General features: G+C 66.1%; 109 protein-coding genes and 2 tRNA genes (2 of these 111 only partly in view). 48 read left to right on the forward strand and 63 right to left on the reverse strand.

Going from position 1 to position 111308, the window contains the following annotated elements:
- Positions 1–489 carry the end of a DNA mismatch repair endonuclease MutL gene (gene mutL / locus J2X50_RS07190; RefSeq protein ID WP_429093361.1) on the forward strand. 1356 nt of this gene lie to the left of the window's left edge, so the window shows 489 of its 1845 coding nt (coding positions 1357–1845); its start codon lies beyond the left edge, outside the window; it ends in the stop codon at positions 487–489.
- A gap of 59 nt (positions 490–548) precedes the next feature.
- On the forward strand, positions 549–782 hold the full coding sequence (locus J2X50_RS07195; RefSeq protein ID WP_340035840.1) for a DUF2093 domain-containing protein: 234 nt from the start codon (positions 549–551) through the stop codon (positions 780–782).
- A 66-nt stretch (positions 783–848) separates the two neighbouring features.
- On the opposite strand, the gene lpxK is transcribed toward J2X50_RS07195, so the two are convergent.
- The 6 genes from lpxK to J2X50_RS07225 form a co-directional block, all read right to left on the reverse strand.
- A complete protein-coding gene (gene lpxK, locus J2X50_RS07200) occupies positions 849–1874 on the reverse strand; it encodes a tetraacyldisaccharide 4'-kinase (protein WP_429093753.1) in 1026 nt (341 codons plus the stop codon).
- A gap of 2 nt (positions 1875–1876) precedes the next feature.
- Entirely contained in the window at positions 1877–3193 is a 1317-nt protein-coding gene (waaA, locus tag J2X50_RS07205) for a lipid IV(A) 3-deoxy-D-manno-octulosonic acid transferase (RefSeq protein ID WP_429093364.1), read from the reverse strand.
- Positions 3190–3981, reverse strand: a complete 792-nt coding sequence (locus J2X50_RS07210; protein ID WP_429093367.1) for a lysophospholipid acyltransferase family protein — start codon at positions 3979–3981, stop codon at positions 3190–3192. The genes waaA and J2X50_RS07210 overlap by 4 nt, the downstream gene beginning before the upstream one ends.
- Positions 3981–4232, reverse strand: a complete 252-nt coding sequence (locus J2X50_RS07215; RefSeq protein WP_429093370.1) for a DUF4170 domain-containing protein — start codon at positions 4230–4232, stop codon at positions 3981–3983. The genes J2X50_RS07210 and J2X50_RS07215 overlap by 1 nt, the downstream gene beginning before the upstream one ends.
- Before the next feature lie 76 nt (positions 4233–4308).
- The gene (locus J2X50_RS07220) at positions 4309–5118 is read right to left on the reverse strand and encodes a 3'(2'),5'-bisphosphate nucleotidase CysQ (protein ID WP_429093372.1); all 810 of its coding nucleotides are present in this window, start codon (positions 5116–5118) and stop codon (positions 4309–4311) included.
- Positions 5105–6448 carry a TldD/PmbA family protein gene (locus tag J2X50_RS07225; RefSeq protein WP_429093375.1) on the reverse strand — a complete coding sequence of 448 codons (1344 nt, stop codon included), beginning with the start codon at positions 6446–6448 and terminating at the stop codon, positions 5105–5107. Before J2X50_RS07225 ends, J2X50_RS07220 begins: the two co-directional genes overlap by 14 nt.
- Positions 6449–6648: 200 nt before the next feature.
- Here J2X50_RS07225 and J2X50_RS07230 point away from each other — a divergent pair, with 200 nt between their 5' ends.
- Positions 6649–8055: an MATE family efflux transporter gene (locus J2X50_RS07230; RefSeq protein WP_429093378.1), complete on the forward strand. Its 1407-nt coding sequence runs from the start codon at positions 6649–6651 to the stop codon at positions 8053–8055.
- A gap of 17 nt (positions 8056–8072) precedes the next feature.
- On the opposite strand, the gene J2X50_RS07235 is transcribed toward J2X50_RS07230, so the two are convergent.
- The 5 genes from J2X50_RS07235 to J2X50_RS07255 all read right to left on the reverse strand — a co-directional run bounded on the left by J2X50_RS07235 (position 8073) and on the right by J2X50_RS07255 (position 14228).
- Positions 8073–8894, reverse strand: a complete 822-nt coding sequence (locus J2X50_RS07235) for a patatin-like phospholipase family protein (protein ID WP_429093381.1) — start codon at positions 8892–8894, stop codon at positions 8073–8075.
- The gene (locus tag J2X50_RS07240; RefSeq protein WP_429093384.1) at positions 8891–10246 is read right to left on the reverse strand and encodes a M16 family metallopeptidase; all 1356 of its coding nucleotides are present in this window, start codon (positions 10244–10246) and stop codon (positions 8891–8893) included. Before J2X50_RS07240 ends, J2X50_RS07235 begins: the two co-directional genes overlap by 4 nt.
- Before the next feature lie 4 nt (positions 10247–10250).
- Positions 10251–11624 carry a M16 family metallopeptidase gene (locus J2X50_RS07245; RefSeq protein ID WP_429093387.1) on the reverse strand — a complete coding sequence of 458 codons (1374 nt, stop codon included), beginning with the start codon at positions 11622–11624 and terminating at the stop codon, positions 10251–10253.
- 106 nt (positions 11625–11730) lie between these two features.
- Positions 11731–12285, reverse strand: a complete 555-nt coding sequence (gene rsmD / locus J2X50_RS07250) for a 16S rRNA (guanine(966)-N(2))-methyltransferase RsmD (protein WP_347968295.1) — start codon at positions 12283–12285, stop codon at positions 11731–11733.
- Entirely contained in the window at positions 12285–14228 is a 1944-nt protein-coding gene (locus tag J2X50_RS07255) for a pseudouridine synthase (RefSeq protein ID WP_429093390.1), read from the reverse strand. The genes rsmD and J2X50_RS07255 overlap by 1 nt, the downstream gene beginning before the upstream one ends.
- 95 nt (positions 14229–14323) lie before the next feature.
- On the opposite strand from J2X50_RS07255, the gene J2X50_RS07260 reads away from it, so the two are divergent.
- Complete coding sequence (locus J2X50_RS07260) at positions 14324–14758, forward strand: nucleoside deaminase (RefSeq protein ID WP_429093393.1); 435 nt, start codon at positions 14324–14326, stop codon at positions 14756–14758.
- Between the two features lie 110 nt (positions 14759–14868).
- Here the strand turns inward: J2X50_RS07260 and J2X50_RS07265 are convergent, their stop codons facing one another.
- The 3 genes from J2X50_RS07265 to J2X50_RS07275 all read right to left on the reverse strand — a co-directional run bounded on the left by J2X50_RS07265 (position 14869) and on the right by J2X50_RS07275 (position 19707).
- A complete protein-coding gene (locus tag J2X50_RS07265; RefSeq protein ID WP_429093396.1) occupies positions 14869–15486 on the reverse strand; it encodes a hypothetical protein in 618 nt (205 codons plus the stop codon).
- 257 nt (positions 15487–15743) lie between these two features.
- Positions 15744–18665, reverse strand: a complete 2922-nt coding sequence (gene ileS, locus J2X50_RS07270) for an isoleucine--tRNA ligase (RefSeq protein WP_429093399.1) — start codon at positions 18663–18665, stop codon at positions 15744–15746.
- Between the two features lie 232 nt (positions 18666–18897).
- Complete coding sequence (locus tag J2X50_RS07275) at positions 18898–19707, reverse strand: MipA/OmpV family protein (protein ID WP_429093402.1); 810 nt, start codon at positions 19705–19707, stop codon at positions 18898–18900.
- Between the two features lie 215 nt (positions 19708–19922).
- On the opposite strand from J2X50_RS07275, the gene J2X50_RS07280 reads away from it, so the two are divergent.
- On the forward strand, positions 19923–20480 hold the full coding sequence (locus J2X50_RS07280) for an HdeD family acid-resistance protein (protein WP_429093404.1): 558 nt from the start codon (positions 19923–19925) through the stop codon (positions 20478–20480).
- Here J2X50_RS07280 and J2X50_RS07285 read toward each other — a convergent pair.
- Positions 20477–21460: a bifunctional riboflavin kinase/FAD synthetase gene (locus J2X50_RS07285; protein WP_429093407.1), complete on the reverse strand. Its 984-nt coding sequence runs from the start codon at positions 21458–21460 to the stop codon at positions 20477–20479. The genes J2X50_RS07280 and J2X50_RS07285 overlap by 4 nt on opposite strands.
- A 9-nt stretch (positions 21461–21469) precedes the next feature.
- Positions 21470–22330, reverse strand: coding sequence for a TIGR01459 family HAD-type hydrolase (locus tag J2X50_RS07290; RefSeq protein WP_429093410.1), 861 nt, complete (start codon positions 22328–22330; stop codon positions 21470–21472).
- Positions 22331–22599: 269 nt separating this feature from the next.
- Between J2X50_RS07290 and J2X50_RS07295 the strand changes: the two genes are divergently transcribed.
- On the forward strand, positions 22600–24462 hold the full coding sequence (locus J2X50_RS07295) for a pilus assembly protein TadG-related protein (protein WP_429093413.1): 1863 nt from the start codon (positions 22600–22602) through the stop codon (positions 24460–24462).
- A 76-nt stretch (positions 24463–24538) separates the two neighbouring features.
- On the opposite strand, the gene J2X50_RS07300 is transcribed toward J2X50_RS07295, so the two are convergent.
- The 3 genes from J2X50_RS07300 to J2X50_RS07310 all read right to left on the reverse strand — a co-directional run bounded on the left by J2X50_RS07300 (position 24539) and on the right by J2X50_RS07310 (position 27798).
- On the reverse strand, positions 24539–26077 hold the full coding sequence (locus J2X50_RS07300) for a DHA2 family efflux MFS transporter permease subunit (protein WP_429093416.1): 1539 nt from the start codon (positions 26075–26077) through the stop codon (positions 24539–24541).
- A gap of 114 nt (positions 26078–26191) precedes the next feature.
- Complete coding sequence (locus J2X50_RS07305) at positions 26192–27331, reverse strand: HlyD family secretion protein (RefSeq protein WP_429093419.1); 1140 nt, start codon at positions 27329–27331, stop codon at positions 26192–26194.
- Positions 27328–27798: a MarR family winged helix-turn-helix transcriptional regulator gene (locus tag J2X50_RS07310; RefSeq protein ID WP_429093755.1), complete on the reverse strand. Its 471-nt coding sequence runs from the start codon at positions 27796–27798 to the stop codon at positions 27328–27330. Before J2X50_RS07310 ends, J2X50_RS07305 begins: the two co-directional genes overlap by 4 nt.
- A gap of 166 nt (positions 27799–27964) precedes the next feature.
- On the opposite strand from J2X50_RS07310, the gene J2X50_RS07315 reads away from it, so the two are divergent.
- The 3 genes from J2X50_RS07315 to groL all read left to right on the forward strand — a co-directional run bounded on the left by J2X50_RS07315 (position 27965) and on the right by groL (position 30765).
- A complete protein-coding gene (locus J2X50_RS07315) occupies positions 27965–28591 on the forward strand; it encodes a DsbA family protein (RefSeq protein ID WP_429093421.1) in 627 nt (208 codons plus the stop codon).
- A 162-nt stretch (positions 28592–28753) separates the two neighbouring features.
- Positions 28754–29050 carry a co-chaperone GroES gene (groES, locus tag J2X50_RS07320; RefSeq protein WP_347968022.1) on the forward strand — a complete coding sequence of 99 codons (297 nt, stop codon included), beginning with the start codon at positions 28754–28756 and terminating at the stop codon, positions 29048–29050.
- Positions 29051–29121: 71 nt separating this feature from the next.
- Positions 29122–30765 carry a chaperonin GroEL gene (gene groL, locus J2X50_RS07325; protein ID WP_429093424.1) on the forward strand — a complete coding sequence of 548 codons (1644 nt, stop codon included), beginning with the start codon at positions 29122–29124 and terminating at the stop codon, positions 30763–30765.
- Positions 30766–31019: 254 nt separating this feature from the next.
- Here groL and J2X50_RS07330 read toward each other — a convergent pair whose 3' ends face one another.
- Positions 31020–31778, reverse strand: a complete 759-nt coding sequence (locus J2X50_RS07330) for a DeoR/GlpR family DNA-binding transcription regulator (RefSeq protein ID WP_429093426.1) — start codon at positions 31776–31778, stop codon at positions 31020–31022.
- 123 nt (positions 31779–31901) lie between these two features.
- Between J2X50_RS07330 and J2X50_RS07335 the strand changes: the two genes are divergently transcribed.
- The 4 genes from J2X50_RS07335 to J2X50_RS07350 all read left to right on the forward strand — a co-directional run bounded on the left by J2X50_RS07335 (position 31902) and on the right by J2X50_RS07350 (position 35115).
- Complete coding sequence (locus tag J2X50_RS07335) at positions 31902–32258, forward strand: DUF4406 domain-containing protein (RefSeq protein WP_429093757.1); 357 nt, start codon at positions 31902–31904, stop codon at positions 32256–32258.
- Positions 32259–32570: 312 nt separating this feature from the next.
- Positions 32571–33968: a class II fumarate hydratase gene (gene fumC / locus J2X50_RS07340; RefSeq protein WP_429093427.1), complete on the forward strand. Its 1398-nt coding sequence runs from the start codon at positions 32571–32573 to the stop codon at positions 33966–33968.
- 192 nt (positions 33969–34160) lie between these two features.
- Positions 34161–34586: a DoxX family protein gene (locus tag J2X50_RS07345; RefSeq protein WP_429093430.1), complete on the forward strand. Its 426-nt coding sequence runs from the start codon at positions 34161–34163 to the stop codon at positions 34584–34586.
- Between the two features lie 133 nt (positions 34587–34719).
- Positions 34720–35115 carry a DoxX family protein gene (locus tag J2X50_RS07350; protein ID WP_429093432.1) on the forward strand — a complete coding sequence of 132 codons (396 nt, stop codon included), beginning with the start codon at positions 34720–34722 and terminating at the stop codon, positions 35113–35115.
- 5 nt (positions 35116–35120) lie between these two features.
- Here the strand turns inward: J2X50_RS07350 and ppx are convergent, their stop codons facing one another.
- Together ppx and J2X50_RS07360 are read right to left on the reverse strand one after the other, a co-directional pair.
- Complete coding sequence (gene ppx, locus J2X50_RS07355) at positions 35121–36656, reverse strand: exopolyphosphatase (RefSeq protein WP_429093435.1); 1536 nt, start codon at positions 36654–36656, stop codon at positions 35121–35123.
- The gene (locus tag J2X50_RS07360) at positions 36656–38863 is read right to left on the reverse strand and encodes an RNA degradosome polyphosphate kinase (RefSeq protein WP_429093438.1); all 2208 of its coding nucleotides are present in this window, start codon (positions 38861–38863) and stop codon (positions 36656–36658) included. Before J2X50_RS07360 ends, ppx begins: the two co-directional genes overlap by 1 nt.
- 150 nt (positions 38864–39013) lie before the next feature.
- Here J2X50_RS07360 and J2X50_RS07365 point away from each other — a divergent pair, with 150 nt between their 5' ends.
- Together J2X50_RS07365 and J2X50_RS07370 are read left to right on the forward strand one after the other, a co-directional pair.
- A complete protein-coding gene (locus tag J2X50_RS07365; RefSeq protein WP_340035928.1) occupies positions 39014–39262 on the forward strand; it encodes a zinc-finger domain-containing protein in 249 nt (82 codons plus the stop codon).
- 10 nt (positions 39263–39272) lie between these two features.
- Positions 39273–40493, forward strand: a complete 1221-nt coding sequence (locus J2X50_RS07370) for an FAD-dependent monooxygenase (RefSeq protein ID WP_429093440.1) — start codon at positions 39273–39275, stop codon at positions 40491–40493.
- On the opposite strand, the gene J2X50_RS07375 is transcribed toward J2X50_RS07370, so the two are convergent.
- The 6 genes from J2X50_RS07375 to J2X50_RS07400 form a co-directional block, all read right to left on the reverse strand.
- Complete coding sequence (locus tag J2X50_RS07375; protein ID WP_429093443.1) at positions 40451–41161, reverse strand: TIGR02117 family protein; 711 nt, start codon at positions 41159–41161, stop codon at positions 40451–40453. The genes J2X50_RS07370 and J2X50_RS07375 overlap by 43 nt on opposite strands.
- 88 nt (positions 41162–41249) lie before the next feature.
- Positions 41250–42053 carry an amino acid ABC transporter ATP-binding protein gene (locus J2X50_RS07380; RefSeq protein WP_429093445.1) on the reverse strand — a complete coding sequence of 268 codons (804 nt, stop codon included), beginning with the start codon at positions 42051–42053 and terminating at the stop codon, positions 41250–41252.
- A gap of 23 nt (positions 42054–42076) precedes the next feature.
- Positions 42077–43234, reverse strand: a complete 1158-nt coding sequence (locus tag J2X50_RS07385; RefSeq protein WP_429093448.1) for an amino acid ABC transporter permease — start codon at positions 43232–43234, stop codon at positions 42077–42079.
- Positions 43235–43243: 9 nt separating this feature from the next.
- A complete protein-coding gene (locus J2X50_RS07390) occupies positions 43244–44434 on the reverse strand; it encodes an amino acid ABC transporter permease (protein ID WP_429093450.1) in 1191 nt (396 codons plus the stop codon).
- 62 nt (positions 44435–44496) lie between these two features.
- Positions 44497–45525: an amino acid ABC transporter substrate-binding protein gene (locus J2X50_RS07395; RefSeq protein ID WP_340035801.1), complete on the reverse strand. Its 1029-nt coding sequence runs from the start codon at positions 45523–45525 to the stop codon at positions 44497–44499.
- 252 nt (positions 45526–45777) lie between these two features.
- The gene (locus tag J2X50_RS07400; RefSeq protein ID WP_429093453.1) at positions 45778–46494 is read right to left on the reverse strand and encodes a phosphatase PAP2 family protein; all 717 of its coding nucleotides are present in this window, start codon (positions 46492–46494) and stop codon (positions 45778–45780) included.
- 163 nt (positions 46495–46657) lie between these two features.
- On the opposite strand from J2X50_RS07400, the gene J2X50_RS07405 reads away from it, so the two are divergent.
- Together J2X50_RS07405 and J2X50_RS07410 are read left to right on the forward strand one after the other, a co-directional pair.
- Positions 46658–47833 (forward strand): cystathionine beta-lyase, encoded by a 1176-nt coding sequence (locus J2X50_RS07405; protein ID WP_429093456.1) that lies wholly within the window; start codon positions 46658–46660, stop codon positions 47831–47833.
- Between the two features lie 260 nt (positions 47834–48093).
- Positions 48094–48729, forward strand: a complete 636-nt coding sequence (locus J2X50_RS07410) for a sulfotransferase family 2 domain-containing protein (protein ID WP_429093458.1) — start codon at positions 48094–48096, stop codon at positions 48727–48729.
- Positions 48730–48861: 132 nt separating this feature from the next.
- On the opposite strand, the gene J2X50_RS07415 is transcribed toward J2X50_RS07410, so the two are convergent.
- Positions 48862–48938, reverse strand: a tRNA-Arg gene (locus tag J2X50_RS07415).
- Between the two features lie 41 nt (positions 48939–48979).
- Positions 48980–49285 carry an ETC complex I subunit gene (locus J2X50_RS07420; RefSeq protein WP_429093461.1) on the reverse strand — a complete coding sequence of 102 codons (306 nt, stop codon included), beginning with the start codon at positions 49283–49285 and terminating at the stop codon, positions 48980–48982.
- 156 nt (positions 49286–49441) lie between these two features.
- Between J2X50_RS07420 and J2X50_RS07425 the strand changes: the two genes are divergently transcribed.
- The 3 genes from J2X50_RS07425 to J2X50_RS07435 all read left to right on the forward strand — a co-directional run bounded on the left by J2X50_RS07425 (position 49442) and on the right by J2X50_RS07435 (position 51215).
- Positions 49442–49518, forward strand: a tRNA-Pro gene (locus J2X50_RS07425).
- A gap of 239 nt (positions 49519–49757) precedes the next feature.
- On the forward strand, positions 49758–50867 hold the full coding sequence (locus tag J2X50_RS07430; protein WP_429093463.1) for a helix-turn-helix transcriptional regulator: 1110 nt from the start codon (positions 49758–49760) through the stop codon (positions 50865–50867).
- Positions 50868–50936: 69 nt separating this feature from the next.
- Positions 50937–51215 (forward strand): hypothetical protein, encoded by a 279-nt coding sequence (locus tag J2X50_RS07435; protein WP_429093465.1) that lies wholly within the window; start codon positions 50937–50939, stop codon positions 51213–51215.
- An 11-nt stretch (positions 51216–51226) separates the two neighbouring features.
- On the opposite strand, the gene hdaA is transcribed toward J2X50_RS07435, so the two are convergent.
- From hdaA to J2X50_RS07450, 3 genes are read right to left on the reverse strand one after another with little or no spacing between them, the layout of a single operon-like run.
- Complete coding sequence (hdaA, locus tag J2X50_RS07440) at positions 51227–51934, reverse strand: DnaA regulatory inactivator HdaA (protein ID WP_429093467.1); 708 nt, start codon at positions 51932–51934, stop codon at positions 51227–51229.
- Entirely contained in the window at positions 51931–53091 is a 1161-nt protein-coding gene (locus J2X50_RS07445; protein ID WP_429093469.1) for an AI-2E family transporter, read from the reverse strand. Before J2X50_RS07445 ends, hdaA begins: the two co-directional genes overlap by 4 nt.
- Positions 53063–53620 carry a CDP-alcohol phosphatidyltransferase family protein gene (locus J2X50_RS07450; protein WP_429093472.1) on the reverse strand — a complete coding sequence of 186 codons (558 nt, stop codon included), beginning with the start codon at positions 53618–53620 and terminating at the stop codon, positions 53063–53065. Before J2X50_RS07450 ends, J2X50_RS07445 begins: the two co-directional genes overlap by 29 nt.
- A gap of 190 nt (positions 53621–53810) precedes the next feature.
- Between J2X50_RS07450 and purM the strand changes: the two genes are divergently transcribed.
- From purM to J2X50_RS07465, 3 genes are read left to right on the forward strand one after another with little or no spacing between them, the layout of a single operon-like run.
- Positions 53811–54875, forward strand: a complete 1065-nt coding sequence (gene purM / locus J2X50_RS07455; RefSeq protein WP_429093475.1) for a phosphoribosylformylglycinamidine cyclo-ligase — start codon at positions 53811–53813, stop codon at positions 54873–54875.
- Entirely contained in the window at positions 54872–55579 is a 708-nt protein-coding gene (gene purN, locus J2X50_RS07460; RefSeq protein WP_429093477.1) for a phosphoribosylglycinamide formyltransferase, read from the forward strand. Before purM ends, purN begins: the two co-directional genes overlap by 4 nt.
- Before the next feature lie 11 nt (positions 55580–55590).
- Complete coding sequence (locus J2X50_RS07465) at positions 55591–56118, forward strand: SixA phosphatase family protein (RefSeq protein WP_429093480.1); 528 nt, start codon at positions 55591–55593, stop codon at positions 56116–56118.
- Here J2X50_RS07465 and J2X50_RS07470 read toward each other — a convergent pair.
- From J2X50_RS07470 to J2X50_RS07490, 5 genes are all read right to left on the reverse strand, one after another.
- A complete protein-coding gene (locus J2X50_RS07470; RefSeq protein WP_429093483.1) occupies positions 56115–56708 on the reverse strand; it encodes a hypothetical protein in 594 nt (197 codons plus the stop codon). The two genes, J2X50_RS07465 and J2X50_RS07470, sit on opposite strands and share 4 nt — an antisense overlap.
- A 122-nt stretch (positions 56709–56830) precedes the next feature.
- Positions 56831–57724 carry a cation diffusion facilitator family transporter gene (locus tag J2X50_RS07475; protein ID WP_429093485.1) on the reverse strand — a complete coding sequence of 298 codons (894 nt, stop codon included), beginning with the start codon at positions 57722–57724 and terminating at the stop codon, positions 56831–56833.
- Positions 57725–57749: 25 nt separating this feature from the next.
- Positions 57750–59858: a molybdopterin-containing oxidoreductase family protein gene (locus J2X50_RS07480; protein ID WP_429093488.1), complete on the reverse strand. Its 2109-nt coding sequence runs from the start codon at positions 59856–59858 to the stop codon at positions 57750–57752.
- 204 nt (positions 59859–60062) lie between these two features.
- Positions 60063–61940 (reverse strand): ABC-F family ATP-binding cassette domain-containing protein, encoded by a 1878-nt coding sequence (locus tag J2X50_RS07485; RefSeq protein ID WP_429093491.1) that lies wholly within the window; start codon positions 61938–61940, stop codon positions 60063–60065.
- Positions 61941–62038: 98 nt separating this feature from the next.
- Positions 62039–63307 carry an MFS transporter gene (locus tag J2X50_RS07490; protein ID WP_429093494.1) on the reverse strand — a complete coding sequence of 423 codons (1269 nt, stop codon included), beginning with the start codon at positions 63305–63307 and terminating at the stop codon, positions 62039–62041.
- Positions 63308–63620: 313 nt separating this feature from the next.
- On the opposite strand from J2X50_RS07490, the gene J2X50_RS07495 reads away from it, so the two are divergent.
- On the forward strand, positions 63621–64052 hold the full coding sequence (locus tag J2X50_RS07495) for a universal stress protein (protein WP_429093497.1): 432 nt from the start codon (positions 63621–63623) through the stop codon (positions 64050–64052).
- 92 nt (positions 64053–64144) lie between these two features.
- Here the strand turns inward: J2X50_RS07495 and J2X50_RS07500 are convergent, their stop codons facing one another.
- Together J2X50_RS07500 and J2X50_RS07505 are read right to left on the reverse strand one after the other, a co-directional pair.
- Positions 64145–64780 (reverse strand): hypothetical protein, encoded by a 636-nt coding sequence (locus J2X50_RS07500; RefSeq protein WP_429093500.1) that lies wholly within the window; start codon positions 64778–64780, stop codon positions 64145–64147.
- A 209-nt stretch (positions 64781–64989) separates the two neighbouring features.
- Positions 64990–65502 (reverse strand): DinB family protein, encoded by a 513-nt coding sequence (locus tag J2X50_RS07505; protein ID WP_429093503.1) that lies wholly within the window; start codon positions 65500–65502, stop codon positions 64990–64992.
- A gap of 63 nt (positions 65503–65565) precedes the next feature.
- Here J2X50_RS07505 and J2X50_RS07510 point away from each other — a divergent pair, with 63 nt between their 5' ends.
- A complete protein-coding gene (locus tag J2X50_RS07510; protein WP_429093506.1) occupies positions 65566–66258 on the forward strand; it encodes a glutathione S-transferase family protein in 693 nt (230 codons plus the stop codon).
- 74 nt (positions 66259–66332) lie between these two features.
- Positions 66333–66755 (forward strand): nucleoside-diphosphate kinase, encoded by a 423-nt coding sequence (ndk, locus tag J2X50_RS07515; RefSeq protein ID WP_429093508.1) that lies wholly within the window; start codon positions 66333–66335, stop codon positions 66753–66755.
- A 175-nt stretch (positions 66756–66930) separates the two neighbouring features.
- On the opposite strand, the gene J2X50_RS07520 is transcribed toward ndk, so the two are convergent.
- The 6 genes from J2X50_RS07520 to J2X50_RS07545 form a co-directional block, all read right to left on the reverse strand.
- Complete coding sequence (locus J2X50_RS07520; protein WP_429093511.1) at positions 66931–67698, reverse strand: YbaY family lipoprotein; 768 nt, start codon at positions 67696–67698, stop codon at positions 66931–66933.
- Between the two features lie 111 nt (positions 67699–67809).
- Positions 67810–68283 (reverse strand): molybdenum cofactor biosynthesis protein MoaE, encoded by a 474-nt coding sequence (locus J2X50_RS07525; protein WP_429093512.1) that lies wholly within the window; start codon positions 68281–68283, stop codon positions 67810–67812.
- 4 nt (positions 68284–68287) lie between these two features.
- Complete coding sequence (moaD, locus tag J2X50_RS07530) at positions 68288–68542, reverse strand: molybdopterin converting factor subunit 1 (protein ID WP_347967986.1); 255 nt, start codon at positions 68540–68542, stop codon at positions 68288–68290.
- Positions 68543–68546: 4 nt separating this feature from the next.
- The gene (gene pgsA, locus J2X50_RS07535) at positions 68547–69143 is read right to left on the reverse strand and encodes a CDP-diacylglycerol--glycerol-3-phosphate 3-phosphatidyltransferase (RefSeq protein ID WP_429093515.1); all 597 of its coding nucleotides are present in this window, start codon (positions 69141–69143) and stop codon (positions 68547–68549) included.
- 104 nt (positions 69144–69247) lie between these two features.
- Positions 69248–71245 (reverse strand): excinuclease ABC subunit UvrC, encoded by a 1998-nt coding sequence (gene uvrC, locus J2X50_RS07540; protein WP_429093758.1) that lies wholly within the window; start codon positions 71243–71245, stop codon positions 69248–69250.
- A gap of 59 nt (positions 71246–71304) precedes the next feature.
- A complete protein-coding gene (locus tag J2X50_RS07545; protein ID WP_429093518.1) occupies positions 71305–72069 on the reverse strand; it encodes an SDR family oxidoreductase in 765 nt (254 codons plus the stop codon).
- A gap of 413 nt (positions 72070–72482) precedes the next feature.
- Here J2X50_RS07545 and J2X50_RS07550 point away from each other — a divergent pair, with 413 nt between their 5' ends.
- Positions 72483–73142, forward strand: a complete 660-nt coding sequence (locus J2X50_RS07550) for an outer membrane protein (protein ID WP_429093520.1) — start codon at positions 72483–72485, stop codon at positions 73140–73142.
- Positions 73143–73231: 89 nt separating this feature from the next.
- On the opposite strand, the gene J2X50_RS07555 is transcribed toward J2X50_RS07550, so the two are convergent.
- The 6 genes from J2X50_RS07555 to J2X50_RS07580 form a co-directional block, all read right to left on the reverse strand.
- The gene (locus J2X50_RS07555) at positions 73232–73831 is read right to left on the reverse strand and encodes a glutathione S-transferase family protein (protein WP_429093523.1); all 600 of its coding nucleotides are present in this window, start codon (positions 73829–73831) and stop codon (positions 73232–73234) included.
- A 71-nt stretch (positions 73832–73902) separates the two neighbouring features.
- A complete protein-coding gene (locus tag J2X50_RS07560; protein ID WP_429093524.1) occupies positions 73903–74619 on the reverse strand; it encodes a ribonuclease T2 family protein in 717 nt (238 codons plus the stop codon).
- A 15-nt stretch (positions 74620–74634) separates the two neighbouring features.
- On the reverse strand, positions 74635–75078 hold the full coding sequence (locus J2X50_RS07565; RefSeq protein WP_429093526.1) for a hypothetical protein: 444 nt from the start codon (positions 75076–75078) through the stop codon (positions 74635–74637).
- Between the two features lie 54 nt (positions 75079–75132).
- Complete coding sequence (locus J2X50_RS07570; protein ID WP_429093528.1) at positions 75133–75993, reverse strand: 23S rRNA (adenine(2030)-N(6))-methyltransferase RlmJ; 861 nt, start codon at positions 75991–75993, stop codon at positions 75133–75135.
- Entirely contained in the window at positions 75990–76607 is a 618-nt protein-coding gene (locus J2X50_RS07575) for a hypothetical protein (RefSeq protein ID WP_429093531.1), read from the reverse strand. The genes J2X50_RS07570 and J2X50_RS07575 overlap by 4 nt, the downstream gene beginning before the upstream one ends.
- A 98-nt stretch (positions 76608–76705) precedes the next feature.
- A complete protein-coding gene (locus tag J2X50_RS07580; protein WP_429093534.1) occupies positions 76706–77359 on the reverse strand; it encodes a TetR/AcrR family transcriptional regulator in 654 nt (217 codons plus the stop codon).
- 130 nt (positions 77360–77489) lie between these two features.
- Between J2X50_RS07580 and J2X50_RS07585 the strand changes: the two genes are divergently transcribed.
- The gene (locus J2X50_RS07585) at positions 77490–77936 is read left to right on the forward strand and encodes a carboxymuconolactone decarboxylase family protein (protein WP_429093760.1); all 447 of its coding nucleotides are present in this window, start codon (positions 77490–77492) and stop codon (positions 77934–77936) included.
- Positions 77937–77979: 43 nt separating this feature from the next.
- Here the strand turns inward: J2X50_RS07585 and J2X50_RS07590 are convergent, their stop codons facing one another.
- Positions 77980–78429, reverse strand: a complete 450-nt coding sequence (locus J2X50_RS07590; protein WP_429093536.1) for a DNA polymerase III subunit chi — start codon at positions 78427–78429, stop codon at positions 77980–77982.
- A gap of 86 nt (positions 78430–78515) precedes the next feature.
- Complete coding sequence (locus J2X50_RS07595) at positions 78516–80012, reverse strand: leucyl aminopeptidase (protein WP_429093539.1); 1497 nt, start codon at positions 80010–80012, stop codon at positions 78516–78518.
- 318 nt (positions 80013–80330) lie between these two features.
- Here J2X50_RS07595 and lptF point away from each other — a divergent pair, with 318 nt between their 5' ends.
- The 6 genes from lptF (at position 80331) to rsmA (ending at position 87903) form a co-directional block, all read left to right on the forward strand.
- Positions 80331–81521, forward strand: a complete 1191-nt coding sequence (gene lptF, locus J2X50_RS07600; protein ID WP_429093541.1) for an LPS export ABC transporter permease LptF — start codon at positions 80331–80333, stop codon at positions 81519–81521.
- Positions 81518–82606 (forward strand): LPS export ABC transporter permease LptG, encoded by a 1089-nt coding sequence (lptG, locus tag J2X50_RS07605; RefSeq protein WP_429093544.1) that lies wholly within the window; start codon positions 81518–81520, stop codon positions 82604–82606. Before lptF ends, lptG begins: the two co-directional genes overlap by 4 nt.
- A complete protein-coding gene (locus J2X50_RS07610; protein ID WP_347967970.1) occupies positions 82607–84988 on the forward strand; it encodes an LPS-assembly protein LptD in 2382 nt (793 codons plus the stop codon).
- Between the two features lie 120 nt (positions 84989–85108).
- Positions 85109–86038, forward strand: a complete 930-nt coding sequence (locus tag J2X50_RS07615) for a peptidylprolyl isomerase (protein WP_429093547.1) — start codon at positions 85109–85111, stop codon at positions 86036–86038.
- Positions 86039–86041: 3 nt separating this feature from the next.
- Positions 86042–87064, forward strand: coding sequence for a 4-hydroxythreonine-4-phosphate dehydrogenase PdxA (gene pdxA, locus J2X50_RS07620; protein WP_429093549.1), 1023 nt, complete (start codon positions 86042–86044; stop codon positions 87062–87064).
- The gene (gene rsmA / locus J2X50_RS07625; RefSeq protein ID WP_429093550.1) at positions 87061–87903 is read left to right on the forward strand and encodes a 16S rRNA (adenine(1518)-N(6)/adenine(1519)-N(6))-dimethyltransferase RsmA; all 843 of its coding nucleotides are present in this window, start codon (positions 87061–87063) and stop codon (positions 87901–87903) included. Before pdxA ends, rsmA begins: the two co-directional genes overlap by 4 nt.
- Positions 87904–88029: 126 nt before the next feature.
- Here the strand turns inward: rsmA and gmk are convergent, their stop codons facing one another.
- From gmk to fabD, 7 genes are all read right to left on the reverse strand, one after another.
- On the reverse strand, positions 88030–88683 hold the full coding sequence (gmk, locus tag J2X50_RS07630; protein ID WP_340035756.1) for a guanylate kinase: 654 nt from the start codon (positions 88681–88683) through the stop codon (positions 88030–88032).
- Positions 88684–88688: 5 nt separating this feature from the next.
- A complete protein-coding gene (locus J2X50_RS07635; RefSeq protein WP_429093553.1) occupies positions 88689–89579 on the reverse strand; it encodes a YicC/YloC family endoribonuclease in 891 nt (296 codons plus the stop codon).
- Positions 89580–89600: 21 nt separating this feature from the next.
- Entirely contained in the window at positions 89601–90797 is a 1197-nt protein-coding gene (gene mltG, locus J2X50_RS07640; RefSeq protein ID WP_429093556.1) for an endolytic transglycosylase MltG, read from the reverse strand.
- Between the two features lie 101 nt (positions 90798–90898).
- Complete coding sequence (gene fabF, locus J2X50_RS07645) at positions 90899–92161, reverse strand: beta-ketoacyl-ACP synthase II (protein ID WP_429093559.1); 1263 nt, start codon at positions 92159–92161, stop codon at positions 90899–90901.
- Positions 92162–92191: 30 nt separating this feature from the next.
- Positions 92192–92428, reverse strand: a complete 237-nt coding sequence (locus J2X50_RS07650) for an acyl carrier protein (RefSeq protein ID WP_018427111.1) — start codon at positions 92426–92428, stop codon at positions 92192–92194.
- 247 nt (positions 92429–92675) lie between these two features.
- Complete coding sequence (gene fabG / locus J2X50_RS07655) at positions 92676–93413, reverse strand: 3-oxoacyl-[acyl-carrier-protein] reductase (RefSeq protein WP_429093562.1); 738 nt, start codon at positions 93411–93413, stop codon at positions 92676–92678.
- Between the two features lie 51 nt (positions 93414–93464).
- On the reverse strand, positions 93465–94406 hold the full coding sequence (gene fabD / locus J2X50_RS07660) for an ACP S-malonyltransferase (RefSeq protein WP_429093565.1): 942 nt from the start codon (positions 94404–94406) through the stop codon (positions 93465–93467).
- 290 nt (positions 94407–94696) lie between these two features.
- Between fabD and J2X50_RS07665 the strand changes: the two genes are divergently transcribed.
- The 10 genes from J2X50_RS07665 (at position 94697) to purF (ending at position 105843) form a co-directional block, all read left to right on the forward strand.
- Positions 94697–96670, forward strand: coding sequence for an LTA synthase family protein (locus J2X50_RS07665; RefSeq protein ID WP_429093762.1), 1974 nt, complete (start codon positions 94697–94699; stop codon positions 96668–96670).
- A 305-nt stretch (positions 96671–96975) separates the two neighbouring features.
- A complete protein-coding gene (gene rpsF, locus J2X50_RS07670) occupies positions 96976–97461 on the forward strand; it encodes a 30S ribosomal protein S6 (protein ID WP_347967960.1) in 486 nt (161 codons plus the stop codon).
- Complete coding sequence (rpsR, locus tag J2X50_RS07675) at positions 97461–97709, forward strand: 30S ribosomal protein S18 (RefSeq protein ID WP_018427106.1); 249 nt, start codon at positions 97461–97463, stop codon at positions 97707–97709. Before rpsF ends, rpsR begins: the two co-directional genes overlap by 1 nt.
- 215 nt (positions 97710–97924) lie before the next feature.
- The gene (gene rplI, locus J2X50_RS07680; RefSeq protein ID WP_429093568.1) at positions 97925–98500 is read left to right on the forward strand and encodes a 50S ribosomal protein L9; all 576 of its coding nucleotides are present in this window, start codon (positions 97925–97927) and stop codon (positions 98498–98500) included.
- Between the two features lie 136 nt (positions 98501–98636).
- Positions 98637–99926 (forward strand): class I SAM-dependent methyltransferase, encoded by a 1290-nt coding sequence (locus J2X50_RS07685; RefSeq protein WP_429093571.1) that lies wholly within the window; start codon positions 98637–98639, stop codon positions 99924–99926.
- 63 nt (positions 99927–99989) lie between these two features.
- Positions 99990–100313, forward strand: coding sequence for a YnfA family protein (locus J2X50_RS07690; protein ID WP_429093573.1), 324 nt, complete (start codon positions 99990–99992; stop codon positions 100311–100313).
- 194 nt (positions 100314–100507) lie between these two features.
- The gene (locus J2X50_RS07695) at positions 100508–102004 is read left to right on the forward strand and encodes a replicative DNA helicase (protein ID WP_429093764.1); all 1497 of its coding nucleotides are present in this window, start codon (positions 100508–100510) and stop codon (positions 102002–102004) included.
- A gap of 223 nt (positions 102005–102227) precedes the next feature.
- Positions 102228–103631: a DNA repair protein RadA gene (gene radA, locus J2X50_RS07700; protein ID WP_347967954.1), complete on the forward strand. Its 1404-nt coding sequence runs from the start codon at positions 102228–102230 to the stop codon at positions 103629–103631.
- 27 nt (positions 103632–103658) lie between these two features.
- The gene (locus J2X50_RS07705; RefSeq protein WP_429093576.1) at positions 103659–104288 is read left to right on the forward strand and encodes a CvpA family protein; all 630 of its coding nucleotides are present in this window, start codon (positions 103659–103661) and stop codon (positions 104286–104288) included.
- Between the two features lie 85 nt (positions 104289–104373).
- Entirely contained in the window at positions 104374–105843 is a 1470-nt protein-coding gene (gene purF, locus J2X50_RS07710) for an amidophosphoribosyltransferase (protein ID WP_429093579.1), read from the forward strand.
- A 28-nt stretch (positions 105844–105871) separates the two neighbouring features.
- Here the strand turns inward: purF and J2X50_RS07715 are convergent, their stop codons facing one another.
- Complete coding sequence (locus J2X50_RS07715; protein ID WP_429093581.1) at positions 105872–106294, reverse strand: DoxX family protein; 423 nt, start codon at positions 106292–106294, stop codon at positions 105872–105874.
- A gap of 185 nt (positions 106295–106479) precedes the next feature.
- On the opposite strand from J2X50_RS07715, the gene J2X50_RS07720 reads away from it, so the two are divergent.
- The 3 genes from J2X50_RS07720 to J2X50_RS07730 all read left to right on the forward strand — a co-directional run bounded on the left by J2X50_RS07720 (position 106480) and on the right by J2X50_RS07730 (position 109848).
- Positions 106480–107226, forward strand: a complete 747-nt coding sequence (locus tag J2X50_RS07720) for an SDR family NAD(P)-dependent oxidoreductase (RefSeq protein ID WP_429093584.1) — start codon at positions 106480–106482, stop codon at positions 107224–107226.
- A gap of 115 nt (positions 107227–107341) precedes the next feature.
- Positions 107342–109108 carry an SLC13 family permease gene (locus J2X50_RS07725; protein ID WP_429093586.1) on the forward strand — a complete coding sequence of 589 codons (1767 nt, stop codon included), beginning with the start codon at positions 107342–107344 and terminating at the stop codon, positions 109106–109108.
- Positions 109109–109224: 116 nt separating this feature from the next.
- Positions 109225–109848, forward strand: a complete 624-nt coding sequence (locus tag J2X50_RS07730; protein ID WP_429093589.1) for a hypothetical protein — start codon at positions 109225–109227, stop codon at positions 109846–109848.
- A gap of 24 nt (positions 109849–109872) precedes the next feature.
- On the opposite strand, the gene J2X50_RS07735 is transcribed toward J2X50_RS07730, so the two are convergent.
- Positions 109873–110379 (reverse strand): OsmC family protein, encoded by a 507-nt coding sequence (locus J2X50_RS07735; RefSeq protein WP_429093592.1) that lies wholly within the window; start codon positions 110377–110379, stop codon positions 109873–109875.
- Between the two features lie 109 nt (positions 110380–110488).
- Between J2X50_RS07735 and J2X50_RS07740 the strand changes: the two genes are divergently transcribed.
- Positions 110489–111308, forward strand: the 5' portion of a protein-coding gene (locus J2X50_RS07740) for a DMT family transporter (RefSeq protein WP_429093594.1). Its footprint extends 86 nt past the window's final position; only the first 820 of its 906 coding nucleotides appear in the window; it begins with the start codon at positions 110489–110491; its stop codon lies beyond the right edge, outside the window.

The following is a 111308-nucleotide window of genomic DNA, read 5'->3' on the forward strand; positions in this document are numbered from 1 at the left end:
GCGCATGAACGACTGGTCTACGAGGCCTTGAAGACCGCGCTGCATGCGCGCCCGGTGGCGGCGCAGATGCTTTTGATGCCCGAGATCGTCGACCTGCCCGAGGAAGATGCCGAAAGGCTCGCCGTGCACTCGGAAACGCTGGCCCGCTTCGGCCTCGGCATCGAGCGCTTCGGTCCAGGCGCGGTCGCCGTGCGCGAGACGCCCGCCATGCTCGGCGAGACCGACGTCGCCCAGCTGGTGCGCGACCTCGCCGACGAGATCGCCGATAGCGACACGGCCGACACGCTGAAAGAACGGCTGCATGCGATTGCCGCCACCATGGCCTGCCACGGCTCGGTTCGGTCGGGCCGCCGGCTGCGGCCGGAGGAGATGAACGCGCTGCTGCGCCAGATGGAGGCGACACCGGGATCGGGCACCTGTAACCACGGGCGGCCGACCTATATCGAACTCAAGCTGGCCGACATCGAGAAGCTGTTCGGCCGCAGGTAGTTGACCTGACCGGGGTTTTGTGGGCGTAACAGCCCGACAAGGAAGACGAGCACAAGCCCATGATGAACCGTTTCGAAGGCCCCGGCGCGCGCGAAGCCCGCATCCGCTATCTCGACGGCGATTTCCAGGTGACCAGCCCCGGCTCCTTCGTGCGCTGCGCGGTGACGGCCGAGTCCATTCCGCTCGACGAGCTCAAGTACTGGAGCGTCGCCCGCCAGGAGCCCTATCGCGACGCCTCGGTCTCACTCGGGCGAGAGATCGACATGAACCCGGACCTGCGCAAGCGCCGCTAGCGCATCGGCCCAAATATCTGAGCGATTCTCGGGAAGCAGGCCGCACGGCTTCGGCCAGGCGGAGCGTCAGCCCGCTATCTTTCGCCGCCGCCAGGCGTCCAGCGTCTCGTCGACGATGCGCTCGGCGGTGTGCTCGATCTCGAACACGGCATCGATTTCAAGCACGTTGAGCCGTGCGAGGAATTCGGCCGCTGCAGCGCCGTGGCGCAGGCGCGCCGCGTCCTTGGAGGTGGTGACCAGCTCCAGCTCGCCGGCCTGGGCGGCCTTGGCCAAATCCTCCAGCTCGTCCGGAAGGTAGAAATGGTGATCGGGGAAGGCATGGGCGAGGACCACCGTCCCGCCAGCCTTTGTCACCGTGTCGAAGAACTTCTCCGGATGGCCGATACCGGCGAAAGCGAGGAAGCGCCTGCCCTGGAACATCTTCTTGCCGCGCGGCCGCGCCGTCGCGGCGAAGACCGGCTTGCCCGCGCGCGCCGCCTGGCGCACGACCGCGTTGGCCATGTCGCCCTCGCCCATGCGGATCACCGCGTCGGTAAATCTCAGCTGGTCGACCAGGCGCGCGCGCATCGGCCCCGCCGGGATGACGTGGCCATTGCCCAGGCCGAAACGCGCGTCGACCACCACCAGCGCAAAGTCGATATGGATGCGCGCGCTCTGGAAACCGTCGTCCATGATGAGGAAATTGCAGCCGCGCTCGATGAGCAGCTTTGCGCCCGCAGCGCGGTTCGGGGTGACGGCGACGGGGGCATGCTCGGCCAGCAGCAGAGGCTCGTCGCCGACATGCTTGGCGCTGTCGTGCTGCCGGTCGACCACGTGCGGCTCGGCGAAGCTGCCGCCATGGCCGCGCGACAGGAAGCCAGGCACGAGTTGCATGCGCTTGGCCTGCCTGGCGAGCGCGATCGCGATCGGGGTCTTGCCGGTGCCACCGACGGTGAAGTTGCCGACGCACAGCACCGGCGCATCGATCTTCTCGCGCCGCGCCGCCTTCATGCGCCGCCCGGCCACGAATGCATACAGCGACGACACCGGGTACAGCGCGTAGGCACGCCAGTCCGGCTTTTCCCACCAGAAAGGAGGCGCTTCGCTGGCCAGCGCTACCTCCCGCCAGCGCCCTTGAGGCGCGCTTTCACGATGAGGGGATGGATGAAGGGTTCGAGCGCCTTCAGCGTGCGCGCCAGCGCCCCGCGCATCTCCTCGACCGTCGAGGCGCCGGCCGCCATCATGTCGTGGCGGGCGATCTCGTTGCCGAGGAGGAAGTTGACGGCCCCCGCCAGCATGTCGCGGTCGCGCACGATCTTGGCGCCGCCCTTGTCGATCAGCCGCTGGTAGGTGTCGCGGAAGTTCTGCACGTTGCGGCCCGACAGGACGGCGGTGTCCAGCATTGCCGGCTCGAGCGGATTCTGCCCGCCCTCCGACGTCATCGAGCGGCCGACGAAGGCTATCTCGGTGAGGCGCAGGTAAAGCCCCATCTCGCCGATGGTGTCGCCGAGCAGGATATCGGTGTCGGGCATAATGCGGTCGCCGGTGCTGCGACGGGCGACCTTCAGCCCCAGGCTGACAATCTGCGCCGCCACGGCAGCGGCGCGCTCGGGATGGCGCGGCACGATGATCGTCAGCAGCCCGCGATGGCGGTTGCGCAGCATCGCGTGCACCTCGGCCGCCACGAGCTCCTCGCCGTCATGGGTCGAAACGGCCGCCCAGGTCGAGCGGCGCCCGATCTGGCGCTGGAGCATGTGCAGGGCGCGTTCATCGACCGGCGGCGGAGCAGTATCGACCTTGAGGTTGCCGGAGACAGTCACCGGCCGCGCACCGAGCGCGCGGAAACGTTCGCCATCGACGTCGGACTGCGCCACGACATGCGCCATGTTCTCGAACAGCGCCTCGGCGATGTAGGCCCGCTTCTTCCACGACTTGAACGAACGGTCGGAGAGGCGGCCGTTGACGAGGATCTGCGGCACGTTGCGCGCGCCCAGTTCGAGGATGGTCATGGGCCATATCTCCGACTCGGCGATGATCGCCAGGTCCGGAAGCCAATGGTCGAGAAATCGGCTCACCGCCGGCTTGAGGTCGAGCGGCACATATTGATGGATGATGCGGGAACCCAGGCGTTCTTCGGCGACCTGGGCGGAGGTGACCGTGCCCGTGGTCAGAACGACGTTAATGCCGTAATCCAGAATGCTCTCGATCAACGGAACGACCGCGATCGTCTCACCGACGCTCGCCGCATGGAACCAGATCAGCGGGCCGTCGGGCCGTTCGCGACTGGCGAAGCCGTAGCGCTCGCGACGACGGTTCTTGTCTTCCTTGCCCTTGGAGGTCCGCCAGGCGACATAGCCCCCGACCATCGGATAGGCAGCGGCACCCGCGTAGCGATACGCCTTGAGGAAAGCCCTGGCCCAGCGTTCGCTCATCTTGCGCCGTCCACCATGCGATAGGCCTGTTCGGTTGCAATGTTGATGGCTGCCGTGAGTTCGAGGCGCTTGCGCTCCATCTCGGCATCGTCCGCTTCGGCGGCCACTTCGATCAGCGGGCCAACGGCAACCGCACAACGGCCGAAGGGCAGGTTGACGGTCGTCTTGTCCCAGCTCTTCTCGATCACCGTGCGGCGGCTCGTGGCGATCGCCGCCGGGGCGATGGGCCTGCCGGAAAGGCGGGCCAGAAGGACGATGCCCATGCCGGCGTCGCGGGGCGTACCATGCGGGATGTCTGCGATCATGCAGACGTTCTTGCCGGCATCGAGCGCCTTTTTCAGGGCAATGAGGGCGGTCGCGCCACCCTTTTCCCGCTTGCTCTTTCTTTGACGGCCGCCGGAGCCGCGCACCGCCTCGATGCCAAACTTGTTGATGACCAGTGCGTTCAGTTCCGCATCGGCGCTGCGCGAGACCATGGCGACCAGGCCGCGGCCGCTGGGATAGAGCGCCGGCGCCAGAAGATGCTGTCCGTGCCAGAGGCCGATGATCAGCGGCTCGCTGTCGGCATAGCCGCCGCCAGCCAGTTGGAACGAGCCTTCCGCGTAGGGATTGGTCAGCTTGATGAAGCGCAACGCTCCGGCAAACAGGCTGGCGACCGCGCCTTTTGCAAAGCGCGACTTGGCCAGTGGTTCGCGTATGCGCCGCCACAAACCCTTCGGCGCCGGCTTTGCACGCTTCTTGTTCGCCGCGGGCCTCACGGCCGGCGACGCCATGCGGGATCCCTCCATCAGCTCTGACCGGGCGCCTTCACTTCCGGCTCGAGCAGGCGATGCAGGTGGACGACGAAATAGCGCATATGCGCGTTGTCGACGCTGGCCTGCGCCTTCGCCTTCCAGGCCAGCTCGGCCGACTTGTAGTCCGGGTAGATGCCCACGATGTCGAGCGCCTCGAGATCGCGGAATTCCGTGCCGCCGAGCGTCTTCAGCTCGCCGCCGAACACCAGGTGCAAAAGCTGCTTCTTACCGTCTTCCTCGGCCATCTCAGTCCTTGATTCATCTTATGCTGGGTCCGCCTGATCTAGACCAAAGCGAACCGTTTTGGAACAGCTTCCAGTTCTACCGGCCGTCCGGGCCGGCAATGACGCCTGCCATGGCCGCGAGCAACTCGCCGCTTCCGGCCATAAGCTCGCCATGGACGATCCGCTCGCCAGCAAAGGCAGGCAAGCCGCCCTCACTGTCAAGCAGCCGGCCGCCGGCTTCGTGCAATATGAGCTCGGCCGCGGCAATGTCCCAGTCATGCGCGTTCGGCTTGACGAAGGTCGCATCCAGCGCGCCGCTGGCGATCATCGCCAGGCGATAGGCCAGCGATGGAATATAGGCCACCCGGTCTAGCCTCGCCTGCCATTCCGGCGGGAGGCGGTCGATCATCGGCTTCGGCCCCGCGATGCTGAGCCGCTCGCCCCCGGGCCGCACGCCGATCCGGTCACCGTTGAGATAGGCGCCGCCGCCGGCCATCGCCCAATAGGTCTCGCCGCGTGCCGGGCATTCGAGCACGCCCGCGAGCGAGCGGCCGTTCTCCACGACCGCCGCGCTCACGCACCATTCGGCCCTGCCCTCCACGAAGCCGCGCGTCCCGTCGATCGGATCGACGACGAAGGTCCGGCGGGCGCCAAGGCGATCGGGATTGTCGGCGGTCTCCTCCGACAACCAGCCATAGTCAGGCCTCGCGGCCATCAGCGTCTCGCGAAGGTAGCGATCGGCGGCGTAGTCGGCCTCGCTCACCGGCGAGTTGCCGCCTTTGAGCCAGACCTCCGGGTTGCGGCGGAAATAGCCCATGGCGATCTTTCCGGCCTCGGCCGCCGCCATGCGCAGCAACTCGAGATCGGCCAGCATGCCGGCTTGTGCTGCGACGTCAGTTTCCGGCAAGGGTCATGCCTTCGATCAGCAGGGTCGGCGCGGCCGTGCCGTAGTTGCGGTCGAGGTCGCTCGCCGGCACCATGCGCAGGAACATGTCCTTGAGGTTCGACGCGATCGTCACTTCCGACACCGGCCAGGCGATCTCGCCGTTCTCGATCCAGAAACCAGACGCGCCGCGGCTGTATTCGCCGGTAATCATGTCGACGCCCTGGCCGAAGACCTCGGTGACGTAGAAACCGCTCTTGAGGGACCGGATCAGGTCCTCCGGCGACTTGTCGCCCGGCTCGATCGAGAAGTTCGTCGACGACGGCGACACCGACGAGCCGCCGCGCACGCCACGGCCGTTGGTCGCAAGGCCCAGTTCCCGCGCGGCCGAGGTCGACAGGAACCAGTGGTTGAGCACGCCGTTCTCGACCATCTTCAGCGTGGCGCCCTCGATCCCCTCGCCGTCGAACGGCCGCGAAGCCTGGCCGCGGCGCTTGAGCGGTTCGTCGATGGCCGTGATCGCGGCCGCAGCCACCTGCCTGCCCATCATGTCGCGCAGGAAACTCGTCTTGCGGGCAACCGAGGCGCCGTTGATCGCCCCGGCAAGATGGCCGGCGATGCCACGCGCCACGCGCGGGTCGAAGACGACGTCGACGGGGCCGGTCTGCGCCTTGCGGGCGTTCAGCCGCTTGACCACGCGCTCGCCGGCCTTGCGGCCGATCTCGTCGGCCGGGTCGAGGTCGGCGAAGTGCAGGCGCGAGGAATATTCATAGTCGCGTTCCATCGCCGTGCCCTCGCCGGCGATGACGCTGGCCGAGCGGGAGAAACGCGATCCGACATAATGTCCGAGGAAACCGTGCGACGTCGCAAGCACGAGACCGCCGAGACCGGCGCTGGCACCGGCGCCCGACGAGTTGGTCACGCCCTTGACGGCAAGTGCAGCGCTTTCCGCCGCAAGCGCGTCTTCCTTGAGCCGCTCGGCCGAAACGACGGTTTCGTCGAAGAGGTCCAGGTCGCGTGGGGTCGCCGAGAGCAGCGAAGCGTCGGCCAGCCCCTGGAAGGGATCCTCGGGCGAAACCCTGGCCATCGCCACGGCGCGCTCGGCCAGGGCCTTCGCGTCGGAGGCGGCGGTCGCCGAAACGCTGGCCACGCGACGCCCGACAAAGACGCGGAGCGAAACGTCCTCGCTCTCCGAAGCCTCGGTCGCCTCGACCTTGCCCAGGCGCACCGAAACGCCGGTCGAACGCCCCCGCACGGCCACTGCATCGGCGGCATCCGCGCCGGCCTTCCTGGCGGCCTCGACCAGGCTGGCGACCCGGTCAGCCAGTTTCGCGGCGTCGTTGGTATCGTTCATTGGCGTGTTCCGATTGCTTGCGGCCGGTCGCGGCCCTTTCCTCCATCTATTGTCCCCTACCGGCTTGTGCAATGGGTGGGTACATGGTCAAACCGAGTCCACCCTACTCAATGGCCTCGACCAGAATCGGAGCGGATGCCCCAGGCCGTCCGTCGCCAAAGCCTCCCCGGGTCCACATGTCCAGTCCAAGCCAGGCGGCGATGCCCGCGAAATTCACAACCGGCTCGACCATGCGTCACGTCATCGTGATGACTGCCACCGGCTCGGTCGGCCTCGTCGCCATCTTCATCGTCGACGCCCTCAACCTGTTCTACATATCGCTTCTCGGCGTGGAAGAGCTGGCTGCCGCGATCGGTTTTGCCTCGACGCTGCTGTTCTTCACCGTGTCCATTTCGATCGGCTTCACCATCGCCTGCGGGGCCCTGGTCGCCCGCTGTCTCGGTCGCGGCGCACGCGAGGAGGCTGCGCGCATGGGCGGGGCCTCGATGGTGTTCATGGGGCTCGTAACACTGCTCGTCACCGTCGCGACGCTGCCCTTCCTGCGGCCGCTGCTGGTCCTGCTCGGTGCAACCGGCCAGACGCTCGAGCTGTCGGCCCGTTTCATGCAGATCGTGCTGCCCTCCTTCCCGATCCTGGCGCTGGGCATGTGCACGACCGGCATTCTGCGCGGGGTGGGTGACGCCCGGCGAGCCATGTATGTGACGCTCGGCAGCGGCATTGCCGCCGCCATCTTCGACCCGCTGTTCATCTTCGGTTTCGGGCTCGGACTCGACGGCGCGGCAATCGCCACCGTCCTGTCACGCTGCGTCATGCTCGCGATCGGCATCCACGGCGCCCATGTCGTGCACCGGCTCGTGAGGATTCCCGACCTGAGGGAACTGCGCGAGGCGGTGGCACCGTTTTTCGCCATCGGCGTCCCGGCGATGCTCACCCAGATCGCCACGCCGGTGGGCAATGCCTATGTCACCGTCGAGATCGCCGCCTTCGGCGATCAGGCCGTGGCCGGCTGGGCGATCATCGGCCGCCTGGTGCCCGTCGCCTTCGGCGTCATCTTCGCGCTGTCGGGCGCGGTTGGCCCGATCCTCGGGCAGAACTACGGCGCCCGCAAGTTCGACCGCCTGACATCGACCATGCGCGACAGCCTGCTGTTCACCATCGTCTACGTGCTGGCGGTATGGGCGCTGCTCGCGATTTTCGCCAACCCCATCGCCGGCATCTTCGGCGCCGACGGCATTGCCCGCGACCTCATCGTCTTCTTCTGCCTCTATGCGGCCGGCAGCTTCCTGTTCAACGGTGCGATCTTCGTTTCCAGCGCCGCCTTCAACAATCTCGGCTACCCGGCCTATTCGACCGTCTTCAACTGGGGCCGTTCGACGCTCGGCGTCATCCCCTTCGTCTGGGCCGGCGCTCACTACTGGGGCGCGACCGGTGTCATCGCCGGCTGGGGCCTGGGCGCCGTGGTGTTCGGCGTCGTGTCGATGCTGGTATGCTTCCGCGTGGTCAAGGCGATCGCCGGCGAACCCCTGCACCAGGAGGAGACCCCGCCTGCCCCGCCGCCGGCGGCGCAGTCGCCCTTCTCCACCGGCAAGGCGTCGACCCTGCAGTAATTCGGCAGTTTTCCCCGCTACTGGAGGATTTCGTCGATCGCCTGCTTCAGTTCTTCCTTCAGTGCGGCCGTTTCCGCCAGCACCTGGTCGATCTTGAGGAAATCGAGCGCGCGGAAGCGCGACACCGGCGGCCTTAGGAAGATGTCGGGCTGGCTCTGGCCGAGCTTGCCGGCGGTGATCGACTGCATCATCAGCTGGGTCGCGCCGAACATCAGGTCGATGGAGTTCGGCCGCCTGCCGTCGTTCTCCACGGGTGCCCCGACGACGTCGATGGCGATCGTGAAGTCCGCGAGGCCGTCGAGAAGGTCGAAGGGCACGGGATTGTAGATGCCGCCGTCGATGTAGAGCGTGTTGCCGCGGGTCACAGGCCTGAACACCGCCGGGATCGCCGCGGACGCGGCCAGCGCCGTCAACAGGTCACCCTCCTCGAAGACCGACTGGCAATGGCCGTAGTAGTCGGTGGCGGTCACCTTGAGCGGCACCTTGAGCTCCTCGAAGGTGGCGGGCACCGCCTCGGGCAGGAATACCTTGAGGATACGCTCGATGTTGAACTGGCTGACCCTGATGCCGGTCTCGACCATCTCGGACAGGGTGCCGGGCCGCGCCTTCCACATGCGGCTCGCCACTTCGCCCGGCCGTCCGAGCACCGAGCGCGAATATTCGCGGATCTCGCTGCCGCTCAGGCCGGCGGCCATGCCGGCCCCCATGATGGCGCCGATCGAGGAGCCGGCAATGGCGACCGGCTTGATGCCCAGTTCGTCCAGCGCCTCGATGACGTGGATGTGGGCGAGCCCCCGCGCGCCGCCGCCGCCGAGTGCGAGTGCGAAGCTCGTGCTCATCCCTTGCCTCCGTCCGACTTCGGACCGAGGATCATCACCGCCGGCTCAACCGACAGCAGCTTGCGCGCCACGGCCTTCACCTCGTTCAACGTCACTGCGCCGATGAGATCCACCCGCCGCTGGATGTAGTCGATGCCCAGATCGTCGGTCTGGATGTTGACCAGCGTGCTCGCGATCGCCCCCGACGAATCGAGGTTGTTGATGGCGTAGGCGCCCAGCATGTACTTCTTGGCCGCGTCCAGCTCCGCCGCGGTCGGCCCCTCCTCGGCCATCCTGCGCACCACGTCACGGATCACCGCGAGGGTTTCGGCCGCACGGTCCGAACGCGTCGCCGTGCTGATGACCAGCGACGACGAATGCTCCTGGTTGATCAGCATGGACGTCACGCTGTAGGCCAGGCCCCGCTTCTCGCGCACCTCGTCAAAGAGCCGCGACGAGAAGCTGCCTCCTCCGAGGATCTGCTCCATCAGCGCGGCGGCCAGGAAGTCCGGCGCATCGCGCCGCACGCCGGGATAGACGAGCTGCAGCGAGGTCTGGGGCAGCGGATATTCGACCTGCAGGGTCTGTCCAAGCTTGGGTTCGACGGGGTCGACCTTGCGGATCTGCGCCTTCTCGGGGAGGTTGCCGAAGACCTGGTCCAGCCTCTTCTTCAGGCTTTCGGCGTCGATCGCACCGACGACTGCGATCTTCAGCTTGTCGCGCGCGAAGACTGCCTTGTGGAAGGCGCGCAGGTCGTCGGCGGTGATCGCCGCGAGCGACTTTTCCGTGCCCTGGTCGGGCCGGGCATAGGGATGGGCGCCATAGATCGCCTCGGCCCATTTGCGCGACGCTTCGGTTTCGGGATCGCGCGCATTGGCGACGATGCCGGCGACGATCTGCGAGCGGATGCGGTCGATCGGCGCCTGGTCGAAGCGGGGGCTCTCGACGGCAAGCCTCAGCAATTCGAAGGCCTCGTCCTGCTGGTCGGAGAGCATGCGCATCGAGCCGCCGAGGTCGTCGTTGCTCTCGCTGAATCCCATTTCGGCGCCGGCATCGTCCAGCCGGCTCTGGAACGCCTCGCTGTCGAGGTCGCCTGCCCCCTCGTCGAAGAGCCCGGTCATCAGGTTGGCGAGCCCCTCCTTGCCGTCGGGATCCTGCGAACTTCCGCCCTCGAAGGCAAACCGGACGGCGATGATCGGCACCGAATAGTCCTCGACGAGCCAGGCGGAGACACCCTTCTCCGACCTGACCTCCTGGATCTTCACCTCGGCGCGGGCCGCGACCACGGCCGGCAACACCAGGAACACCAGTGCGAGCAGCAGCGTGGTCAGGGAAGTGCCCAAGCTCAAGCGCATTGTCTTCGAACCGTTCATCGCATCATTTCCCGTCAGAATTGGTCGGGAGCAGATAGCCGGCAACCGAGCGGTCGGGATTGAGGTACTTGGCCGCCACCGCCTTGATCTCGTCGGCGGTCACGGCCCGGATCTTGTCCGGCCATTGCTCGACATCCGCCACCGCGCCGCCGGTCGCCAGCGTGCTGCCATAGATGTTTGCCATGCTTGCCTGGTTGTCGCGTGCGAAGATCATGCTGCGGACGAAGCGGTTCTTGGCTTTTTCCAGCTCGTCGGGCGTGACCCCGTCCTTGATGATGCGGCGGATTTCGACGTCGACGGCATCCTCCACCTGCTGCAGGCCGGCCTCGCCGCGCGGCGCGCCGTAGACAGCGAAGCTGGTGTCGTCGACCATCGTGCCTTCGAAATAGGCGCCGGCCGACGATGCGATCCCCTGCTTGACCACCAGCTGCTGGTAGAGCCGGCTGCGGCTGCCGCCGCCGAGGATTTCCGAAAGCAGGTCTAGGGCTTCGGCCTCGCCGGGCTTGGCGGTCTGGTAGGACGGCACCACCCATGCCTTGGAGAAGCTCGGGACGCTGACGCGCGCATCCGTCATCTCGACCGTGCGCTTGGTGTTCTGCTCGGGCTCCTCGGGGCGCGCGCGTGGTGGCAGGTCGGGGCCGCGCGCGACCTTGCCGTAGGTCTTCTCCGCCAGTTCGCGGACCCTGTCGGGTTCGACGTCGCCGGCCACCACGAGGATGGCGTTGTTCGGCGCGTAGTAGCGGTCGTAGAAGGCGGTGGCGTCGACCCGGTTGAGCTTTTCGATCTCGTGCATCCAGCCGATCACCGGGATGCGGTAGGGTTCGTTCTGGAACAGCGTGGCGTCGACCTCCTCGTTGAGGAGCGCGCCCGGATTGTTCTCGATGCGCGAGCGCCGCTCCTCGAGGATGACGTCGCGTTCGGGTCCGATCACCGCATCGGTCAGCACCAGGTTGCGCATCCGGTCGGCTTCGAAGCCCATCATCGTCTCGAGCGCGCCGGGCGCCACCGTCTGGTGATAGGCGGTGTAGTCGTAGGTGGTGAAGGCGTTCTCGCTGCCGCCGATCTCCGCCACCTTCTGGCTGAACTCGCCTGCCTTGTGCTCGGCCGTGCCCTTGAACATCAGGTGTTCGAAGAAATGGGCGATGCCCGACTTCCCAGGCGGCTCGTCGGCGCTGCCCACCTTGTACCAGACCATGTGGGTGACGATGGGCGCGCGGTGGTCGGGGATCACCACCACCTGCATGCCGTTTTCGAGATTGAAGCTCGACACGGTGCCGTCGCTCGGCGACGCCTGGAGCGCGCCGGCGCCGATCAAGCCGAATGCCAGGGCGAGCAATGCCTGCGGCAAGCCTTTCGCCCGAATTAGTTCCAAGCTCATCGACAGCCTCTGAAAGTGGACGCGCCTGCGTTATATGCGGCGGCGCAAAGCGGCGGGAAGTGAATTGTTGGTAATCTTTGCGACCGAAAACGGCTGAAGTCGGGCGCTACTCGGCCGCAATGAAGCGGATCACCGTCTCGCCATAGGAACGCTCGTCCAGGACCGAGAAGCCCGGACCGGGGTCGAACGGGGCGGCCGCGCTTTCCTCGACCACGCAAAGCGTGCCCGCCGCGAGCCAGCCGCCGGCACGGGCCGAGCGCAGGGCGCGTTCGCCGAGACCCTTGCCGTAGGGCGGGTCGGCGAAGACGAGGCCGAACGGCCCCATGGTGCCGGCCTCGCCGAGGCCGGTCGCGTCACGGCGGAAGATCTTGGTGCGGCCGGTCAGGCCGAAGGTCTCGACATTGGTGCGGATCAGGCCGCGGCCCTCGGCCGATTCCTCGATGAAGACGCAGTAGGACGCCCCGCGCGACAGCGCCTCGATGCCGAGCGCACCGGTACCGGCAAAGAGGTCGAGCACGCGGGCGCCCTCGAGCCGATCGCCGAAGCGGTGGGCAAGCACGTTGAAGACGGCCTCGCGCGTGCGGTCGGTCGTCGGACGGATGGCGTGATCGCGCGGCGTGGCCAGCGCCCGGCCGCGCAATTCGCCGCCGACGACCCGCATCAGCCGCGGCCCTTGCGCGGACCGCCAGGCTTGCCGCCGCGCGGAGCACCGCCCGTCGGCCTGTCGCCACGCGGCTTGTCGAAGCCGGGCTTGCCACCCTTGTTTGCCGCGCCCTGTGGGCGAGCGCCCGGCGCCATCCAGACATTGGACTTGCGGCTGCCCGGCGTCTCGAACGGCTTCTTCTCGCGCTCGTCACCCTTCTTGCCGCCGAACTTCGGACGATCACCGAAACCGGGTTTATCACCGAACTTCGGCTTGTCGCCGAACCGCGGCTTTTCACCGAACTTGGGCTTGTCGCCGAAGCGGGGGCGCTCGGTCGACAGGCGTCCCAGCACGTCCTCGCGGTGACGCTCGCGGTCGCGCTTGCGATTCTTGATCAGGCCGCCCTCGCCGATGTCGAGGCGCGCGGGCCGCGGGGCACGCGGCGCGTCGTCGTCGCGCCGCTCCTCGCGGCGTGCCGTCGGTTTGTTGGAGAAGGGCTTGACGATGTCGGCGTCGAAGTTGGCGCCGGATTCCTCGACCAGCCGCTCGCCCAGCTGGTCGCGCAGCATCTTGCCCTTGATCTCCTGGACGTGGCCTTCCGGCAGTTCGCCGAGCTGGAACGGGCCATAGGAGATGCGGATCAGGCGGTTCACCTCGAGGCCGAGCGCGCCGAGGATGTTCTTGACCTCGCGGTTCTTGCCCTCGCGCAGGCCGATGGTGATCCAGGCGTTGGTACCCTGCTCGCGATCGAGCGTCGCCTCGACCGAGCCGTAGAACACGCCGTCGACGGCAATGCCGTCCTTGAGGTCGTCGAGCTGCTTCTGCTCGACCTTGCCGTGGACGCGCACGCGATAGCGGCGCAGCCAGCCGGTGGCCGGCAGTTCGAGCACGCGCGCTAGGCCACCGTCATTGGTGAGCAGCAGCAGCCCTTCGGTATTGATGTCGAGGCGGCCGATGGTCATCAGCCGCGGCAGTTCGGCCGGCAGCACGTCGAAGACGGTCTTGCGGCCCTCCGGGTCGCGGTTGGTGGTCACGACCCCGGCCGGCTTGTGGAACAGGAACAGCCGGGTGCGCTCGATCGGCGGTATTTCGGTGCCGTCGAGGTGGATGACGTCATCGGGCATGACGTTGAAGGCGGGCGAGGACAGCACCTGTCCGTTCACCCTGATGCGGCCCGCGGCGATCAGTTCCTCGGCGTCGCGGCGCGAGGCGATGCCGGCGCGCGCCAGGCGCTTTGCGATACGCTCGCCCGGCTCCGAGGCCTCCTCGGTGCTGCGCGGACGCGGCTTGAAACCATCCGGCTTGGGGCGGCGGTCGCCATCCGGCCTCGGACGGAACGCCCGCGCCTCGCCGTCGCGCTTTTCGTAAGGCTTGCCCTCGGGGCGCGGCCCCTTGCGGAACGGGCGCTCGCCGTCTGCACTTGGCTCGCCGTCGCGTGGACGGAATTCGCGGTGCGGGCGCTCGCCGCCTTCGGCGGGACGCGAGCGATAGGGCTTGTCGCCGCCAAAGGAGCGGCCGCCCTCGCGCTTCTCATAGGGCTTGCCCTCCGGGCGCGGTCCCTTGCGGAACGGGCGTTCGCCGCCATCCTGCGGGCGGTCGCCACGGAATTCGCGATGCGGGCGCTCGCCGCCTTCGGCGGGACGCGGACGATAAGGCTTGTCGCCGCCAAAGGAGCGGCCGCCTTCGCGCTTCTCATAGGGCTTGCCCTCGGGGCGCGGGCCCTTGCGGAACGGTGCCGAAGAGCGCTCCGGGCGCGCCTCGCCGTCGCGCGGACGGAAATCGCGCTTGGGGCGTTCGCCGCCCGCGGCACCTTCGTCACGCTTCGCAAACGGCTTCTTGGCGAAGGGTTTGCTGCCACCCTCGCCGCGCGGCTTGCCGAATTTCCTGGGTCCAGCGTCGCGATTGCCTGCGCCACCTGGTTTGCCGCCCTTGCGCGGGAATTTTTTTCGATCGTCGTCCATGTGGCCTTTGCCCTTTTCGGCGGCTAGATAACAGGAAGATTTGGGGTTAGCGAGGGGAATATCCTGATGGTGGCGGCGTGAAGCGGCCGGATTTCATGGCACTGGCCTTCGAGGAGGCGGAAGCTGCGGCCGCGCGCGGCGAGGTACCGATCGGCGCCGTCGTCGTCCATGGCGGCAAGGTCGTCGCCCGCGCCGGCAACCGCACCCGCGAATTCAACGATGCCACGGCCCATGCCGAAATCCTGGCGATCCGCGAGGCCTCCGGCAAGCTCGGCTCTGAGCGACTCACCGGGCATGACCTCTACGTCACGCTGGAACCCTGCACCATGTGCGCGGCCGCCATCTCGTTTGCCCGCCTGCGCCGGCTCTATTTCGGAGCGGCGGACGACAAGGGCGGCGCGGTGGTCAGCGGCGTTCGCTTCTATGCCTCGCCTACCTGCCATCACGCGCCCGAGGTCTATGCCGGCATTGGCGAAACGCGCGCCGCAGAAATTCTCAAAGGCTTCTTCAAGGATCGCCGCGACCTCTAGAGCGCCTGCCTGCCCTGAAAACGAAAACGCCCTGAACCAGTCAGGGCGTCCGGTCAGTCAGGGCGTCCGGTCAGTCAGGGCGTCCGGTCAGTCATGCCATCTGGCTTGGATCAGAACGGCCACCAGCTGCTGCCCTTCTGGGCGAGCTTCTTCTTGCGGCGCTCCTTCTTGATCTCGTCCTCGCCGAGCTCGTCCTGCGCGGCAGTCGTCGCAGCCTGGCGATAGGCCAGCGGCGGCTCGCTCAGATACTTGCGCGTGGTGGCGCTGCCCTGCTTGTTCTCACGCAGGCGGCGCTCGATCTCGGCCTTGCGCTGCGCCGGCGTCAGCTTGCTCAGGTCGGGGCCCGACAGCGACGCCATGTCGTTGACGACTTCCGGCTCGAAATTGGGGTTGTCGCGGTTCTTGGTCGCGTTGTCGCGGATGCGCGCCCGGCGCGCTTCCGGCGACTCGGGCCAGTCGGCACTCGCGGTCGTGACGATGTTGTCCTGCGGCGCGGGCAAGGCACCAGCCTGGCCGGCCTTCGGCTTCACCAGTTCGGGCCGCGGCTTGTAGTCGATGCTGTTGGTTTTCGGCTTGAGCGACATGATGTTGGTCAGGTCGGTGGCAAGCTGCTCGGTCGACGACTTGTCGGTGCCATAGGTCGGCGCGCTCATGCAGCCCGACAACGCGACGGCGGAAACCGCAAGCGTAGCAAACGTCGTTGCGCGCACGCTGATGCGGTCCGTCATGCCAAAGATCTTCACTCGAACGCCTCTCGCTAGATGCCGGTAAAACCGGGCCCCCATCCGTCTGCGACGGAAATCCGGCGACAATTTGTCTGCCGAAGCCGCGCTTTTACCTTAACGGGTCGTCCAGGGCAACGACCGGAAGACTGCCACCCGCCGGGCGTTGCATTTCGGTCACCTGCCACAGCGCCGCACGTCCTTCCGGACCATCTGCACGCCCCTTGGCGAGGATCATTTCCGATCGGAGGCGAGGCACTGTCCTAGAGGCGGCCGAGCTTCTGCAGCTCGTGCAGGGCAGCGGCATCGCGTGCCGAGACATCGGCGAACGCCGTGTCCGAGCCGACATCGGCTGTGTAGCGCCAGGAACGCGCGCATTTGACCAGGCCGTGGTCCTCTGCCTTGTCGACTACGACGGCCACGCCCGGAACCTCGCGCAGGGCGAAGGCAGCGGCCGGGGCCGACGCATGCGAGACGACGAGATCACTGGTGATGCTGATCTCGGCCAGGTCGATGCCCGCGAGCGCCTCTTCGAGCACTGCGTCGGCCATGTAGACGACCGGCACCGCCTCCAGCGACGAGCCGATGGTCTTCTTGGCGCGCTCCAGTTCCAGCGCACCGGTCACGACGCTGCGCACCTGGCGGATCTTGCGCCACTTCTCGGCCAGCGTCTCATCGCGCCAGGCTGCCGGCACGTCGGGGAACTGCTCGAGATGGACCGAGACGGCCTGCGGGTTGCGCTCCAGCCATGCCTCTTCGGTGGTGAAGGGCAGCATCGGCGCCAGCCACTTGACCAGGCAGTTAAACAGCTCACGCACGACATGGACGGCGGCCTTGCGGCGGACGCTCGACGGCGCGTCGCAGTAGAGTACGTCCTTGCGGATGTCGAAATAGAAGGCCGACAGCTCGACGACCATGAAGTCGATGAGCGCACGGGTGATGCGCTTGAACTCGAAGTCGTCATAGCCCTTGCGAACCAAGGCATCGAGTTCGGCAAGCCGGTGCAGCATCAACCGCTCCAGCTCAGGCATCTCGGCCAGCGCCACCTGCTCGCCCTCGTCATGGGCCAGCGTGCCGAGCATCCAGCGGATCGTGTTCCTGAGCTTGCGGTAGGCGTCGATGTTGGTCTGCAGCACGTTCTTGCCGAGGCGCTGGTCTTCCCAATAGTCGGTGGTCATGACCCAGAGGCGCAGGATGTCGGCGCCCGACTGCTTCATGACGTCCTGCGGCACGACCGTGTTGCCGAGCGACTTCGACATCTTGCGGCCCTCCTCATCCATGGTGAAGCCATGGGTGACGACGGTATCGTAGGGCGCGCGGCCGCGCGTGCCGCAGCTTTCCAGCAGCGACGAATGGAACCAGCCGCGATGCTGGTCCGAGCCTTCGAGATAGACGTCGGCCGGCCATTTCAGGTCGGGACGATCCTCGAGCGTGAATGCATGCGTCGAGCCCGAATCGAACCAGACGTCGAGGATGTCCATCACCTGCGTCCAGGGCTCGTTCGCGCGCGTGCCGAGGAAGCGCTCGCGGGCGCCCGCGGCGAACCAGGCGTCGGCGCCCTCCTTCTCGAAGGCCTCGACTATGCGGGCGTTGACCGCCTCGTCCTTCAGCACGTCGCCGTCGGCGCCGGCGAAGATGGCGATCGGCACGCCCCAGGCGCGCTGGCGCGACAGCACCCAGTCCGGGCGCTCCTCGATCATCGAGCGCAGGCGGGTCTGGCCGGCGGCCGGCACGAAGCGGGTGTCGTCGATGGCCTTGAGCGCGCGGCTGCGCAGCGTCGTGCCGTCGCCGAGCTGCCTGTCCATGTAGACGAACCACTGCGGCGTGTTGCGGAAGATGACCGGCTTCTTCGAGCGCCAGCTGTGCGGATAGCTGTGCTTCAGCCGGCCGCGGGCGAACAGCATGCCGTGCTTGATCAGTTCCTCGATGACGGCCTTGTTGGCGTCGCCCTTCTTGCCGTGGTCGTCGATGACGCGCGCAGCACCACCCTCGCGATCCGGGCCGAAACCCGGCGCGTCCTTGGTGAAGAAGCCGGCGTCGTCGACGGTGAACGGCAGGCGCGTTTCGATGCCGCGCTTCTCGAGCTCGGCGGCGGCGTCCATCCAGGCGTCGAAGTCCTCGCGGCCGTGGCTGGGCGCGGTGTGGACGAAGCCAGTGCCGGCGTCGTCGGTGACGTGGTCGCCTGCCAGCATCGGCACGGGAAACTCGTAGCCGCCGCCGAGACCTTCGAGCGGATGCGAAAGCACAAGCTTTCCAAGCTCTTCGGCTGCGATGCTGCGGATCCGATTCAAGCTGACCTTGGCCTTGGTCGCAGCCTCCTCGGAGAGCGCGTCGGCGAAGATCAGCTTTTCGCCGGGCTGAGGACCGAAGTCGTTCTCTGCCGCCGTCACCTCATAGAGGCCATAGGAGACGCGAGTCGAATAGGCCACCGCGCGGTTGCCGGGAATGGTCCAGGGCGTAGTCGTCCAGATGACGACATGGGCGCCGGCAAGCGCGTCCGAACCGGCTTCGACCGGGAATTTCACCCAGATCGTGTCGCTCTCGTAGTCCTGGTATTCGACTTCGGCCTCGGCGAGCGCGGTGCGCTCGACCACCGACCACATGACCGGCTTCGAGCCGCGGTAGAGCTGGCCCGACATGGCGAACTTCAGCAGTTCGCCGGCGATACGGGCCTCGGCGCGGAAATTCATCGTCGTGTAGGGATTGTCGAAGTCGCCGACGACGCCGAGACGCCGGAATTCCTCGGCCTGGATCTTGATCCAGCCGGCAGCGAACTCACGGCATTCCTTGCGGAACTCGTTGATCTCGACCTCGTCCTTGTTCTTGCCGGCGGCGCGATACTTCTCCTCGATCTTCCATTCGATCGGCAGGCCGTGACAGTCCCAGCCGGGCACGTAGTTGGAGTCGTAGCCGCGCATCTGGAACGAGCGGGTGATGACGTCCTTGAGGATCTTGTTCAGCGCATGGCCGATGTGGATGTTGCCGTTGGCGTAGGGCGGGCCGTCGTGCAGGACGTATTTCTCGCGGCCGGCGGCACTTTCGCGCAGGCGCTTGTAGAGGTCCATCTTCTGCCAGCGCGCAACCGTCAGCGGCTCCTTCTCGGGCAGGCCGGCTCGCATCGGAAACTCCGTCTGCGGCAGGTAGAGGGTCTTAGAATAGTCGATCTTCTCGGACGTGTCGGTCATCTGTCTTGCCATCGCCTAGCCCGGCAAATCTGCCACGGGCTCAAACTGTCATGATCTGAAAAAGCGCCACGCGGCGCACAGGCAAAAAGTCCCGGACTTTCGGACAGCCTCAGACCGCCCGGAAGGCCGGGCCCGTAATTCGTATGGCAATAGCCAGGACGGGCGCGAAAACTCTCATGGCCGCGCTTTTAGCGGAGGCCGAGCCCGGAATAAAGCGCCTAATTCGCCGAAATCAAAGGTTGAAGTCGAACCGGTAGCTGGTCGACACGCCGATCGTCAGCTGGTCGCGCGAGCCGCGCTCCTTGACGATCGAGGAATCGGCTGCAGGTCCCATCAGCCGCGAATACTCGCCGAACAGGCTGGCGGTGATGTTGTCGGTTGCCTTCCAGGTGACGGCGCCGCCGACGCCGGCCGACTTGAATCCGCCGCCAGGATTGTAGGCGTTCAGGCCCGAATCGATGGCTTCCTGTGCGTTCACGCCGTAGTAGGTGTCGAAATAGTCTTCGGTCGCGAACGAAACGCGCGGTCCGCCGGAAATTCGGACTTCGGGCGTGACGTCGTAGAAGGCGTCGACGGCAACATCGCCGACCACGCCGCCATGGGCGCGGATTCCCTGCCGCACCTCGACACGGGCGCGCATCCAGTCGGTCGGATAGAACTCGAAGAAGGCGCCCAGCTCGCCGCCCCAGCGGACGTCGTGCAGCCCCTCGAGCTCGTCCTCGGCATCGCGGCCGAACAGGATCTTGCCGGCGACACCGGCGCGCACCTCGCCGTCGTCGATGAGCGCCAGCGAGATGTTGTCGTTGCGCGAGGAGAAGCGGGTGTCGTTGCCGGCCTTGCCGAGCGAGATGATCGGCACCGCGCTCAGCATGTACTTCTTCGACCCCTCGAAGCTGGGGGCGATCATGCCGGTGGCGCCGAGGGTGAGATACCAGTCGCCGGAGAGCCAGCCGAAGGCGCCTTCGCCGGCCCGCGCCGGCCCGGAAGCTGCAACCGCGGCAAGGGTCAGGGCCACTCCAGAAAACCGGCCGAAAGATGCCATTACAACCTCGCGTACACCAACAACCTAATCGCTAGGGCAGGATCGGTGTGAAGCCAACTGCGTAAAATTTGAATTAAATTTTCCAGCCGTCACAAAGGTTTATTTCGCGGCTCGCACTATCGGAGGCTGGACCGATTCGGGCGTCCGGGCATAACTTCGGACGGTCGGCGGCGGTGACGTCACTGTACAGGATCGAACCTTAGGGAGACTGGATCATGGCTCTTTCGGACCAACCGGCGGACGTCAGCGAATTTCGCTCCAAGTGGGGGTGGTTCGTCGCCCTCGGCGTCGCCTTGCTCGTGCTGGGCGTCGTCGCCGCGGCAAACCTGCTCGTCGCCACCGTGGCTTCGGTGTACTTCGTGGGCACGCTGATGATCGTGGCCGGCGTTGTCGAGATCGTCCACGCCTTCGGCGTCAAGGGCTGGGGCAGCTTCTTCCTCTGGCTGCTCGGCGGCGCGCTCTACATCGTGGCCGGCTATCTCGCCTTCATCAATCCGCTGCTCGCCTCGGCCATCCTGACCCTGTTCCTGGCGGCAAGCCTGGTCGCTTCGGGTGTCATGCGCATCTGGATGGGCATCAAGGGACGCTCGGTGCTGAACAGCTGGGGCTGGATCGTCGCGGCCGGCGTCGTCACCGTGCTCGCGGGCCTGATCATCGCCGCCGGCTGGCCGGTCAGCAGCCTGGTGGTGCTCGGCACGTTCCTGGCGATCGACCTGATCTTCCAGGGCGCCACCTACATCGCCTTCGGCCTCGGCCTGAGGCGGGCCAGCTAGAAAGCGATCGCCCGGTCGAGTTCGGAATGAGGGCGCACCCCCGAGAGCAGCGCCCTCGCCTCCATCTCGTCGCGCTTCATCTGGGCGACCAGGGCCTCGAGCCCTTCGAACTTGAACTCCCCGCGCAGGTAGCCGAAGAACGACACCGAAGCGACCTCGCCATAGAGATCGCCGGAAAAGTCGAACACGAACGTCTCGAGCAGCGGCGCGCCGTCGTCGTCCACGGTCGGACGCCGGCCGAAGCTGGCGACACCGTCGTGGAGCGTTCCGTCGCCACGGCGGAAGCGCACGGCATAGATGCCTTCCTTCAAGGCGAAGTCGGGCGAAAGGCGCATGTTCGCGGTGGGAAAGCCCAGCGTCCGCCCCAGCCGGGCGCCGCCGACCACCTCGGCTTCGACGGTGAAGCGATAGCCGAGCAGGCCCGCGGCCTCGGCGGCATCGCCCTCCGACAAGAGTTCGCGGATGCGGCTCGACGAGATGATCTCGGCGCCCTCGTCGCGAAACGGATCGACCAGGGTCACGCCGAAGCCGTGGCGCTCGCCCGATGCCATCAGGAATGCCGGGCCGCCCTGCCGGTTCTTGCCGAAATGGAAGTCGAAACCGGTCACGGCGTCGCTGATGCCGAGCTGGTCCTGGAGGATTGCGGTGACGAACTCCTCTGCCGACAGGCCCGAGAACTCGCGCGTGAACGGCCGCTCGATCACCGCATCGAAGCCGAGTGCCTCGATCAGCCTGGCCTTCACGTGCGGCGGCGTCAGCACGAAGAGCGGAACGTCGGGCCGGAACACCTTGCGCGGATGCGGCTCGAAGGTCAGCACCAGGGCCGGCACGTTGCGGCGCCGCGCTTCCTCCAGCGCCCGTTCGAGCACCGCCTGGTGGCCGCGATGGATGCCGTCGAAATTGCCGATGGCGACGACCCCGCCGCGCAGCCGCGCCGGAACTGCCTCCTCCCCGCAAATGCGGACAAAGCCGTGGTCCATCTCTTTGCCCTACCGAAGCCTCGGAATGGTAGCGACCGGCGCGTAGCCGTGTTTGTCGAGGAAAGCCGCCAGGCGCGCCGGATCGGGATCGTGCGGCTCGCCATAGTCGCGCGCATGGATCCCGCCCGAGACGTAGAGCACGTCGATGCCGTTGTCGGCGGCGCCCTTGACGTCGGTCAGCATGCCGTCGCCGATCGCCAGTGCCTCTGACCTGGCGATCTCACGGCCGAGAACCTCGCCGGCGGCCTGCAACGCCGCCTCGTAGATCGGCCGGTGCGGCTTGCCGGAAACCAGGGTACGGCCGCCGAGCTGGCCGTAGTCGCGGGCGAGCGCGCCGGCGCACCAGATCAGCTGGTGGCCGCGCTCGACCACGACATCGGGATTGGCGCAGATGAACGGAAGGTCGCGCGCCCGCAGGCGCCGCAGCATCTCGGAATAGTCGTCGGGCGTCTCGATCTCGTCGTCGAACAGCCCGGTGCAGACCACGGACGAAGCCTCGAACTCCTCGACCAGATCGATGTCGAGGCCGTCATAGATCGAATAGTCGCGCTCCGGACCGATGTGGAAGACACGGCGGGGACCCGTGCGGATCAGCTCGCGCGTCACGTCGCCGGAGGTGACGACGCGGTCCCAGGTCGTATCCGGAACGCCGAGGCTGGCGAGTTGGGCGATGACGCCGTCGCGCGGACGCGGAGCGTTGGTGATGAGCACGACCGCCACGCCCTTCTCCCGGGCCGCGCGCAGCGCCGCTACGGCTGCGGGAAAGGCGCTGACGCCGTTGTGGATGACGCCCCAGACGTCACAGAGCAAGGCCGAGTAGCGGTCCGTGAGCGCTTCCAGCGACGCGATTGATTGCGGCAAACCCGCCATGGCAAGTCCTTCGATCGATCCCGCAGGGAGAGTCTGGCCGGCTGGCCAAGCTGCCCGGAATTATCCGAACCGGCCCTGCCTGTCATCAGCTTTCGCCAAAAAGCGGCGGCGGCCGGCCCTGGACCTGTTGCGCCCCACCCCAACGCTCGCGCTTCAGCGCGCCCGATTAACGGGACGTCAAGCATGTTCAGATTTCTTCCAAGGCCTGCAAACCGCAATTTTAAGGTTTTCCTGAAATCATCCCTGGGTTGAATTCAGGGACACCGGTGATGATCCGCAGATTCTGGAAGGACAGAAGCGGCAGCTATGCCATCCTCACGGTTGCCGCGATGGTGCCGATCATGGGCGCGCTGGCTCTGGCGATCGACTATGCGGAGATGTCGCGGCAACGCGAGGCCACCCGCAACGCGCTGGACGCCGCAGGCATCGCAACAGCGCGGCGCCTCGCCGAGGGCGCCACCGACGATCAGCTCAGGACCTATGCGCTCGACTTCTTCCGGGCCAATCTTCGACAGGTCGATCCGGCCAAGGCGACGCTGATCGTGACCTTGCCGAGCAGCACCACCGGCGGCGGGACGCTGAAGCTCGAGGCCAAGCTCAAATACGATCCCTATTTCCTGCCGGCCGCGGCGGCCCTGCTCGGCAAGACCAGCAGCTCCTACCGGCTCGACTTCGACGCCATGTCCGAGATACGCCTCAAGAACACGCTGGAAGTCGCACTCGTGCTCGATAACTCGGGGTCGATGGACTATACCGGCACCGGCACCGGCCAAAAGCGCATGGCGCTGCTCAAGCAGGCGGCAACGCAACTCGTGGACAACATGTCCAAGCAGGCCGGGCAGATGAAGCAGATCGAGCGCCCGGTTCAGTTCGCCGTCGTACCTTTTGCCGCGTCGGTCAACATCGGTTCCAGCAATGCCAATGAACCTTGGATGGATCTTGGCGGGCTATCCCCAGTCCACTATGAGAACTTCGATCTGCCCATCACCATCGGCGCCAACAAGGAAATCAAGAGCTCCGGCGGCGCCATCAAGAAGATCGGCAAAGGTTGGGGGAGCCAGGAAAACGAGACCTTCACCCGCTTCTCCCTCTACCGGGACATGCTGGTCTACGCCAATAACAGCAGGACGCAAACCAAGGCCTATACAAGCTGGCGCGGCTGCGTCGAGGCCCGGCCGGCTCCCTATAACGAACTCGACACTGCACCAATTTCGTCCAAGCCCGAGACATATTTCGTGCCGATGTTCGCTCCCGACGAGTGGGACAAGACCAGGAGCAACGGCTCGGACTATACGGCGCTCAACAACTGGCTGAGCGACAGCAGTTCCTTCAGTTCGCTCACCACGGCGAACGCATCGGCACGGCTCCGCGACATCAGGAAGTACTACACGAACATTCAGCCATACGGCGCGACCGCCCCCGCCGACACCGGCCCTCACTACAGCTGCAGCACGCAGCCGATCACGCCGCTGACAGACGTATCCAAGGACACAGGCCTTGCTGCGGTAAAATCCTCCATCACCGCCATGGTCGCCGACGGCGGGACGAATGTGCCGGAGGGCCTCGCATGGGGATGGCGCGTGCTGTCCAGCACTCCACCATTCACCGTCGGAAGGCCCGACACCGAAAAGGGCAACGACAAGATCGTCATCATCCTGACCGATGGCGCCAACACCTACTATCCCCAGAGCTATTTCGGGGTCACGGACTGGGCGAACGTGAAGTCGAGCTACTCGGCCTATGGTTATACCGGCCACAAGCCTACGGGCGCGAGCGATACTCGCCTGTTCATGGGCCAGCCCTCCGGCTTCAACAAGACCTCGCACACCACCGACAACTACACGCTTGCCATGAACAACCACATGGCGACGACCTGCACCAACGCCAAGGACAGCGGCATTCTGGTCATGACGGTTGCCCTCGATCTCGATGCGACGGTCGGAACCGCGGCCGAGAAGAAGGCGACGCAATCGCAGATAGACGGTCTCACGGCCTGCGCCTCGGATTCGCGCACACGGCGCGATGCAGCAGGAAAGCCGGTCAAGCTCTTCTTCAACACCACTTCGGGCGATTTGGTCGACACCTTCAAGAAGATCGCCGACGAGCTGTCCAACCTGCGCATCGTCAGCTGATCGCGGTTCCCGAAACGACGAAGGCGCCCGTCATCGGCGGGCGCCTTCGCTGTTTTCAGGACCTAATCTGCAGACGTCAATCCATATGCGCGGCCGGAGCGCCGCCTGTCGCCTGCACCTTCGGCTTGCGCAGCAAAAGGGCCAGCGGCATGGCGCACAGGGTGACGATCATCATCAGCTTGAAGTCGTCGACATAGGAAATCATCAGCGCCTGGATGTTGACCAGCCCGTCGATCTGCGACAGCGCCTGGGCATTGCCGCCGGCGGCGGCAGGCGACAGCGCGGCCAGGTTGGGATTGAATGGCGTGATGTTCGCGGCCAGCTCCGAGTGGTTGATCTGGACGTTGCGCGACAAGAGCACCGAGACGATCGAGATGCCGATCGACGAGCCGATGTTGCGCACCAGGCTGAACAGGCTCGCCGCATCCGTTCGGTATTGCGGGGCGAGCGTGGCGAACGCGACCGTCGACAGCGGCACGAAAACGAGGCCGAGGCCGAGCCCCTGCAGGATGCCGGTCGAGACGATCAGGAAGCTGTCCATCTGTGGCGTGAAACCGGTCATGTAGTAGAGCGAGGCCGCCGTGAAGACGAGCCCCGTCACCACCAGGATGCGGGCGTCGACGGCCCGGATCAGGCGGCCGACCAAAAGCATCGAGATCATCGTGCCGACGCCGCGCGGCGCCATCACGATGCCCGTGGTGATGGTCGGATAGCCGTAGATGCGCGACAGCATCGGCGGCAGCAGGGCGAGGCTCGCCAGCAGGATCACGCCGATCACGAAGATGAAGACCAGGCCGGTCACGAAATTGCGGTCGGTGAAGATTTTCGGCTCGATGAAGGTCCTGTCCGACGTCATCATGTGGACGGCGAAGATCCAGAACCCGGTGATCGACAGGCCGAGTTCGATCCAGATCTCGGCAGCGGAGAACCAGTCGACCTCGCCGCCGCGGTCAAGCATCAGCTGCAATGCGCCAACGCCGAGCGACAGCATCGCGAAGCCGAAGAAGTCGAAGCCGCGCAGGCGCCTGGCCACGGCCGGCAGGTATGCTGCCAGGCCAAGAAATGCTGCGATGCCGACCGGCAGGTTGATGAAGAACACCCAGCGCCAGTTGAAGCTCTCGGTCAGCCAGCCGCCCAGCGTCGGGCCGATGATCGGACCGACCATGATGCCCGCGCCCCACATCGCCATGGCCTGGCCATGGCGTTCCCTGGGGTTGATGTTGAGCAGGAAGGTCTGGCTGAGCGGCACGATGGCCGCGCCGAACACGCCCTGCAGCACGCGGAACAGCACCATCGACTCCAGATTCCAGGCAACGCCGCAGAGCATGGACGTGATGGTGAAGCCGACCACCGAGCCAAGGAAGAGCTGCTTGGCGCCGAACCTGTCGGCCAGCCAGCCGGTCAGCGGGGTTATGATGGCCGCGGCCACGATATAGGAGGTCAGCACCCAGTTGATGGTGTCCTGGGAGGCGCCGAGATCGCCGACCATCGAGGGCAAGGCGACGTTGGCGATGGTGGTGTCAAGCACCTGCATCACGGTCGCCAGCATGATGGCGATCGTGATCAGGCCGCGATGCGGCACCTCTGTGAAGGACTTTTCGGCTGTCTGGCTCATGCAAGCGGCCCTGGGCGGCAAGACTGCGGGTCGCAATCCGGCGACCTCACCTCATTTTCTTCCCGCCCGGCCGCTCGACGCGGCAGGCGGGTTCGTTCGTTCCGGCGTTCAGCGCTATTCGGCAGCGACGGCGTGGCCGAAGATCGAGCCGAAGCCGCGCGCAACCCCCGTGTCGATCGACACCGTCGCGCTCATGCCCGTGCGCAGCGCCGGCCTTGAGGCGTCGTCGTCGAGCTTGATGCGGACGGGAATGCGCTGCGTGACCTTGACCCAGTTGCCGGTGGCGTTCTGCGCCGGCAGCAGCGAGAACTCCGCACCGGTGCCGGCGCCGATCGCCGCGACCGTGCCGCGGAAGGTCCGGTCGGGATAGGTATCGAGCACGATCTCGGCCTCCTGGCCGGGCTTCATGTTGGTGAGCTGCGTTTCCTTGAAGTTCGCTTCCACCCAGGTGTCGCCGGTCTCGACCAGGCTGAACACCGGCGTGCCCGTGCCGACGAACTGGCCGATCTTGAAGGAGGCTGCCTGGGAGACCGTGCCGTCTGCGGGCGCGCGCACCGTGGTCTGCGCCAGGCTGAACGCGGCCTTGTCGCGCGCCGCCTGCGCCGACAGCACCGTCGGGTGCTGTTCGGTCGGAATATCCGGGTTGCCGCCCAGCGCTGCCTTGGCGCTGACGATGCCCTGGAGCGCTGCGCTATGCTGTTCCTTGGCCTTGTCGAGGTCCATGCGCGCCTCGTCCAGCGCCGACGGGGCATTGACCCCCTTGCGGACGAGATCGTTGCTGCGGTCGAACTGCGACTGGGCATAGTCGAGCGCGCTCGCGGCGACGCGTTCCTGCGCGGTGGCCTGGCTGTAGGCGGCCCGCAGCTGCTCGACGTTGAGCCGTGCCGCGGCAAGGGTCGCATCGGCCTGGGCGAGCGCGATCCGGTATGGTTCCGGATCGACCTCGAAGAGAATGTCGCCGGCCTTGACCGAAGCGTTGTCCGCCACGCCGACCTTGACGATGCGACCGGCGGCTTCCGAGGCGATGCTCACCTTGGCCTGGCGCAGGTTGGCATTCTCGGTCTCCTGGTAGCGCCCGCCAGTCACCCAGTAGTACCCGCCGGCAGCGACGAGCGCCAAGGGCAGCGCCGCCATGACCAGGAAGCGGCCGCGGTTGCGGCGCGCAGGTGCCGCCGCCGCAGGCTGCGGCTGGCTCGCCGGGCTTTCGAGTTCCATCTTCTGGCTGTTCTCGTTCACTTTTGCCACCGCGTTCATTTCTTCGTCTCTCTCGTGCAATTCGCTTCGCCGGCCTCGTGTGCGGCCAGGTTGCCGATGATCGTGCGCAGGCCGTGGACCATCGCCAGTCGCTCTTCCTGGGAAAGCCCCGCCAGCGCGAGCTCGTACACCTCACCGGCAACCGCCTTCACCTTGGCAAAGGCATCGCGCGCCTTGTCGGTCGGGAAGATCATGCGCACCCGCCTATCGGCAGTTGCCTGGCGGCGCTCGATCCAGCCGCCCTCCTCCATCCGGTCCAGCAGGCGCGACACGCTGATCGGCTCGATCTCGAGGAGTTCGGCGAGGCGCGCCTGCGCCACCCCCTCCTCCTTGACCAGCCTGACAAGCAGCCGCCACTGCGCCGCCGACAGACCGTATTCGCTGCCGCGCTGCTCGAAGCAGCGCCGCATCAGGCGTGCCGCGTCGTGAATGAGGAAACCCAGCCTTTCGATACCGTCCGTTTTCATGAGCGTCATATATTATAAGCATGCTTATCTTTCAAGCGCCGATTAAGCCCCGGCACACCAATTTGTGAACCTTGTGCGACAGGTTGCCCCCTGTGGACGCGATTAAGATGCCGTTAATCGTCCTCCACGATCCTTTTCGAAGACGGGCTAGCCCCAGGAGCCAGGCATGCAGGCGCCACTCATCAACAGACGGGTAATACTCGGTGGCATGGCGGCGATTAGCCTGGCGCTGCCCACGCGCCTGATGGCCGGGCAGTTGCCGTCCGTGCAAGAGGTCGCCTTCGATCCCGAAATTCCCGCCCTCGGCAATCCCGAGGGCGACGTCACGATCGTCGAGTATACCGACTATCAGTGCCCGTACTGCAAGCTCAGCTACATCGAGATGATGAAGGTGATGGCCGAAGACCCGGGCATCCGCGTCGTCATGCGCGACTGGCCGATCTTCGGACAGGTGTCGCGCAACGCGGCCCTTCTCACGCTCGCCGCAAACAGCCAGGGCCGCTACGCCGAAGCCTTCGACATCCTGATGACCAACCGCGAGCGCCTTTCGTTCAAGCGCACGGCACAGTTGCTGCAGGAGGTCGGGGTCGACATGGAACTGGCCCGGCGGGAAATCGCGACCCGGGGAGACAGCTTCGTCGGCATCCTGTCGCGCACCGAAGCCCAGGCCAAGGCCTTTGAGTTGCCGGGAACGCCGGGCTTCCTCATCGGCACCGCCCTCTACAAACGCGGCATGACGGCCGACGACTTCCGCAAGGCGGTCGCCGCCGCAAGGGCCGCCGCCAGGGCGTAGATACCCAAAGAATCATCTCGCCGCGCGATTGCCGTTCCCTTGACTCGCAAATGGCGAAAGACTATCTCAGCGCCACGCTAGCACTCACCGATGACGAGTGCTAACGAGGTCCGGTTGCGCCGGACGGAGGCATTCTTTCACCTTTTCACCGAGGAAGTTCAAATGGCAAAGTCGAAGTTCCGCCCGCTTCATGACCGCGTGGTCGTTCGCAGGGTCGAATCCGAAGAGAAGACCAAGGGTGGCATCATCATCCCCGACACCGCCAAGGAAAAGCCGCAGGAAGGCGAAGTGATCGCCGTGGGCTCGGGCGCTCGCGACGAGAACGGCAAGCTGGTCCCGCTGGACGTCAAGGCAGGCGACCGCGTCCTGTTCGGCAAGTGGTCCGGCACCGAAGTGAAGCTCAATGGCGAAGACCTTCTGATCATGAAGGAATCCGACATCATGGGCATCATCGGCTGATCCAGCCGAACCGCATCCATCCAATTTGAAATTCGGGCCCTTGCCAAAGGGAACCCAACCAGGAGCTAAACATGGCTGCCAAGGAAGTAAAATTCTCCCGCGACGCCCGTGAGCGCATGCTCGCCGGCGTCAACATCCTCGCCGACGCGGTGAAGGTGACCCTCGGCCCGAAGGGCCGCAACGTCGTGATCGACAAGTCGTTCGGCGCTCCGCGCATCACCAAGGACGGCGTCACCGTCGCCAAGGAAATCGAACTGGCCGACAAGTTCGAGAACATGGGCGCCCAGATGGTCCGCGAAGTCGCTTCGAAGACCAACGACATCGCCGGTGACGGCACCACCACCGCCACGGTTCTCGCCCAGGCCATCGTCCAGGAAGGCGCCAAGGCCGTTGCCGCCGGCATGAACCCGATGGACCTGAAGCGCGGCATCGACCTGGCCGTCGCCGAAGTCGTCACCGACCTCGTCAAGAAGGCCAAGAAGATCAAGACCTCGGAAGAAGTCGCCCAGGTCGGCACCATCTCGGCCAACGGCGAGAAGGCGATCGGCGAGATGATCGCCGAGGCCATGCAGAAGGTCGGCAACGAAGGCGTCATCACCGTCGAGGAAGCCAAGACCGCCGAGACCGAACTCGAAGTCGTCGAAGGCATGCAGTTCGACCGCGGCTACCTGTCGCCCTACTTCGTCACCAACCCCGACAAGATGGTTGCTGACCTCGAGGACGCCTACATCCTGCTCCACGAGAAGAAGCTGTCGAACCTCCAGGCCATGCTGCCGGTCCTCGAGGCCGTCGTGCAGACCTCGAAGCCGCTGCTCATCATCTCGGAAGACGTCGAAGGCGAGGCTCTGGCCACGCTCGTCGTCAACAAGCTGCGTGGCGGCCTGAAGATCGCTGCCGTCAAGGCTCCGGGCTTCGGCGATCGCCGCAAGGCCATGCTGGAAGACATCGCCATCCTGACCGGCGGCCAGGTCATCTCCGAAGACCTCGGCATCAAGCTCGAGAACGTCGGCCTCAACATGCTCGGCCGCGCCAAGAAGGTGTCGATCTCCAAGGAGAACACCACCATCGTCGACGGCGCCGGCAAGAAGGCCGAGATCCAGGGCCGCGTCGCCCAGATCAAGCAGCAGATCGAAGAGACCACTTCGGACTACGACCGTGAGAAGCTCCAGGAGCGTCTCGCCAAGCTGGCTGGCGGCGTTGCCGTCATCCGCGTCGGCGGCGCGACCGAGATCGAGGTCAAGGAAAAGAAGGACCGCGTCGACGACGCCCTGAACGCAACCCGCGCTGCCGTCGAAGAAGGTATCGTCCCGGGTGGCGGCACGGCTCTGCTGCGCTCGTCTTCGGTCATCAAGGCCAAGGGCGAGAACCCCGACCAGGAAGCCGGCATCAACATCGTTCGCCGCGCTCTCCAGGCTCCGGTCCGTCAGATCGCTTCGAACGCCGGTGCTGAGGCTTCGATCGTCGCCGGCAAGATCCTCGAGAACAAGAGCGTCACCTTCGGCTACAACGCCCAGACCGGCGAGTTCGGCGACATGATCGCCATGGGCATCGTCGATCCGGTCAAGGTCGTCCGTACGGCCCTGCAGGACGCCGCTTCGGTCGCCGGCCTGCTGGTCACCACCGAGGCCATGATCGCCGAGGCTCCGAAGAAGGACTCCCCGATGCCGGCTATGCCCGGCGGCGGCATGGGCGGCATGGGCGGCATGGACTTCTAAGAAGTCCATAAAGCACGCCCATGAACTGGAAATACCCAAGCCCGCGAGCGGGCTTGGGTGGCGGCATGGACTTCTAAGTCCAGCTTCCAGAAGCTTACGGAAAGGGCGCCCTCGGGCGCCCTTTTCTGTTTGGAGCCAAAGCAATTCCAGGAAAAAGTGCGAGGCGGTTTTCCGTCCGGAATTGCGTAAAAACAAAGAGATAGAGCGTTTTCGCGGTTCGAAGAAAGGCGGAGGTGCTCCAGCGTGTCCGAGCCCTACGCGGCGCGCAGGACCGAAACGCCGGCGTCAACGAAGGCCGCAATGCGCTCGTCGACAACGTTTCCTTCGACGATCAGCGTCGTCAGGTCGCCGAGCACGCCGATCTGGAATGGCGACACGGCGCCCAGCTTGTCGCTTGTCGCAAGCACCGCCGTTTCGGCAGAGCATGATATCAGCTGCCGCTTGATCGCTGCCTCCTCCATGTCCCCCGTGGTCAGCCCCTGGGTCGCATGCACGCCCGTGACCCCAAGGAAAAACAGATCGGCGCGGATCCGCGAGATCGCTTCGGCCGCCAGCGCCCCGATTGCCACCATCGAGTGACGGAAGAGTTTTCCGCCGATGATGACGACGTCGACATGCGGCCTGTCCTCCAGCGCGACGGCGATGGTCGGGCTGTGGGTGATAGCCGTGAAGCGCGCCTCAACCGGCAGATGCCGGATGATCTCCAAGTTCGACGTGCCGCCGTCGAACACCACCGTCATGCCGTCCCCGATCATCGCAGCGCCAGCCTTGCCGAGGGCCGGCTTGGCTTGCATCGCCATGGTCCGGCGCTCTGCGATCGGGACCGCCGTTGGCGACACCGGCATCGCGCCGCCATGCACGCGCAACAGCAATCCTTCCGCCGCAAGTTCCCTGAGGTCGCGCCTGATGGTGTCTTCCGACAGCTGCAGTTCATGGCTGAGACGCTTGGCTATGACCTGCCCGTCTCTGTCCAGGAGGTCGAGGATCAAACGCTTGCGTTGGCTGGTGAGCACTTTCGAGAAATCCGTCAGTTCGGCGATATCACACGATATTGCATGAAATCGCACGACGATATATCAATTTTCGTGCAGATTCGTGCAAAACCAGGAGATATCATGAACGCCGTTTCCAAACCGATGCTCATCTTGATCGCCGGCCCCTATCGCTCCGGCACGGGCGACGACCCGATCAAGATGGCGGAAAATCTGAGCCGTCTCGAAAGCGTCGCCGTTCCGCTCTTTCGGGCCGGCCACATCCCGATGATCGGCGAATGGGTGGCGCTTCCGCTCGGGCGCCAGGCCGGTTCGAAGGGTGCCGGCGATCCGCTCTACGACGAATTCGCCTACCCGGTTGCCGACCGGCTGTTGCGCCACTGCGATGCCGTCCTGCGCTTGCCCGGGGCGTCGAAGGGCGCCGACGAGGATGTGCGCCTGGCCGTGGAGCGCGGCCTCAAGGTCTATTACGACCTTTCCGAAGTGCCGGGAGCGGCGTGAGGCCCCAGCCCCTTTTTCGGTCCGCCAAATTTCCCGAAAATATTTGCAACGAGGCGGAACCTTTTCCGCTCATGGACGTTTCCGTCCTGTTCGAGGTACGTCCGGATGGAGAAATCCTGAAGGAAAACCGAAGGACACATAGGACGCCTCCAGCACTCTCCAAAGGTGCGGGAGGCGTTCTATTTTGGGGGCCTCGTCATCGCTGCAGCGCCTGAACCGATTAGGTTTCGTGGCCGGCCCAATCTCCGCTTGATGCCCAGTGTGCAACGCGATAGGCCGTTGCCCGCAACGTCATTTTCCCGGAGACCGACCGTGACAGCCCAGAAGACCAGAACCGAGACCGACACCTTCGGACCGATCGAAGTGGCGGCGGACCGCTACTGGGGTGCGCAGGCGCAGCGTTCGCTGGGCAATTTCAAGATCGGCTGGGAGAAGCAGCCGCTGTCGGTCGTCCGGGCGCTCGGCATCGTCAAGCGCGCCGCCTCCGAAGCCAACATGGCGCTCGGCCGTCTCGACCCGAAGGTGGGCAACACCATCGTCGCCGCAGCCCAGGAAGTCATCGACGGCAAGCTCAACGACCATTTCCCGCTGGTCGTGTGGCAGACCGGCTCGGGCACGCAGTCCAACATGAACGCCAACGAGGTGATCTCGAACCGCGCCATCGAGATGCTGGGCGGCGAGATGGGCTCGAAGAAGCCGGTCCACCCCAACGACCACGTCAACATGAGCCAGTCGTCGAACGACACCTATCCGACGGCCATGCACATCGCCTGCGCCGAGCGCATCGTCCACGACCTCCTGCCGGCGCTGAAGCACCTGCATGCAGCGCTCGACAAGAAGGCCAGGGAATTCGACCACATCATCAAGATCGGCCGCACCCACACCCAGGATGCGACGCCGTTGACGCTGGGCCAGGAATTCGGCGGCTACGCTGCCCAGGTCGCCTCGTCGATCAAGCGCATCGAGCTGACCCTGCCGGGCCTGCAGGAACTGGCCCAGGGCGGCACCGCCGTCGGCACCGGCCTCAACGCGCCGGTTGGCTTCGCCGAGAAGGTGGCCGAGCAGATCGCCGCCATCACCGGCCTGCCCTTCGTCACTGCACCGAACAAGTTCGAGGCGCTCGCCGCGCACGACTCGATGGTGTTCAGCCACGGCGCGATCAACGCGGCTGCCGCCGCCCTGTTCAAGATCGCCAACGACATCCGCTTCCTCGGCTCGGGCCCGCGCTCGGGCCTTGGCGAGCTGTCCCTGCCGGAAAACGAGCCGGGCTCGTCGATCATGCCGGGCAAGGTCAACCCGACACAGTGCGAGGCGCTGACCCAGGTCTGCGTGCAGGTGTTCGGCAACAACGCAGCACTCACCTTCGCCGGCAGCCAGGGCCACTTCGAGCTCAATGTCTACAATCCGGTCATGGCCTACAACTTCCTGCAGTCGGTGCAGCTGATGGCCGATGCGGCGATCTCCTTCACCGACAATTGCGTCGTCGGCATCGAGGCGCGCGAGGACAACATCAAGGCGGCCCTCGACCGTTCGCTGATGCTGGTCACCGCCCTTGCGCCGACCATCGGCTACGACAACGCCGCCAAGATCGCCAAGACCGCGCACAAGAACGGCACCACGCTGCGTGAAGAAGCGCTCGCGACGGGGCTCGTCAGCGCCGAAGACTACGATCGCATCGTCCGCCCAGAGGAAATGACCCGTCCGGGCTGAACATCACCGGCGCAGCGGCCAGCCCGCTGCGCCACCCTCTCCGCGCTATGCGCTCGAGACAGTTCGCCGGAGCCGCCTGGCGGAGAAAAATCACTCCATCTGTGAACGATCTGTCGACGAATTCGGACCTTTAGTGAACAGTTCGATTTCGCTACATGTGGGCCATCGAATTTTCCACGGAGCCCTCCCCCCATGTCGAACGTTTCCATCGCTTCTGAAAAGTCCGGCCTCGTCGCCAACTCGTCGGCGGTCATCCTTGCCGGCCGCGTGCTGCTGTCGATCATCTTCATCCTCGCCGGTTATGCCAAGCTCACCGCGATCGCCGGCACGGCCGGCTGGTTCGGCAGCCTCGGCCTTCCCCTCCCGACCGTGACCACGGTGGTCGTCGGCGTGGTCGAGGTGGTGGCCGGTCTTGCGATCCTGGTCGGCTACCAGACGCGCATCGCCGCGATCGTGCTCGCCCTCTTCACCCTCGCCGCCTCCGCCGTCGCCCACACCGATCTCGCCGACCAGGTCCAGATGATGTTCCTGCAGAAGAACCTGGCAATTGCCGGTGGCCTCTTCGTTCTCGCCGCCGCCGGTGCCGGCGCCCTCGCGGTCGATGCCCGCCGCAGCTGAAGTTTCCCAATATACTCCCAAGGAATAGCCCGGGCTCGTCCCGGGCTTTTTTCTTGCCAAAGAAAGCAGGCGCAGCACAGGTGACTTTGCCGGCCGGCAGGCGCATCCTTCCGGCAGAATGGGAACTGCGCAGATGTACAAGAACCTGCTGCTGCTCGCCGCGCGTGCCTTGATCGCCGCGATGTTCGTCCCGGCGGGCATCTCCACCCTTTCCAACATCGCCGGTTCCTCAGGCTACTTCGCCGGTCTCGGCTTCCCGCTGCCGACGCTCGTCGCCTGGGGTGTCGGCCTGCTCGAACTGGCAGGCGGCGGGCTCGTGCTCGTCGGTTGCCAGACGCGCGCCGCAGCCCTCTTGCTGGCTGCGTTCGCCCTCGCCGCGGGCTTCATCGGCCATTATGGCCAGGGCGGCGACGACCCGGTGCTCGCCTTCATGCACTCGCAGGCGTTGATGAAGGACATCGCCACCGCCGGCGGCCTGCTGGCGCTGTCGGTGGCCGGGTCAGGGGCGTTTTCCCTCGACCGCGGCTGAGCGGGCTATTTCACCGCGATGCTCGGGCCGTCCTCGACGGCCAGCACCAGCTTGCGCCCGGTCACCTTGGCCAGTTGCGCCAGGCGTCCGGCAGGCCGCTCGCCATAGAGCTGGCCGAAGGCCGCGGGGATGATCAGCGCCAGCACGCCGTTGCCCCTGTCCTCCCAGCGCAGCTTGGGCATGACGCCGGGCATGGAGGCGGTAAGCAGGTAGACCACGCGCATCATCGCACCGAGGACGCGGGCCCGCTCCAGATAGCGCGGCGTTGCCAGTTCCTTGAGCTCCGGAGCGAAGCTCTCGTTGAAGACGCCATCGTGGCGGAACAGATTGGCGAGGGCGAGGAAGGCACGTCCCGGGTGGTCGACCCCGATGAACGACGCATGGGCGATGATGTTGAGCGATTGTCGCCCGCGGTATTCCGGGTGCGCCCGCCAGCCGATGTCGGCGAGCAGGCAGGCGGCATGACGGTATCGCGCCTCCTCGTCGGTCTCTTCCAGGCCGAAGGCGACGAAGGACTTGCGCGTCCACTCGGTCAGCTCGTGCGCGTGACGCACCGAGCGTGCGCGCAGCAGCGCCAGTTCCTCGGCGGCGGAGATCAGCGGGTCGGAGCGCCGCTCCTCGTCGTCCAGCAGCGAATAGAGGAAGCCCTCGCGCACGCCGAGCGCCGAAACCACCACATTGGCCGGCTCCATGGCGGAAACGATCTCGTTGAGCACGGCCGCGCCGTAGGGCAGGAGCGCGCGACGGTTCTTCGACACGCCCTCGATGCCCTTGATCTTTTCGACGTCGCCGCGCGCCACCTGGCGCAGGAACGGCACCAGGCTCGCCGGGTCCATCCGGTAGTGGTGCATCACCTCCAACGGATAGCCGGTGGTGTTCATGTGCAGGCGGGCGAGGTTTCGCCACGTGCCGCCGACGGCATAGAAGGTCCTGCCGCGGCCACCGTTGAGCAGCTTCGCACGCGCAAGCTCGGTGCGGGCGATCCTGGCGGCCTGCGCCAGCGATCCCTTCGACATGTCCTGCAGCCTGAGGCCGCCCAGCGGCAGGGTGATGCCATCGCCGATGGCCTCGGCCCTGACGTCGACCAGTTCGAGACTGCCGCCGCCCAGGTCCCCGGCGACGCCGTCGGCCGGGTGGAAGCCGGAGATCACGCCCAGCGCCGAGAAATAGGCCTCCTCGCGACCGGTCAGCACCCGGATCTCGGTCCCCAGCACTTCCTCGGCGCGGTGGATGAAGTCGGGCCCGTTCACCGCCTCGCGGGCGGCGGCGGTCGCCAGCACATAGATCTTCTCGGCGCCTGCCTGTTCCGACAGCGCGCGGAAGCGCCGGAACTCCTCCATCGAGCGCGTCACGCCCTCGGGGTCGAGCTTGCCGGTCGAGACGATGCCGCGGCCGAGGCCGGCCAGCATTTTTTCATTGAACAGCAGGGTCGGCGAGCGCGCCAACCCTTCATAGACCACGAGACGAATGGAGTTCGAGCCGATATCGATGATCGACAGCGGTCGGCGATCCTTGAGCCGGCCCTGCGAGAGTTCCGCCATCAGCCGGCCGCCGCCTCCGCCTTCTTGCGGCGCTTGAACTGCGCGATGCGCTTGGGCGCATGAGACTTCAGCGCGTCACCCCGTCCGGAAAGGCTCGGATTGGTCATGAAATATTCCTGCGCATTGAACGGCTCTTCGCCCTCGTCCAGCGTCACCCGGCGAGAGGTACCATCCGCCAATACTTCGAAACTTTGCTGGTTGTCCATGATGTTTCCCAGCATGACCTGGCCGAGCACCTGTTCATGCACCGTCGAGTGCATGGCAATCGGCACCATGCATTCGACCCGTCGGTCGAGGTTGCGCGGCATCAGATCCGCCGAACTGATGTAGACGATCGCCTCGTCCGACGGCAGGCCGTGGCCGTTGCCGAAGCAATAGATGCGGCTGTGCTCGAGGAAGCGGCCGACGATCGACTTGACGCGGATATTCTCCGACAGGCCCGGAACCTGCGGCCTGAGGCAGCAGATGCCGCGCACCACCAGGTCGATCTCGACGCCGGCTCGGCTCGCCTCATAGAGCGCATCGATGATGATCGGGTCGACGAGCGCATTCATCTTCATCCAGATCTGCGCCGGCTTGCCGGCCCGGGCATGCTCGACCTCGTCGGTGATGTGCTTGAGAATGCGGCTCCTCAGCGTATAGGGCGACAGCGCGATGCACATTTCGTCGGCCGGCTCGGCATAGCCGGTGATGAAGTTGAAGATCTGGGCCACGTCCCGGGCAATCGCCGAGTCGGTGGTGAAGAAGGACAGGTCGGTGTAGATGCGGGCGGTGATCGGGTGGTAGTTGCCGGTGCCGAGATGCACGTAGTTGCGCAGGCGACCGTCCTCGCGGCGCACCACCAGCGACATCTTGGCGTGCGTCTTGAGCTCCAGGAAGCCGAACACCACCTGCACGCCGGCGCGCTCGAGGTCGCGCGCCCAGCGGATGTTGGCCTCTTCGTCGAAGCGCGCCTTGAGCTCCACCAGGGCCGTCACCGACTTGCCGGCCTCGGCCGCGTCGATCAGCGCACGCACGATCGGGCTGTCGTTCGAGGTGCGGTAGAGCGTCTGCTTGATCGCCACCACCTCGGGATCCATCGCCGCCTGGCGCAGGAACTGCACCACCACGTCGAAGGATTCGTAAGGATGGTGGACGACGAAGTCCTTCTCGCGGATCGCGGCGAAGCAGTCGCCGCGGTGGTCGCGGATGCGCTCGGGAAAGCGCGGATTGAAGGGCGGGAACTTCAGGTCGTCGCGGGCGACCGCCACGATCTCGGATATCTGGTTGATGGCCAGCGGCCCGCTCAGCACGCTGACCCGGCTCGCCGAGACCCCAAGTTCGCCGGCGACGAACTCACGCAGTTCGGCCGGCATCTGGCTGTCGAACTCGATGCGGATGACCGAGCCGCGGCGCCGGCGCTTCAACGCGGTCTCGAACAGCCGCACGAGGTCCTCCGATTCCTCCTCGACCTCGATATCGCTATCTCGGATGATCTGGAACGTGCCGGAACCCTTGACCTCGTAGCCCGGGAACAGCTTGCCGATGAACAGGTTGACCGTCTCCTCGATCGGGATGAAGCGCACCGCGCGCTTGCGGTCGGGCAGGCGGATATAGCGCTTGAGCGCCACCGGCAGGCGCAGCAGGGCGGTCATCTCCTCGCCGTTCTTGCGGTGGCGGAGCTGCAGCGCGATCGAGAAGCCGAGATTGGGGATGAAGGGGAACGGGTGCGCCGGGTCGATCGACAGCGGCGTCAGCACCGGAAAGATCTGCTCCATGAAGTGCTCTTCGAGCCACTTCTTCTCGTCCTTGGCGAGGGCCGCCGCCGATATGCTCTCGATGCCCTCGAACTTGAGCAGCTCCATCAGGCTCGACAGGCTCTTCTGCTGGTCCTCCTGCAGCCGTTCGACCTCGTGCAGCAACTGGTCCAGCTGCTGCTGCGGGGTGCGGCCGTCGGGGCTGCGGATCGCGATGCCCTCGCGAACCTGGCCCGCGAGACCCGCGACGCGCACCATGAAGAACTCGTCGAGATTGCCGGCCGAGATCGACAGGAAGCGGACGCGTTCGAGCAGCGGATGGTTCGGGTTCTGCGACTGCTCAAGCACGCGCCGGTTGAACTGCAGCCAGGAGAATTCGCGATTGACGAAGCGGTCAGGGTTGCCGTCGACCGGCCCGGTCGGCGACTTGTCGTTCACGAAATCGGTATGCACCGGCCTCAATTGATTCATGGACAACCCTTCCCCACTGCCGCGCTCGCCGCTTATCCGGCTCAGATTATCCTCTGACAGGCAATTGCGACAGTTTCATTTCAGCATCTTGCAAACCCGTCCCTAATGATACAAACGCTCTCGGAGAAGGTTTCTCAGACGGAGAAAATGATGGCCGGCGGCTCCATTCCCCACTTCCAGAACGACGCTGGACATGCCGTGATCGAGATCGGCGTGAAGGAGTTCATGTGCGTGGGCGCCAACCCGCCCTTCGACCATCCGCATGTCTACCTCGACATGGGCGCGGATTCCGAAAAGGTCTGCCCCTACTGCTCGACGCTCTATCGCTACTCGGCGAAGCTGAAGGCCACCGAAACCCTGCCCGCCGGCTGCCTCTACGTGGCCGACCGCGCCGCCTGACCCGATCGCCATGAGATCGCGGCAGGTCGTCATCGCCGGCGCGGGCGTCGCCGGCCTCACCGCCGCGCTCGCTTTCGCCAGGAAAGGCCTTGGCGTCCGCGTCCTCGAACGCGCAGCGGCGCTCGAGGAAGTCGGCGCCGGCCTGCAACTGTCCCCCAACGCAACCCGCATCCTCGGCCGCCTCGGCGTGCTCGACCTCGTGCGGCCGTCGACCGTGCGGCCGGAGGCGATCGTCCTTCGCGATGCCGCGTCACTCAAGGAGCTTGCCCGGGTCCCGCTCGGCGCGTCCGCCGAACTGAGGTGGAGCTCGCCCTATCTCGTCGCCCACCGCGCCGACCTGCAGCATGCCCTGCTCTCGGCCGCCCGGCAAAATCCCCTGATCGAGATCAGCACCGGCGCAACGGTGACGGGAGCCACTCTTGATGTACGGGCCGTAGAGGTCGGCGTCGAGCACGACGGCAATGCAATGTCGCTTGAGGCCGAGATGCTCGTGGCGGCTGACGGGGTCTGGTCGCACAGCCGCCGCCTTGTCGGCCCGAACGACAGGAGCCGCTTCGCCGGCGAGCTGGCATGGCGCACGACCATCGCCGCCGACAGCGAGACCGGCCGCAGCTTCGCGTCCCTCGGTTCGATGCAGGCGGTGACGACCTTTCTCCATCGCGGCTTTCACATGGTCGCCTATCCGATCCGCGCCGGAACCGCGATCAACATCGTCGCCTTCACGCCCGGCGCGGCGATCGCCGAACAATGGTCGGGCGAGACGGACGCCGACGCGCTGAAGCGCGCCTCGCAGGGCAGCGCGCCTGCGCTCACCGCGCTGCTCGACCACGCCGGGCCCTGGACGGTGTGGCCGCTGCACACGGTCGACAGCGCCAGGCCATGGACCGCCTCCGACCGCATCGTGCTGATCGGCGACGCGGCGCACGCCATGACGCCCTTCGCCGCCCAGGGCGCCGCCATGGCGATCGAGGATGCCTACACGCTGGCCGAAGTCGTAGCCTCGGCACGATACCCACACGGGCTGTCGCAGTGGGAGGCGGCGCGCAAGGCCCGCATCGCCAGGGTGGCGCGGCGCGGCCGGCTGAATCACATGGCCTGGCATGCCTCGGGTCCCGTCGCCCTGGCGCGTAATCTCTTCCTCGGCATCATCAAGTCCGCCGACAGCCTCGCCGCCGACATGGACTGGCTCTACGGCTGGACGCCGCCCGGCTGGTCCGAAGGGGAGTTGTAGAGGCCGAGCGACCAGCCGAGCGTGACCGGCAGCGGGTTCCACCAGCCCGTCGTCAGGCCTGCCTTCCGCAGGGCAGCCGCTGCCCAGGTGTTGCAGCCGGCAAGGGCCGTGAAGTAGCCGTTCGCCTCGAAGAATGCGTCGGTGTCGCCATATCCCGCACCCGCGATCCGCTGGACGCCGCCATCGTCACGCCGGAAGCTGGCGGCAATGAAATCGAGCATAGCATCGAATTCGGTCGCACCGACCTCGAAGCGCGAGACCGCCGGGTGCGACATGCCGATCTCGCCCATCACGTCGACATGCAAGGCCGAGCGATCGAGGGTGAGCGCCTTGAGCAGCGGGCCAGGCTTGAGCTCCGCCCAAGTCGGGGTTTCGAGGTAGAACGCCCGGCTGCCCCAGCCGAACACCAGATAGCGAGCGCCGGAAGCGTCCGCCGGCATGCCTTCATCGACCAGAAAGCCGAATTTTTCCAGCACCGCCTCGTCGATGGGCACGGCAATGTCGGTGTGGATCGGATTGGTCAGCACCAAAAGGTGCCTTTCCCCGGCCGCCGCCGGAGCGCCGCCGATCAGCGGCCGCGGCACCAGCGTGCCGAGCGCAAGCGCCAGGACCACCGTCAGCACCGCCCAGCCGAGAAGCCGAACGCCCCTTCCCGCCCTCATGCCCATCGCGCCCTCCCGCAGGTCGCTGCAACCACAACAAAAGAGCCCGGCCGAATTACGGCCGGGCTCTCGTGTACCTGCGGTGCCGGTTTTCCTAATGCAGGATCTGGCTGAGGAACAGCTTGGTGCGTTCGTGGCGGGGATGGTCGAAGAACTCGGCCGGGGTGTTCTCCTCGACGATCTGGCCCTGGTCCATGAAGATCACCCGGTTGGCGACCTTGCGTGCAAAGCCCATCTCATGGGTCACGCACAGCATCGTCATGCCCTCTTCGGCGAGGCCGACCATGGTCTCCAGCACCTCCTTGATCATCTCCGGATCGAGCGCCGAGGTCGGCTCGTCGAACAGCATGATGCGCGGGTTCATGCACAGCGAGCGCGCGATCGCCACGCGCTGCTGCTGGCCACCCGACAGCTGGCCCGGATATTTGTTGGCCTGCTCGGGGATCTTGACCCGGCGCAGGAAGTGCATCGCCTGCTCTTCCGCCTGCTTCTTCGGCGTCTTGCGCACCCAAATCGGCGCCAGCGTGCAGTTCTCCAGGATCGTCAGGTGCGGGAACAGGTTGAAGTGCTGGAACACCATGCCGACCTCGCGGCGCACCTCGTCGATCTTCTTGAGATCGTTGGTCAGCTCCTTGCCGTCGACGATGATCTTGCCCTTCTGGTGCTCCTCCAGCCGGTTGATGCAGCGGATCATCGTCGACTTGCCCGAGCCGGACGGGCCGCAGACGACGATGCGCTCGCCGCGCATCACCTTCAGGTTGATGTCCTTGAGCACGTTGAACTCGCCGTACCATTTGTGCATGCCGACGATGTCGATCGCCACGTCGGTGTCCGACACGTGCATCTTCTTGACGTCGACCTTCAGCTCCTCGGCGCTGACTGCGTTTTCAGTGGCCATAGGCCGGTACCCCTTTCATTGCCTTAACGCTTGTGACCGGTGTCGAGCCGGTGCTCCATGTAGATAGAATAGCGCGACATGCCGAAGCAGAAAATCCAGAACACGAGCGCGGCGAAGACCAGGCCCGAAGCCGGCGTCTGCGGCGATGCCCATGCCGCGTCCGAGAAGTTCTGGCGCACGACGCCGAGCAGGTCGAACATCGAGATGATGTAGACGAGGCTGGTGTCCTTGAACATGCCGATGAAGGTGTTGACGATGCCGGGGATGACCAGCTTCAACGCCTGCGGCAGCACGATCAGCCCCATCTTCTGCCAATAGCTGAGGCCGAGCGAGTCGGCGCCCTCGTACTGGCCCTTGGGGATCGCCTGCAGGCCGCCGCGCACCACCTCCGCCATGTAGGCCGAGGCGAACAGCGACACGCCGATCAGCGCGCGCAGGAACTTGTCGAAGGTCACGCCCGCCGGCAGGAACAGCGGCAGCATCACGCTCGCCATGAACAGCACCGTGATCAGCGGCACGCCACGCACCGTCTCGATGAAGATCACGCACAGCATCTTCACCACCGGCATCTTCGAGCGCCTGCCGAGCGCCAGCAAGATGCCGAGCGGCAGCGACACGACGATGCCGACGAAGGACAGGCTGAGCGTCACCAGCAAGCCGCCCCACAGCGGCGTCTCGACATGCGGCAGGCCGAACACGCCGCCCACCAGCAGGAAGAACGCAACCACCGGAAAGACGAGGAACAGCAGGATCGCGTTCAGCCCCTTGCGCGGCACCCGCGGAATCAGCAGCGGCACGAGCAGGCCCACGAACATGATCGCCACGAGGATGACGCGCCAGCGTTCGTCGAACGGGTAGCGGCCGAACATGAACTGCCCGAACTTGGCCGTCACGAAGGCCCAGCAGGCGCCGGACCACCCATCGGGGTGGATGCCGCCCTGCGCCACCGTCGCGCAGAAGGTGCGATCGGTGCCGGTCCACTGCGCCTGGATCAGCGCCCAGTCGACCAGCGGCGGCACGATGGCCACCACCAGCAGCAGGCCGAGGATCGTCAGGACCGAATCGAATGGATTGGCGAAGAGGTTCCTGCGCATCCAGGCGACCGGCCCGCGCTCCCCCGGAGGTGCGGGCTGCGGCAGCGCCATTTCGCTGCGGACATAGCTCAGGTCGGTTTGCGACATGTCCGCCTCCTACCTTTCCACCAGCGCCATCTTGGCGTTGAACCAGTTCATGAAAGCGGAGGTGATCAGGCTGAGCCCGAGATAGACGACCATCCAGATCACCACGATCTCGATCGCCTGGCCGGTCTGGTTGAGCACCGTTCCCCCCACCGCGACCAGGTCCGGATAGCCGATGGCGATCGCCAGCGACGAGTTCTTGGTCAGGTTCAGATACTGGCTGGTGAGCGGCGGGATGATGATGCGCAGGGCCTGCGGCACCACGACCAGCCTGAGTGCCTGCCCCGACCTCAGGCCCAGCGCGGCCGACGCCTCGCTCTGGCCCTTGCTCACGCCCCTGATGCCTGCCCGCACGATCTCGGCGATGAAGGCTGCCGTGTAGAACGACAGGGCCAGATAGAGCGACAGGAACTCGGGCTTGACCTGCAGGCCGCCCGTCAGGTTGAAGGTCGACTTCTGCGGGAAGTCGAAGCTCAGCGGAGCGCCCATCACGAGCAGCGCCAGCAGCGGCAGGCCGACGATCAGGGCGATCGAGGTCCACAGCACCGGGAACGCCTGGCCGGTCGCCATCTGCCTTTGCCTGGCGGCGCGGGCCACGAAGACCGACATGGCAATGCCGAGCAGGAATGCAACCGGGATCAGCCAGCTCCCCTCGCCCCATACCAGCTTCGGAAAATAGAAACCGCGGCTGTTGAGATAGGAGCCGAAGGGCAGTTCGATGCTGTCCCGCGGCAGCGGCAGCACCGACAGCACGCCGAAATACCAGAAGAAGATCACCAGCAGCGGTGGGATGTTGCGGAAAAGCTCGACGTAGACGGTGCAGATCTTGCGGATCAGCCAGTTGTTCGCCAGGCGTCCGATGCCGATGAGGAAGCCGAGGATCGATGCCGTCACGACGCCGGCCAGCGCCACGACGACGGTGTTCAGCAGGCCGACCAACAGCGCCCGCTTGTAGGTCGAATCCGAATCGAAGGCGATCAGCGTATCGCTGACGTCGAAGCCGGCGCGACCGTTGAGGAAGCCGTAGCCGGACGCGATGTTGGCGCGCCTGAGGTTTTCGGCGGTATTGCCGACGATCCACCAGACGAGCGCCACGAGCACGGCGACGACGAGTACCTGGAAGAAGATGCCACGCACCTTCGGGTCGTAGAGGAGTGACGCGCGGCCGCTCCCTACGTCATGGGAAATGTCCTGCGTAGCCATCGGAAGTCCCTCTGACAGAGTCCCGAGAGGCGGTCATGCCGCCTCTCGGACCAGACTTCGGATCAGCGGATCGGCGGTGCGTACTGCAGTCCGCCCTTGGTCCAGAGCGCATTGATGCCACGGGCGATCTTCAGCGGGCTGCCCTGGCCGACGTTGCGTTCGAAGACTTCGCCGTAGTTGCCCACGGCCTTGACGATGTTGACGACCCAGTCGTTGGCCAGGCCGAGGTCGGTGCCGATCTTGGTGTCGGCCTCGGTGCCCAGCACGCGCTTGATCTCGGGATTGCCCGACGTCTTCATCTCCTCGACATTGGCCTGGGTGATGCCCAGTTCCTCGGCCGTCAGCAGTGCGAAGTAGGTCCACTTGACGATGTGGTACCACTTGTCGTCGCCCTGGCGCACGGCTGGGCCGAGCGGCTCCTTGGAGATGATCTCGGGCAGCACGACGTGATCGTCCGGCGAGCCCAGCGTCAGTCGGATGCCGTAGAGGCCGGACTGATCGGTGGTATAGACGTCGCAGCGGCCGGCGTCGTAGGCGGCGTTGACTTCCTCGAGCTTCTCGAAGACGACCGGGTTGTACTCCATCTTGTTCGCCTTGAAGTAGTCGGCGAGATTGAGCTCGGTCGTGGTGCCCGTCTGCACGCAGACGGCGGCGCCCGAAAGCTGAAGGGCCGAATTCACGCCCGGCAGCTTCTTGGCGTTGATCATGAAGCCCTGGCCGTCAAAGTAGGTGACGCCGACGAAGTTCAGCCCAAGCGCGGTGTCGCGGTTGATCGTCCAGGTGGTGTTGCGCGACAGAAGGTCGATCTCGCCGGACTGCAGGGCGGTGAAGCGCTCCTTGGCCGACAGCGGCGTGAACTTCACCTTGCTTCCGTCACCGAAGACCGCAGCGGCCACCGCGCGGCAGAAATCGGCGTCCAGACCGGTCCAGTCCCCCTTGTCGTTCGGTGCCGAGAAACCTGCGAGCCCGGTGCTCACGCCGCATTGCACGAACCCCTTGGCCTTGACGTCCTCGAGCGTGCCCGCAGAGGCGGTCGCCGTCATGAGGCCAAGTGCGGCAGCCCCAAGAATGCCCGATGCTGTGTATTTCATGACCCACGAACCCTTTTCTGTTTTCCAGGCTCAAGCCTGTTTTTTTGATATGTGAACTCAGCATCCCCTTCCGGCCCATTTCCGGATGCGCATCCCTGCGGAGCGCGTTGCTGTAGTCCGGTTCACGAATGCCATCGAAGGCGATTATTCTTGTAAGGTCAAGTACGAAAGACCTACTAGAAGGTTACCTCCCACAGGCCTCAGAACACCCTTTCGGGGCCAGTATAGCACAGGCGGCGCCTTGCCCTTGCGTCAGCGGCGGGCCGGCCTGGAGCGCCGCATGCCGATCGCCTCCGGCAGGATTTTGCCCGCGCGCGGACGGAACCCCATCCGTCGCGCGGCCAGCATGCGCGCCATGAGGGCGACGACGACCCAGCCGAAGAGGAAGCCGGCCGCGACGTCGGAGGGATAATGCGCCCTCGCCACCACCCTCAGCATCGCAACCCCCACGCCGGCGACCGTGATCGGCAGCCAGTGGCGCGGAAACCAGATGGCGAGGACTGCGGCGGCGGCGCCCAGCGTCGTCGCATGGCCCGATGGAAAGCTTGAGAAATACCTGCTTACGACAAGCGGAGAGAAGTGATAGGCGCCCAGTTCGCCGAACATCGACGGCCGGGCGCGTCCGAACGCGATCTTCACCAGGTTGACCGCGATCCCGCTGATCGCGACCGCCGCGAACATGAAGGCCGCCTGCCCGAAAAGCAGCGTCAGGCGCGCTTTCAGCCGGTAGCCGGCATTCTGCCAGTCGGCGGTCGCCGCGGCCAGGTAGATGGCCAGCGCCGGCACGAGATACCATTGCGACAGCCCGACGTCGCTCAGCCACGCCAGCCAGGCGGTCAGCGCATTGCGGTGCCCGAGCATGAAGTCGATGGCCATCGCGTCGATCGGAAAAAGCAGGGCGATGGCAACTGCGCCGGCCACGACGACCGTCGTGAGCGCGGCTGGCCAGATGGGCGGCGGACTGCCCATCGGTTTCCGCAAGAGCCGGCGCCAGGAGAACGACACCGTCCTCCCCAGCCGACGCAAGCGGCCGCCGGGCCAGATCTGGCCCATCCGAACAGACGCCTTCTGCGGTTGCGCCGGATCGGCCGGCGCACTATGGCTGGCGTCTTCGCTGAAAGGATGCGGCTTCATGACTCGGGACAATGGCAGGACCAAGGGCATCAACACGCGGCTCGCGCATTCCGGCCACGATCCGCACAGCTTCCATGGCTTTGTCAATCCGCCAGTCGTGCATGCGTCGACCGTGCTCTATCCGAACGCCGAGACAATGGCCGCGCGTGCCCAAAAATACACATATGGGACCCGCGGAACCCCGACGACGGACGCGCTCTGCCAGGCCATGGACGAACTGGAAGGCTCGGCCGGCACCATCGCCGTGCCCTCGGGGCTTGCGGCGGTCACCATTCCCCTGCTCGGATTCCTCTCGGCGGGCGACCACATACTGATCACCGATTCGGTCTACTACCCGACCCGGCATTTCGCCGACACGATGCTCGAGCGGCTCGGCGTCGAGGTCGCCTATTACGAACCGCGCATCGGCGCCGGCATCGCCGCGCTCATCAAGCCCAACACCAAAGTCGTCTTCACCGAATCGCCCGCCTCCAACACCTTCGAGATCCAGGACATCCCGGCCATCGCCAAGGCGGCGCACGCCGCCGGCGCCATCGTCATGATGGACAACACCTGGGCAACCCCGCTCTATTTCAAGGCGCTCGACTTCGGCGTCGACGTCACCATCCATGCCGCGACGAAATACCCGGCCGGCCATTCGGACGTGCTGAGCGGCACGGTTTCGGCCAACGCCGCCTGCTGGCCCAAGCTGCGCGAGGCGTTTTTCACGCTCGGCTGCTGCGCCGGCCCGGACGACGTCTACCAAGTCCTGCGCGGCCTGCGCACCATGGGCGTAAGGCTCGCGCACCATGAAAGGAGCGCCTTGGAGATTGCGCGCTGGCTCGAGGGCCAGCCCGGTGTCGCCCAGGTGCTGCATCCGGGCCTCGAAAGCCATGCCGACCATGCGATGTGGAAACGCGACTTCTCTGGATCGAGCGGCATCTTCTCGGTCGTGCTCGCCGGGGGCGGCACCGAGAAGGCGCATGCCTTCCTCGACGCGCTGGAGATCTTCGGGCTGGGCTATTCCTGGGGCGGTTTCGAAAGCCTCGCCGTGCCGGTGAACCTCACCGACCGCAGGATCGCCAAGGGCCCCTATGACGGGCCGATCATTCGCCTGCAGATCGGGCTCGAGGACGTCGAGGACCTCAAGGCCGACATCACCGCCGGCCTTGCCGCGGCAAACGCGGTGGCGTGACCGCGGCCCCCTCCCTCCGCTCGCCTAGCGCCGGACGGGAGGAGGTGGTTGCGTCGGCGAGCGCCCTGGTGCGGCCTGAACAAGCCATCGGCCGGTGCCGTGAGCTACCGATGGAACGGGCAGCCGTCGAACTGTGTCGACGGCACTGCCGCTTTGCCTCGCGAACTGCCTGACCCGCCCTGCGTCGCCACAATTGCGCGTGATTGCTCGGATGAGAATGGGGTGGTAGAGCAACGCTCTAGGACTGGCGAGGCCGAGGCGTGCTGATCTCCAATCAATTCAATTTCTTGTTCGTTCACATACCAAAGACGGCGGGTTTGTCAGTTAAGGATACATTTCGTCCTTACTCAAATCGTCCGAAGCGGACCCTCTTGCGCCGCGTCCTTTCCAAATTGCCCATCCGAGAACATCAAATGTTCTTTAACCCGCCGCAGCATGCGACGGCGGAATGGGCCCGCCGCAAGCTTGGTGAGGATAGCTATTCCAAACTGACATCGTTTGCTGTCGTCAGGCACCCGTATGACAGAGCCATTTCTTACTACCAGTTCATCAACCAACATGATGGGCATCACCAACACAAGTTGGTAAAGGAAATGAACTTCGAACAATACCTCAAATACCTGGCAGGAAAGCCCGTTGGGAGACGCCTACGCCAGATCGATTTCCTGGTCGACGGCGGAGGAGCGATAATCGTTGATCGAATACTGCGATACGAATCTCTGGAAGCTGACATCGAGGCGATTTGGACTGAACTGGCCCTGCCAGGTCGCCCAACAGTATCGCGTCGCAACGCCTCAGTGCGGCGCGCCGTGGACGAGTACCTGACGCCCCGAACGCGCGGCCTGATTCTCGACCTATATCGGAATGATTTCGACAGATTGGGCTATGAACCATAGGGGCCTTGCCGCCCATGCACGGATCGGCCCAGACACCTGGGGGGGGCGAAGCGAGGCGGTAGGACCAATCCCTTGCTCCGGCACTTGCGCGGCCTACGCCTGCCGCCCATCTGTAGTGCGAACCGAAGGGTATGGCGATCCCGACAGGATTCGAACCTGTGACCATCGGCTTAGAAGGCCGGTGCTCTATCCAGCTGAGCTACGGGACCGCTGGCCAGCCCAAGGAGGGCCGGCAAGTGCTGGCAGGCCGTCAGTGGGTCCAGGGCGTCCTGCGGTCATAGCGGAAATTGTCGGAATAGGAAATCTGCCGGCGCTTGGACTCCTTCGGCTCCTGCACCCGGAAATCCAGTCCTTCCTTCTCGGCGTAGGCGATCGCCTCCTCGCGCGTCTCGAAGGTCAGCCGGATCTGGCTCTTCATGTCGCCCGAGGTGGTGTATCCCATGAGCGGATCGATCTTCTTCGGCTTCTCGGCGTCGAATTCGAGCACCCAGTTCCCGGTCTTGGCCTTGCCCGACTGCATGGCGGTCTTGGCGGGGCTGTAGATTCGCGCTGACATGCCTACCTCGCTAACGGGTCCGCGCCGGCGGCGCAGACTTAAGATGGGCCGTCATTACTGCGCATTGGCCGCCGCCGCAAGGCGAAAGCCGGTCGGCTGCTTTTTGCCCTTGCCATGTCGATCGGAAGTCACTACGCACGGCAACGCAAATCGGTCCGGAGTGTAGCGCAGCCTGGTAGCGCACCTGATTTGGGATCAGGGGGTCGCAGGTTCGAATCCTGCCACTCCGACCACCGCATCCAAGATATGCCAAGTATTTGCCAGTTCTCCGCCGCCCTCGCGCGGCGAACGTGTCTCTATGCGCCTAAAGATGATCTTGATCTAAAATAGCCAAGTGCTATCGATCTATTGGGGCGTGGCTGGGCATTGGCGTGCAAGAGATCATTCTTGCGCATGCACCGGCCCGACAAAACCGTATCGACATCGTCTGAAATCGATTTCGACGCGGATCAGCTCGGGGGAGCGACGAAAATTGGCGGAGCTGTCCGAACAGTTCATCGATCAGATCTACGAAGCGTCCTTCGCTCCTGAAAAATGGCCGGAGTTGCTGGCGGACCTGTCCCAGGCCGTCGACGGCAAGGGCGGCTGCCTGTTCACACTCGCCCGCGGTGCCGCCGCCCATGTCGGATCGGAAGCGATCGCCGCGGATCTCGAGGAGTTCATGCGCGACGGCTGGGTGACCATCAACACGCGCACGACGCGCGCCGAGGCGCTTGCCCATCCCGGCTTCCTCACCGACCTGGACCTCTACAGCGTGTCCGAGCTGGCGACCGAACCCATATACCGGGACTTCCTTCATCCTCGCGACCTGGGTTGGGCGGCCGGCACCCTCATCCCGCTGCCGACCGGCGACCTGCTCGCCTTCAGCGTCGAAAGATCGACCGCGCGCGGCCCCTTCGAGCGCGCCCATGTCGAGGCCCTCGACCGGCTGCGCCCGCATATCGTTCGCGCCGCAGTCGTCTGCACCCGCATCGGCCTCGACAAGGCACAGGCCGGCGCAGGCGCACTGGAGGCGCTCGGACTGCCGGCCGCGGTGCTCGACGCGAACGGCCAGATGGTCGCCTGCAACCGCCTCATGGAGGGCCTGATCCCGAGCACCATCCGGGACGGGAGCGGACGCATCCAGATCGTCGACCGCAAGGCCGACAACCTGCTGGCCGGGGCGCTCTCGGCTCTGGCATTCGGCGCCAGGCAAGGGATCGCCCAGTCCTTCCCGGTCGCCGACGACACCGGCCGGCCGACCGGCGTGGTGCATCTGCTGCCGGTGCGGGGTGCCGTGCACGACCTGTTCAGCCACATCCACAGCATCCTTGTGGTCACCCCGCTCGCCGCCCCGGTGGCCCCGCCGGCCAGTATCCTGCAGGCGATGTTCGACCTCACCCCCAGCGAGGCGCGAATCGCCTCGGCGCTGGCCGCAGGCCGCTCGATCGACACGATCAGCCGGGAGTTCGGGGTCGCGCGCGAAACCGTGCGCTCCCACCTGCGCTCGATCTTCGCCAAGTCCGGCGTTTCCAAGCAATCCGCACTGGTGCGCCTGCTCTTGAGCGTGACGCTGCCGAGCGCTGCGGATGCAGGCGACTGACCCAGCCGGGCGCCGACTCGACAGATTGGCCTGGAACCTGCACATCTGCTGCGAGGAGGATCGACCGCAGTGCCGTATCTCGACATCTATCTCAGCCAGCTCATCGATCCGTTTCGCATCGGCCTGCTGATCGCCCTCGTGCTTACGGCGGCCAACACCGCCAGGCAGATCAACCGCTGGATTCCCATCGCGCTCGGCATCGTGTTCGTGGCGGTGCTGATCCCCTACAGCATCGGCGCGGACGCGAGCGATGGACCTGCAGCGCCGATCCTGGTCGGGCTCGCCTCCAACGCGACCATCCTGGCGGTGCTATTTGCCGCCAAGGCGGCCTATGCGCGGCTGGGCTGACCGCCCGGCGCTCAGACGTCCAGTTCGCCCTGTCCGGCGTCGAGCGCGCCGATCATCTCGGCGGCCAGCGCGCGGGTGATGCGCGACTTGTGCTCCAGCGCCGCACGGTCGAGCTTCTCCACCACCCGGATCGCGGTCGACAGCGAACGCTCGATGCGGCGGACGAGGAACTGCACCACATGCGGCTCGACATCGACCTGGCGGTCGGCGAACAGCTTGGTGATGACGCCGGCGAGCAGGAGGTCGTCCGGCTCCTCGATCTCCACCGTCGCGGCAGCCTTGAGACGCGAGGCGAGGTCGGGCAACGACACGCCCCAGGCCGAGGGAAAGCTGCGCGCGGTGATGAGCAGGTGCGAGTGCGCCCCTCGGATCGCGTTGATGAGGTGGAACAGGCCCTCCTGATCGAGTCTGCCCTGGTCCGCATCATCGATCAGCACCGGCGATGCGCCGATTTCGCCGACATGGGCCACGATGTCGGACGCGTCGAGCTGGATCGCGCCCGAGTGCTCGCGCCAGATGGCGGCGAGATGGGACTTGCCCGAACCGGCGGGACCTGCCAGCAGAACGACGGGCGCGGGCCAATCGGGCCAGCGGTCGATCATGCCGACCGCCTGCAGGTTGGCGCTCGACACCACGAGGTCGTCGCGCGACAGGCCGGGCAGATGTCCGAGGTCGAGCGGCAGCTGGCGCGGTTTTGGAGGCTCGCGCGACACGTTCATTTTTCCGTGCCGGCGTCGCCGGGCTTCGCGGCCGGGGCGTGCGTCGCATGGCCATGATAGAGCGGCGAATCGAGGTAGCGCGAGATGGCGAAGCGCACCAGCACGGCCACCGCCGCCGCCGAGGGAACGGCAACCAGCAGGCCGACGAACCCGAACATGGCGCCGAAGGCGACAAGGGCGAACATCAGCCAGACCGGGTGGAGACCGACGCTCTTTCCGACGAGGCGCGGCTGCAGGATGTTGCCTTCGATGAACTGGCCGACGAAGAACACCGCGGCCACGGCCAGGACCATGGTCCAGTCGGGCCAGAACTGGACGATGGCGACGCCGAGCGAAAGCACCAGTCCAGTCAGCGAACCGACATAGGGGATGAAGCTGATCAAGCCTGCGAACAGGCCGATGAGGACACCGAAGTTCAAGCCCGTCAGCGTCAGCCCCACGGCATACATGATGCCGAGCACGAGGCAGAGCGTGCCCTGCCCGCGGACGAAGCCGGCAACGGCCGTGTTGATGTCGCGGGCGATCTGCCTGACGGTGTCGACGTGGTCGCGCGGGATCCAGCTGTCCACCACGGCAACCATGCGATCCCAGTCGAGCAGCATGTAGAACGCCACGACCGGCGTGACCACGAAAAGGCTGGCAATGGAGAACAGGGCCACGCCCGAACTCCAGATCGACTGGAAGATGGTGGTCAGGAACCCGAAGCCGGTCGTGAGCAGCGAATTGAGCCCCTCGCGCAACCCGGCGGCGTCGACGCCGAAGCGCTGCTCGAGCCACTCGGGGTTGAAGTTGGTCACCAGTTGCTGGAGCTTCTCGATATAGCCCGGCACCTTGGCGGCGAAATCGGCCATCTGCGACGCCAGCACCGGTACGATGATGACCAGCGCCAGAACGAGGAAGACCAGGAAACAGACGAGGATGACCACCGTCGCCATCAGGCGCGACAGGCCGAGCCGCTGCAGGCGGTCGGCCACCGGGTCGAGGAAATAGGCGAGCGCCATGCCGGCCACGAAGGGCAGCAGGATGTTGCTGAACAAATAGAGGAAACCGACAAAGAGAACGGCCGATACCAGCCAGAAGCGGATCTGTTTGCGGAAGGCCGCCGCGGCGGCAGCTTCCAGCGCCTCGTTATCGATCGGGAGTTTCGCCTTCGCCATAGCCGCTCATATGTCCCAGCCAGGCAACGAGATAGGCCGCCGCCGAAGCGACGGTCAAGAGGCCGGAGACCGTTATCAACGCCGGGCGAAGCGGGCCGAACCCGAAACCAAACGACAATTCGGCCAGTACCAGCGCCGCAAGCACGATCTGGACGGCGGTGTTGATCTTGGAAACCATCAACGGCTTCACCACCACCGGATTGCCCATGACCGTCGACAAAAGCACCGCGCAGACGATCAGCGCGTCGCGCGAGACGGCCAGCACCACCAGCCACAGCGGCAGGTGGCCCATGATGCCGAGAACGACGAAGACGCTGACCAGCAGCAGCTTGTCGGCCATCGGGTCGAGATAGGCGCCGAGCTTGGAATATTGGTTGAAATGGCGGGCGATGAAGCCGTCGACGGCATCGGACACGCCGGCAACGACGAAGCCGGCGAAGGCCCAGTCCCAGCTCCCCGTCAGCATGGCGTAGATCACGCAGGGCACGAGCACCAGTCTGCCTATCGTGATCAGGTTCGGAACAGTCACGGCCTCATCCCGCCTTTGTGTTTCAGCGAAACATGGGAGAGACTTCCGATCGCCGCAAGAGACAAGGCGCATGGCGAGGCTGTCCACGGCTTTGGCTGCTCCCAGCCGTCGCATATGGCCGCTGTCGCTTGCGGGAAGGGTCCGTTCATGCGAATAGCGCGCAAAAGGCGCACGGCACCAGGATTTGACGATGAGCGAAGGCAAGAACGGTCTCACCTACGCGCAGGCGGGCGTCGACATCGACGCGGGCAACCTGATGGTCGAAAAGATCAAGCCGCTGGTGCGCTCGACGCGCCGGCCAGGCGCCGACAGCGAGATCGGCGGCTTCGGCGGATTGTTCGACCTAAGGGCCGCCGGCTTCATCGACCCGATCCTGGTCGCGGCCAATGACGGCGTCGGCACCAAGCTCAAGATCGCCATCGACGCGGGCAAGCACGACACCATCGGCATCGACCTCGTGGCCATGTGCGTCAACGACATCGTCGTCCAGGGCGCCGAGCCGCTCTTGTTCCTCGACTACTTCGCCACCGGCAAGCTCGATCCCAACCAGGGCGCCGACATCGTCTCCGGCATAGCCGAGGGCTGCCGGCAGGCCGGCTGCGCGCTGATCGGCGGCGAGACCGCCGAGATGCCGGGCATGTACCACGGCAACGACTACGACCTCGCCGGATTTGCCGTCGGCGCGGCCGAGCGCGGTCAGCTGCTGCCCACCGACGACGTCGTCGAGGGCGACGTGCTGCTCGGCCTCGCCTCGTCCGGCGTCCATTCCAACGGCTACTCGCTCGTCCGCCGCATCGTCGAAAAGTCCGGCCTCGGCTGGGGCGACCGCGCGCCCTTCGCCGACGGCCCGACGCTGGCGGAAGCCCTGCTCGAGCCGACCCGCATCTACGTCAAGTCGTTGCTCAAGGCGGTCCGCGAAACCCATGGCATCAAGGCGCTCGCCCACATCACCGGCGGCGGCTTCCCCGAAAACATCCCCAGGGTGCTGCCCAAGGAATTCTCGGCCGAGCTGGACCTGTCGGCCATCGAAGTGCCCCCGGTGTTCTCGTGGCTTGCCAAGACCGGCGGGGTCGCGCCGGAGGAAATGATGCGCACCTTCAACTGCGGCATCGGCATGATCGCGGTCGTGGCCGCCGGCCAGGCCGCGCAGGTCGCAGCCGTCCTGCAGGAGGCCGGCGAGACGGTCGCCCCCATCGGCCGCATCGTGCCGCGCCGCGACACGGGCGTCATCTATCGCGGGTCGCTGGCGCTATGAGCATGCACCGCAAGCGCACCGTCATCCTCATTTCCGGCCGCGGCTCCAACATGGCCGCCCTCATCGACGCTGCCGCCGACCCGGCCTTCCCGGCCGAGATCGTCGGCGTCATCTCCGACCAGGCCGACGCCAAGGGCTTGGGCATTGCCGCCAGCCGCGGCATCGCGACCAAGGTCGTGACGCGCGCCGACCATGCCAGCAAGGACGCGCATGACGCCGCCATCGACGCGGCACTGGCCACCTTCGGCGCCGAGATCGTGGCACTTGCCGGCTACATGCGGCTGCTGACGACGGGCTTCGTCGAGCGATGGCAGGGCCGGATGATCAACATCCATCCCGCACTTCTGCCCTCCTTCAGGGGCCTCGACACCCACCAGCGCGCGCTCGAAGCCGGCATCCGCGTCCATGGCTGCACCGTGCACTTCGTCACCCCGGCGATGGATGACGGCCCGATCATCGCCCAGGCCGCGGTTCCGGTGCTTATCGACGACGACGAGGCCACGCTCGCCGCCCGCGTGCTCAAGGCCGAGCATCGGCTCTATCCGCTGGCGCTCAAGCTGTTCGCCGAAGGCAAGGTCCGCATGGAAGGCAGCCGCTCCGCCTTCTCGGGCTTCTCCGACGCCACCAGCCAAGACCACATCGCCGCGCCCATTCCGGCGCGCGAAGAGGTCGACCTGGAACAGCTGGCGCGCATCACGCCTTGACGGAGGCAGGCATGGCGGGGAAACGGCAACTGCTTGTCCTGCGCCATGCGAAGTCGAGTTGGGACGATGCCTCGCTCGCCGATTTCGACCGGCCGCTGGCGCCGCGCGGCGAGAAGACGGCGCCATTGATGGGGGCGGAGATCGCAAAGCGCGGCTGGCTGCCGGAATTCGCGCTCGTCTCCCCTTCCCTGCGCACCCGTGAAACCTGGCGGCTTGCCACCGCATCGTGGCCGCAACCATTGCCGTCCGTCGCCTACCCGCAGGAACTCTACGAGGCCACCGCCGCCGAAATCCTGGCCGAGGTCCAGTCGGTGCCGCGCACCGTCCGCACGCTCTTGGTTCTCGGCCACAATCCCGGCCTCGAAACCTTCGTCCGCATGCTCGCCGGCCCTGACTCCGCCGAAACCGCCCTGCGGCTGGTCGGCGAGAAATTCCCGACCGGCGCGATTGCCCGCCTCGAACTGAAGGGCGGCTGGGATTCGCTCCGCCCCGGCAGCGCGACCCTGACGCATATGCTGAGGCCGAAGGATATCGGCTAGCGCCGGTGGCCGCCGAACCTGCCGGCAAGCAGCCTCAGCACCATCGGCAAGGCAACTATGGCCAGGGCGCCCAGGAACCAGGCGAGGACGATCAACGGCTTGGCGATAGTCCGGGCGAGCGCGACGATCTGCGCGATAAATCCCGACGCCTGATCGACGTTGAGCATGCCGACGACGTTCTTGTCCAATCCGCCGGCGGCGGCGGCGTCCTTGCCGCCCTGGATGACGGCGCCGGCATTGCCCGCCAGCCAGGCCCCCAGTCCGTCGACGAGATTGTATCCCGCCCAGGCAAGCAGCGTCCACGCGACCAGCATCGCCAGCACCGTGGCAGTCCCCACTCTCGGCATTCTGATCGCCGCTGCGCGCGGTTCGTCATGGGGCGCGCTCTGCTTCGAACCACCCCTGCCCCATACGGCATTCGCAGGCTCCTGCCGTCCCGGCTCGTGGCCCGGTTCCGACGTCATGCGGGCCTTGCCGATGCCGAGGGCGCCAAGCAACCCGCTGGCGCGCACGCCATGCCCGTTGCCCGCGCCATGGCGCCTGGCTCGGCCGTGATTGCCGTGATGCCCGGACTTGCCGTGCCATCCCATCGGATTGCCTCCTCGACAGCAGCGCTTCGAGCCTTCCCCAAAGCTGCCGGAAGACTAATTCCTCCAGCCGCTAGAGGTTAAAGAGGAAAAATGCTGGGGAGACAGGATGTCGCAAACGCCGCTCAGTGGATGGTTTCCATCGGCGCGCAGTTCTCGCGTTCCAACTGCAGCGTCGTGTGGTGGAGGTCGAACTTCTGCTGCAGCCGCGCTTCGATCGCCCGGCGCACCGTCTCGGCGTCGGCGCCCTCGGCCAGCACGGCATGGGCGCTGAGCGAGGCCTTGCTCTGGGTGATCGCCCAGAGGTGCAGGTCGTGCACCGACGCGACCCCCGATACGGAAACGATGGCCTGTTCGACCTCGGCCAGGCTCATGCCGGGGGGAACACCCTCCAGCAGGATGTTGACGCATTCCTTGAGCAGGACCCAGGTGCGCGGGAAGACCATGAAGCCGATGCCCACGGCGACCAGGGAATCGACCCACTCCCAGCCCGTGAGCCAGATCAGCCCGGCGCCGGCGATGACCCCGATCGAGCCCAGCATGTCGGCCCAGACCTCCAGGTAGGCGCCCTTGACGTTGAGGCTCTTGTCCTTGTGCCCGGTGAGGATGCGCATCGCCAGGAGATTGACCAGCAGGCCGACCATGGCGATCGCCAGCATGCCCAGCGAGGCGATCTCGGCCGGCTCGTAGAGGCGCTTATAGGCTTCGTAGAGGATGTAGAAGGCGACGCCGAGCAGCAGCAGCGCGTTGAACGCCGCGGCCAGGATCTCGAAACGGGCATAGCCGTAGGTGCGCAGGATGTCAGCCGGGCGGCGCCCGACGCGGATTGCCAGCAGCGCGATCGCCAGCGCCATGGCATCGGTCAGCATGTGCGCGGCGTCCGAGATCAGCGCCAGGCTGCCGGTGATGATGCCCCCCACCACCTCGGCCACCATGAACGAGCCGGCCAGGCCGAGGGCGATCCAGAGCCGCGGCACCGGCGTGCTTTCCATGTCGACATGCTGGTGGTCGCCGCTCATCGCCTGTCCCTCTCCGGCGCCATGGTTATGCGACCGCGCGCACCCAGACCTTGTTGTCGTGAACGGCCGCGCCGCCATAGGGCGCAGGCGCATCGGCGCCGGTCAGCACGTTGATGCCCTCGCCGCGCTCGTGGTCCGAGTTCGGCCAGATGCCCTCGGCGATGACCACGCCGCGCTTGATCTTGTCGAACAGCTTAGCATGCAGCACCACCTCGCCGCGCGTGTTGCCGACCTCGACGCGATCGCCCGTGGCGACGCCCATGGCTGCTGCGTCGTCGGGATGGATCAGCAACTCCGGCCGCCCCTCCTTCTCGCGCGACACCGGAGTCTCGGCGAAGGTCGAGTTGAGGAAGTTGCGCGCCGGCGACGTCGCCAGCCGGAACGGATGCTCGGCGTCCGCCACCTCGATCAGGTCGACATGGTCGGGGAACTCCGGCAACTGCCGGTAAGGCCCGAAGATGCCCATGCTCTTCGGCGGCTTGTTGGGTGCGGCACCGCCGTTCCACTGCGGCTTGAAGCGGAACCTGCCGTCGGGATGGCCGAAGCCCTTCAGGAAATGGGCGCTCTCGAATTCGGGCTGCATGTCGACCCAGCGGCTCGACTTCAGGCTGTCGAAACTGCCGAGGCCGCGCTTTTCCAGCATGTGGTCGATATGCTGGCGCTCGGTCAGGCCGAAGCCGGGCATGTGCGCCACGCCAAGGCGCCTGGCCAGTTCTTCGATGACATAGTGGTTGGTGCGCGGCCCTTCCGGCGGGTCGATCAGCTTCGGCCCCAGCGTGATGTGCTGGTTGCCGCCGCCCTTGTAGATGTCGTCATGCTCGAGGAACATCGTCGCCGGCAACACGACGTCGGCGAGCTTGGCCGTATCGGTCATGAACTGCTCGTGCACGCAAGAGAACAGGTCGTCGCGCAGGAAGCCCTGCACCACCAGCCGCTGCTCGGGCGCGACGTTGACCGGATTGGTATTCTGGATCAGCAACCCCGTCACCGGCGGGCCGCCATAGAGCGCATCCTCGGCATTGGTCAGCACCGGGCCGATGCGCGAATGGTCGAGATAGCGGATGTTGGGGTCGCGCAGCTTGGTGCCCTCGAGCAGTTCGCCGTTGAGCTTGAAGATGCCCGAATTGGAATGGAAGGCGCCGCCGCCCTCGTATTGCCAGGCGCCCGTCACCGCCGGGATCGACAGCGCCGCATGCATGTTGACCGAACCGTTGCGCTGGCGCGAGAAACCATAGCCGAGGCGGAAGAAAGTCTTCTTGGTCGCGCCCACCAGCCGGGCGAAGGCCTCGATCTCCTCGACCGACAGGCCGGTGATGGCGGAGGCCCATTCGGGCGTGCGCGTCGCAAGATGCGCCTCCAGCCCCTTGGGATCGTCTGTGTATTTTTCGAGATAGGGCCAGTCGGCCAAGCCGTCGCGGAACAGCACGTGCATGACCGCGCAGGCGAGCGCGCCGTCGGTGCCGGGCTTCAGCACCAGCGCCATGTCGGCCTGCTTCATCGTCGCATTCTCATAGATGTCGATGGCGACGATCTTGGCGCCGCGTTCCTTGCGGGCCTTCACCGCATGGGTCATGACGTTGACCTGGGTGACCACCGCATTGGTGCCCCAGATCACCACGCAGTCGGACTTGCCGATCTCGCGCGGATCGGTTCCTCGCAGCGCGCCGGTGCCCATGACGTAGCCGGTCCAGGCGAGATTGGTGCAGATCGAGCCGAAGAAGCCGGAATATTTCTTGGCGTGGCGCAGCCGCTCGATGCCGTCGCGCTGCACCAGCCCCATCGTGCCGGCGTAGAAATAGGGCCAGACGGTCTCCGAGCCGTGCTTCGCCTCGGCAGCGATGAACTTCTCCGCCACCAGGTCGAGCGCCGCTTCCCAGCTCGCTTCCTTCCATTGCCCCTCGCCCTTGGCGCCTGAGCGCACAAGCGGCTTCAGCAGGCGGTCGGGATGATGCACGCGGTCGGCATAACGCGCGACCTTGGCGCAGATGACGCCGGCCGTGTAGCTGTTGTCGCGCGAGCCGTGGATGCGGCCGATGCGCTTGTCGTCGATGAGCTCGACGTCGAGGGCACAGGTCGACGGGCAGTCGTGCGGACAGGCCGAATGGCCGATCCTGATCTTGGCGTGCTGGTTCATGGCGCCCTTTTACCCTGATGCCGGATTGCCGTGTAGGGCCAATTCTAGAGGTTGCGCTGCCCCTCATCCGCCTGCCGGCACCTTCTCCCCGTAAACGGGGAGAAGGAGGCTGGCCGCGACGGCTCCGCTTGTCCCTTCTCCCCGTCCCTATACGGGGAGAAGGTCCCGGCAGGGGGATGAGGGGCAACGCAACGGTGCGGCAATTTACTCCGCGACCCCTTCCTCGTACTCCGCCGACATCGTCAGCCATTTGTCCTCGTTCTGGCCAAGCTGGGCGCCAAGCTGCGAGCGCTCCTTGGCGAGCTGGGTCGCGGTCGTCGGGTCCTTCTCGTAGAGCTTGGGATCTGCCAGCTGGTCCTCGATGAGGTCGATGCGCTTGCGGATGCGGTCCATCAGCGCCTCGGTGGCGCGGATCTCCTTGGCCAGCGGCTCCAGCGCCGCGCGCCGCGCCGCGGCCTCGCGGCGCCTGTCGGCCTTGGATGCCTTGTCGGCCTCGCGCTTGTCACGCCGGTCGCCCGACACGCCGGTCACCAGCGTCTTGTAGTCCTCGAGGTCGCCGTCATACGGATTGACCGAACCGTCCTTGACCAGCCACAGCCGGTCGGCCGTCGCCTCGAGCAGGTGGCGATCGTGGCTGATCAGGATCACTGCGCCCGGAAAATCGTTGAGCGCCATGATCAGCGCCTCGCGGCTGTCGATATCCAGGTGGTTGGTCGGCTCGTCGAGGATGAACAGGTTCGGCCCGTCGAAGGCGGAAAGCCCCATCAGCAGCCGCGCCTTCTCGCCGCCGGACAGGTCCTTCGCGGCGGTGTTCATCTTCTCGGTGGGGAGGCCGAACTGGGCGACGCGCGCCCTCACCTTCGATTCGGGCGCCTCCGGCATCAGCCGGCGCACGTGCTCGTAGGCATTCTCCTCAGGTCGGAGATCGTCGAGCTGGTGCTGGGCGAAGATCGCCACCTTCAGCCCCGGCGCCACCGTCACCGATCCCGTCTCGGCCTGAAGCCGTCCGGCCAGCAGCTTGGCGAAGGTCGACTTGCCGTTGCCGTTGGCGCCGAGAAGCGCGATGCGGTCGTCGGCGTCGATGCGCAAAGTCATCTTCTTGAGGATCGGTTTGTCCGCCTGGTAGCCGACGTTGACGCGGTCGAGTGCTACGATCGGCGAGGCAACAGTCTTCACCGGCTCCGGGAAGCTGAACGGGCGGACATTGTCCTCGATCAGCGCCGCGATCGGCTTCATCTTCTCCAGCGCCTTGATGCGCGACTGCGCCTGGCGCGCCTTGGAGGCCTTGGCGCGAAAACGATCCACGAAGGACTGCAGGTGCTTGCGCGCCGCCTCCTGCTTGACGCGGCCCTTCTCCTGCAACTCGCGCTGCTCGGCGATCTGACGCTCGAACTGGTCGTAACCGCCGCGCCAGAAGGTCATCTTCTTCTGGTCGAGATGGACGATCGAATTGACCGCACGGTTGAGCAGGTCGCGGTCGTGGCTGATCAAGAGAACCGTGTGCGGATACTTCGACACGTAGTTCTCAAGCCACAGCGTGCCCTCGAGATCGAGATAGTTGGTCGGCTCGTCGAGCAGCAGAAGATCGGGCTCGGAGAACAGCACCGCCGCCAATGCCACGCGCATGCGCCAGCCGCCCGAAAAGGACGAAGCGGGCCGCTTCTGCGCCTCGTCATCGAAGCCGAGGCCGGCGAGGATCGTCGCGGCGCGTGACTCCGCCGAATGCGCGTCGATGTCGGCCAGGCGGATATGGATCTCGGCGATGCGGTGCGGGTCGGTGGCCGTCTGTTCCTCGGCGAGAAGTGCCGTGCGCTCGACGTCGGCCTTGAGCACGATATCGATCAGCGGCTCCTCGGTTCCGGGCGCTTCCTGCGCCACTTGGCCGATACGGGTGTTCTTGGGCAGGCTGATGCTGCCGGTTTCCGAGCTGAAGTCGCCGGTGATCGCCTTGAACAGCGTGGTCTTGCCCGTGCCGTTGCGGCCGACGAGACCCGCCTTGGTGCCGGCGGGCAGGGTCAGCGACGCATGATCGAGAAGCAGACGTCCGGCAATGCGGAGGGAGAGATCGTTGATGATAAGCATGACGAGAGGGTTTCTGACGAAGTGTCGTGACGATGGCAAGTGCGCGCGCAGGGACGACGCGCAACGCACGGTCGAAAATCGAAGCAGGCGCCGGTGGCCTAGGCGAAAATCGGTCTGCCCATGCGGTGCATGGCGCCTTCGGCCACTTCGCCGCCGTGGCCTGCGGCGCGACCGTCCAGCGATGCGGGCGGCGGCGAGGCATGGCCCAGGGCGAACAGTACGGCGCTGCCCGCCGCAAGCACGGCAAAGAGCATGAACATGCCCTGCCCGCCGAAGGCGCCGAGCGCCAGCCCGCCCAACAACGGTCCGAGGAAGTTGCCGACGGAGGCCAGCGAATGCGCGCCGAAATAGGCACCGCGGTTGTCGTCGCTGGCGATCCGGTCGACCAGCACGTATTCGGCCGGGACGACCAACACCTCGCCCACGGTGAACAGCACCATGAAACCGATCAGCATCGTCGCGCTGGTGGCGAAGGCAAAGCCGACCTCGCCGCCAAGGAACAGCAGGCAGCCCGCGACCATCGCCTTCATCGGCCCGATCTTCTCGATCAATATCCGTGCCGGTGCGGTGGCCAGCACCACGACCGTGGCATTGGTGGTCACCAGCCAGGCGAAGACCTTCACCCCGTCCTCCAGGTTGGCGGTGACGTATTGCGACAGCGTCACCGACCATTGCCCGTAGACGGCGAGCAGCAGTATGCCGCCGCCGAGGTAGAAGACCAGCCGGCGGTCGCGCAGGGCAGCGCCCAGGCGGCGCAGGCCCGGCAATTGCGACGCGGCCCTGGCGCGGGCGCTACCCAAGAGAACGGCGGGCACGATGGCAAAAATCGCGGCCGAAAAGGCGAAATGCACGACGCCGGCGATCATGAACGGTGCCGCCGAATTCGCGCCTATGGCGATGCCGATCATCGGCCCCACCGCCCAGCCCGCATTGATCACCAGGTAGCGCCACGAGAACATGCGCAGCCTGAGCCGTTCGGGCGCGGCGTCGCTCATCAGTGCCCGCGCCACCGGCTCGTAGACCGCGGCGGCGACGGACGAGACGATATGGGCGAGCGCAAAGGCCGCGACCGACTGTGCCAGCCCCAGGCCGATCAGGCCGAGGCCGGCGAAGGCCAGCGCCACCGTCAGCACGATGCGGCGGCCGATCCGGTCGGACAGCGTTCCGGCGAACGGGCTGGCGCAGGCCCCGAGAAGCGGGCCGGCGCCGATCAGCATGCCGATGGTCGCCGGGCCGAGGCCAAAATCCCGCTGCAGGCGGATCGCCAGGAAGGTCAGCGTCATGCCGCGGGCGATGGCGAGCGCGCCCGCCCCCGCGATGAGCACGAGCACGATCGTCTGGCCGAGCCTTTCGCCTTGAGCGCGCAAACTGATTTCCTCGCGGATGGAAAGGCGGCCATGGCCTGCCGCTCTCGCCCCCGTTCTGCTCAGGCCCGCAGTGAAAGGCAAGGCGCCTCGCCGGGACGAAGCGATGATCCAGACATGCTCGTGACAAGGATCGGCGTCGCCAGCCCGGTTCCAAGAACGGCTCTACTGGCCGGCGACCACGGAGAGGGAGCGCTCATCGCGTCATGCGACAATCCGCCACAGAGCGATCCCAATTCGTAGTATTTTATCCATAAGAAATTAAATTTACCGTTGTGAATGTCGATACGTCCAAGATCCAATCATAGGGGAAGTCATGCCAAGGAAAATCCTCTGCGCGGTCGATGGTTCACATGCATCGGACCGTGCCGCAGCTTGCGCGGTCGAGCTCGCCAAGGCGACCGGCGCCAAACTCACCTTCGTCCATGTCAATACCGTGCCGCCGGACCGCATAGCCAAGACTTGGTTCTGGGACGAGACGCTGATCTCGGCGGTGAACGCCCAGATCAAGGAGCAACTGGCCCACGGCCAGAAGATCGCCGCCAGCCAGGGGCTGACGGATTTCAGCAGCGTCGTCGTGACCGGCAACCGCGTCTCCTCGGCGATCGCCTCCTATGCCAAGGAGAAGGAGTTCGACCACATCGTCATGGGAACCGGAGTGACGAACGAGCTGGAGCGTCTCTTCCTCGGCTCGGTCGCCACCGAGGTCGTGTCGACCGCCCACTGCCCCGTCACGATCGTCCGCTGACACTAACCGGCGCAGCGCCAGAGCCGAAGACCGTATAAAAGAAACGGCCCGCGACGCGGGCCGTTCCGAATTCCTGTCCGTCGCGTAGCCGCTCAGCGGCTGGCCGTGCGCAGCAGCTTGCAGAGTTCGCGCAGGTCGCTCTCGAAGGCCATCGGGTTCGAAAGCACCATCTTGCAGCGCTTGACGTAGGTCGCGACCTGGGCCTGCGACATACCCTTCACGACGCCCGGATTGATGCCTGGGCCGCCAGGTCCGCCAGGTCCGCCCGGACCTCCAGGACCGCCGGGGCCACCGGGCCCGCCGGGACCGGCAGGCCCACCGATGCCGATGTCGATATCCGCAAGCGTGTTGCCACCCAGGCCAAGAGTTGTCTTGACATTGGCCAGGCCGCCGCCGCCGAGATTGGCGCCGACACCCGCAGTAAGGCCACCGCTACCGCCCACGGTCGCCTTGGCACTTGCGCCGCTGCCGCCGAGCCCGACGTCGGCATTGACCCCGCTGGAGCCGCCTACGGTCGCCTTGGCGCTCGCGCCGCTGCCGCCGAGCCCGATGTCGGCGTTGACCCCGCCGGAACCGCCCACGGTCGCACCGATGCCTCCAGAGTCGACCGATACGCCCAGCCCACCGCTGCGGCTACCGATTTCGATCGCGCTGACCGGCGCGCTGAGCGCGGCGAATACCATGCCCCCAGCCAATGCCGTTGCTAATGCCTTCGAAATACCAGTCATGGATGTCTCCCTGTGGTTACCAAACCCCAGCGATCCGGCCTTCACTAAAAAGGCCAGTCGCCCAACCAGCAACGCTTCGATCGGGCAAACAGTTTCGCCCAATGCTTCACTCTGTGTTTTTTATACAGAGATTCAATGCGCGCTACGGAACAAAGTAAACACATGAATCCTTTTCACAATTTGCTATTAAAGCATAAAATTTTATCATCTTAAGCAAATGCACGCCCGTCTTCCGTCCTCTGGAAATAAACCAAATCTAAGATAGTTGACGGTCGACCCAACACTGTGAGCACCATGTGTGCCTGGCCGCGGTGATGTGTTTGATGGTTGAAGAAATGATCGAGCGCAGGCGCCAGCCTTTGCGAGATGGTCCGCATGTCGGTCACCGTCATGTAGGTGAAGCGGCCGGCAAAGGCCTTTTCGCTCAAGCCGTTGACCCATTCCAGGATGCGCTTGTCCTCTGCCTGGCGGGCCGCCCGGAGCCTGGCGAAGTCGGCGTGGAGCATGGCGTCAAGCGCTGCCGGCGCGTCACCCTCGCTGCTGAAGCGCTTCATCCAGATGCGGTCCGCGACCAGCAGGTGGTTGAGCGTCCCCCGCATCGACTTGAAGAAGGCGCCGGTATCGCGGCCGAATTCCTCTTCGCTGAGATCGGCGGCGGCCTCGTAAATCCTCTCGTTGGCCCATTGATTATAGGCTGCCATCATCATGAAATGCTGTTTCATCGAATTTCCTTCGGTGCTTCGAAACCTTCCAGTCCTTCCTAAGTCCATCGGAAAGCCTCGCCAATGACTATTGTCTTCTACGACCTCGTGGGCCGCGACAGCTCGCGCCCGTTCAGCCCGCATTGCTGGAAAGTGGCGATGGCGCTTGCGCACAAGGGCCTCGACCACCGCATTGTGCCGACGCGCTTCCTGGACGTGCCGCGCATCGAGGAAGGCGCCTCCAAGACCATCCCGGTCATCCGCGACGGCGAAAAGACGATCGCCGACTCCTTTGCCATCGCGCTCCATCTCGACGCGGCCTATCCGGACCGGCCGACGCTGTTCGGCGGCGCGGGCGGCAAGGCCCATGCGCGCTTCGTCGAACGCTGGTCGCAACTGACCCTGCATCCCTATCTCGCCGTCGCCGCGCTGACCGCGCTCCACGCCATGCAGGACGAGCCGAACGCCGCCTATTTCCGCGAGAGCCGCGAGGCTCGTTTCGGCAGGACGCTCGAGGAGGTGACGGCCGGCCGCGAGACCGGCCTCGCCACCTTCCGCGCTTCGCTGGAGCCGCTGCGCAGCATGCTCGCCTACCAGCCCTGGATCGGCGGCGATATTCCGCTCTTTGCCGACTACATCGTGTTCGGCGCGCTGCAGTGGGCCCGCGTCGCCTCGCCGTTCCAGGTGCTCGAACAGGGCGATCCCGTTGCCGGCTGGTTCGAGCGATGCCTCGACCTGCATGGCGGCACGGGGCGACGGGTCGCTGCGGCAGCATAGGCCACTTGGCAATGCGGTGGGCGGCCTGTATAGAGCCCGCCACACTGCAAATCCCCAGACAACAAGGACCTATCATGGCGATCGAACGCACCTTTTCGATGATCAAGCCGGACGCAACCAAGCGCAATCTGACGGGCGCCATCACCAAGATGCTCGAGGATGCCGGCCTGCGCGTCGTCGCTTCCAAGCGCGTGTGGATGAGCCGCCGCGAGGCCGAAGGCTTCTACGCCGTCCACAAGGAACGCCCCTTCTTCGGCGAGCTGGTCGAGTTCATGTCGTCGGGCCCGACGATCGTCCAGGTTCTCGAAGGCGACAACGCCATCACCAAGAACCGCGACGTGATGGGCGCCACCAACCCGGCCAACGCCGCAGAAGGCACCATCCGCAAGGTTCATGCGCTGTCGATCGGCGAGAACTCGGTGCACGGTTCGGACGCCCCGGAGACGGCGGCCGAAGAGATCGCCTACTGGTTCTCGGGCACCGAGATCGTCGGCTGACCTGCGGCATAGGTCATTGGCCTCGAGCCACTGACGCGGAATCGAAAGCCGGGGCATTACGCCCCGGCTTTTTTCTTTTGCGCTGCAGGCCGGCAAGCGGAGGTCGCCGCCGCGCTGCCGTCTCCGTAGCCGGAATTTCAACGGCTTGGCTGAAATTCCGGCGAAAATGATTCAATCAGCTGCCGGCCGCGAAGCGGAGGATCGCCTTGCCGTCCTTGTCCGCCATGACCAGCTTGCCGTCCGCGATGGCATAGGTGGCGACGCGCCCGAGCGCGTCGTGGAACTTGTGCTCCTGGTCCATCATCGCCTGCTCGCAGGCCATCTGCGTCGCCCCGATCTGGCCGAAGGCGATGCCGTTGCCGTCGATCTTGGCACTGCCGAAATAGCCGTTGCAGCCGCCGCGGCCCGAGACCCCGCCGTCCTTGCCGATGCGCAGCGTCGACTTGGCCTTGTCGATCACGCCGCCGCCGTCGATGTCCTCGGCGACCCAGTCGCGCTCGAAGATGCCGGCCTCGTCGGCAGGCTCCGACTGGCCGACCATCTTGAGCAGCATCGACTGCGGCCCGGCCTTGAGCGGGTCGACCGAATGGCGAACGTCGTTGATGAACCAGAGCCGGTCGTCGACGGTGATGCGGGCCTCGAGCGCGTAGCTCATGCCGCTGCGGATGGCGGCTTCGTCGAACTTGACGGCGAACTTGATCGGCACCTGGCCGGCAGGCTCGATCTTCTGCTGCCCGATGACCTTTGCGGGTGCGTCGGCCAGCGACACGTCGACCAGCTGAACCGTCAGGACCGCCTGCGGCGGCAGGGCAATGCGTTCGCGGTAAAGCACCTCGCCGCTGATCGTCTTGTCCTCGGCGGTGGCCAAGGCCGGCATCGCCAGGAGCCCGACCAGCAGCGGCGCGACGCCGAACACGAAATATTCCGCAAGCTTGCCCATCATGGCCACACTCCATCTGCTCTGTTGCCCCGGCCTCTCCATTCAGGCATCGGGATCCAGTGGCCGAATGTGCAATGAATTACGGTCGTTCGATGACTTCGCCGAGGCGGCGATTCAAGTTTTTGACCAGCGGGCGGCGGCGGCCTCGTCGCTTTCCTTGGCGTCGACCCAGGCCCCTTCGCTGCCGTCGGCCCGGTGCTCCTTCTTCCAGAAGGGGGCGCGCGACTTGAGGTAGTCCATCAGGAAGCTCGCCGCCTCGAACGCGGCCCGCCGGTGCGCGGAAGCCGCTACCACCAGCACGATGTTCTGGCCCGGCGCGATGCGGCCAAAGCGATGGATGGCAGTGATGCCGGTGAGTGGCCAGCGCGCAAGCGCCTCGCCGGCGATGCGGCTGATCTCAGCCTCCGCCATGCCGGGATAGTGTTCGAGTTCGAGTGCCGCCAGCGTGCCGGCCTCGTCGCGGCACAGCCCGGTGAAGCTGACGACCGCGCCGACATCCGCCCTGCCCCGCGTCAGCCGCGCGATCTCGGCGGCGACGTCGAAGTCCGCCGCCTGGATGCGAACCACCGGCACGACGGCGGCGGTCACGGCCTCAGCCCCCCGTCATCGGCGGGAAGAGCGCGATTTCGCGCGCGCCGGCCACCGCCTCGCGATGGTCGACATGCTCCTGGTTGATCGCCACGCGGATCACTTCGGGGTGCTGCAGCGCGCTTTCGAATTCTTCGCCGCGCGACTTGAGCCACAGCAGCAGGTCGGACACCGTCCTCACCTCGGCCGGCAGGTCGACGTCCTCCTCGGCCTTGCCGATCCGCTCGCGCACCCAGGCAAAATAGATGAGCTTGGTCATCGCCTCATTCGTCCATGATGTGCTTGAGGCCGGCGCGGAAATAATCGTAGCCGGTATACAGGGTGACGATGGCGGCGATCCATAGCAGCGTCAGACCGACCTGGGTGGTCAGGGGGAAGATCTTGTCGCCGGCCGGACCGGCCAGCAGGAACGCGATCGCCACCATCTGGATGGTCGTCTTCCACTTCGCCAGCTGGGTAACCGGCACGCTGACCTTCAGCGCAGCGAGATATTCGCGCAGGCCCGAAACCAGGATCTCGCGGCAGAGGATGATGATAGCCGCCCACAGCGACCAGCCGGCGATGCCGCCGCGGTTGTCGGTGTCTGCGGCAAGCAGCAGCAGGCAAGTCGCCACCAGCAGCTTGTCGGCGATGGGATCGAGCATCTTGCCGATGTTCGAGGTCTGCTTCCAGGCGCGCGCCAGGTAGCCGTCGAGATAGTCGGTCACGCTGGCGGCGATGAAGATGCCCAGCGCGCTCCAGCGAGCGAAATCGCTCGACTGCAGGCGGCCCTCCAGGAAAAAGCAGAGCACCACCAGCGGCACGGCCACGATGCGCGCATAGGTGAGCATGTTGGGCAGGTTGAATGCGCGCTTGGCCATGGTTTCTCTTGTGCTCTTTCGTCTGCGTAGTGAAATCAGAAGGCTATGCCGGGGGTCAACTGGCTATAGATAGTCCAGCCCCGCATCGACGCCAATCGCGGCCATCAATTGTCGTGAAAATGGTTGTAAACAAGGCGTGCGATCGATTCCGAGATGCCCTCCACCGCCATCAGATCCTCGACCGCCGCGCGGCTCACCGCCTTGGCCGTTCCGAAGGCGAGGAGCAGCGCGCGCTTGCGCGCCGGCCCGATGCCGCCGATCTCGTCGAGCGGGTTCTTGACCATCTCCTTCTTGCGGCGGGCACGGTGCGAGCCGATGGCGAAGCGGTGCGCCTCGTCGCGCAGCCGCTGGACGAAATAGAGCACCGGGTCGCGGACCGGCAACGAGAACGAATCCTTGCCCTTGGCGAAGAAGCGCTCGCGGCCGGCCTCGCGGTCCTGGCCCTTGGCGACGCCGATCGCCATCACCCTGTCCTCGATGCCGAGTTCGGCGAGCATCGCGCGCACGGCCGTCATCTGGCCCTGCCCGCCGTCGATCAGGATGACGTCCGGCCAGGCCGGGAAGGCCCCGTTGGCTTCCACGTCGTCGTCGGTGTCCGCCGGCTCGTCGCCATGCTCCTTCAGCAGGCGCGTGAAGCGCCGCTGCATCACTTCGCGCATCATTCCGAAGTCGTCGCCGGGGGTGATGTCGGTCGAGCGGATGTTGAACTTGCGGTACTGGTTCTTCACGAAGCCTTCCGGCCCCGCGACGATCATGGCGCCGACCGCGTTGGTGCCCATGATGTGCGAGTTGTCGTAGACCTCGATGCGCGCGGGGGGCTTTTCGAGGCCGAAGGTCTGGGCGAAACCTTCGAGCAGGCGCGCCTGGGTCGAGGTCTCGGCGAGCCTGCGCCCGAGCGCCTCGCGGGCATTCTGCGCCGCCTGGTCGACGATGTCCTTCTTCTCGCCCCGCTGCGGCACCGCGATCGCCACCTTGTGGCCGGCGCGGGTGGACAGCGCCTCGGCCAGCAGTTCCTGCTCCTCGACCGCCTGGGAGAGCAGGATGGAGCGCGGCGACGGCTTGTCGTCGTAGAACTGGGCCAGGAACGAGCCCAGCACCTCCGCGGCCTCGATGGCGGGATCCGCCTTGGGGAAGTAGGCGCGGTTGCCCCAGTTCTGGCCGGTGCGGAAGAAGAACACCTGGATGCAGGTCTGGCCGCCTTCCTGGTGGATGGCGAAGACGTCGGCCTCGTCGACCGTCTGCGGGTTGATGCCCTGGTGGCTCTGCACGTGCGACAGCGCGGCTAGGCGGTCGCGGTAGATGGCGGCGCGCTCGAAATCGAGGTCCTCGGCCGCCTGCTGCATCTGGGCGGAGATCTCGGTCTTCACCTTCTGGCTGCGGCCGGACAGGAAGTCCTTGGCTTCGCTGACCAGCTCGGCATAGCCCTCGGGCGAGATCTCGCCGGTGCACGGGCCGGCGCAGCGCTTGATCTGGAACAGCAGGCAAGGCCGCGTGCGGTTGTCGAAGAAACTGTCGGTGCAGCTGCGCAGCAGGAAGGCGCGCTGCAGCGAATTGATGGTCCGCCCCACCGCCTGCGCCGAGGCGAAGGGACCGAAATAGTCGCCGCCCTTACGCGAGCGCGCGCCGCGATGCTTGTAGATGCCCGGCGAGGCATGGTCGCTCGTCAGCATGATGTAGGGGAACGACTTGTCGTCCCGCATCAGCACGTTGAAGCGCGGCCTCAGCCGCTTGATGAGGTTGGCCTCGAGCAGCAGCGCCTCGATCTCGGTGCGGGTGACGACGAACTCCATCGTCGCCGTCTCTCGCACCATGCGGCCGATGCGATTGGTGTGGAATCGCCCCTGCGCGTAGTTGGTCACGCGCTTCTTCAGGCTGCGCGCCTTGCCGACGTAGAGCACGTCGCCGGCAGCGTTCATCATCCGGTAGACGCCCGGCGCATTGGGCAGGCGCTTCACCAGCGCCTGGATGACCTCGGCCCCGACGAGACCGTCGGCATCACCGGCATGCACGGTCCAGTCGATTGCCTGGAACGGCAGGTCCGGCCCGGCAGGCGCAACTTCCTCCTCCACCGCCTCGTCGTCGTCGAGGTCGAGGTCGGGCATGTCGTCGGCTGCCCTGCCGTCCTTGCGGGGGCTCGCGCCGGGATCGGATTCGCGTGCACTCATTCGGGCATGCCTGTCACATCGGGTGTCTGCCAGGCAAGGTGCTGGCCGCCGTCGATGGCGATCATCTGGCCCGTCACCGACCGCGCCTCCCAGAGATAGCGGATCGTCGCGCCGAATTCGGCGAGTTCGGGTCCATGCTTCAGGATCAACCCGTCGAGCTGGGCCGCGAAGGCGGTCTCGTCCTGGCGCGCGCTCGGCAGCGTCGGCCCGGGGCCGATGGCGTTCACGCGGATGCGCGGCGCCAGCGCCTGCGCCATGGTCCGGGTCGCTGCCCAGAGCGCCGCCTTCGACAGCGAGTAGGAGAAGAACTGCGGCGTCGGCTTCAGCACCCGCTGGTCGATGATGTTGACGATCAGGCCCTCCATGCCCGCGGGCAGCGCCGCTGCGAAATTCCTGGCCAGCAGCGCCGGCGTCTTCACGTGCAGGGCAAAATGCCTGTCCCAGGCCTCCCAGCCGAAATCGGTGACCGAATCGTTGTCGAAGGTGGACGCGCTGTTGACGAGCAGCGAAACCGGGCCGAGCGCGGCTTCGGCTGAGGCGATCAGCCGGTCGACGGCAGCCATGTCGGTGAGGTCGGCCTGGACGACGGCGGCCTGCCCGCCACGCGCCTTGACGGTGGCCGCCAGCCGTTCGGCCTCGTCGCGCGAGCGGTTGCAGTGGATGACGACGCCGAAGCCGTGCGCGGCAAGGTCTTCGGCCACGGCGCGGCCTATGCGCTTGGCCCCACCCGTCACCAGCACGTTGCCAACTTTCTTCGTCATCAATCGACCTCTCGAGCATTCCTCGGCCAGTGCAAGCCACCCACGCCACCCGGTAACCTAGGTAAAAAGCCGTTCAATGATGGGGCAACAATGCGGCAAAGTCGCTTCCCACCACCGCGCGGCCGTGTCGGCGAACCGTGACTGCCAACGAGATATAGAACGCTCGACCCGTTGCACCAAGCGGGCTGCAGCCAAAGGCCGCCAAGGCTGCTGACAAGCGTTGTTGCATTCCAGCAACGTCAAGCTTCAGCCTCATTTGCGCCCCCCAATCACCTCACTTCAGGTTCGGTTCAGCCGCATTTCGGCACGACATTCGGAACCGTCCGGCGCCCACGCCGTTTCTCCCCCCGGACGGGTCTAGGGGCGCCACTTTGAAAGAGAGCCAGTGTTTCGTTGGCTTAAGGAGTAAAACAATGACTGCCATTCTCAAGCACGGTCGCCCGCTTGCCGCGGCGTTCGGCCTGGTCGCCCTGGCGGCAATGCCCGCCTTCGCCGCCGACGTCGTCATGCAGGAGCCGCCGGCCCCCGCCGCTCCGATGGAGCTGCCCCCGGTCGCCAGCTGGGGCGGGCCCTACGCCGGTGTGTTCCTCGGCTACGGCTTCAGCGGTGAGTCCGATGTCGGCGGCACCAACGTCGACACCGACGGCTTCCTCGGCGGCGCCTTCGTCGGCTACAACTACGAGATGAACAACTTCGTGCTCGGTGCCGAAGGCGACATCGGCTACAGCGGCGTGGAAGGCGACAACGGCGGCATCAACGTCAAGTCGGGCTTCGAAGGCTCGCTGCGCGCCCGCCTCGGTTATGCCGTTTCGCCGGACATCCTGCTCTACGGTACGGCCGGCGGCGCCGGCAAGCGCATCGAGGTCTCCAACGCCGCAGGCGAAGACTCGAACACCGCGCTCGGCTGGACGGCCGGCGTCGGCACCGACGTCAAGCTGACGGAATCGGTCTTCGGCCGCGTCGAGTACCGCTACACCGACTTCGGCAGCGACAACTACAACCTCGGCGGCACCTCGACCGAGGTGTCGAGCAAGGATCATCGCATCCAGTTCGGCGTCGGCATGAAGTTCTGATCGCAAGATCGGCAACAACGAAGAAGCCGGGCCTCGCGCCCGGCTTTTTTGTTGCCCATCACCCTATGCCGTTCGCCGGCCGGGCCGGCTCAGCCTTGCGGGATGACCGCCTTGAGTTCGGGGAACTTCTCGTCGAAGCGCGCCGCCCAGCGGGTCAGCCTGGACCGCCCCTTCTCCCACTTGCCGGCAAATCTGAGCTGCATGTAGCCGATCGTGGCGCGCAGCGCGATCTGGCCCACGGTGATGGTTTTCGGCAGTTTCGGCGGATTGGCGTTGAGCAGGTCGAGCGCGCGGGTGACCTTGGCCCACTGCTTGTCGATCCACGGCTGGTGGACGATCTCCTCGGGCCGCGAGCGGCGTTCGTAGACGATCGCCAGCAGGCAATCGCAAATGCCGTCGGCCATGGCCTCGAGCCGTTCCGCCTCGAGCCGTTTTGCGGCATTGCGTGGGAAGAGCTTCTGGCCGGACAGGCGGTTCAGATATTGCGTGATCACCCGGCTGTCATAGATGCCGTCGCCCTCGTCGGTGATCCAAACAGGAATCTTACCGAGCGGGTTGGCGTCGGTGAGCATGGCCGGCTGCGGGCCGGTCTCGACCGTGACCGCCTCGACGGCGATGCCGGCATAGGCGGCCGCCATGCGGACCTTGGCGCTATAGGGCGAGGCGGAAGAGTAGAAAAGTTTCGGCATGAGAGGGTCCCCTTTTGGCGGTGGACCTTATTCAGCAACCGTGCCGCGGGCAACGCGGGTCGCGCGGAAATTCAACCGCCGCGCACCGGCGGCATCACCACCTTGTCGCGGCTGCAGGCGCTGCGCTCCAGCTCCGGGCAGGCGCGGAAGCCGAGGTCCTTGTCCATGCAGATGCGCACCTCGCGCAAGAAGCGCCGGTCGCAGGTCACAGCCACGCCGTCCGCCGCCATCCCGGGATTGGATTGCAGGAAGGCGCGCTCGGCCTCTCCCGGCCTGAGCGTGCGGTAGGCCTCCAGCCGCTTGAATTCGGCCGGGACCACCACCTTTTCGCGCGCTGCCCGCAACACCTCGAAATAGTCGTCCTGGGCAAGCCCGGTGCATGATCCGTGCTTGCGCCACTGATGGCGGATGAGCCCGGCGGAAGGCATCAGGTCGAGGAGCGGGCGGGTCCTGTCGTTGGCGACGTCGGCCTCGCGCGTCCGGCAGAACTCGGGATAGCCGCGCTCGAACTGCGGCCACAGGCCGTGGACCACGAAGGCATAGGGCCGGCCCGACCGGCACTGCTGGCCGTCGGCCTCGCCGCCCTCCGCCTCGCAATAGCTCGGCGACCAGGACAAGGAGAGCACGTAGAAGTCGAAGCCCTCGCCCCGCGGCACCGCCGCCGGCGCCTCGGCTGCCGGTTGCGGTGCGGCATCAGCGGACTGCTGCTCCGATGGCGCACAGGCGGCGAGTGCCAGAAGCGCCACGAGCGAAAGCACGGCGAACCGGCCGCGCAATGCCAGCTTCATCGGGATCGTCAAGCCTCAGCGCAGGACGCGGCAGCGGCCGTTGTAGACATACCAGCGGTCGAAGCCCGAGACGCAGAATTCGACGTTGTCGCCGATCGAGGCGAAGCCCATGCCTTCCTCGATCAGGTACCAGACGTCGCGGGAGCCGCCGTCCGACAGCGCCACCGTCGCCCCGCAATAGCGGCGGGCGATCGGGTGGTCCTCGTCGGCGGGCAGGTAACGGTGCTCATGGACGCGCTGGAAGTCGGTGATGGACACGTCCGGCAGGTTCGGCACGTGCCGCACCTGGTAGCTGAAGCGCTCGGTGATGCGGTTGAGGACCGAGGCGCTGCCGCAGACGCCAGGATCGCCATAGTCCGCGCCGACGGCGAGGTCGGCGGCGCCGGCGGCGCCCGTAGCGAGCATGGCCGCTCCGGCACCGAGGATTGCGGCAAGGATGGTGCTGGCGACGCGACTCATGGCTTCCCTCTCCAAGACTGCTGTAGGGCAGTTTGCGGCGTCGCCGTGTTCCGGTCAAGCAGCCGGCGTTTCGCCCGCCAGCCACTCGGCCGACCAGCGGGCCGTCCCGTCCTGGACGAGGATCTTGCCGAGCACCGGCAACAGCACGCGCAGTTCGGCCTCCAGCGCATATGGCGGATTGACGACCACCATGCCGGTGCCGTCGAACCTCGGCTCCGGCGACGGCGGGCGGACCTCGAAGGCGATGTCCAGGATCTTGGCGATGCCCGCGTCGGCGAGCGCGGCGCGGAAGGCCGCCACGGCCTTGCGGTCCTTGATCGGATACCACAGCGCGAACATGCCGCCCGGCCAGCGCCGATGCGCTCGCTCGAGACCGTCGACCAGCCGGGCGAATTCGCCCTCCTTCTCGAAGGGCGGGTCGACCAGCACCAGGCCGCGCTTTTCCTTCGGCGGCAGATGCGCGCCGAGCGCCAGCCAGCCGTCGAGTTCGGTCACCCGCGTCTGGAAATCGCCTTCGAACAGGGCCGCGAGCGTCCTTGCGTCGGCCGGGTGCAGTTCGATCGCCGACAAGCGGTCCTGCTTGCGCAGCAGGTGACGGACGATCAGCGGCGAGCCGGGATATCTTTCGATGCCGCCGTCCGGGTTCGATGCACGCACGGCATCCAGATAGGGCGCAAGCAGGTCGGCCGCCTCGGCAGGCAGCTTCGCCTCGACCAGACGGCCGATGCCGTCATGCCACTCGCCCGTCTTCTGCGCCTCTTCCGAGCCGAGGTCGTAGAGCCCGATGCCGGCATGGGTGTCGATGACGCGGAAGGCCTTGTCCTTGCGCTTGAGATATTCGACGAGCCGCGCCAGCACCGCGTGCTTGACCACGTCGGCGAAGTTTCCGGCATGATAGGCGTGGCGGTAGTTCATGTCTTGTCAGCACCCCTGCCCCAGCGCGGCGCCGGCGGCTGCGAGTTCGGGTTCTGCGGCCGGTCCCGACCGCGCCGCAGCGACAGCACCAGCCCGACGAAGCCTACCGCCATCAGCGAGAGGCCGACCGGCTGGGCGCGCCCGTCGGCCTCGATGCCGCCGGCCCGCAGGATCAAGTCGACGCTCCTGATCTGGACGTTCTCGGCATCGCCCTGGCCGACGACGAAGCGATAGGTGCCCGCCTGCACGTCGCGGATGAGGCCGGCATCGTCGCGGAAGATCGGGTCGGGCAGTTGCGGGCTGCGTTCGCGCGGCGTGGAGTCGTAGAAATTCAGCGCCTGCGCCAGCACGGTTTCGCCCCGCGTCGAGGCGGTGATGGTCAGCACCGCCCGGGCCGGCGTGACGATCGGCGGCGCCAGCGTCGTCAGGTCGACCAGCACGCGCACCGGGGCGTCGGTGCTCGCCAGTGCCACTTCGATCGGGCGGAACGTCCCTCCCCGGTCGTAGGCACGAAAGGTGCCGATCTCGCGGCCGGAAAAATTCGTGGCCGCCCAGGGATAGACGATGCCGAGGCCGGCGCCCGCGAGCAGGACAAGAAGGAACAGGAACCGCATGGCTCGTATCTCTGGTGCCGGCCCGCCAGGACGGTCGGCCGGCGGGGGTGGGAGGCTTGCCCCCTACTAAGCCCTTTGCCGCGAGACGGAAAGTGCCGTCATGGCTTTGCCGGCAGGTCGCGCTCCATCGCATCGAGCAGCATGTCGAGGCCCATGTCGAAGGTCATGTCGAACTCGCTCTCGGCGAAATACCGCCCCGCCGCCGCAACGTTGGGATAGTCCTCCCGGAGCTGTTCGTCGTCCACGGTGGTCACCGCCGACGGTCCCTTTGCGTAGCCGGCATTCTCGTCGAGGATCGCCCCCATCAGGTAGTAGCCGGCGGCGCGGAACAGGCGCGCCCCGCGCTCCTCGCCGAAGCCACCGCCCCCGAACACGGCGAGCACCCCGTCGAGCCATCTGAGGCACCCGGGCGAATTCATGCGATAGGTCACGAGGAACGGCGCAAAGGCGGGATGGGCCCGGGCCGCCGCCCGGAAATCGCCCATCACCATCCGCACCCGCTGCCGCCACGGCAGGTCGGCCGGCGGGATCTCCAGGTCGCAGACCAGCCGTTCGACCAGCGCCTCGAACAGGTGCGCCTGGGACGGGTAGTGATGGTAGATGCTCATCGCCTCGCAGTGCAGCGCCTGCGCCAGCTTGCGCATGGAAAACCCCGCGAGCCCTTCCCGCTCGATGACCTCGAACGCCGCGGCTTCGATGAGGTCGCGCGACAGCCTTCCGCGCGCTCGCCTTTTGTTGATCGACGTCTGCATGGCCCTGCTTGACAACTTACACTGTAAGGTTCATCAATACGCACACCTTACACCGTAAGGCAACAATGTTCCAGAGGAGGAAGTCATGTTCGCATACCATGCATCCGCCTTCGCCTCGTTCCGCCGCACGATGACGGTCCTGGCCGGCGCCGCGGCCTGCTCGGCCACCCTTGCGATGATGCCCATGCCGGCGCTCGCCGACGACTACGACGCGGCGATCCAGGACATCCAGAAGACGATGGGCGGCGTGCCTAGCTTCATCAAGCAGTTCCCCAAGGCCGGTCTGCCGGGGGCGTGGTCGGAGCTCAAGAACGTCGAGTTCAGCGACAAGACCGCCCTGCCGCCGAAGACCAAGGCGCTGATCTCGCTGGCGGTGGCCGCGCAGATCCCCTGCAGCTATTGCATCTGGGCCGACACGCAGAGCGCCAGGCAGGCCGGCGCCACCGACGAGGAAATCCAGGAGGCGGTGGCCATGGCGGCGCTCACGCGCCACTGGAGCACGGTCCTCAACGGCATGCAGGTCGATTTCGAGACCTTCAAGAAGGAAGTCGGCGGCGAGATGAGCGCCGCGAAGTAGCGTTGCTGCCGGTGCGGCGCTGCAAGCTCAGCCGCCGCGCCGTTCAGGCCTTGCGCTCCCAGCGCCGGTCGGGCGTCTGCTGCCAGTAGGTCACCGTATGTCCGCCGGCCTTCATCGCCTTCCAGTGCCCGCGCGCCGCCTCCAACTGCATGGCATCATGGCCGTCGAACAGGAAAACAGCGCGCTGGTAGGGGCTGATGTCCGGCGGCGAGGCGCCATCCACCAGGAAGCGGATTTCCGCGGCGTTCGGGTTTGCCCCGCCAACGGTCAGCACGATCGGCTGCTCGGCGGGCCAGGGCTCCCGGTCGCTCCCATGGGCCAGGAACGAATCGTCGCGGAAGGTCCAGAGGTGGGCGTCGAGCGCGTCGCGCCGCTCCTCGGTTCCGGCCTGCACCACGGCCTTCCAGCCGCGCTGGAGGCTACGCTCGAGCAGCCCCGGCAGGGCGTCCTCGAGCGTCGACTCCGTCAGGTGGTAGAATAGGACTTCGGCCATTGCTCAGTTCGCGCCACCCGTAAGGCTTCCAGAAATTCGGCCCAGCGCGCCATAAGAAGTGGCCGCCGGGGCGGATTTATTCAGCCTTACGCCTCGTAGTGGTCGCGCACCAGCCTGTCCAGCAGCCGCACGCCGAAGCCGGAGCCCCACGACTGGTTGATCTCGTTGGTCGGCGATCCCATCGCCGTGCCGGCAATGTCGAGATGCGCCCAGGGCGTTTCCTTGACGAAGCGCTGCAGGAACTGCGCGGCGGTGATCGATCCGCCGTAGCGGCCGCCGATGTTCTTCATGTCGGCGTTCTTGGAATCGATCAGCTTGTCGTAGTCGGGGCTCAGCGGCATGCGCCACAGCTTCTCCTGGGTCGCCGTCCCCGATGCGGTCAGGTGGCCGGCGAGTTCGTCGTTGTTGGAGAAGAGCCCGGCATGATGCTGGCCCAGCGCCACCATGATTGCACCCGTCAGCGTCGCCAGGTTGACCATGAACTTCGGCTCGAAGCGCTGGTTGCAGTACCAGAGGGCGTCGGCGAGCACGAGGCGGCCTTCGGCGTCAGTGTTGAGCACTTCGATCGTCTGGCCCGACATGGACGTGACGATGTCGCCCGGCCGCTGCGCGTTGCCGTCGACCATGTTCTCGACCAGGCCGATGATGCCGACGGCGTTGACCTTGGCCTTGCGCGCGGCCAGCGCATGCATCAGGCCGGTGACGGCGGCGGCGCCGCCCATGTCGCCCTTCATGTCCTCCATGCCGGCCGCCGGCTTGATCGACACGCCGCCCGAATCGAAGACGACGCCCTTGCCGACGAAGGCGACCGGCTTGTCCTTGGCCTTGCCGCCATTCCACTGCATGATCGCCATGCGCGGCGGGCGCACCGATCCCTGGGCGACGCCCAGAAGCGCGCCCATGCCGAGCTTCCTCATCTCCTTCTCGGTCAGGATCTCGACCTTGACCCCGAGCTTTTCGAGTTCCTTGGCCTGCGCGGCGAATTCAACCGGTCCCAGGATATTTGCCGGTTCGTTGACTAGGTCGCGCGCCAGCAGCACGCCGCCGACCACGGCCTCGGCATCCGCGAACGCCTTCTTGGCGGCAGCAGTGTCGGCGCAATGGATGGTGATCTTGGCCGGCTTGCGGTCGTCGGCCTTGCCGTTGCTGTTGTCCTTCTTGGTCTTGTATTTGTCGAAGGCGTAGCTGCGGAGCAGGATGCCTGCCGCAAGGCGGGCGGCAGCCGCGCCGTCGGCCGCGATACCGGCTATGTCCAGGACGACGGCGACCTCGGCCGACTTGCGCAGGTGCGCGGCAATGGTACCGCCGAGCTTGAACCACGCGTATTCGTCGAGCGACGCAACCTTGCCGACTCCGATCGCGACGAGCCTGTCGGCCGCGGTTCCCTCGGGCGCCAGCACTTCAACCGAGCTGCCGAACTTGCCCGAGAAGTCGGCCACCGGGAAGGCAAGATCGAGCTTGCCTGCCGGATCGCACGCCCGCGCCGAATCGCTCAGGCCTCCGTCCTCGGCGGAGAACACGAACACACTCCCCTTCTTGGGCGTTCCCGGCTTGGCGAAGCTGATCGACGGCTTGGAAGTCATGATGTCCTGCTTGTTGTTACCCATTTCCGCTGGTGCGCGACATTTCGTCGTTTTGGCCGGTTTGGCAAGCCTGACCTCGGCGAAGTCGGATATGGTCGCCGACGCAATGTCGTCGGAAACCTTGTGTTAACCACCTCCATTGGGCCTTTCTTAGCCATTGCTGCCGACACTCGGGCGGCAGGGGCGACGCTTTCGGACTTTGGCAGCCACGGAAGGGGCCAGTTGTGCCGGCCTCACTTGGACTATACCCTACCAACTCGCAGGCCATGCAGCCCCCGGCCAGCCTGCTGCATCGGAAACACGGAATCCTGATCATCGATGAAGGTTGTTGAACGCTACATCCTGCGGCGCGCGTTCGCGGTCTTCATCGCGGCGCTGACGTGGACGCTGGCGATCGTCTGGACGACCCAGGTGCTGGGGCGAATCGACCTCGTCACCGACAGCGGCCAGTCGGCGATGACCTTCTTCGAGGTCGCGGCGCTCATCCTGCCGACCGTCATCCCGATCGTCGTGCCCTTTGCCCTGGTGATCGCGGTGGCGCAGACGCTCAGCACCATGAACGGCGATTCCGAGCTCGTGGTGATCAATGCGGCAGGCGCCTCGCGGCTGACCGTCATCAGGCCGATCCTCATCCTTGCGGCATTCGCCTGCGTGTTCTCGTTCGTCGTCGACAATGTCGCCGACCCGTTGGCACGGCAGCGCAACCGCGAACTCATCGCCACCTCGCGCGCCGATCTGCTTTCGCTGATCATCCAGGAAGGCACGTTCCGCAAGGTCGACAACGGCCTCTTCGTCCAGGTCGGCAAGCGCCTGCCCAACGGCGGCCTCGGCGGCATCTTCGTCGCGGATTCGCGCGAGAAGAATGTCGACCTCGTCTACTACGCCAAGGACGGTTCGTTCATCGAACGCGACGGCAAGCAGATGCTGGTCATGAACGACGGCGTGATCCACCGCAAGGCACCGGGCGGCGAGGTTTCGGTGATCAGCTTCGATTCCTACGCCTTCGACCTCAGCGAATTCACGGCCGCCGCCAACGAAGTGGTGATGCGGCCGAAGGACCGATCGACCTCATATCTTCTCAACCCGCCGGCCAACGACAAGTTCTTCCAACGCGAACCGCTGCAGTTCAAGGCCGAACTGGACCGCCGCTTCACCGAATGGCTCTACCCGATGGCCTTCGCGCTGATCGCGCTCGCGGTCGCAGGCGACGCCCGCTCGCACCGCGAAGCCCGGATCCATCCGCTGGTCACCACCGTCACGATCGCCCTGTTCTTCCGCTGGCTCGGCTTCTTCGCCGACAGCAAGGCCGAGTCGATCCGCTGGCTGAGCTATTTCGTCTACGGCATTCCGCTTGCAGCCGCCGCCATCTCCATCTGGTTCATCCGCCGCAATCGCACCATGGAATTGCCGGTTGCAGCCGCCGACTGGCTTGCCTCCGTCATGGGCCGGATCGGCGACCGGCTGACGGCGCTGCGCTACGGCACCGCTCCCAAGCAGGGAGCGGCATGATGGGATGGACGCTCGGACGCTATTTCTTCTTCCGCTATGCCGCGATCACGACGTGGTTCTTCGTCGGCATATTCGCGCTGATCTTCATCATCGACGTCACCGAGTTCTCCAGCAACATCGGCGGGCTGCCCGGCTACTCCTTCGGTCTGGCGCTGACGGTCTCGGCGCTCCGAGTGCCGATGATCATGCAGCAGACGGTGCCCTTCGTCGGCCTGTTCGGCGCGATGGCCACGCTGGTGTCGCTCAACCGCCGCTACGAACTGGTGGTGGCGCGCGCCGCCGGGATCTCGGCCTGGCAGTTCCTGCTGCCGTTCTGCATCGGCGCCCTCATCTTCGGCGCCATCACCGTCGGCATCCTCAATCCGCTGGCCGCGCATGGCTTCTCGCGCGCCGAGGCGCTCGAATCGCAGCTGCGTTCGCGCCAGTCGAATTCGGTCTCGGCCTTCTCCGCGCCATGGCTGCGCCAGAAGGTCGGCAAGACCGACGTCATCATCGGCGCCCGCGCCGTGCTCAATCAGGGCCTGCAGCTTTCCGACGCCGTGTTCTTCATCTTCGACGCCGACGGCAACATGATCGAGCGCAAGGACGCCGAGACCGCCTATCTGCGCGACGGCTACTGGGAGCTTGTCGGCGTGCGCAGCATGCGCGGTGCCGAGAACTTCACCTCGCAGGCGACCGACAGGGTCCGGACCAACCTGAAGCCGGAATTCGTCCAGGAAAGGCTGGCGCGGCCCGAGACGATCCCGTTCTTCGAGTTGCCGGCAAAGATCGACGTGGCGCGCTCCTTCGGCTTGCGGGCCAACGCATTCGCCATGCAGTTCCACTCGCTGGTGGCGCTGCCCTTCCTCTTGGTCGCAATGACGCTCATCGCTGCAACAGTGTCGATGAGATTTGCGAGGATGGGACAGTCGGCCACGATGATTCTGGGTGGCGTAGTCGCCGGCTTTCTGCTTTATGTCGTTTCGGTTCTGGTCAAAGCATTTGGCAATGCGGGATTCGTGCCGACTTACATTGCGGCGTGGTTTCCGGTTGTCGTAGCAATGTTTTTCGGGGTGACTTTCCTGCTTAACAAGGAGGATGGTTAGTTGAGGGGCGCATTGGCCAGCCGCAGGACGGCCCATAGGGCACGTTTGTTCGGCGCGACTGCGCTCGCTTGCCTGTTTGCAAGCGCGCTTCCCGCCACTCCTGTCTTCGCTCAGACTGTCGCCGACCTCGCGCCCGACGTGCCCGAGGGCTCGAAGATGCTGCTCGAGGCGGACACGCTCGTCTACGACAACGACGCCCAGACCGTCACTGCGGTCGGCGGCGTGCAGATCGACTATGCCGGCAACCGTCTCGTCGCCCAGCGCGTGACCTACAACCGCAAGACGTCGCGGCTGATCGCCAGCGGCAATGTGCAGATCGTCAATTCCGACGGCACCAAGATTTTCTCGCAGGAAATCGACGTCACCGACGACTTTGCCGACGGTTTCGTCAATTCGCTGCGGCTGGAGACCGTCGACAAGACCTATTTCGCCGCCGAGAGCGCCAAGCGCGAAGACGGCTACCTCACCACGTTCAGCAACGGCGTCTATACCGCCTGCGAACCCTGCGAGGCAAAGCCCGACAAGGCCCCGATCTGGCGCATCAAGGCGCAGAAGATCATCTGGAACGGCCAGAAGAAGACGGTGCGCTTCGAGAACTCCAATTTCGAGTTCTTCGGCTTCCCCATCGCCTTCCTGCCGGCCTTCGAAATCGCCGACCCCACCGTCAAGCGCAAGAGCGGCTTCCTCATCCCGAGCATCAGCTACAAGAGCGAACTCGGCGTCAGCCTGTCGGTCCCCTACTATTTCGCGCTGTCCCCGACATACGACCTGACCGTGACCGGGACCGGCTACACCAGGCAGGGCTTCCTCGGCGAAGCGGAATGGCGCCAGCGCTTCAACAACGGCCAGTACAGCCTGAAGATCGCTGGCATCAGCCAGATGAACCCGGACAAGTTCGACGCCAACACGGTGGATTCGGGCCCGGCGGGCGACGAGAACAAGCTGCGCGGCATGGTCGGATCCAAGGGTCGCTTCGACCTCAACCCGCGCTGGACGTTCGGCTGGGACGTCATGGTCCAGTCCGACAAGAATTTCTCGCGCACCTATAAAATCGACGGCTTCTCGGACAGCACGCAGCGCTCGGAAGTCTACCTGACCGGCCTCAACGACCGGAATTACTTCGACCTGCGCGCCATGCGCTTCCAAGTACAGGAAGACGCGCTCGATTCGGATCCGGGTGCACGCGCCGACAAGCAGCCCTGGGTGCTGCCGTCGCTCGACTATGCCTATATCCCGGACATGCCGCTGGCCGGCGGCGAATTGTCGATCGACGTCAATGCACGTGTCATCCAGCGTTCGGACCTCGACTGGGTACCCAGCGCTCCCGCCGTCCGCGGCATAGAAGGGACGTCGGCGCGCCTCAGCGGCGAAGTCGAATGGAAGCGCACCATCGTCACCGACGGCGGCCTGCTGGTCACGCCGCTGCTCGCCTTCCGCGCGGACGGCAGCTACCTCGACGCCTCCAATGCCTCGGTAGCCGCCATCAACACCATGGCAGGCGATCCCGACATCAACGTCGCGGCCGACGTGCAATCGTCGCTCTTCCGCTACATGGCGACGCTCGGCCTCGAGCTGCGCTGGCCGGTGCTGTTCTCGTCCACCAGCGCGACCCATGTGCTTGAGCCGATGGCGCAGGTCTTCGCCCGCCCGAGCGAATCCGACATCAACGGGCTCGGCATCCCCAACGAGGATGCCCAGAGCTTCGTTTTCGACGCCGCCACGCTGTTCGAGCGCGACAAGTTCTCCGGCTACGACCGCATCGAAGGCGGAACGCGCGCCAACGTCGGCTTCCGCTACTCGGGCAGCTACGCCAATGGCTGGACGACCAACGCGCTGTTCGGCCAGTCCTACCAGCTCGCCGGCGACAACTCGTTCGCCTCGCCCGACCTCGTCAATGCCGGCGCCTATTCCGGGCTCGAGACCGAGACGTCGGACTATGTCGCGCTCGCCGGCATCGCCAGCCCGAACGGATTTGCGGCGTCCGTCAGCGGCCGCTTCGACGAGCAGACGCTCGAAGTGCGTCGCGCCGAGGTCAAGGCCGGGCTCGACATCGACAGGTTCGCGGTTTCGGCGAAATACGCCTTCATCGACGAGCAGCCGCTCTACGGCTTTACCCAGGAACGGCACGAGGTGACGCTCGCCGCCACCGCGCGCATCAACGAGGAATGGCGGGTGTTCGGCTCCGGCACCTACGACCTCAAGTCCGATGTGCTGGTCAAGAATGGCTTCGGCTTCGCCTATGACGACGAATGCTTCAGCTACATGATGACTTATGCCGAGAGCCGCGAGCTGACCAAGCCCGATGACGTCAAGCGCACCGTCGGCTTCAACATTTCGTTCCGCACGCTGGGCGACTTCGGGTCGAAATCGAGCTCCTTCTGACGTACGTCTCAGGGTTGTAGGGGCAACGTGACATCGTTTTGCCGCATAACGCGGCCATGGACGGGGCAATACGCATCCGGGCGAAGCCCGGATTCTGGTGTTTGAACGGGACTTTTTTCGATGCGGAAGTACCTCTTTTCGGCAGGCATCGCGCTGCTCGTGGCGGCGACGTCGCTATCGGTTGCTACCTATGCGCCGCCGGCGCAGGCAAGCGAGATCAAGTACATCGTCAACGATGTGCCGATCACCAGCTACGACATCCAGCGCCGCGCCGCCTTCCTCAAGCTGCAGAAGCGCAAGGGCGACGCCGGCCAGGAAATGGTCGAGCAGACGCTGCGGCAGGTAGAGATGAAGCGGCTCGGCATTCGCATCTCCGACAAGCAGGTCGACGACGCCTATGCCCGCTTCGCCGGCTCCAACAAGCTCAAGCCCGAGCAGATGAACCAGATCCTGGCTCAGGCAGGCGTAACGGCGGGCCACTTCAAGGAATACATCCGCACCCAGATGGGCTGGAACCAGGCGCTCGGCGCCCGCTTCCGCTCCGAACAGGGCGGCGGCGGAACCAGCGAGCAGGACGCCGTGCGACGCATGCTGCAGCAGGGCGGCGCCAAGCCGTCGGCAACCGAATACATGCTGCAGCAGGTCATCTTCGTCGTGCCCGCCTCCGAGCGCGGCTCGATCGGCAAGCGCAAGCGCGAGGCCGATGCGATGCGCGGCCGTTTCAACGGCTGCGAGCAGACGCGCGAATTCGCCAAGGGCCTGCTCGACGTGACGGTGCGCGATCTCGGTCGCGTGCTCGCGCCGCAGCTCCCGCCGGAATGGGCCGACCAGATCAAGAAGCTCAAGGCCGGCGGCGCCACCCCGGTGCGCGAGACCGACCGCGGCGTCGAGTTCATCGGCGTCTGCAGCGCCCGTGAAGTGTCCGATGACAAGGTCGCCCAGATGGTCTTCCAGGCCGAGGGCGCCGGCGCCGGCAACGAAAAGGCCGACGAACTCAGCAAGAAGTATCTCGACGAGCTGCGGGCCAAGGCCCGCATCGTCACCCGCTAGCCCGTGGGTGCCGCTGGCGCCCCATTGGCGCTGACCGTTGGCGATCCCTCAGGCATCGGCCCCGAAATCGCAGTCGCCGCATGGCGGCTGCGCAACGACGCCGACATTCCCGCTTTCTACCTGCTTGCCGATCCGGCGCTCGTGGCCGCACGCGCGGCCAAGCTCGGCCTGGCGCTGAAGATCGCCGAAACCGATCCGGCAGGCGCCGCAAGCCTGTTCGGAACGGCGCTTCCGGTCGTGCCGCTGGCAGCGAAGCTCGTCGACGCCCCTGGGCAGCCGGACAGCCGCAACGCCGCCGGCATCGTCGAGGCCATCGATCGCGCCGTTGCCGACACGTTCGAAGGCCGCGCCGCCGCCGTCGTCACCTGCCCGATAGCCAAGAAGCCGCTCTACGACGCCGGTTTCCGCTTTCCCGGCCATACCGAGTACCTCGCCCATCTCGCCGCGCAGAAGCTCGGCCGCGACGTCACGCCGGTGATGATGCTGGCCGGTCCCGAGCTGCGTGCGGTGCCGGTCACCATCCACATCGCTCTGTCCGAGGTGCCGAAGGCGCTGACCACAGAGGCCATCGTCGAGACGGCCCGCATCACCGCCCGCGACCTCGGGCAGCGCTTCGGCATCGCCGACCCGCGCATCGCCGTCTCGGGCCTCAACCCGCATGCCGGCGAAGGCGGCGCCATGGGACGCGAGGACGAGGATATCATCCGGCCGGCCATCGAGGCGCTGAAGGCCGAGGGCATCGGCGCGTTCGGTCCCCTGCCCGCCGACACCATGTTCCATGCCCGCGCCCGCGCCGGCTACGATGCGGCGATCTGCATGTATCACGACCAGGCGCTGATCCCGGCCAAGGCGCTCGCCTTCGACGAGACGGTCAACGTCACGCTCGGCCTGCCCTTCATCCGCACCTCGCCCGACCACGGCACCGCATTCGACATCGCCGGCAAGGGCGTGGCGCGGCCCGACAGCCTGATCGCGGCGCTCAAGCTGGCGCGCCGGCTCGCCGACGTCGAGGCGCGCGCATCGTGAGCGCGGTCACCAGCATCGACGGCCTGCCGCCGCTGCGCGACGTCATCGAGCGGCACGGGCTCCAAGCCAAGAAGTCGCTCGGCCAGAACTTCCTGCTCGACCTCAACCTGACCGGCAAGGTTGCCCGCGCGGCAGGCGATCTCACCGGGGTGACGGTCGTCGAGGTCGGCCCGGGACCGGGGGGCTTGACGCGGGCGCTGCTCATGCACGGCGCGAAGCGCGTCGTCGCCATCGAGCGCGACGAGCGCTGCCTCGCCGCCCTTGCGGACGTGGCCGCCCACTATCCCGGGCGGCTGGACGTGGTGTCGGGCGACGCGCTGAAGACCGACTTCGCCGCCCTCGCCGAGGGCCCGGTGAAGATCGTCGCCAACCTGCCCTACAACATCGGCACCGAGCTTCTGGTCCGCTGGCTCACGGTTCCGGCCTGGCCGCCCTTCTACCAGTCGCTGACGCTGATGTTCCAGCGCGAGGTCGCCGAGCGCATCGTCGCCAGGCCGGCTAGCTCGGCCTACGGCCGGCTCGGCGTGCTGGCCGGCTGGCGCACCGAGGCGCGCATCGCCTTCGACGTGCCGCCGCAGGCGTTCACGCCGCCGCCCAAGGTCACGTCTTCGGTCGTGCATCTGGTCCCCCGTGCCGCGCCGCTGCCGGCGGACGTGACCGTGCTCGGCCGCGTCACCGAGGCAGCCTTCGGCCAGCGCCGCAAGATGCTGCGCCAGAGCCTGAAAAGCCTGGGCGGAGAAAAACTCCTGGAAACCGTCGGCATAGATCCGACGCGCCGGGCCGAAACGCTCGGCGTCGAGGAATTCGTCGCGCTGGCGGGAGCCATCCCTCTCCGTTGAAGGGAGAGGACGATTTCGCCACCGCTGCGGTCAAATCGTCGGAATTCCTCCCCCTTGTGGGGAGGGGTCAGCGGCGGGGGTAAAAAGGCCGGCTCAGAACGAAACCCGACGCTGCCGGCTGCCGCCTCAGACCTTTTCGTCGAGCAGCTTGGACACGAAGTCGAACAGGCCCGGCCGGCGGTCGCGGCGCAGCCGCTCGGCGGTGACGATCGCCTTGACCGAGGCGAAGGCCTTGTCGAGGTCGTCGTTGACGACGACGTAGTCGTAGTCGCGCCAATGCTCCAGTTCGACCCGGGCGTTGTGCAGCCTGGTCTCGATCACCGAATCCTGGTCCTCGGCGCGGCGGCGCAGGCGCGCCTTCAGCTCGGTCATCGACGGCGGCAGGATGAAGATCGACACGATGTCGGCGCGCATCTTCTCCTTGAGCTGTTCGGCACCCTGCCAGTCGATGTCGAACAGCATGTCGCGACCCTGCGCCATGGCCAGTTCAGCCGGCTCGCGCGGGGTGGCGTAATAGTTGCCGTGCACCTCGGCCCATTCGAGCAGCGCATCCGAATCGCGCAGCCGTTCGAAGTCGCGCATCGAGCGGAAATGATAGTGGATGCCGTCGATCTCGCTGCCGCGGCGGGCGCGTGTCGTCACGCTGACCGACAGTTCGAGACCGGGATCGCTCTCGAGCAGGTTGCGCGCGATCGTCGACTTGCCCGCTCCCGAAGGCGAGGACAGGACGAGCATCAGGCCACGCCGCCTGATAGCGTTCGAGGGGTTTTCTGCGCTCATGCGCGCTACTCCAGATTCTGAACCTGCTCGCGAAACTGGTCGACCACGGCCTTCAGCTCCAGCCCGATGGCGGTCACCGCGGCGGCGTTCGACTTCGAACATAGCGTATTCGATTCGCGATTGAATTCCTGCGCCAGAAAATCGAGCTTGCGCCCGATCGCGCCGCCCCCGGCGAGCAGGCCGCGCGCCGAGGCGACATGGGTCTTCAGCCGGTCGATCTCCTCGCGGATGTCGGCCTTGGTCGCAAGAAACGCCGCCTCCATGTTCAGCCGCGCTTCGTCGAGCGCCGACGAGGCGTCGAGCAGCAGGCGCACCTGATCGGCGAGACGCTGGCGGATCGCCGCGGGCTCGCGCGACGGATCCGCCTCGGCCTTGAGCGTGAGCGTCTCGATGGCGGCGACATGTCCTGACAGCAGGGCCCGCAAGGCCTCGCCCTCGGCGCAGCGGGCCTGTTCGAGCCCCGCCAAAGACGCGTCGAGACAGGCAAGGATCGCCGCGTCGATCGCCGCGCGCTCTTCCTCGGTTTCGACCGCTTCCGGCACGTCGAAGACACCGCGCAGCGCAAGCAGGCCGTCGGCGGTGGCGGGTGCCGCGCCGAACTGCTCGACCAGGCGGTTGGCGAGTTCGGCGACGTCGCGCAGGAACGCCTCGTTGACGACCGGCTGGACCATGGCGCCGCCGGTCCGGCCAACGGTCAGCGTGGCCTGGAAATTGCCGCGCGAGAACCGCTTCTGGACCGCCTGCCGCGCCGCCGCCTCGAGCCGCTCGTAGCCTTGCGGCAGGCGCAGGCGCACCTCGGCGCTCTTGCCGTTGACCGACTTCACCTCCCAGGCGATGGCCGTGCCGTCATGCTCCGCCGTGGCGCGCGCGAAGCCCGTCATGCTCTGCAGGATCATATCGACAGCCCGCCCACAGCCCTAGTTCTTCTTGACGGCATTGGTCGTGGTGCCGTCCTTCTTGGCCGCGTCATCCGCCTTCTCGTCCTCGACGATATTGCGCTGGAACGCCCGCCAGCGGGCGACGTTCTGGTTGTGCTCTTCGAGCGTCGCGGCGAAGACGTGGCCGCCGGTGCCGTCGGCGACGAAATAGAGATCGTCCGTCTTGGACGGGTTGGCGACGGCCTCGAGCGAGGCGCGGCCGGGATTGGCGATCGGAGTCGGCGGCAGGCCCTTGATCGTATAGGTGTTGTAGGGCGTCGGCTTGTCTATGTCGGAGCGGTAGATGGGGCGGTCGGCCGGTTTGCCCTTGCCGCCGAAGATGCCGTAGATGATCGTCGGGTCCGACTGCAGCCGCATGCCCTTGTTGAGGCGGTTGATGAACACGGCCGCAACGCGCGAGCGCTCGTCGCCGCGAGCGGTTTCCTTTTCGACGATCGAGGCCAGGGTCACGAACTCGTTGACGTCGGCGATGGGCAGGTCGGGCGCGCGGCGGGCCCAGATGCTTTCCACCAGGTCCTTCTGGTCGGACAGCATCTTCTTGACGATCTGCTCGCGCGAAGCCCCGCGCGTGAAGCGCTGGGTGTCGGCGGCGAGCGTACCTTCCGCCGGCATCTGCGCAGGCATGTCGCCCGTCAGCGCCTCCTGTTCGGCGATACGCTGCCAGGCCTGCTCGACCGTCAGCCCTTCGGGAATGGTGAGCGAATAGAGCATCGACTTGCCGCTCTTCATGAGATCCATGATGTCGCGCATCGAGGCGCCGGCCTGGATCTCGTATTCGCCCGCCTTCAGGGCGCCGTCGTTGCCGTAGGCGCGCACGCCCAGCCGGAAGATGCGCGCATCGCTGATCAGGCCACGGCGTTCGAGCTGGTCGGCAATGTCGGCCACGCCGGTGCTCGGCCTGACCATGAAGGTCGTCGCCACGGTCGACGGCCCCTGGCCGCTGAATTCCTGCTTGCCGAAATAGAGCGCAGCGCCGGCGCCCACGATCAGCAGCATGACCGACGAGACCACGAAGTTCATGAACACGACGATCTGGCTGCGCGAGGCGCGCGAGCGCCTGGGCGGCGGCGTGCCGGTTTCCGGGCGCAGCGCCTCCTGGGCCGTCTTCGGAACGATCGGACTTGACGGCGCGGGGCGCGGCGCGCCCTCACCCATGCCTGGCGTATTCATGCTCATCTGCCTCGCCACTCCCTCTTGCGAATCCCCGCCGGGAGACTAGGGCGGAATATGGCAAAAATCACGGCGAAGGGGCCTCTCCGGCCGCCTTCCCACAGGCCTCAGCCGTTGTAGCGCCTGAAGACCAGCGAAGCGTTGGTGCCGCCGAAGCCGAACGAGTTCGACAGCGCCACGTCGATCTGCCGGGCGCGCGGCTTGTTCGGCACCAGGTCGATGGCCGTTTCGCGCTCGGGATTGTCCAGGTTGATCGTCGCGGGCGCGATGTTGTCGCGCATCGCCAGGATCGAGAAGATCGCCTCGGCCGCGCCCGCCGCACCCAGGAGGTGGCCTATCGACGACTTGGTCGACGACATCGACACCTTGGACGCGGCATTGCCGACCAGGCGCTCGACGGCACCCAGCTCGATCGTGTCGGCCATGGTCGAGGTGCCGTGGGCGTTGATGTAGTCGACGTCGGCGGGCGTCAGGTTGGCGCGCTTGAGGGCGGCCGACATGCAGCGGAACGCGCCGTCGCCGTCCTCGGCCGGAGCCGTGATGTGATGGGCATCGCCGGTCAGGCCGTAACCAACCACCTCGGCGTAGATCTTTGCGCCGCGCGCCTTGGCGTGCTCGAGTTCTTCCAGAACCACGACGCCCGCACCCTCGCCCATGACGAAGCCGTCGCGGTCGCGGTCATAGGGGCGCGAGGCCTTCTCGGGCTCGTCGTTGCGATCGGTCGAAAGCGCCTTGCAGGCGGCGAAGCCGGCCAGCGAAAGGCGAGTCACGGGCGCCTCGGCGCCGCCGGCCAACATGACGTCGGCGTCGCCGAACATGATCAGGCGGGCCGCATCACCGATGGCGTGCGCGCCGGTCGAGCAGGCGGTGACCACGGCATGGTTCGGCCCCTTGAGGCCGTGCCGGATCGAAACCTGTCCGGAAACCAGATTGATGATCTGGCCGGGAATGAAGAAGGGGCTGATGCGGCGCGGGCCGCGCTCCCGAAGGATCAGGGCATTCTCGGCTATGCCGTCGATGCCGCCGATGCCCGAGCCGATCATGACGCCGGTCGCGTTCTGCTCTTCCGGCGTCTTGGGCGCCCAGCCCGAGTCCTTCAACGCCTCGTCGGCGGCCGCGATCCCGTACAGGATGAAGTCGCCGATCTTGCGCAGTTCCTTGGGTTCCAGGAACGCTTCGGGATTGAAGGTACCGTTGCTGCCGTCACCGCGCGGGATGACGTTGGCAATCTTGCAGGGGAGGTCTTCGACCTCGAACTCCGTGATGCGCCTCGCGGCGCTCCGGCCGGAAAGAAGCTCCTTCCAGCCGTGCTCGTAGCCCATGCCGAACGGCGAAAGCAGGCCTAGGCCCGTGACGACCACACGCCTCATCGCAGGCATCCCTGACAAGTCTGCAATCGCTTAGGCCGAAGCCTTGTCGATATACTTCACGGCGTCGCCGACCGTCAGGATGGTCTCGGCCGCGTCATCGGGGATCTCGACGCCGAATTCTTCTTCGAACGCCATAACGAGCTCGACCGTGTCGAGGCTGTCCGCGCCCAGGTCGTCGATGAAGCTTGCAGCTTCCGTCACCTTGTCGGCGTCGACGCCAAGATGTTCGACAACGATCTTCTTGACGCGCTCTGCGGTGTCACTCATGTGGGCATCCTCAGTCTGGTGTTTGTCAGGTCTTCGTTAGCGGGCGGAATGCCGCTAATCAAGTTCAATTCTACGCTTTCCCAAAGCGCTCTGGCAGCGGCCGACTAACGGTCCAGCCACCCGATGCGGCGCGCCATTACACGAAATCTTTACCGCATCCAAGGGCCAAAAGGCCGGTTTTCCCGGCCTATCGCCGCTTCTTTCGCCCTTTCGGGCCGCATGGCGGCCTGAAATCGGGCGAAGCTCGTCAGATCATCGCCATGCCGCCGTTGACGTGGATCGTCTGGCCGGTGACGTAGGAGGCCTCGTCGGAAGCGAGATAGGCGACCGCCGAAGCGACCTCCTTGCCGGTACCCATGCGCTTGGCCGGGATCGCGGCCATGATCGCTTCCTTCTGCTTGTCGTTGAGCTTGTCGGTCATTGCCGATTCGATGAAGCCCGGAGCGACGCAATTGACGGTGATGTTGCGGGTCGCGATCTCCTGCGCCAGCGACTTCGAGAAGCCGATCATGCCGGCCTTCGAGGCGCAGTAGTTGGTCTGGCCGGGGTTGCCGGTCACGCCCACCACCGAGGTGATGTTGATGATGCGGCCATGGCGGCGGCGCATCATCGGATGCGTCAGTTCGCGGGTAAGCCGGAACATCGCCGTCAGGTTGATCTCGATGACCTGGTCCCAGTCGGCGTCCGACATGCGCACGAACAGGCCGTCCTTGGTGATGCCCGCGTTATTGACCAGGATGTCGACGCCTTCGAGCTCGGCCTCGGCCTTCTGGCCCAGCGCCTTGACCTCGTCGCGGTCGGCGAGGTTGGCCGGGAACAGTCTTACCCGCTCGCCAAGCTCGTTCGCCAGCGCCTCGAGCTTCTCGACGCGGGTGCCGTGCAGGCCGACGGTGGCGCCCTGCTTGTGCAGGATGCGGGCGATTTCCTCGCCGATGCCACCGGAAGCACCGGTGACGAGTGCCTTGCGGCCGGTCAGGTCGAGCATTTTTCCAATCCCCTTGTAAGCGCACCCTTCACACGGGTGGGGTCATCGATTTCAGGCTAGTGCTGCAAGCGCCGCGTCGACGTCGGCCGGGTTGTTGACCGCGGCCGTCGCGATCTCCTTGTTGATGCGGCGGGCGAGGCCCGACAGCACCTTGCCGGCGCCCACTTCGTAGAGCGTGGTGACGCCGTTCTTGCCGAACCACTCGACCGTCTCGCGCCAGCGCACCTGGCCGGTGACCTGTTCGACGAGGCGGGCGGCGATCTCTTCCGGGTCGGTGATCGGCTGGACCGTGACGTTGGCCACGACCGGCACTACGGGCACGTTCTTCCTCACGCCGGCCAGCGCCTCGCGCATGCGCTCGGCCGCCGGCGCCATCAGCGCCGAATGGAAGGGCGCCGAGACCTGCAGCATCAGCGCGCGCTTGGCGCCCTTTGCGGTGCAAAGTGCAGCGGCGCGCTCGACCGCGGCCTTCTCGCCGGAGATGACCAGCTGGCCGCCGCCATTGTCGTTGGCGATCTGGCACACCGAGCCCTCGGCAGCCTCGGCGCAGGCCGCGTCGACGTCGGGTTGCTCCAGCCCGATGATTGCGGCCATGGCGCCCTGCCCGGCAGGCACCGCCGCCTGCATGGCGTCGCCGCGGATGCGCAGCAGACGCGCCGCATCGGCCACCGACACGAAGCCCGCGGCGGCGAGCGCCGAATATTCGCCGAGCGAATGGCCAGCGACGTAGGAAACCTTGTCCTTGAGCGAGAGGCCACGCGATTCCAGCGCCCGGAAGGCGGCCATCGACACGGCCATCAGCGCCGGCTGGGCGTTGGCCGTCAGCGTCAGCGTCTCCTCCGGGCCCTCCCAGATCAGCTTCGACAGCTTCTCGCCGAGCGCATCATCCACTTCCTCGAAGACGCGGCGCGCTTCCGGAAATGCATCGGCCAGTTCCTTGCCCATGCCCACGGCCTGGCTGCCCTGACCCGGGAAAGTAAAAGCGATGGCCATTCTCTGTCTCCTGGCTTCCGGCGCATCGACGACGCGCAGACATCTCTGGGAGCGCAGTTGCGCGTCTTGGCGCGCACCGGCTCCGGAATTTGTGGCTCTGGCGCAATGCGCCCTGTCAAGTCAAGCCTTGAGCGCCCCTGGGATCGAAACGGGTCGACAATCACGCATGATTAAGCCGAAACACGAATTGTTGGCCAACGCTTCTCAATTTTGCCATAAGCCCTAGCTTCTGCATGACAGTTTGATGACGTTCAGGTGACGTTCAGGTGACGTCTGCATCTTGCGCCGTCATGACACCGGGGAAGTTCGAGTTGGGAAGTGTAGTCGACAAAGCTGTAAAGGGCGCCGACGACGCGGAGCAGACCGCGCTCGGCCGGCGCACCTATGCGCTGGGCGTGCTGCGCTCGGTGATGGTGACGCTCACCGTCTCGGCGGTGCTGGTTTTCGCCATCGAACTCATCGCCCGCGGCTCCTTCGTCGACACGCTGCATTTCTTCCAGCAGCCCTTCAAGCCGAGCTGGACCACGGTCGCGCTCTTCGCCCTCCTGCTCGTCGGCCTCGACGCCCTGCTCGGCCGGCCGCACAACGGCCTGCTGATCGTCGCCCCGCTGGCGCTGCTCCTGGCCTTCATCGGCCACCAGAAGTCGCTCTATCTCGGCGACCCGCTCTACCCGACCGATTTCCTCTACGCCCGGCAGATCGTCGAGCTGATGCCGCTCCTGGTGCGCGAACGGCCGCTGACCGGCATCGGCATCGCCGTCGGCATCGTCGCCGGCATCTCGCTTCTGGTCTTCGCCTGGCGCTACTGGCGCAGCCGCATGCCGGCGCTGTCCTTCTGGGCGCGCATCTCGCGGCTGGCCATCGCCATTCCGGCGCTCGCCTTCTTCGTCTCGATCATGGACTACGCGACGTTCTCGTGGACGCGCGACCGCCTGCAGATCATCCCGATGATGTGGGACCAGAAGGAGAACTACAACTCCAACGGCTTCGCCATCGCCTTCGCGCTGAACGTGCCGATGGCCAAGGTAAACGCCCCGCACGGCTATTCCGCCAAGGCGATCGACGCAATCGCCCGCACCGACGTGGTCGCTTCCCTGCCCGAGGAGAAGCCCGACATCATCGTGGTGATGAGCGAATCCTTCTGGGATCCGACCCGGCTGCCTGGCGTGTCGATCACGCCCGACCCGATCCCCACCGTGCGCGCCGCGCGCTCCGGCAACGTCTTCTCGCCCGAATTCGGCGGCATGACCGCCAATGTCGAGTTCGAGGCGCTGACCGGCTTCTCGAACGCCTTCCTGCCCACGGGCAGCATCCCCTATCAGCAATATGTCCGCGCGCCGGTGCCCTCGCTCGCCACCTTCCTGCGCAGCGAAGGCTACGAGACGCGCGCCATCCATCCGTTCGCGGGCTGGTTCTGGAACCGCGCCCCGGTCTACAAGGCCTTCGGCTTCGACCGCTTCATGTCCGAGGAAAACATGCCGCCGCTGGAGAAGCGCGGGCCGCTGGCCTCGGACGCGGCGCTGACCGAGGAGATCATCCGCCAGGCGGACGCCACCGAGCATCCGTTCTTCTATTTCGCCGTCAGCCTGCAGAGCCATGGCCCCTACGAGCCCAACCGCTACATCAATACGACCCACAAGGTCGATGCGCCGACGTCGCAATGGGCGCGCGATTCGATCCTGAGCTATGCCGAAGGCGCCTCGGACGCCGACCGCGGCCTGCAGCGCCTGATGGACTGGGCGGCCAAGCGCAAGCGCCCGACCGTCATCGCCTTCTTCGGCGACCACCTGCCGCCGCTCGGGGCGGTCTATGTCGAGACCGGTTTCATGAAAGAGCCCGTGGCCAAGCGCAAGGCGCCGATCAACGACATGCTGGTGCAGCACGAGACGCCGCTGGTCGTGTGGTCGAACCGCACCGGCCCGGCGCGCGACCTCGGATCGATCAGCCCGGCCTTCCTGCCGCTGCACGTGCTCGAAACCGCCGGCATCAGCCATCCCTACTACACGGGCTTCCTCGGCCGGGTGCATGAGCGCTTCCGCGTCGTCGACCGCAACGTGCTCCTGCCGCGGCTCGGCGCGACCAAGTTCGACTGGTCGCGCGAGAAGGAAATCGATCCGATGATCCGCGATTTCCGCTGGCTGCAGTACGACATGATGTTCGGCAAGCGCCGCGGCGCCAAGGAGTTCTTCCCCGAAACGATCGACAAGGTCGTGGCCAACCGCATCCACTCGCCGCTGTTCCTGCACGACGAGGCGTTCGGCTGAACCCGATCCGACCAAAGGCGCCGGATTCGGCGAGAAATTCACTGCTGCCCTTGCCTTTTGGGCTCTATGCCTGTAGACGCCCGCCATCTGCCGGTCCCAGCTGGGGGCTGAACGGAGGGCCGGAGGTTTGCAAGAGCCTTCGTGTGAAGCGAAAACGCTTCCGCCTCCCGTGTCTCCGCTCTCGACCGTCTCGTCGTGCTCCTTTCTTCTCCTGCGGTGGCCAACGGGCCCTCGAAGGATCAGGGAGGTCGCAGAGGCTCTAGCCGCCGGGACCGGAAGATGGAAACGAAGAAAGGCAAAGAACTATGGCTCTTTACGAACATGTGTTTCTTGCCCGTCAGGACCTCTCGCAGCAGCAGGTCGATGCGCTTGTCGAACACTACAAGGGCATCATCACTGCAGCCGGCGGGTCGGTTGGCCGGGTCGAGAACTGGGGACTGAAGTCCCTCACCTACCGCATCAACAAGAACCGCAAGGCGTATTACACGCTCATGGACATCACCGCGCCGTCGGCTGCCGTCAAGGAAGTCGAGCGCCAGCAGGGCCTGTCCGAAGACGTCCTGCGCTTCATGACCGTCAAGGTCGAGGCGCATGAGGAAGGTGTGTCCGCCATGATGCAGAAGCGCGAAGAGCGCTCCGAGCGTGGCGAGCGCGGTGGCTTCGGCGACCGTCCGCGCTTCGGCGACCGCGACCGCGGCGACCGTGGTCCGCGCAGCTTCGGCGACCGCGATGGCGGTGGTGATCGTGGCCCGCGCCGTCCGCGCGAAGGTGTTGAAGGGGGTGCAGAATAATGGTCGACATCAATCAGATCCCGACCCGTCGTCCGTTCCACCGCCGTCGCAAGACCTGCCCGTTCTCCGGCGCCAACGCTCCGAAGATCGACTACAAGGACGTGCGTCTGCTGCAGCGCTACATCTCCGAGCGCGGCAAGATCGTGCCGTCGCGCATCACCGCCGTCAGCCAGAAGAAGCAGCGTGAACTCGCCCAGGCGATCAAGCGCGCCCGCTTCCTCGGCCTGCTGCCCTACGTGGTGAAGTGATATTCGTTCCGGCCCGGCGGCTTCCGCCCCGGGCCGGAAACTCCCGCCGCGACGGGCGCGGCCGGGCGAGCCTCAAATCCCGAGTTGGATTTCTCACGAGATCCTAACTGCCGCGACAGGCAGGACAGCGAAACCGGCGCTCCCCGCGCCCCGATTGCTTCCTTGCCCGTTGATTTCAATTCGCTGCCTTCGCAGCCAACGAAAGGACAAGGAAAATGGACGTCATTCTCCTCGAACGCATTTCCCGCCTCGGCCAGATGGGCGACACCGTCAAGGTCAAGGACGGCTTTGCCCGCAACTTCCTCCTGCCCAAGGGCAAGGCGCTCCGCGCCAACGAAGCCAACAAGAAGAAGTTCGAAGGCCAGCGCGCCCAGCTCGAGGCCCGCAACCTCGAGCGCAAGTCGGAAGCCCAGCAGGTCGCCGACAAACTCGACGGCAAGAGCTTCGTGATCGTCCGCTCGGCCGGCGAAACCGGCCAGCTCTACGGCTCGGTCTCGACCCGCGACATCGCCGATCTGCTCAGCGCCGAAGGCTTCACGGTTGCCCGCAACCAGGTCGAGCTGAACCAGCCGATCAAGACCATCGGCCTGACCAACGTGGCGATTGCCCTGCACGCCGAAGTCGAGGTCACCATCACCCTCAACATCGCCCGCACGGCCGACGAAGCCGAGCGCCAGTCGAAGGGCGAGACGCTGACCACCGCCGAGGCCATCTACGGCGATGACATCAACGAGAACGCCCGTCCGGATAGCTTCTTCGATCCGAACGCAGAGGAAGAAGAAGAGGCCTAAGCCTCTCCCTCTTCAGAATTTCTTGATCAAGCCCGGGTGGAAACACCCGGGCTTTTTTATGCCAGGAGGAACTTGCCAAGCGCGCCGCGATTGAACAAGATTAGCCTACACGACTGACAGATCGCGAGCACTGCCCATGAACGTGTTGCTGCAGCGTATACTTGGAAGACTTGTGCGCGTAGGTGACCTGACCGTCACCGGCCCGGACGGCACCGCCCACCGCTTCGGCGACGGCAGCGGCGAGCCGATCCACATGCTCATCAAGACGCGGCGCGCCGAACGCGCCATTACCTTCGACCCGATGCTGGCCGTGCCCGAAAGCTTCATGGACGGCGAGATGGACATCGTCGGCGGCGACGTCCTCGGCCTGATGCGGATCGCCTTCCAGAATCTCGGCAACGGCACCATCGACGCGGCCTGGACGCGCGCCATCGAAGGGCTGCGCGTCGCCTTCCGCCGCTTCCAGCAGGTCAATACGGCGGCGCGCTCCCGACGCAACGTCGAGCGCCACTACGACCTGTCGGGGGACATCTACCGCCTCTTCCTCGATCGCGACATGCAATATTCCTGCGCCTATTTCGCCGAACCGGAGATGACGCTCGAAGAGGCGCAACTCGCCAAGAAGGCGCACCTCGCCGCCAAGATGCGGCTGAGGCCCGGCCAGTCGGTGCTCGATATCGGGTCCGGCTGGGGCGGCCTCGGGCTCTACCTCGCCAAGTCCTTCGAGGTGCAGGTGCTCGGCGTCACGCTGTCGACCGAGCAGCACGCGGTCGCGACCGAGCGCGCCCAGGCGGAGGGGCTGGAGAACCAGGTCCATTTCGAGCTCCGGGACTACCGCGACCTCGTCGAGCGCTTCGACCGCATCGTCTCGGTCGGCATGTTCGAGCATGTCGGCGTCAACCACTACCGCACCTTCTTCGACGCCGTGGCGAAGCGGCTGAAGCCCGACGGCGTGATGCTGCTGCATTCGATCGGCCGCGCCGGCCCGCCGACCGCCACCAGCGCCTTCATCCGCAAATACATCTTCCCCGGCGGCTACATCCCCGCTCTCTCCGAGGTCCTGCCCGCGATCGAGAAGTCCGGCCTGATGGTGACCGACGTCGAGATCCTGCGCCTGCACTACGCCGAAACGCTGAAGCACTGGCGCGAGCGCTTCCTCGCCAACCGCGACAAGGCCAAGGCGATCTACGACGAGCGTTTCTGCCGCATGTGGGAGTTCTACCTCGCGGCGTCAGAGGCCTCGTTCCGCTGGCAGGACCTGATGGTCTTCCAGATCCAGCTCGCCCACCGCAACGACATACTGCCGGTCACGCGCGACTACATCGGCAAGTGCGAGAAGGCGCTGGCCATGCACGACATCGCGCATCGCCGGACCGGGCCGGCGGCCAAGCCGCCGCGCAGACGCAAGGTGGCCGACCAGGAGTAGCCCTTGATCGCCTCCCGCTTCCATAGGAAAAAGGCCCGTTGCCATCCGGACCGGGCCTTTTCCATGACCTATGCCATCTACGCCGCCGCAGCGCTCGCCGAGATCGCCGGCTGCTTTTCCTTCTGGGCCTGGTGGCGGCTCGACAAGTCGCCATTGTGGCTCGTGCCGGGACTTGCCGCGCTGGTCGCCTTCGCCTGGCTGCTGGCGCTGGTGGAGTCCGACGCGGCCGGCCGCGCCTATGCCGCCTATGGCGGCATCTACATCGTCGCATCGCTCGGCTGGCTGTGGATCGCCGAAGGCGTGCGCCCCGACCGCTGGGACCTCGCCGGTGCCGCCATCTGCGTCTTCGGCGCGTCGGTCATCCTGCTCGCGCCGCGTGCCGCGTGACATATTGTTCCCTTTTTGTTCTTTTCGAGACTTACCGCGGCAGGTAGAATCAGGGCAATATACGTCAACCCTTGTCCTCGATGCTCTTCGGCTGCTGTGAACAACGTGGATATGGGGCGAACCCCTCGCGGGAAGCGGGGACCACATCGCCAGCTCTGATACTGGAGGTGTTCGAGAACGGATTGGGGAAGACATTGGCCGAGGCAGCGCGCAAATTCGAAGTGGCGGAAACCCCGCTCTACCGGGAGGCTCCGAACAACATCGAGGCCGAGCAGGCGCTGCTGGGCGCGATCCTGGTCAACAACGACGCCTTCTACCGCGTCTCCGACTTCCTCAAGGCCACCCACTTCTACGAGCCGCTGCACCGCAAGATCTACGAGGTTTCGTCCGAGCTCATCCGCATGGGCAAGATGGCGAACCCCGTCACCATCAAGACCTTCCTGCCCGCCGAGGAGAAGGTCGGCGACATGACCGTCGCCCACTATCTCGCCCGCCTCGCCGCCGAAGCGGTCACCGTCATCAACGCCGCCGACTACGGCCGCGCCATCTACGACCTTGCCACCCGCCGCGCGCTGATCACCGTCGGCGAGGACATGGTCAACGTCGCCTATGACGCGCCGGTCGACATGTCGCCGGCCGAGCAGATCGAGGATGCCGAGCGCCGCCTGTTCGAGCTCGCCGAGACCGGCCGCTACGACGGCGGCTTCGAAAGCTTCTCCGATGCGGTCAAGACCGCCATCGACATGGCCAGCGCCGCCTACATGCGCGACGGCCATCTCTCCGGCACCGCCACCGGGCTGCACGACCTCGACAACCGCATGGGCGGGCTGCAGTCCTCCGACTTGATCGTGCTCGCCGGCCGCCCCGGCATGGGCAAGACCTCGCTCGTCACCAACATCGCCTTCAACGTCGCCCACGCCTATGTGCCGGCCCAGCAGGCCGACGGTTCGTTCAAGGCCGCCAACGGCGGCGTCGTCGGCTTCTTCTCGCTCGAAATGTCGTCCGAACAGCTCGCCACGCGTATCATTTCCGAGCAGGCCGAGGTGCCCTCCTCCAAGATCCGCCGCGGCGACCTCACCGAGGCCGACTTCGAGAAGCTGGTGGGCTGCACCCAGACGCTGCAGAAGATCCCGCTGTTCATCGATTCGACCGGCGGCATCTCCATCGCCCAGCTCGCCGCCCGCTCGCGCCGGCTCAAGCGCCAGCGCGGCCTCGACGTCATCATCATCGACTATATCCAGCTGATGCAGGGCTCGTCGGCCAAGGCGTCGCAGAATCGCGTGCAGGAAATCACCGAGATCACCACCGGCCTGAAGGCGCTGGCCAAGGAACTCAACGTCCCCATCATCGCGCTGTCGCAGCTGTCGCGTCAGGTCGAAAGCCGCGACGACAAGCGCCCGCAGCTCTCCGACCTTCGTGAATCGGGCTCGATCGAGCAGGACGCCGACGTGGTGCTGTTCGTTTACCGCGAGGAATACTACCTCAAGAACAAGGAGCCGAAGCCCGGCACCGACGAATACCTGCAGTGGGAAGCCAACATGAACGACGTGCGCGGCAAGGCCGAGGTGATCGTCGCCAAGCAGCGTCACGGCCCCACCGGCACCGTCAGCCTCGGCTTCCAGGGCGAGTTCACCCGCTTCTTCGACCTCGCACCCGAGCATCACCTGCCCGAGCGGTTTGGAGAAGAGTAGGCCTTGTCCGACACCGCGTTCCTTCCCACCCCCCTCTGGCCTGCCGGCCATCTCCCCCGCAAGGGGGGAGATCAGCCGTCGCGTCGGCCTTCGCCAATCGCCGGCGTTGCAGGGAGAGGCGTGAGGCACCCGCTGCCAATCTCCCCCCTTGCGGGGGAGATGGTCGGCAGGCCAGAGGGGGGTGCGGCAGAACTCAACCTTCCCGCACCTTCACAGCCCCTCCATGGCTAAGACCCGCACCCAGTTCGTGTGCCAGAATTGCGGCGCGGCGCATCAGCGCTGGGCCGGAAAATGCGATTCCTGCGGCGAGTGGAACACGCTCGTCGAGGAGGGCACGGCCGGCGGCATCGGCAGCGGGCCGTCCTCGCTCAAGAGCGCGCGCAAGGGCCGCGCGGTCACGCTGACCTCGCTCGACGGCGACATCGAGGACGCGCCGCGCATCGTCTCGCGCATCGGCGAGCTCGACCGGGCCACCGGCGGCGGCTTCGTGCGCGGCTCGGCGCTGCTCATCGGCGGCGATCCCGGCATCGGCAAGTCGACCCTGCTCACCCAGGCAGCGGCGGCACTCGCCCGCCAGGGCCACCGCATCGTCTATGTCTCGGGCGAGGAGGCGGTCGCCCAGATCAGGCTGCGTGCGCAAAGGCTGGGTGCGGCCTCGGCGCCGGTCGAACTCGCCGCCGAAACCAACGTCGAGGACATCCTCGCCACCATCGCCGACGGCAAGCGGCCCGACCTCGTCATCATCGATTCCATCCAGACGCTATGGACGGACCTCGCCGATTCCGCTCCGGGCACGGTCACCCAGGTGCGTGCCTCGGCCCAGGCGATGATCCGCTACGCCAAGTCGACGGGGGCCGCCGTGGTGCTGGTCGGCCACGTCACCAAGGAAGGCCAGATCGCCGGCCCGCGCGTGGTCGAGCACATGGTCGACGGCGTGCTCTATTTCGAGGGCGAAGGCGGCCACCACTACCGCATCCTGCGCACGGTGAAGAACCGATTCGGCCCCACGGACGAGATCGGCGTGTTCGAAATGTCCGACAAGGGCCTGCGCGAGGTCGCCAATCCGTCCGAGCTGTTCCTCGGCGAACGCCACGCCAAGGCGCCGGGTGCAGCCGTCTTCGCCGCCATCGAGGGCACCCGTCCGGTGCTGGTCGAGATCCAGGCGCTGGTGGCGCCTTCGACGCTGGGGACGCCGCGCCGCGCCGTGGTCGGCTGGGATTCGTCGCGGCTGTCAATGGTGCTCGCCGTGCTCGAGGCGCATTGCGGCGTCCGCTTCGGCCAGCACGACGTCTATCTCAACGTCGCCGGCGGCTACCGCATCTCCGAGCCCGCGGCCGATCTCGCGGTGGCTTCCGCACTGGTTTCGTCGCTTACCGGTATTGCTCTGCCCGCGGATTGCGTCTATTTCGGCGAAATCAGCCTTTCAGGTGCGATAAGGCCCGTTGCGCATGCGCAGCAGCGCCTTAAAGAGGCCGAAAAGTTGGGGTTCGGAAGGGCCGTGCTGCCCTCCGGCAGTGGGGACATCGCGGGCGGTGCAGGTGCCGGAACGTTCCAGCCGACCGAGCTTTCGGATCTGGTGGCACGGATAGCCGGCTCGAGGCGAAGCCGCGCGGAAGAGACGGACTGACACCGTCGTCATGGAGTGAGTGACACGATGCCGATTACGCTGCTCGACGGAATTCTGGTCGGCTTCACCCTCGTTTCGGCGATGCTCGCCATGGTTCGCGGCTTTTCCCGCGAGGTGCTCTCCATCGCATCGTGGGCAGCCGCGGCGGTCGCCGCCTTCCTGCTCTACAAGCCGGTCGTCCCCTACGTTCAGCCCTATATCGACAACGAGAAGATCGCCATGGCGGCCGCGGCCGGCATCGTCTTCATCGTCGCGCTGATCGTGGTCACCATCATCACCATGAAGATCGCCGACTTCATCATCGACAGCCGCATCGGCGCGCTCGACCGCACGCTCGGCTTCCTCTACGGCGCCGCCCGCGGCATCCTCGTCGTCGCCGTCGGCCTGCTGTTCTTCAGCTGGCTGGTCGGCGACAAGTCGCCGGCCTGGATCGCCGAAGCCAAGTCGCGGCCGCTGCTCGAAAGCATCGGCACGTCGCTCGAGAACCTTCTGCCCGAGGATCCGGAAAACTCGATCCTCAAGAAGCTCAATCCGCAGGGTTCCGATACCGGGACCGCCGCACCGCCGGCCGAAGGCGGAGCCGAGGCGGGTGGCGCCGAGGCGCATCCCGAAGGCGAAGCCGACGCGCCCGCCGAGCCGGCGCCGACAAACAACTGATCAAGGCGCGAGGGGCGTGGAAGTCGCGTTGCCCTTCCCGCCCCTTGGCACTATATAGCGTTTTTGCGACGAGAGGCCTCGCCCCATGGCAGACGCATCGACCGCCCTTTCAGCGGAAGCCGACGATCATTTCCACGACGAATGCGGCGTGTTCGGTATATTCGGCCGGCAGGAGGCCGCAGCCATCGTGACGCTGGGGCTGCATGCCCTCCAGCATCGCGGCCAGGAGGCTGCCGGCATCGTCTCCTATGACGGCAGCCAGTTCCACGTCGAACGGCACATCGGCCTGATCGGCGACACCTTCACCAAGCAATCCGTCATCGACCGGCTCAAGGGCAACCGTGCCATCGGCCACACGCGCTACGCCACCACCGGCGGAGCGGGCATGCGCAACGTGCAGCCGTTCTTCGCCGAGCTGGCCGACGGCGGCTTCGCCATCGCCCACAACGGCAACCTCACCAACGCCATGACCGTCCAGCGCGCCCTGCAGAAGCAAGGCGCGATTTTTTCGTCGACCTCCGACACCGAGACGATCCTGCACCTCGTCGCCGTCAGCAAGGAACGTGACCTCAATGCGCGCTTCATCGACGCGGTCCGCCAGGTCGAGGGCGCCTTCTCGCTGGTGGCGCTGTCGTCGAAGAAGATGATCGGCTGCCGCGATCCGCTCGGCATCCGCCCGCTGGTGCTGGGCGACCTCGACGGCGCCTGGATCCTCGCCTCCGAGACCTGCGCGCTCGACATCATCGGCGCGCGCTTCGTCCGCGACCTCAAGCCGGGCGAGATGGTGGTCGTCACCTCCAAGGGCGTCGAGAGCCACTTCCCGTTCGAGCCGCAGAAGCCGCGCTTCTGCATCTTCGAGTACGTCTATTTCGCCCGTCCCGATTCCTCGGTCGAAGGCCGCAACGTCTACGACGTGCGCAAGCGCATCGGCATGGAGCTGGCGCGCGAGAGCCCGGTGGACGCCGACCTGGTCGTGCCCGTGCCCGACTCGGGCACGCCGGCGGCGATCGGCTTCAGCCAGGAGGCCGGCCTGCCGTTCGAGCTCGGCATCATCCGCAACCACTATGTCGGCCGCACTTTCATCTCGCCGGGCGATTCCATCCGTCACATGGGCGTCAAGCTCAAGCACAACGCCAACCGCCGCATGATCGAGGGCAAGCGGGTCGTGCTGGTCGATGATTCCATCGTGCGTGGCACCACCAGCCAGAAGATCGTGCAGATGGTGCGCGACGCCGGCGCCAAGGAAGTGCATATGCGCATCGCCTCGCCGCCCACCCGCGCCTCGTGCTTCTACGGCGTCGACACGCCGGAGAAGTCGAAGCTGCTCGCCTCGCGCATGTCGATCGAGGAGATGGCCGAGTTCATCCGTGTCGATACACTCGGCTTCCTGTCGATGGACGGGCTCTACCGCGCCGTCGGCGAGGCCGGCCGCAACGACGAGCAGCCGCAGTTCTGCGATGCCTGCTTCTCGGGTCAATACCCGACTCGCCTGCTCGACCACGAGGGCGCCGACAACGTGCGCTCCCTGTCGCTGCTCGCCACCGGCGGGGTGTAGGTCTCCTCATCTATGGGCCGCTTCCGCGTCAGTTCGCGGAGGCCGCGCCGCCTTTCCAGATGTAGCCCTGCCGCAGCGCCAGCCGCTCGCCTGGACCGTGGACCGCTGCGAACAGCAGCCCCGCGAGGAAGGTGAAGTGGTCGACGAAAAAGCCGAACTCGGCCTGGTTGCCCTGCCAGCGCGACGGGCCGTGGAAGGCGAAGGCCAGGAAGATCACATAGGCGCCGGCAAGCAGCGCGGCCTCCGAGAAATAGGCGCCGGTCAGGAACGCCAGCACCAGGCCTATCTCGAAGATCGCCGCCAGCCATGCCAGCGGCAGCGGCAACGGAAAGCCGGCGGCAGCGATGTAGAGCGCCGTATCCGCCATGCCAAAAAATTTGAAGACGGCCGCCATGGCAAATACGGCGGCGAAGATCAGTCGAGCAACAAGGATCGCAACGGTTCTGCTCATCGGTGGCCTCCTCTTGGGATCGTTCGCAACATAGGACGTCTGCTGGCGCGTCGTTCCGACATTCTGGGCGGACATTTTCGCGTGTTACCGGCCGGCGCCTGCATCCATTCTCCCTTGCGGGGTTTTGTTCGCGGCGAAATCGTCCTATCAGGCTGCGGATCGACCAGTTCGAATTGGATGCCCGTATGACCACCACCCCCGACCTCTCCGGCCGCATCGCGCTCGTCACTGGCGCCTCGCGCGGCATCGGCTACCACACCGCCAAGCAGCTTGCCGCTGCCGGCGCCCATGTCATCGCCGTGGCCCGCACGGTCGGCGGCCTGGAGGAGCTCGACGACGAGATCAAGGCAGCCGGCGGCCAGGCGACGCTGGTGCCGCTCGACCTCACCGACATGGCCGGCATCGACCGGCTCGGCGGATCGATCCACGAGCGCTGGGGCAAGCTCGACATCCTGGTGGCGAACGCCGCCGTCCTCGGCGTCATCGCCCCCATCGGCCATGTCGAAGCCAAGGTCTTTGACAAGGTGATGGCGGTCAACGTCACCGCCACCTGGCGGCTGATACGCTCGGTCGATCCGCTGCTGCGCCTTTCCGACGCCGGCCGCGCCGTGGTCGTCACCTCCAACGCCGCCCATTCGGCGCGCGCCTTCTGGGCGCCCTACGCCGCATCCAAGGCCGCGGTCGAGACGCTGATGCGCTCATGGGCCGACGAGACCCGCAATCTGCGGCTGCGCGTCAACGCCTTCGACCCCGGCCGTACCCGCACCGCGATGCGTGCCCAGGCGATGCCCGGCGAAAACCCCGAAACGGTGCCGCACCCCTCCGAGGTTGCAGTCCACATGCTGCCGCTGGTCGACCCTGCCCTCACCCGGACGGGCCTGATCTACCAGGCGCGCGAACAGCGCTGGGTTTCCTACCAGCAGCCGGCCTGAGCGCCCTCTGCCGCCCGGCCCTTGCCGCTTGGGGCCTTGGCCGGCGCAAGAGGCAACGATAATACTGCTGCCGCGTTGACCATCGCCGACCGACCGAAGTGGGGACTTCCGCCGCATGACGACCGACCAGATGATGTCCATCGCCGTCATCGTGCTGATGATGGCGGCGTTCATCTGGGGACGGTACCGCTATGACCTCGTCGGCTGTGGCGCGCTGATCGTCGCGGTCGCGGCCGGCATCGTGCCGACCGCAAGCGCCTTCACCGGCTTCAGCGACGACATCGTCATAATCGTCGCCAGCGCGCTGCTGGTCAGTGCCGGTGTCGCCCGCTCGGGCATCATGGAATACGCCATCCAGCGCTTCGCGCCCGACGTCTCCAGCGTGCGCGCGCAGCTCGCGCTGCTCGTCGTCATCGTCACCGTGCTCTCCGCCTTCGTGAAGAACATCGGCGCGCTGGCGATCATGATCCCCATCGCGTTCCAGTTCGCGCGGCGCTCCAACACCTCGCCTTCGGTTTTCCTGATGCCGATGGCCTTCGGCGCGCTGCTCGGCGGCCTGATGACCCTGGTCGGCACCTCGCCCAACATCGTGGTCTCGCGCGTGCGCCAGGAGATGACCGGCGAGGCCTTCACCATGTTCGACTTCACGCCGGTCGGCGCCAGCCTGGCGGCCGCCGGCGTCGTCTTCCTGGTGCTGTTCTACAGGCTGGTGCCGATCAGGTCGCGCGCCGCGGCCTCCATCCACGAAGCCATCGACATCGACAACTACGTCACCGAGGCGCGCATCGTCGGCGACTCCACCGTGGTCGGCAAGAGCCTGGCCGACCTGGTCAAGACCGGCGGCGGGCGCGCGGTGGTGACCTCGGTCCTGCGTTCGCGCGCCCAGCACGTGACGCCGTTCCCGGACGTCAAGCTGCGCGAAGGCGACATCCTTCTCATCGAGGGCGCCCCCGACGTGCTGGACCGCCTGGTCGCGCAGGCCAAGCTCAGCGTCACCGGCAGCCGCGATTCGGCCGGCGGCAAGCACGCCGCGACCGCCGTCGAGGCCGTCATCGGCGAAAATTCCCGGCTGATCGGCGGATCGGCCCAGCGGCTGGCGCTCTATGACCGCTACAACGTCAACCTCTTGGCGGTCAGCCGCAAGGGCGAGCGAATCCAGGAGCGTCTCGGCGCGGTCACCCTGCGGATGGGCGACGTCGTGGTGCTGCAGGGCAACCCGCAGACCTTGCCGGACATCCTGCGCGAACTCGGCTGCCTGCCGCTGGCGGAGCGTCCGATCCTGCTCGGCAGTTTCCGCCGCGGCATAGTCCCGCTTTTCATTCTGGTGGCGGCGATGGCCGCCACGGCCTTCGGCCTGTTGCCGGTGCCCTTCGCCTTCTTCACCGCGGCGATCGCCATGGTGCTGTTTCGCGTCATCCCTCTGCGCGACGTCTACGACGCCATCGACGGCCCGATTCTGGTCATGCTCGCAGCCCTCATCCCCGTCAGCGATTCGCTCAGGCGCACCGGAGCGACCGACCTGATCGCGGCCTGGCTCGCGGATTTCGCCTCCGCGCTGCCCCCGGCCGGGGCGCTCGGCCTCATCCTCGTCGTCGCGATGGCGGTGACGCCCTTCCTCAACAACGCCGCGACGGTTCTGGTGGTCGCCCCGATCGCGGCCGGCTTCGCCAGCACGCTCGGCTACCGGCCCGAAGCCTTCCTGATGGCCGTGGCGATCGGCGCCGGCTGCGACTTCCTGACCCCGATCGGGCATCAGTGCAACACGCTGGTCATGGGTCCCGGCGGCTACAAGTTCTCCGACTATCCGCGCCTCGGCCTGCCGCTGTCGCTGCTGGTGATCGCGGTGGCGGTGCCGTTGCTGATGCTCGTCTGGCCGATTTAGGGCGTCTTGCAGCCAGACGAAATCGTCAGGCGAGCGACACACAAGCGTGATTGGCCCTCGATGGCGCCGCGCCCTAGTTTTGCGGGCCTCGATCGCCATCCAGGGAGGACCATCCGATGAAGCGTATCCTCGTCTTGTCCGCCGCACTCTATGCCGGCCTCGCCGCAGCAGGCGCCCAGGAGAACACGATGAGCTTTTTCGTCACCAGCAGCAGCCTCGGCAAGGGCGCCAATCTCGGCGGCTTGGAGGGGGCCGACGCGCAATGCCGGAAGCTCGCGGAGGCCGCCGGCGCGACCGGCAAGACATGGCGCGCCTATCTGTCGACCAGCACGGTCGACGCGCGCAGCCGCATCGGCAACGGTCCGTGGTTCAACGCCAAGGGCCAGAAGGTCGCCGACGACGTCGATTCCCTGCACAGCGACGCCAACAACATCAACAAGCAGACCGCGCTCGACGAAAAGGGCAACGTCATCAACGGCCGCGGCGACACGCCCAACCGCCACGACATGCTCACCGGCTCGAAACCGGACGGGACCAGGATCGCCGACCAGACCTGCGGCGACTGGACCAGCGACGGCGAGGGCGTGGCGATGATGGGCCACCACGACCGCATGGGGCTCGACGATTCGGCGGCCGCCAAGTCGTGGAATTCCTCGCACCCGTCGCGCGGCGGCTGCGGCCAGGAGGCGCTCAAGGGCACCGGCGGCGACGGCCTGTTCTATTGCTTCGCCGCCAACTGAGCGGATCGCCGACCCTGCGGTTCCTCACCGCTCGGCCGTCACCGAGAGCTCGGGGCGGGCGCTCAGCGTCTGGAACACCACGCAGTAGCGCTCGGTCAGCTTGATGAGGGCGTCGATGCGCTCCTTCGGCTCGTCGGTGTCCAGCTTGAAGGCGAGCCTTATGGCGCGGAAGCCCACCGGCGCGTCCCTGGCCACCCCGAGGGTGCCCCGGAAGTCGAGGTCGCCCTCGGCCGACACCACCGCTTCGCCGAGGCGGAATTCGAGAGCGGTGGCCACCGCCTTGAGCGTCACCCCGGCACAGGCCACCAGCGCCTCGAGCAGCATGTCGCCGGAGCAGAGTTCGAGACCGGTGCCGCCTGTCGCGGGATGCAGGCCGGCGGTCACCATCGCCTTGCCGGTATCGACCTTGCAGGCGATCGACTGGTCGTCGACCGTCCCCCTCGCCCTGAGCGTGATCAGGGCGCGCCCGGCGTCCTCGCGGTAGGCTTCCTTGAGCGGCGCCTGCAGCGCCTTCAATCCTGCGGCATCCATGGCCTTCCTCCGGCTTTGTGCACCGCATGCTAGCCGGGCGCCCGCTCCTGACACAAGGCTGGCAGCTGGCGCCAATTAAGCTAACCTCTGTTCGGCAGGGAGAGGTTCGATGGCGGTCGAGGCCGGCAGGCAGGCGAAACACAGGCTCGGCATGGCGCTCGTCGCCCTCTCGGCCGCTGTCTTCGGGCTCGCGGGCATATTGACCAAATCCATCGACGCCGATCCGCTGACCGTCACCTCCTGGCGCGGCCTGGTCGGCGGCGTGCTGATCTCGGCCTATGTCCTCTGGCGCCGTGCCCGGGGCGGCGGCGAGAGCCTCCGTCTCGGCTGGCAGGGCTGGCTGCTCGCCGGGCTCGGCACGTTCTCCAGCATCGTCTTCATCGCCTCGTTCAAGAACACCTATGTCGCCAATGTCGTGGTCATATACGCCACCGTGCCCTTCGTGGCGGCGCTCATGGCGCGGATCGTCGCAAACGAGCCCTTCCGGCGCGAGACGCTGGTCGCCGCGGCCGCCTGCCTGGCAGGCGTGGCCATCATGGTCGGATCCGGGCTGGGCGGCGGCCACGCCTTCGGCGATTTCCTGGCCCTGGTGATGACCTTCTCCTTCGCGATCTATGCCGCCCTCGTCCGCCGCTTCCGCACCGCCCCGGTGGTGTGGGCGGGCGCCGTTTCGGCCTTCCTCGGCGTCCTGCCCGCCTGGTTCGTGGCCGATCCGCTGGCGGTCGCGGCCCGCGACGTGCCCCTGCTCGCGGCCTTCGGCTTCGCCTTCGCGCTGGCCGTCGTGCTGTGGACCGAGGGCGCACGCCGCATACCGGCGGCCGAAGCCGGCCTCATCGGCACCGCCGAGGTGCCGATCGGCATATTCTTCGCCTGGCTGTTCCTGTCCGAAATACCGCCGGCGGCAAGCCTCGCCGGCGGCGCCATCGTGC

This window comes from Aminobacter sp. BE322 (assembly GCF_050433525.1).
Taxonomy (GTDB): domain Bacteria; phylum Pseudomonadota; class Alphaproteobacteria; order Rhizobiales; family Rhizobiaceae; genus Aminobacter.

Bases quoted from the DNA above. Each gene is read 5' to 3' on its own strand.
- fabG (WP_429093562.1), bottom strand. From the start codon at position 93,413: ATGCTCGACCTGACCGGCCGCAAGGCACTCGTCACCGGTGCTTCCGGT.
- J2X50_RS07555 (WP_429093523.1), bottom strand. From the start codon at position 73,831: ATGCCGAAACTTTTCTACTCTTCCGCCTCGCCCTATAGCGCCAAGGTC.
- J2X50_RS07305 (WP_429093419.1), bottom strand. From the start codon at position 27,331: ATGAACGCGGTGGCAAAAGTGAACGAGAACAGCCAGAAGATGGAACTC.
- J2X50_RS07245 (WP_429093387.1), bottom strand. From the start codon at position 11,624: ATGAGCTTGGAACTAATTCGGGCGAAAGGCTTGCCGCAGGCATTGCTC.
- J2X50_RS07445 (WP_429093469.1), bottom strand. From the start codon at position 53,091: ATGGCGAAGGCGAAACTCCCGATCGATAACGAGGCGCTGGAAGCTGCC.
- gmk (WP_340035756.1), bottom strand. From the start codon at position 88,683: ATGAGCGCAGAAAACCCCTCGAACGCTATCAGGCGGCGTGGCCTGATG.
- J2X50_RS07400 (WP_429093453.1), bottom strand. From the start codon at position 46,494: ATGGGCAGTCCGCCGCCCATCTGGCCAGCCGCGCTCACGACGGTCGTC.
- J2X50_RS07395 (WP_340035801.1), bottom strand. From the start codon at position 45,525: ATGAAATACACAGCATCGGGCATTCTTGGGGCTGCCGCACTTGGCCTC.
- J2X50_RS07575 (WP_429093531.1), bottom strand. From the start codon at position 76,607: ATGCGGTTCCTGTTCCTTCTTGTCCTGCTCGCGGGCGCCGGCCTCGGC.
- J2X50_RS07495 (WP_429093497.1), top strand. From the start codon at position 63,621: ATGCCAAGGAAAATCCTCTGCGCGGTCGATGGTTCACATGCATCGGAC.
- J2X50_RS07510 (WP_429093506.1), top strand. From the start codon at position 65,566: ATGACTATTGTCTTCTACGACCTCGTGGGCCGCGACAGCTCGCGCCCG.
- J2X50_RS07265 (WP_429093396.1), bottom strand. From the start codon at position 15,486: ATGACGGACCGCATCAGCGTGCGCGCAACGACGTTTGCTACGCTTGCG.
- J2X50_RS07560 (WP_429093524.1), bottom strand. From the start codon at position 74,619: ATGAAGCTGGCATTGCGCGGCCGGTTCGCCGTGCTTTCGCTCGTGGCG.
- J2X50_RS07195 (WP_340035840.1), top strand. From the start codon at position 549: ATGATGAACCGTTTCGAAGGCCCCGGCGCGCGCGAAGCCCGCATCCGC.
- J2X50_RS07570 (WP_429093528.1), bottom strand. From the start codon at position 75,993: ATGAACTACCGCCACGCCTATCATGCCGGAAACTTCGCCGACGTGGTC.
- groES (WP_347968022.1), top strand. From the start codon at position 28,754: ATGGCAAAGTCGAAGTTCCGCCCGCTTCATGACCGCGTGGTCGTTCGC.
- radA (WP_347967954.1), top strand. From the start codon at position 102,228: ATGGCTAAGACCCGCACCCAGTTCGTGTGCCAGAATTGCGGCGCGGCG.
- J2X50_RS07725 (WP_429093586.1), top strand. From the start codon at position 107,342: ATGACGACCGACCAGATGATGTCCATCGCCGTCATCGTGCTGATGATG.
- J2X50_RS07295 (WP_429093413.1), top strand. From the start codon at position 22,600: ATGATCCGCAGATTCTGGAAGGACAGAAGCGGCAGCTATGCCATCCTC.
- purF (WP_429093579.1), top strand. From the start codon at position 104,374: ATGGCAGACGCATCGACCGCCCTTTCAGCGGAAGCCGACGATCATTTC.
- J2X50_RS07215 (WP_429093370.1), bottom strand. From the start codon at position 4,232: ATGGCCGAGGAAGACGGTAAGAAGCAGCTTTTGCACCTGGTGTTCGGC.
- J2X50_RS07650 (WP_018427111.1), bottom strand. From the start codon at position 92,428: ATGAGTGACACCGCAGAGCGCGTCAAGAAGATCGTTGTCGAACATCTT.
- J2X50_RS07225 (WP_429093375.1), bottom strand. From the start codon at position 6,448: ATGAACGATACCAACGACGCCGCGAAACTGGCTGACCGGGTCGCCAGC.
- uvrC (WP_429093758.1), bottom strand. From the start codon at position 71,245: ATGCCCGACCTCGACCTCGACGACGACGAGGCGGTGGAGGAGGAAGTT.
- J2X50_RS07335 (WP_429093757.1), top strand. From the start codon at position 31,902: ATGCTCATCTTGATCGCCGGCCCCTATCGCTCCGGCACGGGCGACGAC.
- J2X50_RS07370 (WP_429093440.1), top strand. From the start codon at position 39,273: ATGAGATCGCGGCAGGTCGTCATCGCCGGCGCGGGCGTCGCCGGCCTC.
- purM (WP_429093475.1), top strand. From the start codon at position 53,811: ATGAGCGAAGGCAAGAACGGTCTCACCTACGCGCAGGCGGGCGTCGAC.
- J2X50_RS07595 (WP_429093539.1), bottom strand. From the start codon at position 80,012: ATGACTTCCAAGCCGTCGATCAGCTTCGCCAAGCCGGGAACGCCCAAG.
- lptF (WP_429093541.1), top strand. From the start codon at position 80,331: ATGAAGGTTGTTGAACGCTACATCCTGCGGCGCGCGTTCGCGGTCTTC.
- J2X50_RS07310 (WP_429093755.1), bottom strand. From the start codon at position 27,798: ATGAAAACGGACGGTATCGAAAGGCTGGGTTTCCTCATTCACGACGCG.
- rpsR (WP_018427106.1), top strand. From the start codon at position 97,461: ATGGTCGACATCAATCAGATCCCGACCCGTCGTCCGTTCCACCGCCGT.
- J2X50_RS07315 (WP_429093421.1), top strand. From the start codon at position 27,965: ATGCAGGCGCCACTCATCAACAGACGGGTAATACTCGGTGGCATGGCG.
- J2X50_RS07470 (WP_429093483.1), bottom strand. From the start codon at position 56,708: ATGGGATGGCACGGCAAGTCCGGGCATCACGGCAATCACGGCCGAGCC.
- J2X50_RS07350 (WP_429093432.1), top strand. From the start codon at position 34,720: ATGTACAAGAACCTGCTGCTGCTCGCCGCGCGTGCCTTGATCGCCGCG.
- mltG (WP_429093556.1), bottom strand. From the start codon at position 90,797: ATGAGCATGAATACGCCAGGCATGGGTGAGGGCGCGCCGCGCCCCGCG.
- fabD (WP_429093565.1), bottom strand. From the start codon at position 94,406: ATGGCCATCGCTTTTACTTTCCCGGGTCAGGGCAGCCAGGCCGTGGGC.
- J2X50_RS07685 (WP_429093571.1), top strand. From the start codon at position 98,637: ATGAACGTGTTGCTGCAGCGTATACTTGGAAGACTTGTGCGCGTAGGT.
- J2X50_RS07380 (WP_429093445.1), bottom strand. From the start codon at position 42,053: ATGGCCACTGAAAACGCAGTCAGCGCCGAGGAGCTGAAGGTCGACGTC.
- groL (WP_429093424.1), top strand. From the start codon at position 29,122: ATGGCTGCCAAGGAAGTAAAATTCTCCCGCGACGCCCGTGAGCGCATG.
- J2X50_RS07235 (WP_429093381.1), bottom strand. From the start codon at position 8,894: ATGAGCACGAGCTTCGCACTCGCACTCGGCGGCGGCGGCGCGCGGGGG.
- J2X50_RS07705 (WP_429093576.1), top strand. From the start codon at position 103,659: ATGCCGATTACGCTGCTCGACGGAATTCTGGTCGGCTTCACCCTCGTT.
- J2X50_RS07360 (WP_429093438.1), bottom strand. From the start codon at position 38,863: ATGAATCAATTGAGGCCGGTGCATACCGATTTCGTGAACGACAAGTCG.
- fabF (WP_429093559.1), bottom strand. From the start codon at position 92,161: ATGAGGCGTGTGGTCGTCACGGGCCTAGGCCTGCTTTCGCCGTTCGGC.
- J2X50_RS07580 (WP_429093534.1), bottom strand. From the start codon at position 77,359: ATGCAGACGTCGATCAACAAAAGGCGAGCGCGCGGAAGGCTGTCGCGC.
- J2X50_RS07390 (WP_429093450.1), bottom strand. From the start codon at position 44,434: ATGGCTACGCAGGACATTTCCCATGACGTAGGGAGCGGCCGCGCGTCA.
- J2X50_RS07505 (WP_429093503.1), bottom strand. From the start codon at position 65,502: ATGAAACAGCATTTCATGATGATGGCAGCCTATAATCAATGGGCCAAC.
- purN (WP_429093477.1), top strand. From the start codon at position 54,872: ATGAGCATGCACCGCAAGCGCACCGTCATCCTCATTTCCGGCCGCGGC.
- J2X50_RS07585 (WP_429093760.1), top strand. From the start codon at position 77,490: ATGACGGTCCTGGCCGGCGCCGCGGCCTGCTCGGCCACCCTTGCGATG.
- J2X50_RS07210 (WP_429093367.1), bottom strand. From the start codon at position 3,981: ATGGAGGGATCCCGCATGGCGTCGCCGGCCGTGAGGCCCGCGGCGAAC.
- lptG (WP_429093544.1), top strand. From the start codon at position 81,518: ATGATGGGATGGACGCTCGGACGCTATTTCTTCTTCCGCTATGCCGCG.
- rsmD (WP_347968295.1), bottom strand. From the start codon at position 12,285: ATGCGGGTCGTCGGCGGCGAATTGCGCGGCCGGGCGCTGGCCACGCCG.
- ppx (WP_429093435.1), bottom strand. From the start codon at position 36,656: ATGGCGGAACTCTCGCAGGGCCGGCTCAAGGATCGCCGACCGCTGTCG.
- J2X50_RS07345 (WP_429093430.1), top strand. From the start codon at position 34,161: ATGTCGAACGTTTCCATCGCTTCTGAAAAGTCCGGCCTCGTCGCCAAC.
- J2X50_RS07665 (WP_429093762.1), top strand. From the start codon at position 94,697: ATGACACCGGGGAAGTTCGAGTTGGGAAGTGTAGTCGACAAAGCTGTA.
- J2X50_RS07475 (WP_429093485.1), bottom strand. From the start codon at position 57,724: ATGAGCGGCGACCACCAGCATGTCGACATGGAAAGCACGCCGGTGCCG.
- J2X50_RS07715 (WP_429093581.1), bottom strand. From the start codon at position 106,294: ATGAGCAGAACCGTTGCGATCCTTGTTGCTCGACTGATCTTCGCCGCC.
- J2X50_RS07545 (WP_429093518.1), bottom strand. From the start codon at position 72,069: ATGACGAAGAAAGTTGGCAACGTGCTGGTGACGGGTGGGGCCAAGCGC.
- hdaA (WP_429093467.1), bottom strand. From the start codon at position 51,934: ATGAACGTGTCGCGCGAGCCTCCAAAACCGCGCCAGCTGCCGCTCGAC.
- J2X50_RS07375 (WP_429093443.1), bottom strand. From the start codon at position 41,161: ATGGGCATGAGGGCGGGAAGGGGCGTTCGGCTTCTCGGCTGGGCGGTG.
- J2X50_RS07300 (WP_429093416.1), bottom strand. From the start codon at position 26,077: ATGAGCCAGACAGCCGAAAAGTCCTTCACAGAGGTGCCGCATCGCGGC.
- waaA (WP_429093364.1), bottom strand. From the start codon at position 3,193: ATGAGCGAACGCTGGGCCAGGGCTTTCCTCAAGGCGTATCGCTACGCG.
- ileS (WP_429093399.1), bottom strand. From the start codon at position 18,665: ATGACCGACACGTCCGAGAAGATCGACTATTCTAAGACCCTCTACCTG.
- J2X50_RS07280 (WP_429093404.1), top strand. From the start codon at position 19,923: ATGGCTCTTTCGGACCAACCGGCGGACGTCAGCGAATTTCGCTCCAAG.
- J2X50_RS07615 (WP_429093547.1), top strand. From the start codon at position 85,109: ATGCGGAAGTACCTCTTTTCGGCAGGCATCGCGCTGCTCGTGGCGGCG.
- J2X50_RS07240 (WP_429093384.1), bottom strand. From the start codon at position 10,246: ATGAACGGTTCGAAGACAATGCGCTTGAGCTTGGGCACTTCCCTGACC.
- ndk (WP_429093508.1), top strand. From the start codon at position 66,333: ATGGCGATCGAACGCACCTTTTCGATGATCAAGCCGGACGCAACCAAG.
- J2X50_RS07730 (WP_429093589.1), top strand. From the start codon at position 109,225: ATGAAGCGTATCCTCGTCTTGTCCGCCGCACTCTATGCCGGCCTCGCC.
- J2X50_RS07485 (WP_429093491.1), bottom strand. From the start codon at position 61,940: ATGCTTATCATCAACGATCTCTCCCTCCGCATTGCCGGACGTCTGCTT.
- J2X50_RS07420 (WP_429093461.1), bottom strand. From the start codon at position 49,285: ATGTCAGCGCGAATCTACAGCCCCGCCAAGACCGCCATGCAGTCGGGC.
- J2X50_RS07260 (WP_429093393.1), top strand. From the start codon at position 14,324: ATGGCACTGGCCTTCGAGGAGGCGGAAGCTGCGGCCGCGCGCGGCGAG.
- J2X50_RS07480 (WP_429093488.1), bottom strand. From the start codon at position 59,858: ATGAACCAGCACGCCAAGATCAGGATCGGCCATTCGGCCTGTCCGCAC.
- J2X50_RS07230 (WP_429093378.1), top strand. From the start codon at position 6,649: ATGCCCGCGAAATTCACAACCGGCTCGACCATGCGTCACGTCATCGTG.
- rpsF (WP_347967960.1), top strand. From the start codon at position 96,976: ATGGCTCTTTACGAACATGTGTTTCTTGCCCGTCAGGACCTCTCGCAG.
- J2X50_RS07735 (WP_429093592.1), bottom strand. From the start codon at position 110,379: ATGGATGCCGCAGGATTGAAGGCGCTGCAGGCGCCGCTCAAGGAAGCC.
- J2X50_RS07285 (WP_429093407.1), bottom strand. From the start codon at position 21,460: ATGGACCACGGCTTTGTCCGCATTTGCGGGGAGGAGGCAGTTCCGGCG.
- J2X50_RS07465 (WP_429093480.1), top strand. From the start codon at position 55,591: ATGGCGGGGAAACGGCAACTGCTTGTCCTGCGCCATGCGAAGTCGAGT.
- J2X50_RS07520 (WP_429093511.1), bottom strand. From the start codon at position 67,698: ATGATGGGCAAGCTTGCGGAATATTTCGTGTTCGGCGTCGCGCCGCTG.
- J2X50_RS07500 (WP_429093500.1), bottom strand. From the start codon at position 64,780: ATGACTGGTATTTCGAAGGCATTAGCAACGGCATTGGCTGGGGGCATG.
- J2X50_RS07690 (WP_429093573.1), top strand. From the start codon at position 99,990: ATGACCTATGCCATCTACGCCGCCGCAGCGCTCGCCGAGATCGCCGGC.
- J2X50_RS07365 (WP_340035928.1), top strand. From the start codon at position 39,014: ATGGCCGGCGGCTCCATTCCCCACTTCCAGAACGACGCTGGACATGCC.
- moaD (WP_347967986.1), bottom strand. From the start codon at position 68,542: ATGACCAAGCTCATCTATTTTGCCTGGGTGCGCGAGCGGATCGGCAAG.
- J2X50_RS07635 (WP_429093553.1), bottom strand. From the start codon at position 89,579: ATGATCCTGCAGAGCATGACGGGCTTCGCGCGCGCCACGGCGGAGCAT.
- J2X50_RS07275 (WP_429093402.1), bottom strand. From the start codon at position 19,707: ATGGCATCTTTCGGCCGGTTTTCTGGAGTGGCCCTGACCCTTGCCGCG.
- J2X50_RS07385 (WP_429093448.1), bottom strand. From the start codon at position 43,234: ATGTCGCAAACCGACCTGAGCTATGTCCGCAGCGAAATGGCGCTGCCG.
- J2X50_RS07590 (WP_429093536.1), bottom strand. From the start codon at position 78,429: ATGGCCGAAGTCCTATTCTACCACCTGACGGAGTCGACGCTCGAGGAC.
- J2X50_RS07565 (WP_429093526.1), bottom strand. From the start codon at position 75,078: ATGAGTCGCGTCGCCAGCACCATCCTTGCCGCAATCCTCGGTGCCGGA.
- rplI (WP_429093568.1), top strand. From the start codon at position 97,925: ATGGACGTCATTCTCCTCGAACGCATTTCCCGCCTCGGCCAGATGGGC.
- J2X50_RS07290 (WP_429093410.1), bottom strand. From the start codon at position 22,330: ATGGCGGGTTTGCCGCAATCAATCGCGTCGCTGGAAGCGCTCACGGAC.
- J2X50_RS07720 (WP_429093584.1), top strand. From the start codon at position 106,480: ATGACCACCACCCCCGACCTCTCCGGCCGCATCGCGCTCGTCACTGGC.
- J2X50_RS07550 (WP_429093520.1), top strand. From the start codon at position 72,483: ATGACTGCCATTCTCAAGCACGGTCGCCCGCTTGCCGCGGCGTTCGGC.
- pgsA (WP_429093515.1), bottom strand. From the start codon at position 69,143: ATGGCCAAGCGCGCATTCAACCTGCCCAACATGCTCACCTATGCGCGC.
- J2X50_RS07405 (WP_429093456.1), top strand. From the start codon at position 46,658: ATGACTCGGGACAATGGCAGGACCAAGGGCATCAACACGCGGCTCGCG.
- J2X50_RS07255 (WP_429093390.1), bottom strand. From the start codon at position 14,228: ATGGACGACGATCGAAAAAAATTCCCGCGCAAGGGCGGCAAACCAGGT.